General features: G+C 66.1%; 93 protein-coding genes, 2 tRNA genes, 1 other RNA gene and 3 pseudogenes. 48 read left to right on the plus strand and 51 right to left on the minus strand.

Features of this window, described 5'->3' with window-relative positions; genetic code table 11:
* Window positions 1-242: 242 nt before the first annotated feature.
* From M3B11_RS03405 to M3B11_RS03425, 5 genes are all read left to right on the plus strand, one after another.
* The gene (locus tag M3B11_RS03405; RefSeq protein WP_217006690.1) at window positions 243-884 is read left to right on the plus strand and encodes an ABC transporter permease; all 642 of its coding nucleotides are present in this window, start codon (window positions 243-245) and stop codon (window positions 882-884) included.
* Entirely contained in the window at window positions 877-2,340 is a 1,464-nt protein-coding gene (locus M3B11_RS03410; RefSeq protein WP_396121523.1) for an ABC transporter ATP-binding protein, read from the plus strand. Before M3B11_RS03405 ends, M3B11_RS03410 begins: the two co-directional genes overlap by 8 nt.
* Window positions 2,337-3,086, plus strand: coding sequence for an ABC transporter permease (locus M3B11_RS03415; RefSeq protein ID WP_217006688.1), 750 nt, complete (start codon window positions 2,337-2,339; stop codon window positions 3,084-3,086). The genes M3B11_RS03410 and M3B11_RS03415 overlap by 4 nt, the downstream gene beginning before the upstream one ends.
* Window positions 3,083-4,111 carry a glycine betaine ABC transporter substrate-binding protein gene (locus M3B11_RS03420; RefSeq protein WP_259875378.1) on the plus strand — a complete coding sequence of 343 codons (1,029 nt, stop codon included), beginning with the start codon at window positions 3,083-3,085 and terminating at the stop codon, window positions 4,109-4,111. The genes M3B11_RS03415 and M3B11_RS03420 overlap by 4 nt, the downstream gene beginning before the upstream one ends.
* 459 nt (window positions 4,112-4,570) lie before the next feature.
* The gene (locus tag M3B11_RS03425) at window positions 4,571-5,578 is read left to right on the plus strand and encodes a hypothetical protein (protein ID WP_259875379.1); all 1,008 of its coding nucleotides are present in this window, start codon (window positions 4,571-4,573) and stop codon (window positions 5,576-5,578) included.
* A gap of 11 nt (window positions 5,579-5,589) precedes the next feature.
* On the opposite strand, the pseudogene M3B11_RS03430 reads toward M3B11_RS03425, so the two are convergent.
* Window positions 5,590-5,727 (minus strand): annotated as a pseudogene (locus M3B11_RS03430) (6,7-dimethyl-8-ribityllumazine synthase); the annotation flags it as partial.
* A gap of 168 nt (window positions 5,728-5,895) precedes the next feature.
* Here M3B11_RS03430 and M3B11_RS03435 point away from each other — a divergent pair.
* Window positions 5,896-7,422, plus strand: a complete 1,527-nt coding sequence (locus tag M3B11_RS03435) for a PQQ-like beta-propeller repeat protein (RefSeq protein WP_259875380.1) — start codon at window positions 5,896-5,898, stop codon at window positions 7,420-7,422.
* 40 nt (window positions 7,423-7,462) lie between these two features.
* Here the strand turns inward: M3B11_RS03435 and pdxS are convergent, their stop codons facing one another.
* Window positions 7,463-8,428, minus strand: coding sequence for a pyridoxal 5'-phosphate synthase lyase subunit PdxS (gene pdxS, locus M3B11_RS03440; RefSeq protein ID WP_259875381.1), 966 nt, complete (start codon window positions 8,426-8,428; stop codon window positions 7,463-7,465).
* A gap of 187 nt (window positions 8,429-8,615) precedes the next feature.
* Here pdxS and M3B11_RS03445 point away from each other — a divergent pair, with 187 nt between their 5' ends.
* Window positions 8,616-10,049, plus strand: coding sequence for a PLP-dependent aminotransferase family protein (locus M3B11_RS03445; RefSeq protein WP_259875382.1), 1,434 nt, complete (start codon window positions 8,616-8,618; stop codon window positions 10,047-10,049).
* A gap of 6 nt (window positions 10,050-10,055) precedes the next feature.
* Here the strand turns inward: M3B11_RS03445 and M3B11_RS03450 are convergent, their stop codons facing one another.
* Window positions 10,056-11,030: an NAD(P)H-binding protein gene (locus M3B11_RS03450; RefSeq protein ID WP_259875383.1), complete on the minus strand. Its 975-nt coding sequence runs from the start codon at window positions 11,028-11,030 to the stop codon at window positions 10,056-10,058.
* Between the two features lie 25 nt (window positions 11,031-11,055).
* On the opposite strand from M3B11_RS03450, the gene M3B11_RS03455 reads away from it, so the two are divergent.
* The 6 genes from M3B11_RS03455 (at window position 11,056) to M3B11_RS03480 (ending at window position 16,870) form a co-directional block, all read left to right on the plus strand.
* Window positions 11,056-11,760: a type II CAAX prenyl endopeptidase Rce1 family protein gene (locus M3B11_RS03455; protein WP_259875384.1), complete on the plus strand. Its 705-nt coding sequence runs from the start codon at window positions 11,056-11,058 to the stop codon at window positions 11,758-11,760.
* A 127-nt stretch (window positions 11,761-11,887) separates the two neighbouring features.
* On the plus strand, window positions 11,888-12,217 hold the full coding sequence (locus M3B11_RS03460) for a biopolymer transporter Tol (protein ID WP_259875385.1): 330 nt from the start codon (window positions 11,888-11,890) through the stop codon (window positions 12,215-12,217).
* 176 nt (window positions 12,218-12,393) lie between these two features.
* Window positions 12,394-14,268: a molecular chaperone DnaK gene (gene dnaK, locus M3B11_RS03465; RefSeq protein ID WP_259875386.1), complete on the plus strand. Its 1,875-nt coding sequence runs from the start codon at window positions 12,394-12,396 to the stop codon at window positions 14,266-14,268.
* Window positions 14,268-15,062, plus strand: coding sequence for a nucleotide exchange factor GrpE (locus M3B11_RS03470; protein ID WP_259875387.1), 795 nt, complete (start codon window positions 14,268-14,270; stop codon window positions 15,060-15,062). Before dnaK ends, M3B11_RS03470 begins: the two co-directional genes overlap by 1 nt.
* A gap of 228 nt (window positions 15,063-15,290) precedes the next feature.
* Window positions 15,291-16,349, plus strand: a complete 1,059-nt coding sequence (locus tag M3B11_RS03475) for a DnaJ C-terminal domain-containing protein (protein ID WP_259875388.1) — start codon at window positions 15,291-15,293, stop codon at window positions 16,347-16,349.
* A 14-nt stretch (window positions 16,350-16,363) separates the two neighbouring features.
* Complete coding sequence (locus M3B11_RS03480; protein ID WP_259875389.1) at window positions 16,364-16,870, plus strand: heat shock protein transcriptional repressor HspR; 507 nt, start codon at window positions 16,364-16,366, stop codon at window positions 16,868-16,870.
* 219 nt (window positions 16,871-17,089) lie between these two features.
* Here the strand turns inward: M3B11_RS03480 and M3B11_RS03485 are convergent, their stop codons facing one another.
* Together M3B11_RS03485 and M3B11_RS03490 are read right to left on the minus strand one after the other, a co-directional pair.
* Complete coding sequence (locus M3B11_RS03485; protein WP_259875390.1) at window positions 17,090-17,833, minus strand: hypothetical protein; 744 nt, start codon at window positions 17,831-17,833, stop codon at window positions 17,090-17,092.
* A gap of 204 nt (window positions 17,834-18,037) precedes the next feature.
* Complete coding sequence (locus M3B11_RS03490) at window positions 18,038-19,012, minus strand: cytochrome b/b6 domain-containing protein (protein ID WP_165884015.1); 975 nt, start codon at window positions 19,010-19,012, stop codon at window positions 18,038-18,040.
* A gap of 212 nt (window positions 19,013-19,224) precedes the next feature.
* Here M3B11_RS03490 and M3B11_RS03495 point away from each other — a divergent pair.
* A pseudogene (locus M3B11_RS03495) lies at window positions 19,225-19,660 on the plus strand (IS5 family transposase); the annotation flags it as partial.
* On the opposite strand, the gene M3B11_RS03500 reads toward M3B11_RS03495, so the two are convergent.
* From M3B11_RS03500 to M3B11_RS03515, 4 genes and pseudogenes are all read right to left on the minus strand, one after another.
* Entirely contained in the window at window positions 19,642-20,271 is a 630-nt protein-coding gene (locus tag M3B11_RS03500; RefSeq protein WP_259875391.1) for a LysE family translocator, read from the minus strand. The pseudogene M3B11_RS03495 and the gene M3B11_RS03500 overlap by 19 nt on opposite strands.
* A 5-nt stretch (window positions 20,272-20,276) precedes the next feature.
* The gene (locus M3B11_RS03505) at window positions 20,277-20,849 is read right to left on the minus strand and encodes a CGNR zinc finger domain-containing protein (RefSeq protein WP_259875392.1); all 573 of its coding nucleotides are present in this window, start codon (window positions 20,847-20,849) and stop codon (window positions 20,277-20,279) included.
* A 414-nt stretch (window positions 20,850-21,263) separates the two neighbouring features.
* Window positions 21,264-21,832, minus strand: a pseudogene (locus tag M3B11_RS03510) (IS5 family transposase); the annotation flags it as partial.
* 447 nt (window positions 21,833-22,279) lie between these two features.
* Window positions 22,280-23,266 carry a LysR family transcriptional regulator gene (locus tag M3B11_RS03515; RefSeq protein WP_259875393.1) on the minus strand — a complete coding sequence of 329 codons (987 nt, stop codon included), beginning with the start codon at window positions 23,264-23,266 and terminating at the stop codon, window positions 22,280-22,282.
* Window positions 23,267-23,479: 213 nt separating this feature from the next.
* Here M3B11_RS03515 and M3B11_RS03520 point away from each other — a divergent pair, with 213 nt between their 5' ends.
* Genes M3B11_RS03520 through M3B11_RS03530 form a run of 3 tightly spaced genes read left to right on the plus strand, consistent with a single transcriptional unit; the run spans window position 23,480 to window position 26,231 of the window.
* Window positions 23,480-24,790: a sodium:solute symporter gene (locus tag M3B11_RS03520; protein WP_259875394.1), complete on the plus strand. Its 1,311-nt coding sequence runs from the start codon at window positions 23,480-23,482 to the stop codon at window positions 24,788-24,790.
* Window positions 24,787-24,972 carry a hypothetical protein gene (locus tag M3B11_RS03525; RefSeq protein WP_259854848.1) on the plus strand — a complete coding sequence of 62 codons (186 nt, stop codon included), beginning with the start codon at window positions 24,787-24,789 and terminating at the stop codon, window positions 24,970-24,972. Before M3B11_RS03520 ends, M3B11_RS03525 begins: the two co-directional genes overlap by 4 nt.
* Window positions 24,969-26,231, plus strand: coding sequence for an FAD-binding oxidoreductase (locus M3B11_RS03530; protein WP_259875395.1), 1,263 nt, complete (start codon window positions 24,969-24,971; stop codon window positions 26,229-26,231). The genes M3B11_RS03525 and M3B11_RS03530 overlap by 4 nt, the downstream gene beginning before the upstream one ends.
* A gap of 27 nt (window positions 26,232-26,258) precedes the next feature.
* Here M3B11_RS03530 and M3B11_RS03535 read toward each other — a convergent pair whose 3' ends face one another.
* Window positions 26,259-27,572 (minus strand): DUF445 domain-containing protein, encoded by a 1,314-nt coding sequence (locus M3B11_RS03535; RefSeq protein WP_259875396.1) that lies wholly within the window; start codon window positions 27,570-27,572, stop codon window positions 26,259-26,261.
* Between M3B11_RS03535 and M3B11_RS03540 the strand changes: the two genes are divergently transcribed.
* Window positions 27,564-27,875 carry a hypothetical protein gene (locus tag M3B11_RS03540; RefSeq protein WP_259875397.1) on the plus strand — a complete coding sequence of 104 codons (312 nt, stop codon included), beginning with the start codon at window positions 27,564-27,566 and terminating at the stop codon, window positions 27,873-27,875. The genes M3B11_RS03535 and M3B11_RS03540 overlap by 9 nt on opposite strands.
* A gap of 330 nt (window positions 27,876-28,205) precedes the next feature.
* Here M3B11_RS03540 and M3B11_RS03545 read toward each other — a convergent pair whose 3' ends face one another.
* The 9 genes from M3B11_RS03545 to M3B11_RS03585 all read right to left on the minus strand — a co-directional run bounded on the left by M3B11_RS03545 (window position 28,206) and on the right by M3B11_RS03585 (window position 38,402).
* The gene (locus tag M3B11_RS03545) at window positions 28,206-29,003 is read right to left on the minus strand and encodes a MerR family transcriptional regulator (RefSeq protein ID WP_259875398.1); all 798 of its coding nucleotides are present in this window, start codon (window positions 29,001-29,003) and stop codon (window positions 28,206-28,208) included.
* Between the two features lie 181 nt (window positions 29,004-29,184).
* On the minus strand, window positions 29,185-29,643 hold the full coding sequence (gene rplI / locus M3B11_RS03550; protein ID WP_175293548.1) for a 50S ribosomal protein L9: 459 nt from the start codon (window positions 29,641-29,643) through the stop codon (window positions 29,185-29,187).
* An 18-nt stretch (window positions 29,644-29,661) separates the two neighbouring features.
* Window positions 29,662-29,901, minus strand: a complete 240-nt coding sequence (rpsR, locus tag M3B11_RS03555; RefSeq protein WP_102162491.1) for a 30S ribosomal protein S18 — start codon at window positions 29,899-29,901, stop codon at window positions 29,662-29,664.
* A 60-nt stretch (window positions 29,902-29,961) separates the two neighbouring features.
* A complete protein-coding gene (locus M3B11_RS03560; protein WP_259875399.1) occupies window positions 29,962-30,534 on the minus strand; it encodes a single-stranded DNA-binding protein in 573 nt (190 codons plus the stop codon).
* Between the two features lie 51 nt (window positions 30,535-30,585).
* Entirely contained in the window at window positions 30,586-30,876 is a 291-nt protein-coding gene (rpsF, locus tag M3B11_RS03565; protein ID WP_165884028.1) for a 30S ribosomal protein S6, read from the minus strand.
* 143 nt (window positions 30,877-31,019) lie between these two features.
* A complete protein-coding gene (locus M3B11_RS03570; RefSeq protein WP_259875400.1) occupies window positions 31,020-32,336 on the minus strand; it encodes a hypothetical protein in 1,317 nt (438 codons plus the stop codon).
* Between the two features lie 19 nt (window positions 32,337-32,355).
* Window positions 32,356-34,626: a transglycosylase domain-containing protein gene (locus M3B11_RS03575; RefSeq protein WP_259875401.1), complete on the minus strand. Its 2,271-nt coding sequence runs from the start codon at window positions 34,624-34,626 to the stop codon at window positions 32,356-32,358.
* A gap of 303 nt (window positions 34,627-34,929) precedes the next feature.
* The gene (locus M3B11_RS03580; RefSeq protein ID WP_259875402.1) at window positions 34,930-36,642 is read right to left on the minus strand and encodes an AMP-binding protein; all 1,713 of its coding nucleotides are present in this window, start codon (window positions 36,640-36,642) and stop codon (window positions 34,930-34,932) included.
* 152 nt (window positions 36,643-36,794) lie between these two features.
* On the minus strand, window positions 36,795-38,402 hold the full coding sequence (locus M3B11_RS03585) for an HDIG domain-containing metalloprotein (RefSeq protein ID WP_396121524.1): 1,608 nt from the start codon (window positions 38,400-38,402) through the stop codon (window positions 36,795-36,797).
* A 69-nt stretch (window positions 38,403-38,471) separates the two neighbouring features.
* On the opposite strand from M3B11_RS03585, the gene M3B11_RS03590 reads away from it, so the two are divergent.
* From M3B11_RS03590 to M3B11_RS03620, 7 genes are all read left to right on the plus strand, one after another.
* On the plus strand, window positions 38,472-38,975 hold the full coding sequence (locus tag M3B11_RS03590) for an NUDIX hydrolase (RefSeq protein ID WP_259875403.1): 504 nt from the start codon (window positions 38,472-38,474) through the stop codon (window positions 38,973-38,975).
* Entirely contained in the window at window positions 38,972-41,527 is a 2,556-nt protein-coding gene (locus M3B11_RS03595; protein WP_259875404.1) for a DUF6049 family protein, read from the plus strand. The genes M3B11_RS03590 and M3B11_RS03595 overlap by 4 nt, the downstream gene beginning before the upstream one ends.
* A 57-nt stretch (window positions 41,528-41,584) precedes the next feature.
* Window positions 41,585-43,363, plus strand: a complete 1,779-nt coding sequence (murJ, locus tag M3B11_RS03600; RefSeq protein WP_259875405.1) for a murein biosynthesis integral membrane protein MurJ — start codon at window positions 41,585-41,587, stop codon at window positions 43,361-43,363.
* A gap of 66 nt (window positions 43,364-43,429) precedes the next feature.
* Window positions 43,430-45,769, plus strand: coding sequence for a virulence factor MviN (locus M3B11_RS03605; protein WP_259875406.1), 2,340 nt, complete (start codon window positions 43,430-43,432; stop codon window positions 45,767-45,769).
* Window positions 45,770-45,894: 125 nt separating this feature from the next.
* Window positions 45,895-46,821, plus strand: coding sequence for a thioredoxin-disulfide reductase (gene trxB, locus M3B11_RS03610; protein WP_259875407.1), 927 nt, complete (start codon window positions 45,895-45,897; stop codon window positions 46,819-46,821).
* A 90-nt stretch (window positions 46,822-46,911) separates the two neighbouring features.
* A complete protein-coding gene (gene trxA / locus M3B11_RS03615; RefSeq protein WP_259875408.1) occupies window positions 46,912-47,235 on the plus strand; it encodes a thioredoxin in 324 nt (107 codons plus the stop codon).
* A 115-nt stretch (window positions 47,236-47,350) separates the two neighbouring features.
* On the plus strand, window positions 47,351-48,499 hold the full coding sequence (locus M3B11_RS03620) for an N-acetylmuramoyl-L-alanine amidase (RefSeq protein ID WP_259875409.1): 1,149 nt from the start codon (window positions 47,351-47,353) through the stop codon (window positions 48,497-48,499).
* A gap of 260 nt (window positions 48,500-48,759) precedes the next feature.
* Here the strand turns inward: M3B11_RS03620 and M3B11_RS03625 are convergent, their stop codons facing one another.
* The 8 genes from M3B11_RS03625 to rpmH all read right to left on the minus strand — a co-directional run bounded on the left by M3B11_RS03625 (window position 48,760) and on the right by rpmH (window position 54,383).
* Window positions 48,760-49,953: a ParB/RepB/Spo0J family partition protein gene (locus tag M3B11_RS03625; protein WP_259875410.1), complete on the minus strand. Its 1,194-nt coding sequence runs from the start codon at window positions 49,951-49,953 to the stop codon at window positions 48,760-48,762.
* Window positions 49,946-50,845, minus strand: coding sequence for a ParA family protein (locus M3B11_RS03630; protein WP_259875411.1), 900 nt, complete (start codon window positions 50,843-50,845; stop codon window positions 49,946-49,948). Before M3B11_RS03630 ends, M3B11_RS03625 begins: the two co-directional genes overlap by 8 nt.
* A gap of 252 nt (window positions 50,846-51,097) precedes the next feature.
* Window positions 51,098-51,766: a 16S rRNA (guanine(527)-N(7))-methyltransferase RsmG gene (rsmG, locus tag M3B11_RS03635; protein ID WP_259875412.1), complete on the minus strand. Its 669-nt coding sequence runs from the start codon at window positions 51,764-51,766 to the stop codon at window positions 51,098-51,100.
* A 12-nt stretch (window positions 51,767-51,778) separates the two neighbouring features.
* The gene (locus M3B11_RS03640) at window positions 51,779-52,372 is read right to left on the minus strand and encodes a R3H domain-containing nucleic acid-binding protein (protein WP_259875413.1); all 594 of its coding nucleotides are present in this window, start codon (window positions 52,370-52,372) and stop codon (window positions 51,779-51,781) included.
* Between the two features lie 9 nt (window positions 52,373-52,381).
* Window positions 52,382-53,338, minus strand: coding sequence for a membrane protein insertase YidC (gene yidC, locus M3B11_RS03645; RefSeq protein WP_259875414.1), 957 nt, complete (start codon window positions 53,336-53,338; stop codon window positions 52,382-52,384).
* An 82-nt stretch (window positions 53,339-53,420) separates the two neighbouring features.
* Complete coding sequence (gene yidD / locus M3B11_RS03650; protein ID WP_259875415.1) at window positions 53,421-53,804, minus strand: membrane protein insertion efficiency factor YidD; 384 nt, start codon at window positions 53,802-53,804, stop codon at window positions 53,421-53,423.
* Window positions 53,801-54,190, minus strand: coding sequence for a ribonuclease P protein component (gene rnpA / locus M3B11_RS03655; RefSeq protein ID WP_311197712.1), 390 nt, complete (start codon window positions 54,188-54,190; stop codon window positions 53,801-53,803). Before rnpA ends, yidD begins: the two co-directional genes overlap by 4 nt.
* Window positions 54,191-54,245: 55 nt before the next feature.
* Complete coding sequence (rpmH, locus tag M3B11_RS03660; protein ID WP_102162510.1) at window positions 54,246-54,383, minus strand: 50S ribosomal protein L34; 138 nt, start codon at window positions 54,381-54,383, stop codon at window positions 54,246-54,248.
* A gap of 434 nt (window positions 54,384-54,817) precedes the next feature.
* Between rpmH and dnaA the strand changes: the two genes are divergently transcribed.
* The 11 genes from dnaA (at window position 54,818) to M3B11_RS03715 (ending at window position 67,910) form a co-directional block, all read left to right on the plus strand.
* Window positions 54,818-56,350 (plus strand): chromosomal replication initiator protein DnaA, encoded by a 1,533-nt coding sequence (dnaA, locus tag M3B11_RS03665; protein ID WP_259875417.1) that lies wholly within the window; start codon window positions 54,818-54,820, stop codon window positions 56,348-56,350.
* Between the two features lie 555 nt (window positions 56,351-56,905).
* Entirely contained in the window at window positions 56,906-58,051 is a 1,146-nt protein-coding gene (gene dnaN, locus M3B11_RS03670; RefSeq protein WP_259875418.1) for a DNA polymerase III subunit beta, read from the plus strand.
* Complete coding sequence (gene recF / locus M3B11_RS03675; protein ID WP_259875419.1) at window positions 58,051-59,199, plus strand: DNA replication/repair protein RecF; 1,149 nt, start codon at window positions 58,051-58,053, stop codon at window positions 59,197-59,199. Before dnaN ends, recF begins: the two co-directional genes overlap by 1 nt.
* The gene (locus M3B11_RS03680; protein WP_259875420.1) at window positions 59,186-59,704 is read left to right on the plus strand and encodes a DUF721 domain-containing protein; all 519 of its coding nucleotides are present in this window, start codon (window positions 59,186-59,188) and stop codon (window positions 59,702-59,704) included. Before recF ends, M3B11_RS03680 begins: the two co-directional genes overlap by 14 nt.
* Window positions 59,705-59,717: 13 nt before the next feature.
* Complete coding sequence (locus M3B11_RS03685; protein ID WP_259875421.1) at window positions 59,718-60,464, plus strand: M50 family metallopeptidase; 747 nt, start codon at window positions 59,718-59,720, stop codon at window positions 60,462-60,464.
* A 196-nt stretch (window positions 60,465-60,660) separates the two neighbouring features.
* Window positions 60,661-62,658: a DNA topoisomerase (ATP-hydrolyzing) subunit B gene (gene gyrB / locus M3B11_RS03690; RefSeq protein WP_259875422.1), complete on the plus strand. Its 1,998-nt coding sequence runs from the start codon at window positions 60,661-60,663 to the stop codon at window positions 62,656-62,658.
* A gap of 182 nt (window positions 62,659-62,840) precedes the next feature.
* On the plus strand, window positions 62,841-65,408 hold the full coding sequence (gene gyrA / locus M3B11_RS03695; protein WP_259875456.1) for a DNA gyrase subunit A: 2,568 nt from the start codon (window positions 62,841-62,843) through the stop codon (window positions 65,406-65,408).
* Window positions 65,405-66,208 carry a DUF3566 domain-containing protein gene (locus M3B11_RS03700; protein WP_259875423.1) on the plus strand — a complete coding sequence of 268 codons (804 nt, stop codon included), beginning with the start codon at window positions 65,405-65,407 and terminating at the stop codon, window positions 66,206-66,208. Before gyrA ends, M3B11_RS03700 begins: the two co-directional genes overlap by 4 nt.
* A 131-nt stretch (window positions 66,209-66,339) precedes the next feature.
* A tRNA-Ile gene (locus M3B11_RS03705) sits at window positions 66,340-66,413 on the plus strand.
* A gap of 168 nt (window positions 66,414-66,581) precedes the next feature.
* Window positions 66,582-66,654 (plus strand) — tRNA-Ala (locus tag M3B11_RS03710).
* 119 nt (window positions 66,655-66,773) lie between these two features.
* Window positions 66,774-67,910, plus strand: a complete 1,137-nt coding sequence (locus M3B11_RS03715) for a site-specific integrase (protein WP_259875424.1) — start codon at window positions 66,774-66,776, stop codon at window positions 67,908-67,910.
* On the opposite strand, the gene M3B11_RS03720 is transcribed toward M3B11_RS03715, so the two are convergent.
* A complete protein-coding gene (locus M3B11_RS03720) occupies window positions 67,903-68,433 on the minus strand; it encodes a hypothetical protein (RefSeq protein ID WP_259875425.1) in 531 nt (176 codons plus the stop codon). The two genes, M3B11_RS03715 and M3B11_RS03720, sit on opposite strands and share 8 nt — an antisense overlap.
* Window positions 68,433-69,410, minus strand: a complete 978-nt coding sequence (locus tag M3B11_RS03725; RefSeq protein ID WP_259875426.1) for a hypothetical protein — start codon at window positions 69,408-69,410, stop codon at window positions 68,433-68,435. The genes M3B11_RS03720 and M3B11_RS03725 overlap by 1 nt, the downstream gene beginning before the upstream one ends.
* A gap of 98 nt (window positions 69,411-69,508) precedes the next feature.
* Here M3B11_RS03725 and ssrA point away from each other — a divergent pair.
* Window positions 69,509-69,891: a transfer-messenger RNA gene (gene ssrA / locus M3B11_RS03730) on the plus strand.
* A gap of 178 nt (window positions 69,892-70,069) precedes the next feature.
* Here ssrA and M3B11_RS03735 read toward each other — a convergent pair.
* The 10 genes from M3B11_RS03735 to M3B11_RS03780 form a co-directional block, all read right to left on the minus strand.
* Window positions 70,070-70,984, minus strand: a complete 915-nt coding sequence (locus M3B11_RS03735; protein WP_259875427.1) for a hypothetical protein — start codon at window positions 70,982-70,984, stop codon at window positions 70,070-70,072.
* Window positions 70,981-71,511 (minus strand): hypothetical protein, encoded by a 531-nt coding sequence (locus M3B11_RS03740; protein ID WP_259875428.1) that lies wholly within the window; start codon window positions 71,509-71,511, stop codon window positions 70,981-70,983. The genes M3B11_RS03735 and M3B11_RS03740 overlap by 4 nt, the downstream gene beginning before the upstream one ends.
* A complete protein-coding gene (locus M3B11_RS03745) occupies window positions 71,508-72,074 on the minus strand; it encodes a metallophosphoesterase family protein (RefSeq protein ID WP_259875429.1) in 567 nt (188 codons plus the stop codon). Before M3B11_RS03745 ends, M3B11_RS03740 begins: the two co-directional genes overlap by 4 nt.
* Before the next feature lie 241 nt (window positions 72,075-72,315).
* Window positions 72,316-72,585: a hypothetical protein gene (locus tag M3B11_RS03750; RefSeq protein WP_259875430.1), complete on the minus strand. Its 270-nt coding sequence runs from the start codon at window positions 72,583-72,585 to the stop codon at window positions 72,316-72,318.
* Window positions 72,586-72,699: 114 nt separating this feature from the next.
* Entirely contained in the window at window positions 72,700-73,125 is a 426-nt protein-coding gene (locus tag M3B11_RS03755; protein ID WP_061512423.1) for a hypothetical protein, read from the minus strand.
* A gap of 52 nt (window positions 73,126-73,177) precedes the next feature.
* The gene (locus M3B11_RS03760; RefSeq protein WP_259875431.1) at window positions 73,178-73,600 is read right to left on the minus strand and encodes a hypothetical protein; all 423 of its coding nucleotides are present in this window, start codon (window positions 73,598-73,600) and stop codon (window positions 73,178-73,180) included.
* A gap of 49 nt (window positions 73,601-73,649) precedes the next feature.
* On the minus strand, window positions 73,650-74,468 hold the full coding sequence (locus M3B11_RS03765) for an ATP-grasp domain-containing protein (protein WP_259875432.1): 819 nt from the start codon (window positions 74,466-74,468) through the stop codon (window positions 73,650-73,652).
* Entirely contained in the window at window positions 74,461-74,652 is a 192-nt protein-coding gene (locus M3B11_RS03770; RefSeq protein WP_259875434.1) for a hypothetical protein, read from the minus strand. The genes M3B11_RS03765 and M3B11_RS03770 overlap by 8 nt, the downstream gene beginning before the upstream one ends.
* Before the next feature lie 371 nt (window positions 74,653-75,023).
* On the minus strand, window positions 75,024-75,251 hold the full coding sequence (locus tag M3B11_RS03775) for a hypothetical protein (protein ID WP_259875435.1): 228 nt from the start codon (window positions 75,249-75,251) through the stop codon (window positions 75,024-75,026).
* Between the two features lie 39 nt (window positions 75,252-75,290).
* The gene (locus M3B11_RS03780) at window positions 75,291-75,800 is read right to left on the minus strand and encodes a hypothetical protein (protein WP_259875436.1); all 510 of its coding nucleotides are present in this window, start codon (window positions 75,798-75,800) and stop codon (window positions 75,291-75,293) included.
* A gap of 235 nt (window positions 75,801-76,035) precedes the next feature.
* Here M3B11_RS03780 and M3B11_RS03785 point away from each other — a divergent pair, with 235 nt between their 5' ends.
* Window positions 76,036-76,188 (plus strand): hypothetical protein, encoded by a 153-nt coding sequence (locus M3B11_RS03785; protein ID WP_155799695.1) that lies wholly within the window; start codon window positions 76,036-76,038, stop codon window positions 76,186-76,188.
* A gap of 140 nt (window positions 76,189-76,328) precedes the next feature.
* Here the strand turns inward: M3B11_RS03785 and M3B11_RS03790 are convergent, their stop codons facing one another.
* From M3B11_RS03790 to M3B11_RS03805, 4 genes are all read right to left on the minus strand, one after another.
* Window positions 76,329-76,916 (minus strand): recombinase family protein, encoded by a 588-nt coding sequence (locus M3B11_RS03790; protein ID WP_259875437.1) that lies wholly within the window; start codon window positions 76,914-76,916, stop codon window positions 76,329-76,331.
* 180 nt (window positions 76,917-77,096) lie between these two features.
* On the minus strand, window positions 77,097-77,912 hold the full coding sequence (locus M3B11_RS03795; protein ID WP_259875438.1) for an AAA family ATPase: 816 nt from the start codon (window positions 77,910-77,912) through the stop codon (window positions 77,097-77,099).
* 1 nt (window position 77,913) lies between these two features.
* Window positions 77,914-79,302, minus strand: a complete 1,389-nt coding sequence (locus tag M3B11_RS03800; RefSeq protein WP_259875439.1) for a Mu transposase C-terminal domain-containing protein — start codon at window positions 79,300-79,302, stop codon at window positions 77,914-77,916.
* 7 nt (window positions 79,303-79,309) lie between these two features.
* Window positions 79,310-79,906, minus strand: coding sequence for a recombinase family protein (locus M3B11_RS03805; RefSeq protein ID WP_259875457.1), 597 nt, complete (start codon window positions 79,904-79,906; stop codon window positions 79,310-79,312).
* Between the two features lie 193 nt (window positions 79,907-80,099).
* On the opposite strand from M3B11_RS03805, the gene M3B11_RS03810 reads away from it, so the two are divergent.
* Both M3B11_RS03810 and M3B11_RS03815 read left to right on the plus strand, forming a co-directional pair.
* On the plus strand, window positions 80,100-80,459 hold the full coding sequence (locus M3B11_RS03810; protein ID WP_259875440.1) for a helix-turn-helix transcriptional regulator: 360 nt from the start codon (window positions 80,100-80,102) through the stop codon (window positions 80,457-80,459).
* Entirely contained in the window at window positions 80,456-81,058 is a 603-nt protein-coding gene (locus M3B11_RS03815) for a cadmium resistance transporter (protein WP_259875441.1), read from the plus strand. Before M3B11_RS03810 ends, M3B11_RS03815 begins: the two co-directional genes overlap by 4 nt.
* Before the next feature lie 383 nt (window positions 81,059-81,441).
* Here the strand turns inward: M3B11_RS03815 and M3B11_RS03820 are convergent, their stop codons facing one another.
* Window positions 81,442-82,704, minus strand: a complete 1,263-nt coding sequence (locus M3B11_RS03820; protein ID WP_050992891.1) for an alpha-D-ribose 1-methylphosphonate 5-triphosphate diphosphatase — start codon at window positions 82,702-82,704, stop codon at window positions 81,442-81,444.
* A 175-nt stretch (window positions 82,705-82,879) separates the two neighbouring features.
* Here M3B11_RS03820 and phnC point away from each other — a divergent pair, with 175 nt between their 5' ends.
* The 5 genes from phnC to M3B11_RS03845 all read left to right on the plus strand — a co-directional run bounded on the left by phnC (window position 82,880) and on the right by M3B11_RS03845 (window position 87,310).
* Complete coding sequence (gene phnC / locus M3B11_RS03825; protein WP_259875442.1) at window positions 82,880-83,677, plus strand: phosphonate ABC transporter ATP-binding protein; 798 nt, start codon at window positions 82,880-82,882, stop codon at window positions 83,675-83,677.
* A gap of 81 nt (window positions 83,678-83,758) precedes the next feature.
* Window positions 83,759-84,655: a phosphate/phosphite/phosphonate ABC transporter substrate-binding protein gene (phnD, locus tag M3B11_RS03830; protein WP_259875443.1), complete on the plus strand. Its 897-nt coding sequence runs from the start codon at window positions 83,759-83,761 to the stop codon at window positions 84,653-84,655.
* A 32-nt stretch (window positions 84,656-84,687) separates the two neighbouring features.
* Complete coding sequence (gene phnE / locus M3B11_RS03835) at window positions 84,688-85,500, plus strand: phosphonate ABC transporter, permease protein PhnE (protein ID WP_302052790.1); 813 nt, start codon at window positions 84,688-84,690, stop codon at window positions 85,498-85,500.
* A gap of 26 nt (window positions 85,501-85,526) precedes the next feature.
* Window positions 85,527-86,558 (plus strand): phosphonate dehydrogenase, encoded by a 1,032-nt coding sequence (locus M3B11_RS03840; protein WP_165884059.1) that lies wholly within the window; start codon window positions 85,527-85,529, stop codon window positions 86,556-86,558.
* Window positions 86,555-87,310 carry a GntR family transcriptional regulator gene (locus M3B11_RS03845; protein ID WP_241182220.1) on the plus strand — a complete coding sequence of 252 codons (756 nt, stop codon included), beginning with the start codon at window positions 86,555-86,557 and terminating at the stop codon, window positions 87,308-87,310. Before M3B11_RS03840 ends, M3B11_RS03845 begins: the two co-directional genes overlap by 4 nt.
* Here M3B11_RS03845 and gdhA read toward each other — a convergent pair.
* A complete protein-coding gene (gdhA, locus tag M3B11_RS03850) occupies window positions 87,252-88,409 on the minus strand; it encodes an NADP-specific glutamate dehydrogenase (RefSeq protein WP_259875444.1) in 1,158 nt (385 codons plus the stop codon). The two genes, M3B11_RS03845 and gdhA, sit on opposite strands and share 59 nt — an antisense overlap.
* Before the next feature lie 165 nt (window positions 88,410-88,574).
* Between gdhA and M3B11_RS03855 the strand changes: the two genes are divergently transcribed.
* Window positions 88,575-89,243 carry an XRE family transcriptional regulator gene (locus M3B11_RS03855; protein WP_259875445.1) on the plus strand — a complete coding sequence of 223 codons (669 nt, stop codon included), beginning with the start codon at window positions 88,575-88,577 and terminating at the stop codon, window positions 89,241-89,243.
* A gap of 38 nt (window positions 89,244-89,281) precedes the next feature.
* Here the strand turns inward: M3B11_RS03855 and M3B11_RS03860 are convergent, their stop codons facing one another.
* From M3B11_RS03860 to M3B11_RS03880, 5 genes are all read right to left on the minus strand, one after another.
* Complete coding sequence (locus M3B11_RS03860) at window positions 89,282-89,620, minus strand: P-II family nitrogen regulator (protein ID WP_259875446.1); 339 nt, start codon at window positions 89,618-89,620, stop codon at window positions 89,282-89,284.
* 1 nt (window position 89,621) lies between these two features.
* A complete protein-coding gene (locus M3B11_RS03865) occupies window positions 89,622-90,959 on the minus strand; it encodes an ammonium transporter (protein WP_259875447.1) in 1,338 nt (445 codons plus the stop codon).
* Window positions 90,960-91,076: 117 nt separating this feature from the next.
* Entirely contained in the window at window positions 91,077-91,394 is a 318-nt protein-coding gene (locus M3B11_RS03870; protein ID WP_259875448.1) for a multicopper oxidase domain-containing protein, read from the minus strand.
* On the minus strand, window positions 91,391-91,879 hold the full coding sequence (locus M3B11_RS03875) for a multicopper oxidase family protein (protein ID WP_259875449.1): 489 nt from the start codon (window positions 91,877-91,879) through the stop codon (window positions 91,391-91,393). The genes M3B11_RS03870 and M3B11_RS03875 overlap by 4 nt, the downstream gene beginning before the upstream one ends.
* A 146-nt stretch (window positions 91,880-92,025) precedes the next feature.
* On the minus strand, window positions 92,026-93,453 hold the full coding sequence (locus tag M3B11_RS03880) for an LLM class flavin-dependent oxidoreductase (RefSeq protein WP_259875450.1): 1,428 nt from the start codon (window positions 93,451-93,453) through the stop codon (window positions 92,026-92,028).
* A gap of 866 nt (window positions 93,454-94,319) precedes the next feature.
* On the opposite strand from M3B11_RS03880, the gene M3B11_RS03885 reads away from it, so the two are divergent.
* Window positions 94,320-94,766: an N-acetylmuramoyl-L-alanine amidase gene (locus M3B11_RS03885; protein WP_259875451.1), complete on the plus strand. Its 447-nt coding sequence runs from the start codon at window positions 94,320-94,322 to the stop codon at window positions 94,764-94,766.
* A 161-nt stretch (window positions 94,767-94,927) separates the two neighbouring features.
* Window positions 94,928-96,055: an aminotransferase class V-fold PLP-dependent enzyme gene (locus M3B11_RS03890; protein ID WP_259875452.1), complete on the plus strand. Its 1,128-nt coding sequence runs from the start codon at window positions 94,928-94,930 to the stop codon at window positions 96,053-96,055.
* Between the two features lie 70 nt (window positions 96,056-96,125).
* On the opposite strand, the gene M3B11_RS03895 is transcribed toward M3B11_RS03890, so the two are convergent.
* Complete coding sequence (locus M3B11_RS03895; protein WP_259875453.1) at window positions 96,126-96,359, minus strand: hypothetical protein; 234 nt, start codon at window positions 96,357-96,359, stop codon at window positions 96,126-96,128.
* Window positions 96,360-96,445: the final 86 nt, after the last annotated feature.

The following is a 96,445-nucleotide window of genomic DNA, read 5'->3' on the forward strand; positions in this document are numbered from 1 at the left end:
TCCGCCGGAATCGAGGGTGGTCTACCCATGTCTGAATCTCCTTCAGGACCTACATAACGGCCCTGCCACTAAGTCTGACGCGCGACACCCCCATCCTGGCAACGCCAACCCCCACCTCGGGAACGGCAACCACCCCAGCAGACGCCACAACCGGCAAGGCACCCTGAGGTTATCTGCCGGCACGTGTAGAATTGCAGGTCAAGGGCACGATCCGCTGACGGCAGCCGAGGGGAGTCACGCACGTGTGGGAGTACTTCACGCAGCGCTCTGACCAGATCCTCTTCGCCTCCTGGCAGCACTTCAGCCTTGTGGGTCAGAGCCTCCTGCTCGCCACCCTCATCGCCGTCGTCATCGCCGTGCTGTCCTACCGCTCCTCAGCGCTGACCGCAGCAGCCAACAGCATCTCGGCGATCGGCCTGACGATCCCGTCGTTCGCACTCGTCGGCCTGCTCATCGCCCCGGTCGGCTTCGGCGTCATCCCCGCCGTGATCGTCGTGACCTTCTACGCCGCCCTGCCGATCCTGCGCAACGCCATCGTCGGGCTCTCCGGCATCCCCGACGACGTCGTCGAATCCGCCCGCGGCATCGGCATGAGCCGCATGCGCACCCTGCTGACCGTCGAACTGCCGATGGCCTGGCCGGTCATCCTCGCCGGTGTCCGCGTCTCCGGGCAGATGGTGATGGGCATCGCGACCATCGCCGCCTACTCCCTGGGCCCCGGCCTCGGTGCCTTCATCTTCTCCGGCCTCGACCGCCTCGGCGGGGCGAACTCGCTCGAATCCGTCGTCATCGGCGTCGTCGGCGTCATCATCCTCGCCTTCATTCTCGACCTGCTGCTTGTGGCAGTCGGCCGTCTGACCATTCCGAGGGGTATCCGTGTCTGAGAACCACCGAACTGCATCCACCGCTTTCGAGGCGGCCGGCACCGAGCACGATTCGGGCACCCAGGGCGTGTCGATCACCCTGGAGGGGATCACCAAGCGTTACGACTCCGGCAAGCCACCGGCTGTCGACGGGCTGAATCTGGAGATCCCGGCCGGTTCGATCGTGATGTTCTGCGGGCCCTCGGGTTGCGGGAAGACGACGACGCTGAAGATGATCAACCGGCTCATCGAACCCTCTTCCGGCCGGGTGCTCATCGACGGGGAGGACGTCACCGACCTCGATGCCGACAGGCTGCGCCGCCGGCTGGGCTACGTCATCCAGGCAGGCGGGCTGTTCCCGCACATGACGGTGGCCAAGAACATCGGGCTGGTGCCCAAGATGCTCGGCTGGGATGCCAGGCGCATCCGCGCCCGCGTCGACGAGCTGCTCGAACTCGTCTCCCTCGACCCGGCCGCCTACCGCGACCGGTTCCCCCGCGAGCTCTCCGGCGGCCAGCAGCAGCGCGTCGGTGTCGCCAGGGCGCTGGCAGCAGACCCGCCGGTGCTGCTCATGGATGAGCCCTTCGGTGCGGTCGACCCGATCACCCGGCAGCGGCTGCAGGATGAGCTCATCGCCATCCACTCCGAGCTGAAGAAGACGATCGTGTGCGTCACCCACGACTTCGATGAGGCCGTCAAGCTCGGTGACTGGATCGCGATCTTCCGCGAAGGCGGCATCCTCGCCCAGTACGACTCACCCGAACGGATCCTCGCCCAGCCGGCGAACTCCTTCGTCGAGGACTTCATAGGCGCAGGCGCCGGGCTCAAGCAGCTGTCCCTGTCCCGCCTCGACGATGTCGAGCTGACCGATCCGGTCCGTGTGCGTGCCGGGACTCCCGTCGCCGAGGCGGTGGAGACGATGCGGGCGGCAGGAGATGACTATGTGGTCGTCGTCGACGACCAGGACCGGCCCGTCGACTGGCTCGTCGCCAGCCAGCTCGAACGCCTCACCACCCTGCCGACTCAGGTGAATGAGGACCTGCCGGTGGTGTACAACCGCGCCTCACTCAACGATGCGCTCGATTCGATGCTCGTGACGACGACGTCCTCGGCGATCGTCGTCGGCCGCCGCCGTCAGATGCTCGGCCTCGTCACCGTCGACACGATCATGGACGTCATCTCCGGGCTCAACGGCCGAGCCCACTGCGCCGCCGCCCAGGCCCCGCACGGGGAGAACACGCCCGAGGAGTTCGAGATCCCGGCAGACGACGGGCGCACCGGCCGCAACACCGACGAGGCAATCGCAGCCAAACAGCGCGAAGACCCGGCCGCAGACACCGGTGACGACCCGGCCGCAGACCCCAGCGACGCCGGTGGCGCCGGTGACGATGCGGCCGGCCGCGACACGGCACGCGGCACAACTGAACGCGCCGATCCTCCAGCCGGCGCGCATCGCGCAGACGGGGACAGGCCATGAGCACCCTGACCGCCGGAGAGCGCCGGGAGATCCGCGACCTGCTCGTGCAGGCCGGGCTCATCGTCGTGGCCTTCGGCGTGCTCATCTGGTGGCTGCTGACCACGGATCTCACCGACGTCGAATCCTCGACTCTGGCACCCGGCGCAGTCTGGTCGCTGACGCTGGAGCACCTGCTGCTCACCGTCGTCTCAGCCGTCATCGTGCTCGCCGTGGCGATCCCGCTCGGCATCCTGCTCACCCGCCCGGCCCTGCGCCGGGCCGCAGGACCGGTCATGGCTGTGGCGAACATCGGCCAGGCCGCCCCGGCTGTCGGCATCATCGTGCTGTTCGGATTCTGGCTCGGTTTCGGCCTGCAGGCCGCCATCGCAGCACTCGTCGTCTACGCACTGCTGCCGGTGCTGCGCAACACGATGGTCGGCCTCACCCAGGTCGACCGGCAGCTCATCGAAGCCGGCCGCGGTATGGGCATGAGCGCCGCCGCCGTGCTCTTCCGCGTCGAACTGCCGCTTGCGGTGCCCGTCATGCTCTCCGGCATCCGCACCGCACTCGTCCTGCTCGTCGGCACCGCCACCCTGGCGACCTTCGTCAACGGCGGCGGACTCGGCCTGCTCATCACGACCGGAGTGACCCTCGACCTCACCCGGGTGCTCATCGCCGGGGCCATCCTCGTCGCCCTGCTCGCCCTCGTCGTCGACTGGACCGGACGCGTCGTCGAACTGGCCGTACGGCCGAAGGGACTGGCATGACATCCCACCCGACCACCACCCCAGTCAGCCGCAGACGCACGAGGCTCGGCCGCCTCGGCGCCGGGATCGCACTGCTGAGCACCCTGGCGCTCGGTGCCTGCGGACTGCAGCCTTCGGCCGCCTACATCCCGCCGGTGAGCCCCGGATCGATCGAGGAGATCCCCGGTGCCGCCGACGGGAAGGTCTTCACGGTCACGAGCAAGAACTTCACCGAAGCGGTCATCCTCGGCAAGATCTCCGTCCTTGCCGCCGAGGCCGCCGGCTTCAGCGTCAAGGACCTCACGAACGTGCCCGGAAGCGTCTCAGCCCGCAAGCTCATGACGAGCGGGCAGGCGGACCTGACGTGGGAGTACACCGGCACCGCCTGGCTGACCTACCTGAATGAGGAAGAGGGCATCGCGGATCCGCACGAGCAGTGGCAGGCCGTCCACGACGCCGACCTGGACAACGGCCTGACCTGGGGTCCGGCAGCCGAGCTCAACAACTCCTACGGCATGGCGATCCGGCCCGACGCCCCCGGTGAGCTCGGCGGGGTGACGAAGATGTCGCAGCTGGCAGATCTTAAACCGGAGGACCGCACGATCTGCGTGGCCGCCGAATTCAACTCCCGGCCCGACGGGCTCACCCCGATGCTCGAGGCCTACGACATTCCGCGCGGGGAAGCCGGCGGCACGCCGGAGGACAACATCGGCATCTACGACGCAGGCCCGATCTACTCCGCAACGGCCGCCGGGCAGTGCAACTTCGGCAACGTCTACCTCACCGACGGCCGGATCAAGGCGATGGACCTCGTCGTCCTCGAAGACGACAGGCAGTTCTTCCCCGCCTACAACGCAGCCCCCGTGTTCTTCACCCAGACACTCGAGGAGTACCCGCAGCTCGAAGAGGTCTACGCGCCGATCGCCGAGAAGCTCACCACCGAGCAGATGCAGGAGCTCAACCGGCAGGTCGACGTCGACGGTGATGACCCCGTCGACGTGGCGCTGCGCTGGATGGTCGACGAAGGCTTCGTCACCGAAAGGTGACCCGGCGGCCAGGCGGTAGGCTTGTCACCGACACGTGACGGAAGGAAGCGGCGAAATTCGCCCCGATCATCGGTTCGGTCTATGCGGTTGCGCGGTTCTTCCAGGTGCGGGCACGCCACCGGCAGCAGCGCGGACTCGGCCGCGCGGAGGACACAGCGCTCAGCCGAGAGCTAGCGGCTCGTCTGCTGCGATCGGGCCGTCCTCGCAGATGCCGCGACAACGGCGGAAAGGCGCGCAACCGGCCGGATGCCCATCGTATCGGAGCTCGCATCTGCGGGATACGCGTGCCTTGAGAGCAGAAACTAGAGGTCTCGCCTGCTGGCACCAGTTCACAAGTGTGACCTGCATCGCTAAGCTCTGTGTATGGATGTCACTCATACTCTCGGTTCATTTGACTACGTTGACCCAACTGATCTCAAGAGGATGGCTGAGGCCGCAGGGCCCAAGGTGACCATCCTGATGCCGACATCGCGAGCGGATCATCAATCCCGCGAATCCTCCACCCGGCTCAAGTCGCTGCTCGATGAGGCGGGCCGCAAGCTCGCCGACGCAGGCGTCGAGGCGAAGGAAGCCAAGGAGATCCTCGCCCCGCTCAACGATCTCGTCAATGACGGGCCGTTCTGGCGCCATCAGGCTGACGGGCTGGCCCTCTACGCAGCCACGGGCATGACGCTGACCTACCGGCTCGGTGTGCCGCTGAGCGAGCACGTCAGCGTCGGCGAGTCGATGACGGTCCGCCCGATCGCCCCGGCGCTCGCTCAGTCCCATGCCTTCTACATTCTGGCGATGTCGCGGAACAAGGTGCGCCTGTTCGACGCGACGAAGGACTCGATCGTCGAACTCGACCTCGGTGAGACCGTGCCGCAGAGCATGGACGACGTCGTCGACCCCGATGAGCGGCAACGGCAGCTGCAGAGCCGTTCGGTCGGTGGGGACCGTGCCATGTTCCACGGCCACGGCGTCGGCGGTGAGGTCGAGAGGATCTTCGTCGAGAAGTTCGTCAAGGCTGTCGGCGAAGGAGTCGGAACGCTGCTTGGCAAAGCCCGCAGCCAGCCGCTGATCCTCGCAGCCGTGGCCGAGGCGATGCCGCTGTTCAAGCCCGTGTGCACCTACCCGGCGCTGCTTGACGAGATGGTCGCCGGCAACCCCGACGACCGCACGCCCGGCCAGCTGCACGCCGATGCATGGGAGGTCGTCATGCCGGCCTTCGCCGAACGCGATGACGCCGCCTACGCCCGCTTCGCCGATGCGCAGGGCACCGGCCGCGGCGTCACCCAGACCGATGTCATCCGCGAGGCAGCTGCCGAGGGGCGGGTCGATACGCTGTTCATCAACCCGTCGCTCTCTGCCTCAGAGGGCAGCGGCGATGTCGATTCCGCGATCCTGTCGACGCTGCAGAACTCCGGCACGATCGTCATCATCTCCGACGGCCGGGTCGAGAACGTTGCAGCGCTGATGCGGTACTGACATCCGGCTGCTCAGGCGGTCCTGATCTCTGTCAGAGCGGCGAGTGCGGCAAGGGCTGCGCTCGCCGCTTCATGTCCCTTGTCCTCCCGCGAGCCCGGCAGCCCGGCCCGGCTGTGGGCCTGCTCATCGTCATCACAGGTCAGCAGCCCGGCCGCGCTGGCCGCGGCGGGCGGTGGCGGACACACCGGTCACCGCACCCGAGGCGGCGGGTGCCCTCCGTGTTTCGCCACCACCGTTGTTCGGCCCGTCTGGCATAGCGAAGACAGGATGCTCACCAGGGGGATCATCACGGTGTCCCTGCTTGCGAAGGAACAGTCATGCACCCGTTCTCCCGCTCCGCGCTCGCCCTCATCGCCGCAGGCGCCGCTCTCACACTGGCCGCCGGATGCACGGCCGCAGATGACGCACCCGGCAGCTCACCTGCGACCAGCACGCCGGAACCGCCGCAGCTGAGCGAGTCGATCACCCTTGACTTCTATGCCAGCCTGCTGGCCGACAACGACACTGACAGGGCGCTGGTCGCCGACGCCATGGGCGGCAGGCTCGTCGCCGTCGGCGCCGATGGCGCTGAGCTGTGGAGCCACCAGGCGCAGGTCGATATGGACCAGCCTGACAGCGTGGCCGCCTACTCCCGCGGCCAGACCGTCATCGTCGACGACGGGACCGGCCGTCTGCGCGCACTCGATTGGGGCGACGGCAGCGAAGCCTGGACCTATACGCCTGCCGATGTCGATCTCGGCTGCACCGAACCGGGTGACTACTACTCGTCCTCCTCCACCGGGACGAGCGCACTGGGCGAGGACGGGATCATCCTGCTCGAATACGGGATGATCGACGCTGATCGCGGCAGCTGCACCGGCGAGGAGCAGAAGGCCATGGTCCTCGGTCTCGATCCGGCCTCCGGCCAGCCGGCGTGGCCGGCTGTGCAGGCGGCCGCCGATGCGCAGCCCATGGGCGGGGCGAACCTGCAGATCACCCCGGATCGCACGCACGCCTATCTGCCGTGGCGCGACGGCGACAGCAGCTTCCTCACCCGCCTCGACCTGGCCTCGGGCCAGCATGCCACCGTCGACCTCAGTGAGTACGGCGAGCAGGACCTCGGCTTCGGCATCTACCCGCAGAAGGCGCCCGGCACGCTTGTCTACGCCTTCGGCACAGCCGACCCTGACGACCCGTACTCTGGGTTCACCACCCGCACCGCACTGCTGAGGCTGCCGATGGACCTGGCGGAGAGCTCTGGGATGCTCACGCCGCTCGGCGCTGCTGACGATCCTGACCTCGCCGCGGGTATCGACTTCAGTGAGGAACCGGTCGACTACTGTGCCGCCCGTCCGGTCGCCACAGCCGAGGGTGCCTTTGTGTGCGCGAGCACTCAGCTGTTCGCTTCCCGGATCCTCGTGCTCGGCTCACTGCTCGACGGCGAGGCCTGGCACGCCGACATCTCAGAAGACGCCTTCGAATTCGGGCTGTTCAACGAGCAGTACGGCCGCCTCCACACACCCGTCGACGGCACCGACGCACCGCTGGTCATCATGCCCGGTCTCGACGCGGGCGTGCGGGCCGTCAGCGCCGCTGACGGATCGACACTGTGGGAGGCAGGCGAAGACCTCGACCCGGTCGATCCGGTCGAAGGCAGCTACGGATTCGGCGGCAACGGCGCATTCCCGCAGCTCGGCCTCATCCCGGTGCTGCTCAACGATGCGGTGCACTTCTTCACCCTGGACGGTGAGGAGCACGCCGAGGCCCACGCCGTCGGCCAGTATGCCGAGCCGAGTGCCACCGGCCGCTGGTTCGCAGCAGCCGCCGGTGAGTCCACCACGCTGTGGACCGTCACCGGCGGCTGAACGACGCCGCTGTGCGGCGCCGGTGAAGCTGCGCTGCGACTTACCAGCCGCGCTCGGCCAGGCGGTGTGGGGCCGGCAGATCGCTGACGTTGAGGCCGACCATCGCCTCACCGAGTCCGCGGGAGACCTCGGCGAGCACCTCGGGATTGTCGTAGTTCGCCGTGGCCTTGACGATGGCTTTGGCCCGTGCCTCCGGGTTGCCGGACTTGAAGATGCCTGAGCCGACGAACACGCCCTCAGCACCGAGCTGCATCATCATCGCCGCATCGGCAGGCGTGGACACGCCCCCGGCGACGAAGGTGACGACTGGCAGGCGGCCGTTACGGGCGACGGTGCGCACGAGGTCGAACGGCGCCTGCAGCTCCTTGGCCGCAACATAGAGCTCATCTTCGTTCAGCGCAGCCAGGCGGCGGATCTCACCGCTGATCGTGCGGATGTGGCGGGTCGCCTCGGAGACATCGCCGGTGCCGGCCTCACCCTTCGAACGGATCATGTCGGCACCTTCGTTGATGCGGCGCAGCGCCTCCCCGAGGTTGGTGGCACCGCACACGAACGGCACCTCGAAGGCGCGCTTGTCGATGTGGTTGACGTAGTCGGCAGGGGAGAGGACCTCGGATTCGTCGACGTAGTGCACGCCGAGGGACTGCAGGATCTGCGCTTCGACGAAGTGGCCGATGCGCGCCTTGGCCATGACCGGAATCGACACGGCATCGAGGATCCCGGCGATGAGGTCCGGGTCGCTCATCCGCGCGATGCCGCCCTGGGCGCGGATATCGGCGGGCACCCGCTCGAGCGCCATGACCGCCACCGCGCCGGCATCTTCGGCGATGCGGGCCTGATCAGGGGTGACGACGTCCATGATGACGCCGCCGGCCAGTGAGCGTGCGAGTTCGGAGCTCAGCTGGGCGTCGGCGGCGCGCTGGTGCTCGGCGTCGCCGGCAGTGCCCGCGGTGGGCGTGTCTTCAGCGTTGTTGGAGGTGGTGGTCTGGTTCAGTGTGGCAGTCATGCAGTCTCCTGGGTCGTGGCGGGCACCTGGCACCCGCGCGTGGCGAGCCGGACGTCCAAGCGCCCGGTGGGTATTCGTGAGCCTAGCGAGCATTGGACTGCAGAAATGGTCCAGATCCAGGGGTATTCTGTAGTCCAGTTGTGCGCGGTTCCGGATGGCCGCGAGGCCAGGTGAGGGAGGGGTGCTCATGGCGCATGACGCGGATCTCACGGTGAGGCTCGACCGCAGCTCGCGCATCGGTCTGCCGCTGCAGATCGTCGCCGGCATCCGGGCCGAGATCGCCGCCGGCCGTCTGCGCCCGGGCGACGGTCTGCCCTCCAGCCGGGTGCTCGCCGCACAGCTCGGTGTCGCCCGCGGCACCGTGCAGACGGCGTATGAGCACCTGATCGCCGAGGGCCAGCTCGTCACCGCCGCCCGTTCGGGCACACGCGTCAACCCGGCACTGCAGACGGCCTCGTCGCGTCGCCCCTCCGCTGCCCGCGCCCTGGATTCTCGCGCTCGGTCCCGTCAGGGCTCGGCCGCGCGCCGCCCGGGGGCACGTGCCGTGCCGGTCCGGACAGTGCCCTCCCACCACTCCGCTGGCATCGCGGCGGAGGTGCGCATCGATGCCCGGGGTGTGAGCGTGCGTCCCGACCCGCGCCATGAGCCCGACTTCCGGGCTGCCTGGCGTCGCGGACTCGACACCCGCGACGTCAGCGATGACGGCTGCGGCACCCAGACGGTGCGCCAGGCGATCGCCGGGCACCTGCGGCTGGTGCGCGGCATGCAGGTCGAACCCGCCGACATCGTGCTGACCGCCGGCGCCCGCGACGGGCTGCGCACCGTCCTCAACGTCCTCGCTCCCGCGGCGCTCGGAGTCGAGAGCCCGGGCTTTCCCGGTCTGCGCCGAGCGCTGGCGAACACCCCCACCGTCGATGTGCCCGTCGACACCGACGGCATCGACCCCGCTGCGATCCCGGCACCGCTGCGCGCCCTGCTGCTGACGCCCAACCACCTGCATCCGCACGGAGATTCGATGAGCGCAACCCGGCGCGTGCAGCTGCTGCGCTGGGCCGAATCGTGCGGCGGACATCTGATCGAAGACGACTACGACACCGAAGCCCGCTACGCCGGCAGCCTGCCGCCGACTCTCGCCGACCTCGACAGCAGCGGCCGGGTGCTGCACCTCGGATCCTTCGCCACCCTGCTCGGCACGCGCCTGGGAATCGGCTACATCATCGCCACCGGCCCGCTCAGCGCTGCGATCGCCGCCCACCGCCGGATGCTCGGTCCCGCCGCCTCACCGCTCATCCAGGCAGTGCTCGCCGACTACCTGGACTCCGGCGGGCTGCGCAGGCGGATGCTGCGGATGCGCAAGCGGCTGGCAGCCGCTGCCGAGGCGGTCGATGCCGCAGGCCTGCCGCTGACCCAGGTGCGCGGGCGGGCGATCCTCGAACGGCCGGCCGGGGGTGCGCGGCGTTTGCGGCGCGCACTCGCTGAGCGCGGCATCCTCGTCGACGACCTCGCCGGCAAATGGACCGGCGGGCAGCAGACCGGCATCGAGATCGCGCTGAGCTCGCTCACCGGTCCGGAGCTGACTGCTGTCCTGGCGGCTCTGCGCGCCGAGCTCAGCCAGCGCTGATGGAGCTCAGCAGCGGTCGCCGGGCATCACCGCAAGCGGATCCCGTTCGGCGGCCGGCAGGTTGAGATCCGGCTGTGCCAACGCCCGCGCGAGGGCGGCCCGCGGTGTCAGCGGCTGGTGGGCAGGCGCCCCTGCGAACAGCTCGCTGCGCCAGCTGTCGCCGGAGGAGACCATGTCCTCCTGAAGCGATTCGATGAGCGCCTCGACTGTCGATCCCGGCAGATCCGTCAGCATTGCCGCAGCCTTCGCCACGAGCGGCTCGGGCAGCGGGCCGCCGGGCACCTGCGGGCGGACGAGCCCGCTGAGCTCAGTGAGCAGATCGATGAGCTCGGGGTACGACATCACCGTCCCGCCGCCGATCGAGAACTGCCCGGTCGGCCGATCGACCCGCAGCGCCGCCTCGATCGCGGCAGCCACATCGGTGACGGCGATCGGCTCGACGAGGTGGCGCATCCACGACGGCACCACCGTGACCGGCAGGCGCGTCGCCAGCTGCCGGACGAGTGCCAGGCTCGTCGAACCCGCCCCGATGATCATCGCCGCACGCAGCGTGATGACGGTGGCGGTGGCCCGGGAGAGCTCCTGTTCGACCTCGAGTCGCGAGAGCAGATGCTCGGACAGGCGCTCCCTGTCGACAGCCGGGATGATCCCCGAAAGGTAGACGATCCGGTTGATGCCTGCGGCATCGGCTGCCCGGCGCACACGCTGAGCTGACTGCCGGTCAACTGTGCGGAAGTCAGACCCGTCCATCCCGTGGACGAGGTAGACGATGGCATCAGCATCGCTGTGAGCCACCACCGTTGATACGGATGCGTCATCGGTGACGTCGAGCCGGGCGGCGGTGACGCGGTCTGCCCACCAGAACGCCCTGAGCTTCTCGGGTGAGCGGGCAGCGGCGGTGACGGTGTGCCCGGCATCGAGCAGGACGGGGATCGTACGCGAGGCGACGTAGCCGGTGGCGCCGATGAGCAGAACTCGCATTGCAGTTATCTCCTAGACTGGTGCTATGACGTCGCAGCTGGTGCTCACCTCGCGTGCTGCTGTCTGGGCGCCTGCGACGGTCACCATTGTCCTCGGCGCGCTCATCCTGCGCAAAGCCTTCGGCCTCGGCACATCTGCCGGCACCGCGGCACTGCCGCTGTGGAGCCTTGCCCTCGCCGCTGTGTGGACACTCGGCGGGATCGCACTCATGCTGCTCGCGCGTGCGCATGCCGCACGCCACCGCCCTGCTGATCCGGCACCCGGGCCGCCGACGCGCCTCACCGCCGCCTCTGCCGGGTGGCGGGCGCTGGCTATCGGTGCGGTGCTGGCGGGCGCGTCGTTCTTCGGAGGCTGGATCCTCAGCCTCATCCCGGCGACCGCGCCGTGGATCACCGCCGCCCTTGTGACTGCCGGGACCTCGGCGGCCGGGCTGACGCTGGCGGCGGCTGTCGTCACGGGGCTGTCGGAAGAGGTGTTCTTCCGCCTCGGCCTGGCCGACCTGTTCCGCGGCCGCGCTCGATGGATCGCCCCGACCGTCATCTACACGCTCGTCACCTGCGCGACACTCAACCCCGGCCTCATCGCCGCCGCCCCCGTCGTCGGGCTCGCGGCAGCCTGGACCCGCGAATCGACCGGCCAGTGGTTCGCCCCGCTCATCGTCCATGGCCTGTGGTCGATCGCCATGGTCGGGCTCTTCCCGCTCGCAGCCCCCGTGCCGGGAGGCATCTGATGGCCGCCCGGATCGCCCCAGCACCGGCCGCGCCACGGCCTCCCGGCGCCGAGGTGGGCAGTACTGAGGTGGGCAGTGTCGAGGTGGGCAGTGCCGAGGTGGGCAGCGTGAGCGCGTGGAGCCGCACATGAGCACTCCGGAGCGGACCGCAGACGGCCGTTACATCATCGTCAAGGGCAGGCGTTGGCGAGCCCAGGATCCTGTGCTGCCCGAGGCGCTGACCGCCCCGCTGCTGAGTGCGCTCGGCACTGCCCGCTCGCGGCTCTCCCGCCGTCACCAGCTGAACGACGAGCAGACTGCAGTGCTGCGGCAGCGCGTCACCTGGGCCAAAGAGGGTCTCGGTGAGCGCGGCACCCCGTGGTGGGAGCTGACCGAGGATGAGCGGCTCGCCCGCGCACGCGACCGGCTGGAACGACTGGCGCGCCGGGATGGCGCAGTGCGCGAAGGGGGTCGCTGAAAGAAATCTGCCCGCCGGCGGAATAATCTCCCCTCCCGCAAAGTTGAGTCTGGTGTACGCAACTTTCATGATGCTGGGTTTGACAGTCGAATTCAGCGTGGCCAGACTTGAGCCAGATGCGCTCAATACCGGCGTCAGCCGGGCTGGGCCTGACTCAGAAGAGAAGGAGAAACATTATGGCTCGTGCAGTAGGAATCGACCTCGGCACCACCAACTCGGTCGTGGCCGTGCTTGAAGGCGGCGACCCCAAGGTCATCGCCAACGCAGAAGGCGGCCGCACCACCCCCTCGGTCGTGGCCGTGAGCAAGAACGGCGACTCCCTCGTCGGTGAGATCGCCAAGCGCCAGGCCGTGCTTAACGTCAAGAACACCGTCGCCTCGGTCAAGCGCCACATGGGCAGCGACTGGACCACCGAACTCGACGGCAAGACCCTCACCGCCCCCGAGATTTCGGCCCGCATCCTGCAGAAGCTCAAGCACGATGCTGAGGAGTACCTGCAGGAAGAGGTCACCGACGCCGTCATCACCGTCCCGGCCTACTTCAACGACTCGCAGCGCCAGGCCACCAAGGACGCCGGCAAGATCGCAGGTCTCAACGTCCTGCGCATCATCAACGAGCCCACTGCCGCCGCGCTGGCCTACGGCCTCGAGCGCGGCAAGGAGGACGAGCTCATCCTCGTCTTCGACCTCGGCGGCGGCACTTTCGACGTGTCCCTGCTCGAAGTCGGCAAGGATGATGATGACTTCTCGACCATCCAGGTCCGTGCGACCTCCGGTGACAACGAGCTCGGCGGCGACGACTGGGATCAGAAGATCGTCGACTGGCTCGTCAGCCAGGTCAAGAACGGCTACGGCGTCGACCTGACCAAGGACGCCGCCGCTGTCCAGCGCCTCAAGGAGGCCGCGGAGCAGGCGAAGAAGGAACTGTCCTCGGCGACCAGCACGAACATCTCTCTGCAGTACCTGTCGATGAGCGACAACGGGCCCGTCCACCTGGATGAGACCCTCACCCGCGCGAAGTTCGAGGACCTCACCAAGGACCTCCTCGAGCGCACGAAGGCCCCGTTCAAGGCCGTCATCGCCGATGCCGGCATCTCGGTCGACGAGATCGACCACGTCGTGCTTGTCGGCGGTTCGACCCGCATGCCCGCCGTGGCCGAGGTCGTCAAGGACCTCACCGGCGGCAAGGAGCCCAACAAGGGCGTCAACCCCGATGAGGTCGTCGCGATCGGCGCCGCCGTGCAGGCCGGTGTCCTCAAGGGTGAGCGCAAGGACGTGCTGCTCATCGACGTCACCCCGCTGTCCCTCGGACTGGAGACCAAGGGCGGTGTGATGACGAAGCTCATCGAGCGCAACACGCCGATCCCGACGAAGAAGTCCGAGACCTTCACCACCGCCGAGGACAACCAGCCCTCCGTGTCGATCCAGGTCTTCCAGGGCGAGCGCGAATTCACCCGGGACAACAAGCCGCTGGGCACCTTCGAGCTCACCGGCATCGCCCCGGCGCCGCGCGGCATGCCGCAGATCGAGGTGTCCTTCGACATCGACGCCAACGGCATCGTGCACGTGTCCGCCAAGGACAAGGGCACCGGCCAGGAGCAGTCGATGACGATCACCGGCGGCTCGGCGATCCCGCAGGAGGACATCGATCGGATGGTCCGCGAGGCCGAAGAGCACGCCGATGAGGACAAGAAGCGCCGTGAGGCCGCTGACACCCGCAATATGGCTGAGAACCTCGCCTACCAGACTGAGAAGCTCATCACCGACAACGATGACAAGCTGCCCGAGGACGTCAAGACCGAGGTGCAGGGCGACGTCGACGCGGTGAAGGAAGCGCTCAAGGGCGAGGACGACGACGCGGTCAAGACTGCCGTCGAGAAGCTCAGCCAGTCTCAGACGAAGATCGGCGAGGCGCTGTACCAGCAGGGCGGCGCTGAGGGCGGTGCCGAGGGTGCTGCCGGAGCCGAGGGAACCGCAGATGCCGGTTCCGATGCGACTGAGGACGACGTCGTCGACGCCGAAGTGGTCGACGAAGACGAGGAGAAGAAGTGATGTCCGCCGAGAATCCTGAACAGGGCTTCTCGTTCACCGACAAGCGTCGGGTGGACCCGGAGACCGGCCAGGTGCGCGAGCCCCAGGCCGGCTCCGGCCCTGCCGGCGCGAACGCGCAGGACCAGGCACAGGCGGCTGCCGCCGAGGGCCAGCTCGACAGCGACGGCCCGGAGGTCGCCACCGGCGGTGAACCGGCCGCCGAGACCGAACCGGCAGCCCAGGCAACCGAGCAGGCCGAGGCTGCCGCGCAGGCCGAGGCTGCAGCGCAGTCTGAGGGAGCCGAGCAGGCTCAGGGAACCGCGCAGGCCGAGGCGCCTGCCGCCTCGGGCGCGGAGGCAGAGGACGGCGCACTCGATCCTGAGAACGTCAGCCCGGCCAACGACACCGAGGCCGAGCTGCTCGATCACCTCAAGCGGATCAACGCCGAATACGCCGCCTACCGGATGCGCTCCCAGCGGGAGCAGGACCGCGCGAAGGAGGCCGGTGTCGCCAGCGTCGTCGAGGCGCTCTTCCCGGTGCTCGACGAGGTCCGCCTGGCGCGTGAGAACGGCGACGTCGAGGGCCCCTTCGACACGCATGTGACGAAGCTCTTCGACACGCTCGCCAAGCTCGGCGTCACGCAGTACGGCGAGGTCGGTGAGGAGTTCGACGCCAACATCCACGAAGCGCTCATGCAGCAGCCCAGCGACGAGGTCGAGACACCCACGGTGTTCCTCGTCATGCAGCCGGGCTACATGCTCGGCGAGCGGGTGCTGCGCGCCGCCCGCGTCGGCGTGCAGGCTCCGGCAGACTGATCTGCGCAGCCGGCACCCGGCGTGAGCCGAGCGCGGCGTGAGCTGTGGATTCCGTTCCCGAGGCGGCCATCGCCTCGGGCACGGACCGGATGGGCAGGCAGACCGCCTGCGTATGCGGTGCGTGAGGTACGACAGACCGGCAGCAGCGGCTGCCGCACAGCAGACAGGGACAGACATCCAGACACACACGACAGACGATGACGGCGCGAGCCGGAAAGGAGGTGCCAGGTGAATTCCGGACCTCAGAACGAATGGTTCGACACGGACTACTACAAGATCCTCGGCGTCTCCAAGGACGCCTCGCAGTCGGAGATCAAGAAGGCCTACCGGAAGCTGGCCCGGAAGTACCATCCGGACACCAACCCCGGTGACAAGGCCGCAGAAGAGAAGTTCAAGCAGATCGGGCAGGCCAACCAGGTGCTGTCGGACAAGGAGACCCGCGAGCAGTACGACCAGGTGCGGGCGATGGGCCGAGGCGGTGCCCGGTTCTCCGCCGGTGCCGGCGGACCCGGCGGTGCCGGCGGGTTCGAGGACATCTTCTCCGGCCTGTTCAACACCGGCGGCGGGGGTACGCGCACCCGCTACACGACCCGCAGTCCCGGTGGTGGACCGGCCGGCTCGGCAGGCGGGGACATCCCGCCGGAGTTCGCTGATCTGTTCGGCGGATTCGGCGGCTCCTACGGCGGCAGCCCCTATGACAGCCCGTACGGCGGCGGCTTCTCCACCGGCCCGGTCAAGGGCGGGGACATCAAGGCGAACACGACGCTGTCCTTCACTGAAGCCGCCAAGGGTGCAACCGTGAAGCTGTCGATGCCCGGCGGCAAGCCGCTGACCGTGCGCACGCCGGTCGGCGTCAAGGACGGGCAGAAGATCCGCCTGCGCGGCAAGGGCAAGGTCAGCCCCAACGGCGGCGAATCCGGTGACGTCATCCTCACCGTGCAGGTCGAACCCCACCCGGTGTTCACCCGCGACGGAGCGAACCTGCGGATGACCCTGCCTGTGACCTTCGACGAGGCCGCCCTCGGCGCCGAGGTCGAGGTCCCGACGCTCGGTGGGATGCCGGTGCGGGTGAAGATCCCGGCCGGAACGCCGTCGGGCCGCACCCTGCGGGTGCGCGGGAAGGGCATCGAGACGAAGAAGCTCACCGGTGACCTGCTGGTGACCGTCGAGATCGCCGTTCCGCAGAACCTGACACCCAAGGCCAAGGAAGCGGTCGAGGCTTTCCGTGAGGCCACCAGCGGTGAGGATCCGCGAGCCGGGCTGCTCGACCGGGCCCGGGAGAGATGAGCGGGTGAGCGTCGATGAACATCGGAGCGACAGCCGCCGTCTACGTCATCTCCGTTGCCGCTGAGCTGGCGGGCATGCACCCGCAGACGCTGCGGCAGTACGACCGGATGGGGCTGGTGGTGCCCAAGCGCACTGCCGGTGCCGGGCGGCGCTACTCACCGCGCGACATCGAGCGGCTGCGGCTGATTCAGAAGCTGAGCAAGGAAGACGGCATCAACCTCGCCGGCATCAAGGAGATCCTCGCCCTGCGCCGCGACCTCGACGAGGCTCGCGACGCCGCGACCCAGGCGCATGCAGTCGTCCACGAGCTGCGCCAGCAGATCGATGGGCTGCGGCAGCGCGTGCAGGCCGAATCACGGGTCTTCGCCGCCGGGCAGAGCGGCGACATCGTCTCCGTCATGCACGGCAGGCGCCCGCGGGTGCGGATCGCCGGGGCTCTGCCCTCGGCAGCCAGCGCCCGGCCGGGCGGGAGCGGGGCCGATCGCGCCTCCCGCGACATCCTCCTCTACCGCCGCCGGTGACGCGGCAGCCTGCGAGGCGATCTTTCGCACCTGACCATGCGAAGCGGCGCCCAGCTCAGCAGCTGGGCGCCGCTTGCGCTGTCCCGGTGGTGCGGCCCCGCTGCCCAGGTCGTGCGGCCCGGACTTGATCGCCTCAGATGAGCGTGTCGGGAAGCAGCGGTGCCAATGCGAACCAGCTGAGCAACACGGCAGCCGGCCCGTGTCGAACCGGTGCTTCGGTCATGCCCGCTGTGCTCGCTTCCGGCCGACGATCCACAGGATGACGCCGAGAATCGTCAAGCCCACGCCGAGCAGGCCGCCGAACACGGCGATGAGGATGCCGCCGACGGTGGAGAAGACCCCACCGGCCGACAGGGGAGGGGCGATGATGACATCGGGCTGGTTGCATGTGATCGAGTAGGTGCCCGCCTCCCGGACCGAGAACCCGTCGATCGACTCGTAGGTCCTGCCATCGAAGGAGTAGGACGACGTCTGATTCGTTCCCTTGCTCACCGGAGTGGGCCCTGTGATCGTGCAGCTGGTGAAGCCGGAGTCCTCCGGCGCGTAGACCTGCCACTCAGACTCCGCCTCGAAGAACTGGCTCGTAGTGCCGTTGACGCGAATCGCCTCATCGGAGAACGCTGACAGGGACGAGGCGCCGGCGATCGTCATGATGATGCCGCCGATGATGGTGAGTGCGACGATGCCAGCGCCGACGAATGTCAGGACCTTGCCGATCAGCGGCATCTTCGACTTCGGCTTCGGGGCACCAGCCCCGGTGGCATACGGATCTAGGCCGCCGTACGGCGCCTGGCCGGGATACTGCGGCGGCTGGCCCTGATCACCCTGCTGCCCCTGGTGGCCGGGATACTGCGGCGCCTGGCCCGGTTGAGGTGCCTGGCTGCCGTACTGCGGTGCCGACGGCGCTCCGTACCCGGCTCCGCCCGGGCCCTGCTGGCCAGCTGGACTGTCGCTCGGGTGCATGCTGCTGCTCGCGTGCGAGCCGCCGGGATGCTGCCCACCGGGCTGCGGCGGACCGGCTGAAGGCTGGGAACCTGGAGGCTGCTGGACACCCGGCGGCTCTTGACCTCCCGGAGGGGGGGCGCCCGCGGGGGGGGCGGGGGGGGGGGGGGCCGCCCGGGCCACCGCGGCGACGGCGACTGTGGAGGCTGGCTGTGCCAGCCGAGTTCAGCGCGTGGTGACCTTGCCCGACATCTGCGCGACCGGCTGCAAGAACAGCGGGCGGGCGGCGATCCAGCCGACGGCCACGACGATCATCGCGATAGCGAACATGATGAAGCCCCACCAGCTCGTGGCGTTGTCACCGGTCCACGAGAACATCATGTTGAGGTTGTGCCGCATGCCGGTGGTGAAGACGAGCAGCACATGGATGAAGATGAAGGCCACGAAGTAGAACATCACCGGCAGGTGGATGGCACGCGCAACCGGAGCCGGGTAGGCCTTGGAGATCGGCCAGGTGTTCTGCCAGATCGGCGACATCCGCACACCGGAGATCGCTGCCAGCGGGGCTGCGATGAAGATCGTGACGAAGTAGGCCATCACCTGCAGGGCGTTGTAGTTGACCCAGGCCATCTCCTGCGGCCAGTCGAACGACAGGTACTGCAGGCCAGCTGAGATCATGTTCGGGAAGATGTCCCAGCTCACCGGCACGACGCGCGCCCAGTGGCCGCTGGCGAACAGCAGGATGACGAAGATGAGGCCGTTGAGCAGCCACAGCACATCGAGGCTCAGGTGCAGCCACAGGTAGATGCTCATCTTCGTGGGTTCGGCTGCGCCCTTCTTCCGCTTCTTCACAGTCCGCGTCCAGTAGGCCTCCGGCTTCTGCTGTACGCGCACGAGCCAGCCGGAGCGGATGATGAGGACCATGAGGAAGATGTTGAAGAAGTGCTGCCACTGCGCCCACCACGGGAAGCCCTCCGGGGTGCCGGCAGGCAGCTCTGAGTGGCCGGGGTACGCGGCGAGGAACTCCTGGCCGCTGGCCGAGCCCAGGAACATGCGCGAGAGCACGCCGGCGATCGCCAGCACAACGAGTGCGATCGGGACGATCCAGACGAGCTTGAAGAACGGCGATTCGCGGAACGGGGTGCCGCCGCCCTTCTTCTTTTTCTTCTTGCGCTTCTTCTTGCTGTCCGCTGCTGCCATGAGGGTCTCCTCCGCCGAAGTTCCACAGCCTGATGGTCATTGACTCTGACACCTGACTTTAACGCCTGTCATCGCCCGGCGGAGCATCGGGTCCCGTTCCCGAGGTGGAATCGACGGCTGGCAGCGACGCGTCACGACCGATGACAGCGCCGGGAGCCGCTGCTAGGGCATGTCTCCTTTATGTGGGGCTCTTGGGCTGACACGCTGGGTCGGTGACTACACAGCAACGACATCAAGTCTTCACCGAAGAGCAGTGGGCGCGAATCGAACCGCTACTGCCCTCGAACACTGGTAAGAGAGCCCGACCGTTTGAGAACAACCGGCGGATCGTCGAAGGAATCGTCTACCGCTACCGTGCTGGCATCGCCTGGCGTGACCTGCCCCGTGAGCACTTCGGGCGCTGGCAGACAGTGTGGAAGCGCCGCCGCCGCTACGCCGCCGAAGGCACATGGGACCGAGTGCTGGCCCATGCGCTCTCTGACGCCGATGCTGCCGGTGACATCGATTGGAATGTCTCCATCGATGGCACCATCAACCGTGCTCACCAGCACGCGACGAACACGTTGCGTCCTGACCAGGACACAGGGGGCTACGTCGAATTACAAGAATCTGCCCGATCAGGAGCACTCTCATTGCAAAAACAGATCCACGACCACGAGTGCTGCCAGTGCTGAATAGACTCCGGCCGAAATGTAGTGGAGGAGTCTCCCACCCCTCGCGCTGTCCGCAAACCGTGATTGAAAAGAACCAGCGAACAGCCCGACCGTGCCGTAGAGAACGAATTCGATGAGAATATCGATCACGCTTAGCAGTGCTAACTGCAGAGTCGGGCTCGACGCTTCTCCGATGAACTGTGGTAACAGGGCGAGGAAGAAGAAAAGCAGTTTCGGGTTCGTGAGACTGACCAACAGACCCTGAAGGTACCAACGACCAGCAACCAAAGAGCGCTGATTGCCTGCCGCGGTTCGCGCAGAGCGGATTGCTCCGGTAGCCAGCCAGAGAAGATAGCCCGCACCGAATATTTTGATCACCGTGAGAGCGAGGGGACTCGAGGCGACTATGATGCCCAATCCCGCTATGACGATGAGCGCGTAGATTCCCATTCCCGAACAGATGCCCGCGATGGCAGAGAGCGCTGCTCGTCGACCGTTTCCGAGACCAACTGCGACCATGTAGGCCAGGTCTGGTCCTGGAGCGATGAGGATGAGTATGACGGCAAGAACGAATCCTGGCACTACCGAGAGATCAATCGTCGTCATCACGCTCACCGCCGGGCCATTCCCGTGGCATTCATCCTGCGATGACGGTGACGGTCGACGCGGGCTCGATTGCCGCAGCCAGGACTGCACCACACTTGGTTCGGCCGGGCACGATGAAAAAACTGACCGCACGATGGCGCTGAGCACACGGCGATGTTGGCGAGATCCTCTCGCGCGAGGAGATCGACCACAGCAGCAGCAAGAAGCCCGGCAAGCGCGTCGAACCCGCCCTCCGACGCACTCTGTAAACGAGAGGTTCCAGTTGCCGACCCAAGCAACCGGAGTGTGCCGCTGATTTCGATTGTCTCGTTGATGGTGGCAACGTCAGCCTGCGGCAACGTTCTGTCGTCGCAAGCGGCGCGCAAGAGCCGAAGGGCGCAATCGCGGAGGTTACGCAGGTCCCGGAGGCTTTCAGATGTCAGGTCAACGGTGGGCAAGTCAGCAGGTTCCGCTTCGTGCCAGTCGTGAAATTCTTCGATGGAGCCAATGAGCTCGATAGTGCGGTTATCGACTACCTTGATCGTGTTGGCGAAATCGACGGCGAGATGGTCGCCCAGCCATGCCCAGGTCGTCTTCATACCCAAAGACTGAAGGGTAATGCTATAGGTTGTCAAAAACCATTACATGAAGCTGTCGCGCCCTCGCCTTCACAGTGGGTACGGCTTGTTTCCGATGCGGTCAGACGCGCCGCTCAATGCCGAATGGATCTGGAAGGCTTGTTGTAACAGGCGTGGCCGGATGATCGGAAATTTGTATGCCTTCGCGCAAGCACTACTTTCACTTCTTTCGCATATAGAACAGCGCTCGAGCGGGCTGGAGCGCTCATGCTGGTGAGATGTTGGACAATTTCATCGACGAGATCGTTGTGATCAAGGAATGTGTGCTACGAGTTCGCCGTGCAGGTGAGGGCCCCGTAGTTTTGCTGCTCCGTGGGCATCCACGTACGGGATCGACCTGGCATCGAGTCGCGCCCGAACCAGGGCATGTCTCCTTTATCGCCAGAGCCATGTCAGAATCGCGCTGATCACGACGGCCGCTCGATAGGTGATCGCGAGCTTGTCGTATCTCGTCGCCAACCCTCGCCATTGCTTGACGTAGGCAAACGAACACTCCACCACGTTGCGGTTCCGATAGGCTCCGGCATCGAATGCCGGGGGCCGTCCACCTTTGCTACCGCGCTTCTTCCAAGTCGCGATCTGATCCTTCTTCTCCGGGATCCGCCCGAATGCCACGCAAACGCAGATAGTCGCGGTTGCCTCTGGACCCATAAGCACGATCAGCCAGAACCGCGTCTGGGCGTGTGCGAGCACGACCACCACTAGCCCGCGGAACTCGAATATCGGCCAGCACCTGCGGCAGAATCACTCCGTCATGGCGCTGCCCGCCAGTGATCACCACAGCCAGGGGGCGGCCGCGGCCGTCGACGGCGTGGTGGATCTTCGTCGTCAGCCCACCACGTGAGCGACCAATGCCATGCCCAGCTGGTTCACACTCCTGATCGGGCAGATTCTTGTAATTCGACGTAGCCCCCTGTGTCCTGGTCAGGGCGCGACGTGTTCGTCGAAAGTGGCTGCGTCTGCGATTCGGACGATGAGCGCAAGACGCTGCACGGTCTGCGACTCCACGCTGCTTGATTACCTCGTGCAGAACTGCAGTCACAGTTACCACGATGCCGGGGGCAAGCGCCGCGGCTGCCGCGTTATCACCGGTCACTGCTGCGTCGCCATGGCCGGGGATACGGCGATCTCGTGACCGGACCGGGATCCGCACCCGGCCCGGCCCTCACGCCGCTGGGGCCGCGGATTTTGCGCCCGGTGCTGGTCGGCGTGCGCACCGTGCCCGAGGCGGTGGCCGGCGAACGCTGGCTGCGTCTGGGTCTGACCGGCGTCGCGGTGGTGGCAGCGGTTGCGGCGGCCGCGGCGATCAGTATGAGTATCGCCGATCCGCTAGGGGCGAATTTCGCGGTGCCAATCATCTGGCTGTCGGCTTCGCTGGTGAGGAGGCGCGGTCAGTCGTCCCGGCGGGCCGCCGATTTCTCCAGTGCCGCCATGCCCGGCATCTGCGAGCCGTATTCCGCGCGGAAGGTCGCACTGACCTCGTGGGCGGTGCAGCCGAACATCTCGATGGCGGGATTGTCGTTGCCGCAGTCGGAGACCAACACCGTTGGAGCGGGCACGTCGAGGTCGACGCAGCGTTTGAAGCGAACCCCGGGCACCGATTCGAGTGCTGAGAGGTCGGTGACGAAACCACAGCCGTAACCGCCGCCGATGAGCGCAAGCTGGCCGCCGATGGAATCGCATTCGATGATGTCGCACGGGTCGAAGCCGCCTCGGTCGCGACATGCGGTGACCACCGCGTCGAAGTAACGCGTGCCGCGCTCACGGGAGAACATGACCAGGGTGCTTTGGGCCAGGTCGGAGAGCGCGATCTCCTCGGCTTCAGCGACAGGATGGGAGTCGGGCATTGCAACGATGAGCTGCTCATCGAGCAGACCTTGGATGCGGAACGGCGAACCTTCATCGTCGCGTGCGGTGCCGTGCCGCAGTCGGGTCAGCGCCAGGTCGACGCTCTTGGCCTCCAGGGCAGCGTAGAGCGTCGGTGAGTCCCCTTCGAAGACAGATACGTCAATGGTCGGGTAGGCGCTGCGGAACTGCTGCAGGATAAGCGGCAGCAGCCGGCTGCCCGAAACTGGGCCCACGCCGAGGGCGAGCGTTCCGACCTCCTCATCGCCGGCGCGCGCCACGCGCCGCACAAGCTGACGGCTGCGCCGCAGCAAAGAGGATGCTTCGCCACTGAGCTCGCGGCCGGCAGGCGTCAGCGACACCCCTCGCGCATGCCGTGTGATGAGCGGCGCCCCGAGCGCCCGTTCGAGCAGTCTCAGCTGAAGACTCAGCGCAGGCTGCGAGATGTGCAGACGGCGAGCAGCATTGGTGACATTCAGCTCCTCTGCGACCACAGCGAAGTACTCCAGCCGCTTGAGCGTCACATCAACCATAAGTTTCAGCTCTTCCTCAGATCAGAAAAGAGTATTGGACTTATGGTACCGGTCGTTCGACAGTAGCGAACGACTTTCCACTCCCGCCTCAAAGGAGATACGCGGATGCAGCTGTCGACCATCGACCTGATATTGGTCGGCGTCTACTTTCTGGTGATGCTGTTCATCGGATTCCAAACAGCGCGCCGAATCAGCACACCTGACGATTTCGCTGTGGCTGGACGCCGCCTCACCTGGCCCGTCGTGTTCGCGACGATGGCCGCGACCTTCTTGGGCGGCGGCGCCACGATGGGCCGAGCCGGCCAGTCCTATGAGATCGGCTACGCGTTCATGTTCGCCGCCATCGCCTTCCCGTTCCAGACAATGCTCGTCGGCTGGTTCATCGCGCCCCGGCTCAATGCCTACCGGAAGTCGGAGACCATCGGCGACATCTTCGAACTCCACTCAGGCCGGCTGGCCCGCCTCCTCGTCGGCATCCTCGGCCTGGGTGTCTCCATCGGCATCCTCGGTGCACAGGCGCTCGCACTGGGTACGATCTTCAAGGTCGTCTTCGGCATGGACCCCACGCTGGGCATCATCATCGGCATGGTGGTAGTGCTGCTCTACTCCACCGCCGGCGGAATGTGGGCAGACGTGCAGACAGATGTCATCCAATTCATCATGCTCGGCATATTCCTGCCGGTCGCGCTCCTCATCGGGGTCTTCACAGCCGGCGGGCCTTCTGACTTCGTCGCACGCATCCCAGACACGCATCTGGAGCTCTTCAGCGCCTTCGGGTTCTGGGAATTCCTCGCGATATTCGTCGCCTTCGCGCTCGGCGAGGCTCTCATCCCGCCCTACGTTCAGCGCGCATTCGGCGCCACCGACCCGAAGACAGCACGCAAAGGCTACGCATTCGCCGGCGCCTTCGGTCTCATCTTCTACTTCGTCAGCGCCAGCCTCGGTGTCCTCGCGTTCGTCATGTACCCGAACATCGCCGCCGACGACGCGATCCCGGCTGTGGTCACCGAGCTGCTTCCCGTCGGTGCTGCCGGCCTCGTGGCCGCCTCTCTCGTCGCCGTCATCATGTCCACCGCCGATTCTCTACTCAACTCCGCGGCAGTGGTCTTCTCCAAGGACATCGTCAAAGGCTTCCTGGTGCCCAATATCAAGCCCCGTCAGCTGCTCTGGACCGAGCGGGCGAGCAATTTCGGCATCGGCCTCGGCGCGCTGCTCTTCGCACTCAACGCCGAATCGAGCGTCGATGCTCTGCTGCTCACCTACGGCTTCTGGGCCCCGACGGTGGTGGTGCCGCTCGTGGCCGTCGTCGTGACCAAACAGCGCGCTCCCGTCGCTGTCGTCGCAGCGATGATCGCCGGTGCTGTATCCAGCGCGATCTGGACCTTCGGCCTCGGCACCCCAGCAGACATCAACGCAGTGATCATCGGGCTTCCGATCAACATCATCGTCCTCATCGCGACATACGCGCTTGTCGACGCCCCCAGGAACAGGAGAACAGGGACCGAAAAGGTGGTGGCAGCATGAGCCTCCTCGTTGCAGCTTTCTACGTTGTACCAGCATTCATCATCCTCTGGGTCGCCTTCGTCGGATGGTTCGGGCTGAAGTTCTGCTGGGACACCCTCATCGCGACTTCTCCGCAGGAGTTCGCAGAGGAGTCAACGGCGTCCGATGCGGCCGGCACGCACTCACATGGAGGCGATCGATGACCGGCAGAGTGCTGATCGTCGGAGCAGGCGCGATCGGCGTGACGACTGCCCTCTCGGTGCGCCGGATGGGATTCGACGTCACCGTCGTCGACAGTGAAGAAGTCGCAGGCGCCGGCTGCTCCCACGCCAATGCGGGTCTGCTCGCCCCCAGCCACGCCTTCCCCCTCACCGGAATGGCCAATGTGCGGCTCGGTCTGCAGAATATGCTCAACCCGACGGGTCCGTTCCGTCTGGCGCCCCGCCGGCAGAACGCCGGCTGGATCCCGCGGTTCCTCGCTGCCTCGACACCGGGGCGTGTGCGCAAAGCGACGCGAACGCTGCGGCTGCTATGCGCAGCAGGCGCTGCCGGTCATGCCGCGCTCGTCGACGAAGGCGTGCCCACCAGTTGGGTCAACAGCGGCATGCTCGATGTTTTCACCGACTCCGAGAACCTGGCGCTGGCTCAGCAGAGCCTCCGCGCACATCCGCTGCAGCCGGAATACGACGCCCTCACGCAGGAGCAGCTCTCGTCCCGGGTGCCGGGGCTGACGGGATTTTCCGGGGGCATCTTCACACCCGGTGATTCCTATTGCGATGGCGGTGCCTATGTCGCCGCCATCGCTGCACAGGCAGCCCGCGAAGGTGTGGAGTTCCAGTTCGGCACCCGGGTGAATCGGCTTGCCCTGAAGGCAGAGGCGGTGCGCGGAGTCGATACGGCTGCCGGCCGCGTCGCTGCCGACCATGTCATCGTCGCGGCAGGATCGGCCACCAAACATCTCGTTCGGCCCACCGGTCTCAATCTGCCCCTCACCTCGGCGAAGGGATACGTCATCGATCTGGCCACCGGCCCGGATGATCCGACGATGCCGATCGGTTTGAAGAGCCAGATGATGGTCGTCACGCCCTATTCAAGCAAGGTCCGCCTGGCCGGTGTGCTCGAACTCGTCGGCGAGGACAAGCACATCGACGAGAAGAGGACCAAGGCGATGATCGGCTCGGCGGTCGATGCGCTGCCGCAGCTGGCCGGTCGCGAGGTGCTTCAGGTCTGGTCGGGTATGCGCCCGTGCAGTGCCGACGGCCTGCCGATGATCGGGCGCACGCACGCTGACGGTCTGTCAGTAGCGACCGGACACGGTCAGCATGGGCTCATCCTCGCCCCGGTCACCGCGCAGATCATCGCCGCGCAGCTGGCCGGTCGGCCGGGCACCCCTGCGGACGTCAACCCCTGGCAGCTGAGCCCGGCCCGCTTCGCATCCGGCCGACGGCGCTCCGCATCCTGAACCTGCCCCAAGCACCAAGCCTGAGGCTCAGGGCAGCAGCAGGATGACCCCGTGCAGGAACAGCCCGACGAGCGCGCCGATGACGGTGCCGTTGATGCGGATGTACTGCAGGTCCTTGCCGACGTAGAGCTCGATGCGCTCGGAGGCCTCCTTGGCGTCCCAGCCGGCGATCGTATCGGAGATGACGCTGGCGATCTCCGGGCCGAAGGACTCAACCAGGTCGCCGACGGTGATCGCCAGCCGATCGTCGATCGCGCCGGAGAACTCGGCGTCGTCGACCATCCGGGTCGCGGTCTGGTCGAGCAGCGCCCGGAGCCGCTGGTGCACCTCGCCGGACGTGTCGAGCACCGCCCCGCGCAGCAGCCGCTTGAGTGAGGCCCACACATCGAGGACGGCCTGGACGACGCCCTCTTCGCGCAGCAGGTCGTCGATGACGTTCTCGGCACGCTTCGCGATCGAGGTGTCCTCGCGCAGGTTGGCGGCGAGTTCGAGCAGCCACCGGTCGAGTGCCTGCCGAGCCTTGTGGTAGCGGTTGTCGCGCACATCGGAGATCCATTCGAGGACTTCGCGGCGCAGCCTGCGCGCGACCCCTTCGTTGACGAAGGCCGGCACCCAGTCCGGAGCCTTCTGCGCGACCACGTCGTCGATGACCTGCGGATTGGCCGCCAGCCACGTGTACGCCTCCCCGACGACGAGGTCGACGAGCCGGTGGTGGGCCCCGTCCTGCACGATCTCCTGCACGAGCCGGCCGAGCACCGGGGACTTGTGCGTATCGACGAGCTTGGGCACCAGCACCTCGCGGGTCAGCGCCTCGATCGCATCATCATCGACGCGCCTGAGCACATACTCCAGGCCCTGCCCGGCACGGGTGACGACGATCTCCTGGTTGCCCGGCTCCTTCAGCCAGCCGCCGATGCGCGCGGTCACCTGGGCGTTGCGGATCTTCGCGGCGACGGTGACGGAGGTGAGGAAGTTCGCGGCGACGAAGTTCGACATGCTCTCGCCCAGCACGTCCTTCTTGCGCGGGATGATCGCCGTGTGCGGGATCGGCAGCCCGAGCGGGTGGCGGAAGAGCGCGGTGACCGCGAACCAGTCGGCGATCGCCCCGATCATCGCCGCCTCGGATCCGCGGGCGACGAACCCCCACACGCCGGTCAGGTCGGTGAAGACGTGGGTGAGAACGAAGATGCACGCCGCCAGCACGAGCAGCGCGGTCGCCAGCTGGCGCATCTTCCTCAGCGCACGCGCCCGCTCGAGGTCGCCGAAGGTGTCGTCGATGCGCGCCGGTGCGGTCGGTCCGGTGGATCCGGCCGCCGCCGAGGTGCTGGGCGAGTGAGTCATGTCCCTATTCTGACACCTCGGCCCGGACTCCCCACCCGGAAGACACGACTGCCCGCTCTCGCCCTTGCCGCCTCGATCGCGGTGCTCGGCACCGCCTGCTCAGCACCTTCGCACAGCGGCGGATCCTCAGCAGCTGCCGGTGCAGATCAGCAGGCGGCCTCGGAATCCGCCCGCGCGCTCAGTGAGAAGATCGCCGCGCACTGGCCGCTGGTGGCGACGGCCTGGCCCGGGACGGACTGCTCCGGCCACGTCGCAGTCCTCTTCCACCGCGACGACAAGAGCGAGATCGTCACAGGGGGCTGACACCTCGGGCACCCGGAAGCTCGCCAACTCCGAACGCACCGGCCTCACCTCTCCCCCGGGCGGGCGGGTGCAGCCCGGGTGAGTTCGGCGGCAAGCCGGCAGTTCTGCTGGCTTGCCGCCGATCAGCAGATGCTGGATGACCCTCGAGCTGAGGAGTTCTGGCTGCTCGCCACGCATGGGCTCGGGCGGTGCGCACTTCATCGTCGTCGACGGCAGGGAAGTCACCACCGGCTCCACCAACACCTATCCGATGGGGTATCGGCGGAGAGAACCACCGATGCCGATGGCCGGGCCGTCTATACGGTCACGGCCACCGGCTGAGGCAGGAACTCACTGCCATTCGGCAGTCTCCGGGTCCACACCTCGGGCGAAGGCGCCGGCAGCGATCACCTCGACGAGCCAGGCGGCTAAGCCGTCTGCGCGCTCATCGTAGTGCGCGGCGAAGCGCGGGTCGCTGAGGTAGAGGCGCGAGATGCACACCTGCTTCTCGATGGTCATGTCGAACCACTGGCCGATCGAGGCGCGGTGCCGCTCGGCCAGCATGTTCGCCTCCTGGCTGCCGGGCTCGACTCCGCGCGTGAACGCAACGGCGAGTTCGGCCTCGAACGCCTCAGTGTCGTCCTTTACCCGCTGCCAGTCGGCGGTGGTCATGGTCTGCTTGATCGCCTCGGACTGGGCCCATTCGTCGGTCTGGCCCCAGCGCTGCTCCGCTTCGGCCTCCCAGTCGGGGTTCCAGTTCGGGCCGAGGATCTCAGCCTGCTCGGCTGCTGTGAGCTTCTTTCCCATGGTGGTGGTCTCCATCATCCGTTCGACTGCAGAGACGACTCTCTGCAGCTGGTCGATACGTGTTCGGAGCGATGCGCGCTGCTCAGCCAGCTCGGTTGCCAGGTCGACGCCCGGATCGTCGAGGATCCGGCCGATCTCTGACAGCGGCAGGCCGAGTTCGCGGAAGATGAGCACGCGGCGCAGCCGCTGCATATCAGCTGCCGTGTAGATGCGGTAGCCGGCCCATGTGCGTTCGCTCGGGCTCGCCAGCCCGATGGCGTCCCAGTGGTGCAGGGTGCGGATGCTGACGTCGAGCAGCTTTGCGGCCGCGCCGACTGTCAGCTCCGTGGTGTGCTCGTCCATTCCCTCAGTATCGTCCACAACCACCACGTTCGGCCCTGACGCTGCGTGAGGGTCAAGCCCGGGCCGGCTCCCAGCCGATCCGGTCCACCGCCAACCGGTCCGCAAATGCACGCGGGCCCCGGAACCGTGTAGGTTCCGGGGCCTGTGCGAGCTGCGTCAGCTCAGTGACAGTTCAGCGGGCTCAGCGCTTGCCGATGACGTCGAACTTCGCGTTGGCAGTGATCTCGTCGTGGACGCGCACGGTGGCGGTGTAGCTGCCGGGCTCCTTGACGTGGCCGGGCAGAGCGATCTGCCGGCGGTCGAAGGAGGTGCCGTGCGCCTCGGTCAGCGCGTCGGCGACCAGCGCAGCGGTGACAGCGCCGAACAGGCGGTTGTTCTGTCCGGCCTTCATCTCGATCTTCGCCGAGGAGCCTTCGAGCTTCTCCTTGAGTGCGAGTGCTTCGTCGCGGTCGGCCAGCTGGCGTGCCTGGCGGGACTTGCGCAGCGCCTCGATCTGCTTCTCGGCACCTGCAGACCAGGTGGTGGCCCAGCCGCGCGGGATCAGCAGGTTCCGGGCGTAACCGGCCTTGACCTCGACGACGTCGCCGGCGGCACCGAGGCCGTCGACTTCCTGGTTGAGGATGACCTTCTTGGTAGCCATTGTTCTACTCCCCTCGTCTTATCGGGTCGAGCCCGAGTAGGGCAGGAGCGCCATCTCGCGGGCGTTCTTGACGGCCTTGGCGATGATGCGCTGTTCCTGCACGTTGACACCAGTCACGCGACGAGCGCGGATCTTGCCGCGGTCGGAGATGAACTTGCGCAGGGTTGCGGTGTCCTTGTAGTCGATCTGGGCTGCCTCGCCGAACTTCAGCGGGTTCGCCTTCTTCTTGATGGGCTTCCGGGGATCCGGCTTTGCCATGATGTGCTCCTGTCAGAAAATCTGTTGATCAGCGGCAGGCACGCGCCTGCCGGTGTGCGATCAGAATGGTGGTTCGTCCGAGGTCGGGCTGCCCCAGCCTCCGCCGGGGTTGGTCTGCGGGTTCGAGCTGGCCCACGGGTCGTTCGACTGACCCTGGCCGCCCTGCTGCCCGCCGAAGCCGCCGCCGGGGTTCTGTCCCCAACCGCCGCCCTGCTGACCGCCGCCGGAGAATCCTCCCTGGCCGCCTCCTGAGAAGCCGCCGCCGGAGAACTCCTTCTTCGTCACGTTGGCCGTGGCGTAGCGCAGGCTCGGGCCGATCTCGTCGACGTCGAGTTCGAAGACGGTCCGGCGTTCGCCTTCCTTCGTTTCGAAGCTGCGCGACTTCAGCCGGCCCTGCACGATCGTGCGGGTGCCGCGCTGCAGGGTCTCGGTGACGTTCTCAGCGAGGTCCCGCCACGCGTTGCAGCGCAGGAACAGAGTCTCGCCGTCTTTCCATTCGTTGGTCTTGCGGTCGAACATGCGCGGGGTCGACGCCACTGTGAAGTTCGCGACCGCGGCCCCGTTGGGCGTGTAGCGCAGTTCGGGGTCGGCGGTGAGGTTTCCCACCACAGTGATGATCGTGTCGCCTGCCATGATGCTCCTTACAGCGTGGGGGTCAGCGGGTCCGAGCTCGGATCTGCTGGATTACTTCGCGTCGGGACGCAGGATCTTCGAGCGCAGCACGGTCTCGTTGAGGCCGAGCTGGCGGTCGAGTTCCTTGGTCGTGTCGGGCTTGGCGTGGAAATCCACGACGACGTAGGTGCCTTCGGCCTTCTTGTTGATCTCGTAGGCGAAGCGGCGACGGCCCCACACATCGACATTGTCGACGGTGCCGCCGTCAGCGGGAACCACCTTCAGCAGCTTTTCGACAGTGGTGTCAACGGAACGGTCTTCGAGTTCCGGATCCAGAATGAGCATCAGCTCGTAATGACGCACGTGTCACCCACCTCCTCTGGTCTCAGCGGCCATGGTCGGTCCATGGCAGGAGGGTATATGCGTTTCGTCTGGCCGGGTGCGGAATCGGTCCGCAGTGGACACAGACTGATTCAGTCTAGTGCCTTGACGCCCGCCTCGCCAGTTCAGGCGCTTGCCTCCGGGCCCGAGGCGGTGGCTTCCCTGCCCGAGGCGTCAGCCTCCGGGCCCGAGGCGGTGCTCGTCTCAGATTCGGGGGCCGGCTGGGGGCTGCGGTCGAGTTCGAGAGCGGCGGCGGTGATGACGGCGACGACGGCTGCCAGCCTGAGGCAGGTGAAGATCAGCAGCCAGGCTGGGGAGAGTCCCTTACTGGCTTCGAAGGCGGTGATGTCGGAGAGGTTGACGGCGATCACGAGTGCCGCCTCGGCCAGCGCCCAGGCGATGAACACCCACAGCCGGCGGATGGCCAGTGCGGCGAAGGGCAGCAGCCACAGCGCGTGGGTGATCGGCGCTGAGGGCAGTGTGACGACGGCGAGGCCGAGCACCATCGTGAGTGCGACGTATAGGTTCGGCCGGGGCCGGCGGGTGATGAAGGCGAGTGCTGCGATGACGGCGATCGCGCAGGCGGCGAGGCTGACACCTGCCAGCAGCTGCGGATCAGCGCCTTCTCCGTAGGCGAGCAGGGAGACGAGTGAGCCGCGGTCGATCGGCTCCTGCCACCACATGGACAGGCGGTAGAAGATGAGCCCGTCGATGGCGAGGACGAGGCCGACGGTGATGAGGGCCGCCCCGCCGATCGACAGCAGGTCGGAGCGCTGCCCGGCGCGCCACAGCAGGACGATGACGGTCAGCAGCGCGAGGATGCCGAGCGGGTTGATGAGTGCGGCGACGGCGAAGAGCACTCCGGCCCCGAGGTTCGACTGGGGGCCGGCCACGGTCGGGTTGAGCAGGACGAGCGCCCACACGAGGCAGGCCACACCGACGGGGTCGAGCGATTGGCCCATGGAGAAGATGATCGCCGGGGAGATGCAGGCGACCGGCAACCAGGCGAGTCGGCGCATGAGCACGGCAGCACCGAGCGCCATCGCGGCCACAGCGATGGTGTTGATGACGAGCAGGAAGGCCATCATGTCCCCGGCTCCCAGGCCGGCGCTGAGCATGAAGCCGAGTTCGACGAACCAGCCGGTCACCGGGTCGAGTGCGGCAGGTGCGCCGGACGCCCGGCCGGGTCCGGCGGGGAATTCGGTGCCGGTCAGCGCATTGGCAACCGGCGAGGCGCACATCCGTGCAGAGGCGCCGGGCAGTTCGTAGCCGGGCATGCACGCCCCGTGCAGCAGGATGCCGATGCCAGCAGTGCCGAAGGCGGCCAGCATGCACATGAGCGCGGCCGTCGTCCGGAACGGCGAGGGGCCCGACGCCGCGTGGGCGCCGGGCCTGCCGCCGAGCAGCGGCTCAGCAGCTCTGAGGGGAGTCACACCTGGCATGCGCCTAGGCTATCGCGCCTCACAGTACGCTGACGGTTCCCTGGCGGATGAAGCCGGGCAAGATGAAGCCTGCCCCTCCGAGACCCTGGCCCTCCTTATCGTCTCCGCCATTGCCGTTCTCCTTGTCCTTCGGCGGCTCTGGCTTCTTCGTCGGAGGCTTCGGCGGCTCGATCGTCGGAGGATCGTTCTTCGGCGGATCCGATGGCTTCGGATCCTCCTTCGGCTTCTCCTCGTCCTTCGTCTCCTCGTCCTTGGGCTTCTCATCCTTGGGCTTCTCGTCCTTGGGCTTGTTGCCGTTCGACTTGTCCTCCTGCGTGGCCTTCGGCTTCGGCGACGGCTTGGGCTTCGGACGCTGATTCGGCACACCGGACTTCGGCTTCGGCTTCTCCACCTGCGGCAGCTTGCCGCGCTTGGGGAACTGCTTGACCGGTTCGTCCTTGAGCGCGTCCTTCATGTACTTCGTCCACGTCTGGGTCGGGAACGAACCACCGGTGATCGAACCGCGGCCGCCGTAGGGGCCGATCTCGACCGGGTTGCCCTCTCCGTCATCGCGGAAGATCGACACTGTGGTCGTGAGGTTCGGGGTGTAGCCGGCGAACCAGGCGGAGTAGTTGTCCTGGGACGTGCCGGTCTTGCCGGCTGCCGGGCGACCCAGCGTCGAGGCGTACGAGCCCGACCCGCCGGTCACCACGCGCGAGAGCGCATAGGTGGTCTCGGCCATGACGTTCTTGTCGAAGTTCCGCTTGCCCTCAGTGTCGGGCTCGTAGAGCGTCTCACCCTCCGGCGTGACCGCGGTCTTAACGGTGTGCGGGGTGTGGGTGATGCCGTTGGAGGCGAACGTGTTGTAGGCCGTGGCCATATCCTTGACCGTCGGGCTGGCGGTGCCGAGCACGTTCGCGGCGTTCTTCTCCAGGCCCTTGGTGTTCTTCGGCAGGCCGGCCCGCGCGGCGACGTCGACCGTCTTCTCCGGGCCGACCTCGATGTTGAGCTGCGCATATGCGGTGTTGACGGAGCTCTGGGTCGCCTTGAGCAGGCTGACCGGACCGTAGCTGGCGCCGCCGTAGTTCTTCGGACTCCAGCGGGTGCCCTCATAGTTCATCGGGGTGCCCGAGGTGCCGCTCAGGTAGTCGGTCAGGCGGTAGCCGTTCTCCAGGCCGGCCACCAGCGTGAACGGCTTGAACGTCGAACCGGCCTGTGTGATGTCCTCGGTGGCTGCGCTGTGCTGCCGCTCGAGGAAGTCCTTGCCGCCGTACATCGCCACGATGCCGCCGGTCTCCGGGTCCATCGACACGAGTCCGACGTGCATGCCCTCCTTGAGCTTCGGCAGGTCCTCGACGGCCTCGATCGCAGCGTCCATCTTCTTCTTCGAGAAGGTGGTGGTGATCTCGAGTCCGCCGCGGTCGATGACCTCGTCCTCGATGCCGTTGCGCTTGAGCTCCTTGCGCACCTCATCGAGGAGATAGCCGTTGGGGCCGGCGAACTGGTTGTCGGTCTGCGCGGCCCGGACCTCGGGCATCTCGGTGCTGGCAGCTTCGTCCTCGGTGATGTAGCCGAGTTCGGCCATGTTGCCCAGCACGTACTTGAAGCGGTCCTCGTACTTGCCGGGGTCCTCAGCCGGGTCCGCCAGGCCCGGACGCTGGATCATCGCAGCCAGCAGCGCGCTTTCGGCCACGTCGAGCTCGCTGGCCGGCTTGTCGAAGTACTTCTTCGACGCGACCTCGATGCCATACGACTGGCGGCCGAGGTAGATGGTGTTGAGGTAGTTGGCGAGGATCTCGTCCTTCGACAGCTCCTGGTCGATCTTGAGCGCGATGAACATCTCCCTGACCTTGCGGTCGAGGGTGCGCTCATTGGTGAGGTAGAAGTTCTTAACGTACTGCTGGGTGATCGTCGAACCGCCGCCGGAGTAGTTGTCGGTGGCCACGCCGATGACCGCTCGCGACAGGCCCTTGATGGAGATGCCGCGGTTCTCGTAGAAGCTGTTGTCCTCAGCGGCGATGGCCGCCTGCTGCATGGGGGTTGAGATCTTGTCGATCGTGACGTTCTTGCGGTCCTCGGTCTTGAAGGAGCCGAGCACTGTCTCGCCGTCGTCGTAGTAGACCGTCGAGGTCTGCCCGGCGGCTTCCTTGTTCGGTTCGGGGACGTCGGTGACGGCATAGCCGATGCTGAAGAGGCCGATGATGACGACGCAGGCGGTGAGGATGCCGACGCCGATGAGCTGCAGCGAAGGCAGCCAGCGAGTCCAGCCGGTCACGCCCTGGCGCGGATAGTTCAGCAGGCCCTTGTTCACGTTCCCGCCCGCGCTTCGGCGTGCCTTCGGTGCGGATTTGGCCACAGATCCCCCAAGAGTGAGTGTGCGGTGTGTCGATTCAGCCAAACATACAAAGATTGGAAGTCGATGAAGATCACCTGGCGCCGGTCACAGCGCAGGCAACCCGCATCCACGTGCTTGACCGAACCGCACTGGATGTGACCTGCAATTTTAGCGCACAACCCGGCGCACCGGCCACACCATGGGTCGTCTGGTCGGTGCGCTGGGACGTGAGCAATCACACGTGAGCTGGGCAGGGATGCTCAGCTGACAGCGGGTTCCTCAGCCCTTGAGGTCGGGGAAGTCGGTGTCAGCCCACTCTTGGTGCTCGACCGTTGTTCCGCCCTCGAACGGGTGGAGTTCGCGTTCGCGGGCGCGCAGCTCGACGCGGCGGATCTTGCCCGAGATCGTCTTCGGCAGCTCGGTGAATTCGATGCGCCGGATCCGCTTGTAGGGGGCGAGGTTCTCGCGGCAGAAGCGCAGGATGTCCTTGGCGGTATCGGCATCGGGTCGCCAACCGGCGGTGAGCACGACGTAGGCCTTCGGCACGGCCAGGCGCAGCGGGTCCGGTGAGGGAACGACGGCGGCTTCGGCGACGGCTTCATGTTCGATGAGCACGCTTTCGAGCTCGAAGGGCGAGAGCCGGTAGTCGCTGGCCTTGAATACGTCATCGGCGCGGCCCACATAGGTGATGTAGCCCTTGGCGTCGCGGCTGGCGACGTCACCGGTGTGGTAGACACCGTCGGCGAACGCCTCGGCGGTCTTGGCCTCATCACCCCAGTAGCCCTGGGTCAGGCCGGCCGGACGCGGGTCGAGCTGCAGGCAGATCTCCCCTTCATCGCCGATCTCCCCGGTCGCCGGGTCGCGCAGGATGACGTCGTAGCCGGGCAGCGGCTTGCCCATCGAGCCGTAGACGATCGGCTCCCCGGGCGGGTTGCCGATCTGCAGGGTCGTCTCGGTCTGGCCGAAGCCGTCGCGGATGCCGACGTTCCAGTGCTTCTTGACCCGGTCGATGACCTCGGGATTGAGCGGCTCACCAGCGCCGAGCGCCTTGACCGGCGGGTTCGTCAGCTGGGACAGGTCGGCCTGGATGAGCATCCGCCACACCGTCGGCGGAGCGCAGAAGCTCGTCACGCCGACCCGGCCCATTGTCTCCATCATCGCCGTCGCATCGAAGCGGGTGTAGTTGTACAGGAACACACAGGCTTCGGCGATCCACGGGGTGAAGATGTTCGACCAGGCGTGCTTGGCCCAGCCGGGTGAGGCGACGTTGAGATGGATGTCGCCGGGCTCGAGGCCCATCCAGTACATCGTCGACAGGTGGCCGACCGGGTAGGAGACGTGGGTGTGGGCGACCATCTTCGCCTTCGAAGTCGTGCCCGAGGTGAAGTACAGCAGCAGCAGGTCATCGGCCGGGGTCGGGCCGTCGGGTTCGAAGGTCTCGGGGAAGTCCTGGGCCGAGGTGTAGGCCAAGTCGTTCTCGCGGGCCGGCTCGGCGCCGACGACGATCCGGGTGAGGTCGACGTCGACCTCGTCGAACTTCGCGGCATCGGCGGCACCGGCGATGACGAAGGAGGCTTCTCCGCGTTCGGCGCGGTCGGTCAGGTCGATGGGGCCCAGCTGGGTGGTCGTCGGCAGCAGCACGGCGCCGAGCTTGATCCCGGCGAGCATCGACTCCCACAGCTCGACCTGGTTGCCGAGCATCACCATGACGTGGCTGCCGCGGGTGACGCCGGCAGCGCGCAGCATGTTGGCGACCTGGTTGGACCGGCGGGAGAGCTGAGAGAAGCTGTAGACGTTCTCGGTGCCGTCCTGCTCGCAGATCCACAGGGCGGGCTTGTCGTTGTTCTCAGCGATGGCATCGAACCAGTCGAGGCCGAAGTTGAAGTGCTCGAAGCGCGGCCACTGGAATTCGTCCTTCGCCTGCGCGTAGTCCAGGCGCAGCTCCAGCAGCCGGTCGCGCGCCGCCCGGTACTGTTCGGTCACGGTCGTCATGGTGCCTCCTCACGGCCTATCCCATTCATTGGTCTCAAGGTAACAGGCGCCTGTGACACCTGGGTGAACCGGGTCACAGCGCAGCCGCGTGTGACAGCTCACTGCCCCGCTCCGCCGGGGCCGGATCACTGCCCCGCTCCGCCGGGGCTGGATCACTGCGGCTGCTGGGAGCCGCCGTCCTGCTCGGCCCACCACCGGCGCAGCACCTCCTCGGCGCGCTGCGCACCGAGCGGACCGTGCTCCATCCGCTGGGCCAGCAGGAACTGATAGGCCTGCCCGACCGCCGGACCGGGGCTGATGCCGAGGATGTCCATGATCTGCCGGCCGTCGAGGTCCGGGCGCACGGCATCGAGCTTCTCGCGCTCAGCCAGCTTCTCGATCCGGTGCTCGAGGTCGTCGTAGGCGTGGGCGAGGCGCTCGGCCTTGCGCCGGTTGCGGGTGGTGACATCGGAGCGGGTGAGGATGTGCAGGCGGGTGAGCAGCCCGCCGGCATCGGTGACGTAGCGGCGGACTGCGGAGTCGGTCCAGCCGGCGTCGCCGTAGCCGTAGAAGCGCAGGTGCAGTTCGACGAGCCGGCTGACCGCCTTCGTCGTGGCCTTGTCGAAGCGCAGCGCCTTCATCCGCTTGCGCGTCATCTTCGCCCCGACGACATCGTGGTGATAGAAGGTCACCGCCCCGTCGGGGGTGAACCGGCGGGTCGAGGGCTTGCCGATGTCGTGCATGAGGGCAGCGAACCGGACGATGAAATCGGGCACGGCGATGCGCTGGGGGTCCTCGGCGACCGCGGTCACCGGCCCGGCAGGCGCGTCCTGTGCCCCGGCGCCCTCCGCCTCGGGCACGGTGTCCGGCGTCGTGGACTCTGCCTGCTCGGCGGCCTTCTCTGCGGCAGCCTTCTCGGCGGCGGCCGCGGCCTGGCGGGCGGCGTAGACAGCCTCGAGGTCGACGGCCTGGTCGAGGACGGTAAGGCTGTGCTGGTAGACGTCCTTGTGCCGGTGATGCTCGTCGCGTTCGAGCTGCATGTCGGTGACCTCGGGCAGGATCCGCGCGGCGATCCCGGTCTCGACGAGCAGTTCGATGCCGGCCCGCGGCCGGATCCCGCAGATGAGCTTGACGAGTTCGTCGCGGACGCGCTCAGCGGAGATGATGTCGATGCGCTCAGCCATCTGGGTCATCGCCTCACGCACCTCAGGGTCGACGCCGAAGCCGAGCTGGGAGACGAAGCGGGCGGCGCGCATCATGCGCAGCGGGTCATCGGAGAAGCTGTCGACGGCCTTGCCCGGTGTGCGCACGAGCCCGTTCGTCAGGTCGGCGAGCCCGCCGAAGGGGTCGACGAAGACGCGCTCGGGCAGCCGGACGGCCATCGCCCCGATCGTGAAGTCCCGGCGGACGAGGTCGTCGTCGAGGTTGTCGCCGAAGGCCACCGCCGGCTTGCGAGAATCCGGGTCATAGGCCTCGGCGCGGTAGGTGGTGATCTCGATCTGCAGCTCGTCCTTGAGCAGGCCGATGGTGCCGAACGCCCGGCCGATCTCCCACACCGCATCAGCCCACGGATTCACGATCGCCAGGATCGCATCCGGGTCGGCATCGGTTGTGAAGTCGAGATCGGGCATCGGCCGGCCGAGCAGCCCGTCGCGCACCGAACCGCCGACGAGGGCGAGCTCCCGGCCGGCAGCGGAGAACATCTCACCCAGGGGGCCGAGGATGTGCTCGTGCGCATCAAGGGCGGTGAGCAGGCGTGCATGGGCGTCGGCCAGGGACACGTGATCTCCATTCGAGGGGGTCGGTTCAGCATAAGGTTATCGTCAGGTTGCGGATATACAGTAGAAGCTATGCCTCGACCATTGCCGAAGCCGGGGGTCATGCCGGCGCGTTCGAACACCGTGGAGGAGGTCTCCGCGGGCGGCGTCATGGTCGATTTCGATTCGCCCACCTTCGAGGTGGCGATCATTGCACGCATCAACCGGGCCGGCAGGCTCGAATGGTGTCTGCCGAAGGGTCACCTGGAACTCGGCGAGACACCCGCCCAGGCGGCCCGCCGCGAGGTCGCTGAGGAGACCGGCGTGCACGGTGATGTCGTCACCGCCCTCGGCAGCGTCGACTACTGGTTCTCCGTCGGCGGCTACCGCATCCACAAGCTCGTCCACCATTTCCTGCTGCGCGCCACCGGCGGCTACCTCACCGTCGCGAACGACCCGGATCAGGAGGCCGTCGATGCCGCCTGGATCCCGCTCGATGCGCTGCCGGAGCACCTGTCGTTCGCCAATGAGCGGCGCATCGTCGCCGCTGCCCGCTCCGTGCTGCCGTACTATCGCTCCGTCATCCAGTCGACGTGATCTCCGCCCGCCGCCTGCCCCACCTGCGCCGCTGTGCGGCGCTGTCTGCTATCTGCACCCTCATCGCGGTGCTGCTGGGCACCGGAGTGCTGCCCACCGCCTCGGCGACGGCCGCCCCCACCCAGCCGGCCTTCCCCTCCCCCGTCCCGGCAGCACCCGGGGACGGTACGGACGAGGAAACCGCTGAACTGCCCGGTGACAGCGACACCGCCGCAGCCGGAGTGGAGCTGGCTTTCGACGAGATCAGCCCGGTCGTCACAGCCGAGGGCACGCTGACGATCAAGGGCCGGATCATCAACTCCAGTGCCGTGGAGATCCCCGAGCCGCGCCTGGACTTCCGCATCAGCCGCCGGGTGCTCGACTCCCGCGATGCGATCAACGGGTGGAAGGACCAGCCGGTGCGCTACCGGCAGCTCGGCGACACCGCCTCGGCGGCCGCCCAGCAGGACACCGCCGGTGGCGCCGAGGACACCGACGACGCCCCGGGGATGGACATCGAGACACTGCCGGAGTCAGTCGCGCCCAAGAGCGAGGCGGCGTTCGCTCTCACCGCCGATGCCGAGACGCTCGGGCTGCCGCGCAGCCAGCCGCTGACCTCGTGGGGATCCTACGGGCTGGCCGTCGAGCTCAGCAGCGGCGCGGCAGCAGCCAGCGCGCAGCCGTCGCTGTCACTGACCCGCACCGCCTTCACGACCTGGTATCCCGATCCGCAGCTGCTGCCGAGCAAGGTGACGTTCCTCGTCCCGGTCACGCTGCCGGGCTTCGATCCCAATGGGCAGGTCGCAGCCGACACGCTCGAGCAGGCCGCCGGTCCCGAGGGGGAGCTCACCTCGGCATTGGCCGCCGTCACTGCCGCTGACGAGGTGGCAGTCGCCGTCGACCCGCGGCTCATCGGCAGCATCGAGGACGTGCTCGGCGTCGACCGCCGAGCGGCCGGTCCAGACGACGGAGCCGGCGATCCCGCTGACGAAGGCACCGAAGAGGGCACTGAGGAGAGTACTGAAAAGGGCGCTGATCCGGCCGAACCGGGCGCAGCACCGGCAGACGAGACGCCCGCTGATGCCACCGAGACCCCCGCGGGCGACGACGGTGAGGAGACCACTGGCCCCGGTGAGGACACCGGCGGTGAGCAGACTGCGCCTGCGCCGAGCCCGCAGGCCGACCACTACCCGCAGCTGAATGAGTGGTACACCTCCTTCATCGCCGCCGCCGAACAGCGCACCGTCATCGCCCTGCCCTACGCTGATGCCGATCTCACCGCGCTGGCCGCCGCCGATGAGCCGGCGCTCGCCCGCGCTGCCGAAGCCGCCGCCGATGACCTGCGCGCCGCACTGCCCGAGGCCCGCACCGACATCGCCTGGCCGGCATCCGGCAGCCTCACCCCGGACTTCGCCGAACGCGCCGCACAGGCCGGGACGAAGACGATGCTCGTCTCCGACATCCAGCAGCCGAGTGTGCGCAGCTACACCTCATCAGCGCCCTCCACCCTGCCAGTCGGCGAGGACCAGCATGGGCTCAACTCCCTGGCCGTCGACACCGGCCTGTCGGAGGCCGCCGAGCTCGCCGGCCACGACGACACGCGTGTGCTCGGGCTCAGCGAACTCATCGCCGAAAGCTCGGCGATCACCACCGAGCGGCCGTACGACCCGCGCAGCCTGCTCATCACCCTCCCCCGCCGGGCCGCTGACCCGCACTGGGCCGAGGCGATCAGGCAGACCGCGGCAGCACCGTGGATCGACCTGCAGAGCCTGGAGGACCTGAGCGAATCCGAACCCGTCCAGCGCGCCCCGCTGACCGAACCCACCCGCGAAGCCGGGGATCGGGCCGCCGGTCTGAACCGCCTCGGCGAGGTGCAAGCCACTGGCACTGAGGCGTCGACCGCCTTCGAGAACCCTGAGGCGGTGGCCACCCGGCTGAGCCGGGCCGCCCTGACGTGCACGTCGACGGCCTGGGGAGAGACGGCCAATGACGGCGGCTTCTCCTCCTGCGTTGACGCGGCCGCCGATGAGGTCGGCTCGCTCATCGACGGGGTCAGGCCCGAGGAGGGCTCGGCCGTGCTGCTGGTGACCGGTGAGAAGACGACGATCCCGGTGCGCATCGACAATACGACCGCCGAGTCCGCCCATGTCATGGTCCGGGTGGTGCCTGCGACCCCGCAGCTGCGCACGCAGGTGTCCGAACCGGTCATCGTCAGCCCCGGTGAGCAGGCCCGCGTCGAGGTCCCCGTCGAAGGATTGGCCAATGCCGATGTGCAGACCCGCATCGAACTCGTCGCCGCCACCCCGCCCGGCGACAGCGATTCCACAGCCACGACGGAAACCGGTCCGGGCCCGGCGGCGGCTGCCGGGCACTTCGTGCTGCCGGAGACGACCTCGCTGACGGTGCGCGTGCGCACCGACTGGGAGAACATCGGGGCGGCGGTGATCGGGGCCGGTCTCGTCATCGTGCTGCTCATCGGCCTGTATTCGTCTGTCTCCCGCGGACGGCGTAAGATTCCCAAGAGCCAGCTGGACGCCGCCGTCGCGCGAGCGCACGAGAACGACCCGGGCTGATTCGATCCCCGCGCGCGACCGACGCGCCCACGCCCCTGAGACCGGCAAGGAGCCGCATTGTCCTCCACCGACCCCTCCGAGACCGCACCGGACCGCGCCGCTGACGCGCACGCGTCCGACGGTGCCAGCAGCACCGCAGCCGGCGCTGTGACTCCGGAGACGGCCGGGCACCCGGAAGCCGAAGCCACCGCCGAGGCGCCGGGCGGGGGTGCGAAGCTGAGCTCGCTGGCGAAGTCCTCAGCGCTCATGACCGCCGGCACTCTCGTGTCGCGGGTGCTCGGATTCGTCAAAGCCGGCATGCTCGCCTTGGCGATCGGCGTCACCTACGGCGGGGTCGCTGACGCCTTCGACGTGGCGAACAAGGTGCCGAACAACCTGTACATGCTGCTCGCCGGCGGCATCCTCAATGCGGTCCTCGTCCCCCAGATCGTGCGCGCCACCCGGCGGCCCGACGGCGGGAGGGACTTCACCAACCGGCTGCTGACTCTGGCGATCCTCATCCTGTTCGGCGTCACCGTGCTCGCCACGGCCGCCGCTCCCCTGCTCGTGCGCGTGTACTCCTCGTCGACCTGGAGCAGCGAGCAGACCGCCCTGGCGGTCGCGTTCGCGTTCTGGTGCCTGCCGCAGATCTTCTTCTACGGCCTGTACACGATGCTCGGGCAGGTGCTCAACGCTCATTCCTCGTTCGGGCCCTACATGTGGGCGCCGGTCATCAACAACTTCGTCTCCATCGCCGGGCTGGGCATCTTCATCGCGCTCTTCGGCACCGGCGAGTATGGTGAGCACGCCATCGCCACGTGGGACGTCACCAAGATCGCCGTGCTCGCCGGCTCTGCCACACTCGGGGTCGTCTGCCAGGCGCTCGTACTCATCTGGCCGCTGCGCCGCATCGGCTTCCGGTTCACCCCGACCTTCGGCTTCCGCGGTGTGGGCCTGGGCACCGCCGGCAAGGTCGCCTCCTGGACCTTCGGTGCGGTGCTCATCGGCCAGCTCGGGTTCATCGTCATCTCCCAGGTCGCCTCGCTGGCCTCGGCGAGCGCCGACGGCGGCCCGAGCCCGTCGAATGCCGCCTACACGTACAGCTACCTCATCTTCATGCTCCCCCATTCGCTCATCGCTGTGTCGCTGGCGACAGCGCTGTTCACCTCGATGAGCACCTCGGCTGCCGATCGCGACACCGAGGCGGTGCGCGCCTCCTTAGGCCTCGGCGTCCGGCTCGTCGGCTTCGTCAACGTCTTCGCCACTGTCGCCTTCATGACACTCGGCGCGCAGACGGCGATGGTGCTCGCCCGAGGCTCGGTCGAGCAGGCCGTCTCGCTCAGCGTCGTGATCGCAGCGATGATCCTCGGACTCGTGCCGTTCTCGGCCAACTATCTGCTGCAGCGGGTGTTCTATGCCTATGAGGACGCCCGCACCCCGTTCTGGGTGCAGGTCCCGCAGGTCGCCCTCACCTCCGCTGGGGTCATCGCCTCCGGGCTGCTGCTGCCCAAGCACTACATCGTCGCCGGCATCGGCCTGTCGATGAGCTTGGGATACGGTCTCGCCTGCCTCATCAGCGCCTGGCTGCTGCGCCGCCGCCTGCACCACCTCGGGAGCAGGCGGATCCTGCTGGCCCACCTGAAGTTCATCATCGCCGGCGCACTCGCCGGCATCGTCGGCGTGTTCATCGTCCGCGCGCTCGGCACCGATGCCTGGGATACCCGGACCACCGCATTCATCACCATCGCGTGGGTCGGGCCGGTCATGCTTGCGGTCTATCTGGTCGTGTGCTGGATGCTGCGTGTGAGCGAGCTGCGCAGCCTTGCCGAGACTGTCCGGCGGAAGTTGAAGCGCTAGACTGAGCAGCGAAGGACTATTCGCCCTGCACAGCTCATCCGTGCGGCGCATTCACAAGGGGGTCTGGTGATCGGCATCGAACGCGGAACAGTTGTCGCCGAGCGCTACGTGGTCTCCGACATCGTCCGCCCCTGGTTCGCCGACCACCCCGACAGCGGCACGGTCTGCATCGCTCTCGACGCCATCCTCGACATGGCCGTCACCCTCTATGTCGCGCCATCGGAGACCTCCGGTGACCTGCTCGATGCCGCCCGCCGCTCGGCGTTGCTGACCGATCCGCGGATCCCCACAGTCCTCGACGTCGGACGCGCCGACGGCATCGACTTCGTCGTCTTCGAACGCTCCGTCGCCACTCCCCTGCCGGCCATTCTGCGCACTGGGCCGCTGGCTCCCGAGGCGGCACGCGCCTTCGTCGGCGAGCTCGCCACCGCGCTGGCCCACGCCAGCGCCCGTGGGCTCTACCACCTCTGCCTCGGTCCCGAATGCGTGGGGCTGAAGGACAATCTCGACGCCACCGTCACCGGTGTTGCCATCGACGCCGCTGTCGCTCACGCCGCCTACGGCCTCGATCTCGAGGCGATGCCGACAACAGCGAAGAAGCGCGAGGACGCACTCGCGCTCATGAACATCTTCTATGCCGCCCTCACCGGTCACTGGCCCGGCGATGAGCCGCGCGCCGGGCTGCCGGTGGCCCAGCGGCGCAACAACCGCTTTGTGCGCGTCTCCGAGCTCGTCGACGGAGTGCCCAGCGGTCTAGAGGAGTTCGTCTCCGGCGTCGTCATGAAGATCGAGCCCGGGCCCCGCTCGGCCAGCGAGGTCGTCCGGTTCCTCGACGAATGGGACGTCCACCAGCTGCGCCAGCTCTCGCCGGGCAGACCGCGCCCGGGCGGCGATGAGCTGCGCCGCACCGAGGACGAGGAGTTCTCCGGCACCGAGGCGGCCACCGGCGCCTCTTCAGCCCGGCCGACGACCAAGACCGACCCGGCCTCCGTTTCGCAGACGGCAGCTCTCACCCCGCCGCGGCCGGTCACGCCGCCTGCAGCGGCAGGTGCCCCAGCGCCCGAGAAGCGGGCGACCCCCGCCCAGTTGCGCGCTGCCCTCGCCCGCATCGGCCTCACCCGGCCCGGCGCCTCGGGCCTGGCTGCCGGCCGGCTCGCCGACAGCGAGACACCCTATGACGACCGGATGCAGATGCGGCAGGCGGCCGTCTTCCCGATCTCCTCCGAGGAGCTCGCCTCCGCCGAAACCGACGAGTGGCAGCCCGAGGACACATTCGCCTCCTATGAGCAGTACGCCGATGCCGAGGCCGATGCGAACGAAACCCAGCGCATCGCTGATCCTTCGCGCATGTTCGCCAGCGACGATGAGCTCAGCGCCGACGATACTCAGGTCATCAGCACCGACCAGGAAGCCGTTGACGACGCTGAGGCCGATGAGGACGAAGACGACGGTTCATGGTTCCTCGGCGGCATGTTCACCACCCGCGAGGAAGAGCTCGAACGGCAGCGCGCCGAATACGAGCGCGAGCGCCGCCTGCAGCAGGAGGCTGAGGAGCGGGCGCGCGCTCAGGAGCAGTCCCGCCGGAAGTCCGCAGCAGCACCGACCGCAGGGCTGGGTGCCGATCTCGCCGCAGACACCGCACAATCCAGTACGACCGAACGCGAAGCCAGCCGCCGGCCCGCCACTCCTGCGCCGGCTGCAGACAGCCCGCGCACGCCGCAGAACGGCGCCGGCACAAAGCCGGCTGCAGGCGGCGGTGGGGCGCGTCCCCTGCCGCCCGCTGGGGACGATGCACCTGCTGACAAGCCGTCTCGGCCCCTGGTCCCGATTCTCATCGGTGTCCTGGCGCTGCTGGTCGTCGCCGCGCTCGTCGTTGGGGTCATCGTCGGCACGCAGGGCGATGATGAGCCCACCGCAGAGGAGCCGACTGCTGAAACCGAGCCGACTGAAGAGCAGCCTCCGACGGAGGAGCCACAGGGCCCGACACCGGTGGTCGCCGATGTATCCGCCCTCGATCCTGAAGGCGATGACACAGAGAACGATGACGCGGCATCGAACGTCCTGGATGACGATGATTCGGCGTGGCGAACCGACCGGTACAACTCTTCGAAGTTCGGCAACCTCAAATCGGGTGTCGGTCTGGCCCTCGAACTCGAAGAGTCAGCCGGCGTCTCCCAGGTCGAGCTGACCTCCGATCGAGAGGGAAGCGACTTCGAGGTCCGGATCGGCGATTCCGACGACCCGGAGGATGCCACGGTCGTCGGCAAGGGAACGACGGAGGACGGAAAGACCACCGTCGACCTCGATGACGGCGCCGAGGGATCTGTCGTCATCATCTGGTTCACCGAGCTCGGCTCAGCCGATGGCGGATATCGCGCCTACGTCACCCACGTCGGACTGACCTGAGCCCGCGCCTCCTCCGGCTGGGTGCCCGCACGGACTGCCCAGTGAGTGCACGGGGACATAGGGTGGAATAAACCCGCCGTACCCCAGTGTTCGCTCTAGCGGAGACATGCCTACAAGGAGGCTTTATGACAGCTCAGCGACTCGTCATCGTCGGATCGGGTCCAGCAGGCTACACCGCTGCGGTGTATGCAGCTCGAGCCAGCCTGGAACCGATCGTCATCGCCGGTTCCGTCACCGCTGGCGGCGAGTTGATGAATACGACGGATGTTGAGAACTTCCCCGGATTTCCTGCCGGGATCCAGGGCCCTGAGCTCATGGAGAACATGCGCCAGCAGGCAGAGCGCTTCGGCGCAACCGTCATCTACGACGATGTGCAGGAACTCGTCCTGCAGCCGGGTGCGCACATGATCACCACCGCGCTCGGTGAGAGCTACACCGCCGAGGCCGTCATCCTCGCCACCGGCTCAGCCTACCGAAAGCTCGGGCTGCCCAACGAGGACAAGCTCTCCGGCCACGGTGTCAGCTGGTGCGCCACCTGTGACGGCTTCTTCTTCAAGGACAAGCACATCGCCGTCGTCGGCGGCGGAGACTCGGCTATGGAGGAGGCGACCTTCCTGACGAAGTTCGCTTCCAAGGTCTCGGTCATCCACCGCCGCCAGGAGTTGCGCGCTTCACAGGCTATGCAGGACCGTGCGAAAGCCGATCCGAAGATCGAGTTCGTCCTCGATTCGGAAGTTTCACAGATCCACGGCGATGACGCTCTGACCGGCGTCACGGTGCGCAACATCGTCACCGGTGAGGAGTCTCTGCTCGATGTCACCGGTTTGTTCGTCGCTATCGGATCGGATCCGCGAACCGAGCTCTTCGCCGATCAGCTCGAACTGCGCCCCGATGGCTACCTCAAGGTCGATGGACGCGCTTCGCTGACGAATGTCGAAGGAGTCTTCGCTGCCGGTGACCTCATCGACCCGGTCTACCGTCAGGCGATCACCGCAGCCGGCTCCGGCTGCGCGGCTGCCATCGATGCCGAGCACTACCTGTCCAACCGCTGACGTCGTCACCCGACGACCTCGACAGTCCAATCAGATCAGTCGTTCAACCCCGGCCGACCGACCAGCCGGCCAATCAAGTTAGGAGCAGCAATGACTGCAGCAGATGTCACCGACGCAAATTTTGAAGCCGAGGTCCTCCAGGCAGATAAGCCCGTTCTCGTCGACTTCTGGGCCCCGTGGTGCGGGCCGTGCCGCATGGTCTCCCCCATCGTCGACGAAATCGGTGAGGAGAACGCCGAAAAGCTCAAGGTCGTCAAGGTCAACACCGACGAGAACATGCAGACGGCCTCGACCTACGGCATCACCTCGATCCCGGCCCTGTACGTCTTCAAGGACGGCCAGGTTGCAAAAACGATCATCGGTGCCCAGCCGAAGCCGATGCTGATCCAACAGCTCGAGGAATTCCTCGGCTGATTCACCTATCAGCTAACACACTGGCGCCTGTTGTAGTATCGACAGGCGCCAGTGGCCGTTAGGCACATCACCACAAACTCCGACAATCCCGACGCACCGAGCCCAGCGAGACGATATGACCTCACAATCTGCCTACCCCACCCTCACACGGGGCGACTCCAGCAACGTCCTGCTGGCGACCAAGGCACAGCTGGACCGCCTGGGAATCAAGGTCGGCGATGTGTCATCTCCTGAATTCGATCATCAGCTCGAATTGGCTATTCTCGCGTTCCAGCAGAGCCGCGGGATCACCACCGACGGTGTCCTGGGCCCTGAGACATTCGAGCAGATCGAACTGGCCCGCTACCGTCTCGGCGATCGAGTACTACGCTTCGACCCAGTCCGACCACTGGTCGGAGACGACGTTGGGACACTGCAGAAGCGCTTGTCCAAGCTGGGCGTCTACACAGACCGGATCGACAGCGTGTTCGCTGCGGAGACCGATGAGGCTGTGCGAGAGATCCAGAGCGGACTCGGTCTGCGAACTGATGGTGTGGTGGGCCCGAATACCATTTCCGGGCTTGACTCGATCAGCCGAAATCACAGCACCGGCAACCTCTATGCGCTGCGGGAACACGCTCGCGTCACTTCCTCGGGACCGTCCCTTGTCGGACGCGTTATCGTCATCGAAGCTGCCACGTCTGCTCGCGACTTCAAGGCGACGCCCTACACCGCTGAACAGCGGCGATTGGAGGAAGAATACTCGGTTGACATCGCTCGTCGCCTCGACGGTCGTCTCAGTGCCCTTGGTGCCGCAACTGTTCTCGTCAGCTCCCCCGATGCACATCAGACACTTGCAGACGAACTCGAAGCCTCGGCTGTCGTCACGATCACGCAGGACTCGTCTCTTTCGGATTCCGCTAATGGAGTAGCAACCTTCTACTTCGGCCGCGCCGATGACGACGAGGTCTACTCCCCCGTCGGCAAGCGGTTGGCCGAGCTCGTGCAGAAAGAGGTCAACGCCCGAACCGACTTCCTCAACTGCCGCACGCACGCCCGTACGTGGCAGAGTCTTGCCGCCGTGCGCAGCCCGAAAGTGCACGTCGTTGCGGGTTACGTGAGCCATGATCGTGACCGCGAGATGCTCGCTGATGACCTCATCCGCGATCGGATTGCCGACGGTATTGCCGCGGCCCTCCAACGACTCTATCTGGCGCGTGAGTCCGATCCCGAGACCGGTGCACTGAATATTCAGTCGATCACCAATCCATCCCGTTTCACGTGAAACATCAGCCGACGGGCGCGTAACCGTCTTTGCGGGCCTCCCTCCAATTCGCTGCGCGTCCCCACCCATCGATAAAGCCGCGCACAGTCAATCCGAGTCTTATCAGTGAGTCACAGTCTGCTCAGCTGTCAGCCTGGATCAGGTCGTGCAGGCAACGATCCCTTGACCCGCCCGATTGCGGCACGTCAACACGTGTTTCACGTGAAACCGAAAGGCACCGGCACACGCCGGGGCCTTTGACGGTAGCAAACATACGGAAGTTACGACTCGTCTTCGATTCCAAGCGCAGTAAGGATCCGCTTGAGATCATCCTGGTTCGCAAACTCCACGCTGATCTTGCCCTTGCGCTTTCCCATGACGATACTCACGCGAGTATCAAGCTTATCCCCCACACGGTCCGCGATTTGCGCCAGCTCAGGGGTAAGCTGTTGTGTTTCACGTGAAACACGAGGCTTCTCCCCTCGGTTCAGCAGTACGACAGCTTCCTCTGTTGCCCGGACCGACAGACCTTCAGCCACAATGCGCTGAGCGAGAACTTCCATGTTCGCAGGATCCTCAACACCGAGGATCGCGCGGGCATGGCCCTGTGAAATCACACCAGCAGCCACACGGCGCTGCACAAGCGGCGGGAGCCTGAGCAACCGGAGTGTATTCGAGATCTGAGGGCGGGAACGCCCGATCCGTTCGGAGAGTTCTTCCTGCGTACACTGAAAGTCGTTCAACAGCTGCTCATAGGCTGCAGCCTCTTCAAGTGGATTCAGATCCGATCGGTGGAGATTCTCAAGCAAGGCGTCACGCAGCAGGTCGGTGTCTTCAACCGCTCTGATGATCGCCGGGATCGTGCTGACACCGGCCAGCTCAGACGCCCGGAATCGCCGCTCGCCCATGATGAGCTCATACGCGGGCTTCTTCTCGTCGACAAGACGCACGACCACGGGCTGAAGAACACCGACTTCACGGATCGAGTGCACCAACTCGTCGAGCGCATCCTCATCGAAAACCTGACGCGGCTGCCGCGGGTTCGGACTGATCTGCTCCAGAGGGATCAGACCAAATGCCGTGCCAGGAACCTCCTGTAGGTCTGTTTCACGTGAAACATCGTGATGAACGGAAGTTGTTGACTCCGGTACAGACTTCTGCGATGCACTACGGGCCCTGCTCCGTGGAGCCGTATTCGATCCGGATTCCTCAGCCTTCTTCTCGCCAACAGCGCCGGATTTCTTCGCAGCAGGGGAGGAGGACGTCTTTTTCGTGGGCTTCGTGTTCGTGCGCTTCGCAGCACGCGCCTTCCGCATACCCTCCGCCGGATCCTTTGAACGGGGTGTTTCACGTGAAACGTCGGAATCTGCTTCAGCCTGCTGACCGAAGAAGACGTCTACCGGGCGGTCCTCTGTTACGACGTCGGGAATGAGAGCTCCAAGTCCCCGGCCCAATCCACGTTTGCGCTCAGCCATGATCTGCTGCTCCTCGATGTGCGATTTCCTCAGCTGCTTCGCGATACGAAAGCGCGCCGGATGATGATGGTTCGTATGTGATGACAGTTTGACCGTAACTCGGAGCCTCGGAGATGCGGACCGATCGGGGGATCGTCACCTCGAGGACTTGGTTGGGAAAGTGAGCCCGTACATCGTCAGCAACCTGCCGGCTGAGGTTCGTGCGGCCGTCGAACATCGTCAGGAGAATGGTCGAAACCTCCAGAGCTGGGTTCAGGTGCTTCTGAATCAGCTGGATATTCTTCAGCAGCTGGCTCAAGCCTTCGAGTGCGTAGTATTCGCACTGAATTGGAATAAGCACTTCGTTTGCTGCTACAAAAGCGTTGACGGTCAGCAAGCCCAGTGACGGGGGACAGTCGATGATCACGTAGTCGACCCGTTCGCCTGCATCCTCGCGTTCCTTTAAATAGGCGCGCAGAGCACGAGCAAGACGCTGCTCACGTGCGACCAGCGAGACGAGCTCGATCTCAGCTCCTGCGAGGTCGATTGTGGCGGGGACACAGGTGAGGGTCTCGATATCAGGGCACTGGGCTACGGCTTCGGACACCGGGAGGTCCTCAATCAGGACATCATAGATGCTGTTGACCTCTGTAGAGTGCTCGATGCCCAACGCGGTGCTCGCATTGCCCTGGGGGTCGATATCGATCACCAGAACCTTCAGGCCCTGGGCAGCGAGTGCGGCGGCGATATTCACCGCAGTGGTGGTCTTGCCCACCCCGCCTTTCTGATTGGCGACGGTGAAGATCCGTGTCGAATCGGGTGCTGGAAATGTCGTCGCCGCGAGGCGCTCGGCACGGCGATGGTCCCGCGCAATCTGAGCACCCAACGGAGTCGACTCATCCATGATGGGCATACTGAACTCCGTTCATCAACAAGAGCCGACTGGCTCGCAAACCGTCTCTTAGTCTACCCAACAGAGGGGACATCAGCCGACGCGAACCACTCAAGTCCCCGTGTGAGAGAGGAGTATCGCCGGTGATTTGTCACGAGTGCGCGCGCGTCACTCTCCCGCCGATGTTTCACGTGAAACGCAGCGGAGCCCCCCGTTGCAAGCTGTCTGCAGGCCTCGACGGAGTTAATCGAATACTAATAGAACTGCAGACTGTCAGCGGCGCCGCAGCTCAAGTACCGTGGTTGGGACCTCGAGGGACTCAGCGCCAAGGGTATGCACCTTCGGCGGTGAGAGGCGATAGCGCTTGATGTGCTTGGCTGCCTTCTTGATCTCGGTCTCGTAGGACTGACCCTTGATCGCAAGCAGTCGGCCGTCCGGGCCTAGCACCGGTGTACACCATTCGATGAGAACCGGCAGCGACTTCACGGCTCGTGCCGTCGCGACGGTGAAGATCTCCTCGTCGACGAGCTCCTCGACGCGAGCACGCACGATCCTGACGCTCTCAAGCTGCAGGTCAGCAGCAACCATCTGCAGCCACTCGACACGCCGCTCCATCGCCTCAACGAGCACAACGCGGGTCTTCGGTCGGGCAATAGCCAGAGCAATGCCCGGCAGCCCGGCGCCAGAGCCGATATCACCCACGACGTCGGTGTCGTCGAGGAGCTCGGCCATCACCGCACAGTTGAGGATATGCCGGCTCCACAGCCGAGGCAGCTCTCTGGGCCCGAGCAGGCCCCACTCGACTCCGGTGGTCGCCAGGTGGTCGGCGAAGCGACGTGCGAGATCGATGCGCGCACCGAAGATCTCGGCCGCCGCCTCGGGTTCGGACTCGATGCCCGCACGTTCCCTCGGGTTGCCAGTGGGGGAGTGGGTGCTGTCCATCAGCGCGGCTGCTCAGGCTGACTGGATGACGACACGGCGGCGATCGCCTTCGCCGGCGGACTCGGAGTACAGCCCGGCCTTGGCGACTTCGTCGTGCACGACCTTGCGCTCGAAGGAATTCATCGGCTGGCATTCGAAGGAGTCACCGGACTCCTTGACCTTCTCAATGCCCTTCCGCGCGATCTCCCGAACGTCTTCCTTGCGTTGGTCGCGGTAGCCGTCGATGTCGAGCATCAGCCATGAACGCTGACCGGTCGCCGTCTGCACAGCGAGTCGGGTGAGTTCCTGCAGTGCTGAGAGCGTACGGCCCTGCGTGCCGACCAGCGTCGACAGGTTGCTGTCAGCGTCTTCGCAGACGATGGCGACCTCTGCGCGGCTGTCGGCGACATCGATGTCGATGTCACCATCGATATCGGCGATATCGAGCAGCTCCTCAAGGTAGTCGGCTGCGATCTCGCCTTCTTCTTCAAGCAGCTCCGCACGGGTCGGCTTGGTCTCTTCGACCTGTCCGTCGGCACTGTCGACGGCGTTGTCGGTAGCAACGGGCTGATCGGCATCCGTGGTGCTGCGTTGGTCGGCGGTGTTGACCATCGAGTCTTCAGACATGCGTCGGCTCTACCTCTTCCTCTTCTTCTTCTGGCGTGCCTTGCCGACCGGCTGCTTGCGCTGGCCTCCAGCAGGCTGGGGGTTCTCGGGTTCCTCGCTGATCGGCTTCGAGCCCGGTAACGGGGATTTGCCCTTACGGGCGCGGCGCTCCATGAGCTCCTTTTCGGCGCGCGAGCCGGGAGCCGGCATGTTGCGGATGACGATGAACTGCTGAACCATCGTCCAGGTGTTCGACACGAGCCAGTAGATGAGCACGCCGAGCGGGAAGTACACACCGCCGACGGCGAAGACCACGGGCATGATGTAGAGCAGCATCTTCTGCTGTTGCATGAACGGGTTGTTCATGGCAGCTTCCGACATGTTCTTGCTCATCATCTGCTTCTGCGTGATGAACTGGGTCGCGCCCATGATGATGATGAGGATCGCGGTGAGGATCTTGACTGAGATGTCACCGGTGAGGAACGTCTCGGACAGCTGCACACCGAAGATGGTCGCGCGCTCGGCCTCCTGAGCCAGTGACTGAGTCAGTCCGCCGATCGGGTCGGTTTCGCCTCGGGCGACCATCGGCATGTTGAAGATGACGCGGTACAGCGAGAAGAAGATCGGCAGTTGTGCCAGCAACGGCAGGCAGGAAGCCCACGGGTTGGTGCCGTGCTTCTTGAACAAGGCCATCTGCTCTTCAGCCATGGCCTGGCGGGAGAACTGGTCCTTCTTGCCCTTGTACTTCGCCTGCAGGCGCTGCACATCCGGCTGCAGCAGCTGCATCTTGCGCTGGGACTTGATCTGATAGACGAAGAGAGGAATGAGGACCGCGCGAACGACCATCGTCATGCACGCAATCGACAGCACCCAGGTCCACCCACTGTCCGAGGGCATGCCGAGCATCTCGAAGATCTGGTGGAAGATTGTCAGAATCCAGGCTATGACCCACTTCAGTGGCCATAGAACACTGTCAATCCAGTTCATTCATTCTCTCCTCGACCGCGGCCGATGCACGGTCTGCTGGTTCTGTATCTCGTATATTGTGCCACTATTGTGGCGCCGACCCTCAATCGCCTGATCGGCTGCGGTGCCGCTGCCGTCCGGCGGCTGCTCCCTTGTTCAGCAGCTCCGACTGCTGCTCCAGAACAGAGCCGGCGACGTAGTCGATTCCGCCGGGGGAGAAGGGGTTGCAGCGCAGCACGCGCCAGACCGTCATGACCGTTCCCCGTACGGCTCCCTCGACCTCGAAGGCGTCGAGTGCGTACTTCGAGCAGCTGGGGTAGTAGCGGCACACCTGTCCGTACAGCGGCGAGATCATCAGCCGGTACAGCCGCATGAACCATACGAACGGCATCCGCGGGGCGATGCGCAGGAAGTACAGGATCCGCGCCCCGGTTCCCTCAGGTGCTGGCGGCAGAGAGGAGCGGGTGTGCTCAGCTGAGTGCTTCATCGCGACTGCGCCTCGTCTGTCCGTTTCGTCAGTCCGAGTCTGTCCATCCCCTTGGTCAAGGCGCGCTCAAGCGCGGCGAAGTCCGCTTCGGCCGCAGCCGGCAGGGCTCGGAGGACGAGCAGTGTTCCCTCATCGAGGTGGTGGAGACGCGGGCGCATCAGCTCCCGGAGCCGGCGCTTGACTCGATTGCGAACCACAGCGTTGCCCACTGCCTTGGAAACGACGAAACCCACGCGTGGAGCGTGGGCGTCGTCGGAATTCCGCAGGCAGTAGACGACCAGCTGGCGGGATCCGGCTTTGGTGCCCGCACGGAAGACCGACCGAAACTCATCGGGCAGTCGCATACGGTTCACCGCAGGGAGCACCGGATCCTCAGATCTCCGCACCCGAATCTGCGCGTGCGCAGGAGTGTGGGTGCGAACGGGTCGTCGACTGCGGCACTCAGGCCGAGAGGGCCTTGCGTCCCTTGCGGCGGCGGGCAGCCAGAACGGCGCGGCCGGCGCGGGTGCGCATGCGCAGGCGGAAGCCGTGCTTCTTCGAGCGCTTGCGGTTGTTGGGCTGGAAAGTGTGCTTGCTCACGAGTGTCTCCGTCTATCTGTTGTTGCTTTCAGCCGCCGCAGGAATGCGGGCGGTTCGCACGCAGCTGGTCTCACCTCTTGCGAGCGCAGCCGGTGGTGACGCTCCTGCGCCGAGTGGCCAAACGGGGAAGTTCGCTCATCACAACTCAAGTGGGCCCGCAACACAGGACACCCAAGTTTACGAGTGCCAGACGGGCAGGGTCAAACTCGGCTGCACCGGGTGACGAATGGGACATTCCGGCGTCGCACTGCGGTCAACCTGAATCCACATCGTGCCATGAACAAGCACGTCCACAACTCACAACGATGTATTTTCCACACGTTTCTCCACCGATGTGGATGCTTTCCGCACCTCTGTCGTTTTTTTCCACCGTCTGTGGAAAACTATGTGGAAGTGATGTCCCCTTGTTATCCACAGCTGAGGAGGGAGTGTCCATGCCCGAGAACACGGACACCGAACACCTGTTGACCACCTGGCACACGGTGCTGGCGAATCTGCTGAACAACCCGACGATCACCGCCCAGCAGAAGGGCTTCCTGCAGCTGGCGGTGCCCAAGGCCATGGTCGGGGACAACCTTGTGGTCCTCTCAGTCCGCGACGACCTCACCCGTTCGACGCTCGAGCGCAACCTGCGCGAGCCGCTCGCGGCCGAGTTCTCCTCCGTCCTCGGTCACGAGGTCAGCTTCGCCATTGCGATCGAACCTGACCTCGATCCGCCGCTGGCCACCCGCGAGAGCCCCGTCGACAGCCCGGTCGAGCCTCCCGCTGCCACGCCCGCGGCGCCGACTGCCACAGCTGCTCCGGCTGACAGCGCATCCACCGCCTCGGCCGCGGGGACCCCAGCGCCGACGACGGCCGAGATCGAGGATGCCGCGATCGAGGAAGTCCTCACGCCGGCACCGGAGGATCATGCCGGCGGCGTCAGCCAGCTGAATGAGAGGTATACCTTCGACACCTTCGTCATCGGCTCCTCGAACCGCTTCGCTCACGCTGCCGCCTTCGCCGTGGCCGAATCCCCGGCCAAGGCCTACAACCCGCTGTTCATCTACGGCGATTCGGGACTGGGCAAGACCCACCTGCTGCACGCGATCGGGCACTATGCCGCGCAGCTGTATCCCAACATCCGGGTCAAGTACGTCTCCAGCGAGGAGTTCGTCAATGACTTCATCAACACCATCGGCTCCTCGACCTCCGGTTCGCTGCGGCCGAAGTTCCAGCGCCGCTATCGCGAAGTCGACATCCTCATGATCGATGACATCCAGTTCCTGCAGGGCAAGGACGCCACCGTCGAGGAGTTCTTCCATACCTTCAATGCCCTGCACAATGAGCACAAACAGGTCGTCATCACCTCCGACCAGCCGCCGAAGATGCTCAAGGGCTTCGAGGAGCGGCTGCGCTCGCGCTTCGAGTGGGGGCTGCTGACCGATGTGCAGCCGCCGGATCTCGAGACCCGGTTCGCGATTCTGCGCAACAAGTCGATCGCCGAGGGGCTGCAGGTCCCTGACAACGTCCTGGAGTACATCGCCTCACGCGTGTCCTCGAACATCCGCGAGCTCGAAGGAGCGCTCGTGCGGCTGACAGCTTTTGCCAATCTCAACGACCAGGAGATCGACATGTCCCTGGCCGAGACGGTGCTCAAGGACTACATCACCCATGAGGACACCCCGGAGATCACCGCGACCGACATCATGGGACAGACCGCAGCATACTTCGGGCTCACGCTCGAGGATCTGTGCGGTTCAAGCAGGTCGCGGACGCTGACGACTGCCCGGCAGATCGCCATGTATCTGTGCCGTGAGCTCACCGATCTGTCGCTGCCGAAGATCGGCCAGGAGTTCGGCGGCCGTGACCACACGACGGTCATGCATGCGAACAAGAAGATCCGCACGCAGATGGCCGAACGGCGCAATCTCTATACGCAGGTCACCGAGCTGACAAACCGGATCAAACAGCAGCACCGGCTGTGAAACGACACCGAATTTCATCTTCACAGTTGTGGAAAACTCTGTGTGCAAAGGGGTTCACAACGGGGTTCGAGCGGTGTATGGTGCCGGTCTGTCGGTGGACGCGTGTGGAAGCATATCGGTGTGATCTACCGGGTGTGGAGCGACGTACAGGGTTCGTCAACAGCTCATCCACCGGAGTGAATCGGGCACTCAGGGCGTGGATGCTCGATGACACCGATGTGATTACACAGGATCCACAGACGCTACTGACACGACTGCCTATTCATCCATCAAGTTTCCCGAGCGCACCGCTCATTGCTCGGCGGACTGTGCACAAGCGAACGACCCAGCAGCCAGGTGACCCGATAGAGACGTGACATCCTCGTTGCCGCGTGACATGGTGCTTGTGATCGGAGCACTGACAAAGCTCCAGGTCAACCACGATTTCGGCGTCCATGCAATTGCCCACGCCGATAGCCCGGTGTAAAGTTTCAGTGCGCTGTCGTGTCCGCCTCCAGGGCACGGCAGAAGCCCATTCACCACACCGGCCAGCACCCTCGATACCGCAGGAGAATCGTGAACACCGACGCAGCGCAGCCCGTGAAGTTCAAAGTCGATCGCGACGTCCTGGCCGAGGCTGTCACCTGGGCGACCAAGAGCCTCCCACAGCGTCCTGCGGTTCCCGTTCTCACCGGTATCCTCATCACCGCCGATGCCAGCGGCTCGGTGCAGCTGGCCGTCTTCGACTACGAGGTCTCCTCACGTGCTGAGATCGCCGCTGAGGTCGAATCCGCCGGCACGGTTCTCGTCTCCGGCCGGCTGCTGGCCGAGATCGCCAAGGCGCTGCCCAACCAGCCGGTGATCCTCGAACAGCAGGACAACAAGGTGTCGCTGACCTGCGGTTCGTCCCGCTTCGCGCTCATGACGATGCCCGTCGAGGAGTACCCGGCCCTGCCGGAGATTCCCGCGACGTCGGGCATGGTCGCCTCCAGCGACTTCCAGCACGCTGTCTCCCAGGCCACCATCGCCACCTCCAAGGACGACACGCTGCCGATCCTCACCTCGGTCCGGGTCGAGATCGAAGGCGAGACGATCACCCTGCTGGCCACCGACCGCTACCGCCTGGCCGTGCGCGAATTCACCTGGAACCCGCGCCGCCCGGACTTCTCAGCCACTGCCCTCGTCAGGGGCCGGACCCTCTCCGACGCCGCGAAGGCGATGGGCGGGGACGTCGAGATCGCGCTGGCGGAATCCGGGGGCAAGGAGATGCTCGCCTTCTCCGCCAACGGCAGGGTCACGACCTCGCTGCTCGTCGAGGGCGACTACCCGAAGGTCCGCTCGCTGTTCCCCAAGGACGTCGCCATCACCGCCGTGTGTGCAACCGCCACGCTGCGTGAGGCCGTGCGCCGCGTCAGCCTTGTCGCCGAGCGCAACACGCCGATCAAGTTCGAGTTCGCCGACGGTGCGCTCACCCTGCGCGCCGGCGCCGGCGACGACGCCCAGGCCAGCGAATCGCTGCCGGTCGACATCAGCGGTGAGGACATCTCCACCGGCTTCAACCCGCACTTCATCGCCGAGGGCCTGGCCGCCATCGACAAGCCCTACGTTCGGTTCTCCATGACCGAGCCGAAGAAGCCGGTCGTGATCTCCGGCCAGGACGAAGCCGACAGCGAACTCGACACCTCCTACCGCTACCTGCTCATGCCGGTCATGCGGTTCTGATGTGGGTTTCGAGACTTCTTCTCCGCGACTTCCGCTCCTATCCGCAGCTCAGCCTTGATCTGCAGCCGGGTGTGACGACCTTCGTTGCGCCCAACGGCTGGGGGAAGACGAATCTCGTCGAATCGATCGGCTACCTCGCCGCACTGCGTTCCCACCGCGTGGCCGGCGACCAGCCGCTCGTGCGCACCGGGGCCGAACAGGCGACGATCTCCGCACTCGCCCACCGCGGCGCCCGCCAGGTCACCCTCGAGGTGACGATCAGATCCAAGGGTGCAAACCTTGCCCGCATCAACCGCTCGCCGGTGCGCGCCCGCGATGTCCTCGGCCTCGTCCACGCTGTCGTCTTCGCCCCTGAGAACCTCGCCCTTGTCAAGGGCGATCCGGCCGAGCGCCGGCAGTACCTCGATGACCTGCTCATCGCCCGCCAGCCGCGCTTCGCCGGAGTCATTGCCGATCACCAGCGGGCCCTGCGCCAGCGCAACGCGCTGCTCAAGAGCCTGCGCTCGAACCGGGATCCTGGCCTGGAGGCCACGCTCGACATCTGGGATGAGGCATTCGCCGAGGCCAACGCTCAGCTCGTGCTCGGCCGCCGGCAGCTGCTCGCAGAGCTGCGTGCGCCGGTCACTGCCGCCTTCGCCCACATCGCCTCCGGTGCCGCGGATGCCCGCCAGCAGGTCGACCTCGACTACGTGTCCCGTCTCGACTACCGCGGCATCCACGATGCCCGCACCGCCGCCGAGGCCGTCGTCGCCGGGCTCACGCAGCGGCGCCGGGTCGAGATCGAGCGCGGGCTCACCCTCGTCGGGGCTCAGCGCGATGACGTCGAACTGCGCATCGGGGGAGTGCCGGCCAAAGGGTACGCCTCACACGGGGAGTCCTGGTCACTGGCCCTGGCCCTGCAGCTGGCCGGCTGGGAGCTGCTCAGCGGTGAAGACGGGGCACCGGACGAACAGCCGGTGCTCGTGCTCGATGACGTCTTCGCCGAACTCGACGCCGATCGCCGCAGCCGGCTCGCCGAGCGGATCGACGGGGCCGAACAGGTGCTCATCACCGCCGCGGTCGCCGGTGACATTCCGGACAATCTCAGCGGGCGCATCGTCGACCTGCCCGAACACGTCGCCGGGGCGTCAGCCGATGAGCAGTCCTGAGCACCTCGTGCCCGTCGCCAGCCTGGAGGCCCTCGACCGGATCAGGCGGATGGCTGACTCCGCGTTCCGGCCGCCGTCGCACGGACCGCGCCGCAGCCTGGCCGGATTACGGCGAGCGGAGATCGCCTACACCTCCGCCCGGCCGGACCCGCGCGATCCGCAGCCACTGGATTCGAGCCTCACAGCGCTGGTGAAGACCCAGGGCTGGACGAACAACCTCGACGTCGGGGCAGTGCTCGGCCGCTGGCCGGAGCTCGTCGGCAAGAACGTCGCCGCCCACTGCACTCCGGAGAAGTTCGATCCGCCGGTGCTCGTCATCCGCGCCTCCTCGACGACGTGGGCGACCCAGCTGACGATCCTGCGCAGCCAGCTGCTCGATCGGTTCGAGCGCGAACTCGGCCGCCGCATCATCGACGACATCGAGATCATCGGACCGGTGCAGCGGTCGTGGAAACACGGCAGACGCTCAGTCAGAGGTCGGGGTCCTCGAGACACCTACGGATAGACTCCACAGCGCTATGCCTGTCACCATCCTCCTTGCCCAGATGCGCACCGGCGAGCTGCTCGAGCGGCTGACAGCCCACACCCCGCCTGCGCACGGCACCATCGTCTTCCTGCTCATCGGCGCGATCATCGCCGCCATGCTCGTCGTGCCCCGCGCCATGTGGCGGCTCACCGGCCTCATCGTCACCATCGTCCACGAACTCGGGCACGGCTTCGCCGGACTCATGCTCGGCCGCAGATCACTGGCGATCCGCATCGCACCCGACCAATCTGGGCTCGCGCTCTCCCGCGGCACCGGCACCTCCGCGCCGTGGATGACCTTCTGGGGCTACCCGGCACCGGCACTCATCGGCTCGCTGCTCATCTTCGCCGCCCTGTTCGGCTATCCGGCCCCAGCCCTGGCGGCCGCGGCCGTGCTGCTCGTCGTCTCGCTCGTCTTCATGCGCGGGTTCCTCGCTGTGGCCGTCACCGCACTGACCGCCGCGCTCGCCGGGTTCCTGGTGTTCTGGGCACCGCCGGTCATCGCCTCCTATGCCGCACTCGGCGCCGGGCTCTTCCTGCTGCTCGGGGCGTGGAAGGCATTCGGCAACCTGCTCGCAGCCCACGCCCGCGGCGATCGCGGCCAGTCCGATGCCGCAATCCTCGCCCGCGCCACTCGCGTGCCGGCCGGTGTGTGGATCGTGCTCATGTTCCTCACGATGGCCGGATTCACCGCCTTGAGCGCCTGGGGTGTGTGGCACTATCTCCAGGTGCTGACCTGACTCCAGGTGCTGGCCTGAACCGGAAGCGCGAGTCCGCAGACCGCGTTGAGAGCCGTTGAGAGCCCTTGAGACGAGTCGGAGTACGTTTGCTGGGCTGAAAACATGGAAAAAGGCCGATTGCGGGCCGCGCAGGGCATGATCTTGCCGCGCGAGCAGGTAGAATGGGCAGGGTTGTTCAACTGTGACAAGGAGACACATGGCTACTGAGGAGAACCGGGAATACGATGCCGGTGATATCACCGTTCTCGAGGGACTCGAAGCGGTTCGCAAACGGCCCGGCATGTACATCGGCTCCACCTCCGAGCGCGGCCTGCATCACCTTGTCTACGAGATCGTCGACAACTCCGTCGACGAGGCGCTCGCCGGATACTGCGACCACATCGAGGTCGTCATCCGCGCTGACGGCTCCGTTCAGGTCACCGACAACGGCCGCGGCATCCCGGTGGCCATGCACCCGACCGAGGGCATACCCACGCTGCAGGTCGTGCTGACGATCCTGCATGCCGGCGGCAAGTTCGGCGGCGGCGGGTACGCTGTCTCCGGCGGTCTGCACGGGGTGGGCTCCTCTGTCGTCAATGCCCTGTCCGAACGTCTCGACGCCGAGGTCCACCGCGACGGCCATGTGTGGCGGCAGGATTACCGCCGCGGCGTGCCCACCGGTGAGGTCACCAAGGGCGAGGAGACCGACAGGACCGGCACCATCATCACCTTCTGGCCGGATGCGGAGATCTTCGACACCACCGAATTCACCTTCGAGGTGCTGCGCTCGCGGTTCCAGCAGATGGCCTTCCTCAACAAGGGCCTGAAGATCTCGCTGACCGATGAGCGGTCTGAGGAGATCGACGATGACGACGTCCAGCTCGAAGCCGAGGACACTGCCGAGGTCAAACCGCGCAGCGTCACCTACCTGTACGCCAACGGGCTGCTCGACTACGTCGAGCACCTGACGGCGACGAAGAAGACCGAAACAGTTCACGACGACGTCATCGCCTTCGAAGCCGAGGACACCGAGCAGCAGATCGCGCTCGAGGTCGCCATGCAGTGGACGAGCTCCTACGCCGAATCCGTCCACACCTACGCCAACACCATCAACACGCATGAGGGCGGCACCCATGAGGAGGGCTTCCGCACCGCGCTGACCAGCCTCATCAACGCCTACGCTCGCGAGCAGAAGCTGCTGCGGGAGAAGGACGCGAACCTCACCGGCGACGATGTGCGCGAGGGACTCACCGCCGTCGTGTCCGTCAAGCTGGGCGAACCGCAGTTCGAAGGCCAGACGAAGACGAAGCTGGGCAACTCCGAAGCCAAGACCTTCGTCCAGCGCATCGTCCGCGATGAGCTCGGCCACTGGCTCGAATCGAACCCGGCACAGGCCAAGGAGGTCGTGCGCAAGGCGATCCAGGCCTCGCAGGCCCGGATGGCCGCTCGCAAGGCCCGTGAGGCCACCCGCCGCAAAGGCCTGCTCGAATCCTCCGGCATGCCCGGCAAACTGCGCGACTGCCAGTCGAAGGATCCGACGGTCTCGGAGATCTTCATCGTCGAGGGCGACTCCGCCGGCGGGTCGGCGCTGCAGGGTCGCGACGCGATCCACCAGGCGATCCTGCCGATCCGCGGCAAGATCCTCAACGTCGAGAAGGCCCGCCTCGACCGCGCCCTGGGCAACCAGGAGGTGCAGTCGCTCATCACCGCCTTCGGCACCGGGATCGGCGAGGAGTTCGACCTCGACAAGCTGCGCTATCACAAGATCGTGCTGATGGCCGACGCCGATGTCGACGGCCAGCACATCGCCACGCTGCTGCTGACGCTCATCTTCCGCTACATGCGCCCCTTGGTGGAGCACGGCTACGTGTACCTTGCGACCCCGCCGCTGTACCGGATCAAGTGGTCGAACGCCGAACACGAATACGCCTACTCCGACCGGGAGCGCGATGCCCTGCTCACCGACGGCCGCGCCTCGGGCAAGCGGCTGCCGAAGGATCAGGCGATCCAGCGCTACAAGGGTCTGGGCGAGATGAACTACAGCGAACTGTGGGACACGACGATGAACCCGGACTACCGGCTGCTCAAGCAGGTCACCCTCGATGACGCGATGAAGGCCGATGAGATCTTCGCCGTGCTCATGGGTGAGGATGTCGAATCCCGCCGCCAGTTCATCCAGGAGAACGCCAAGGACGTCCGGTTCCTCGACATCTGATCCACCGGCCCGGCCTGCCGCCGGCATCCCAGACTCCCACCGCCTCGGGAGCGGGGCAGCAGGCCGGATGCCATTGAAGAGTTTCTGCACACGACTGATGAATACAAGAGGTAAACAGCCCCGTGGCCGATGACACTGACAACACCCAGCCAGGCGACCAGCAGCCCGAGGACGGCCCCGTGATCTCCTCGGAGACCGGCACCCCCGTCGCCGCCCGCGTCGAGAAGGTCGACCTCAATCTGGAGATGCAGCGCTCCTACCTCGACTACGCGATGAGCGTCATCGTCGGGCGTGCGCTGCCGGATGTGCGCGACGGCCTCAAGCCCGTCCACCGCCGCGTGCTCTACGCGATGTACGACGGCGGCTACCGGCCGGACCGCTCCTTCAACAAGTGCTCGCGCGTCGTCGGCGACGTCATGGGCCACTACCACCCGCACGGCGACACGGCGATCTACGATGCGCTCGTACGCCTCGTGCAGCCGTGGGCGATGCGCTACCCGCTCATCGCCGGTCAGGGCAACTTCGGCTCCGCCGGCGACGATGGTGCCGCAGCCCCGCGATACACCGAGTGCCGGATGGCGCCGCTGGCCATGGAGATGGTCCGCGACATCGAAGAGGACACCGTCGACTTCCAGGACAACTACGACGGGCGCAACACCGAGCCGGTCTACCTGCCCGCCCGGTTCCCCAACCTGCTCGTCAACGGCTCGGCCGGCATCGCCGTGGGCATGGCGACGAACATCCCGCCGCACAATCTGCGGGAGGTCGCCAAAGCCGCCCAATGGCTGCTGGCCAACCCCGAGGCGGAGAAGGACGAAGCCCTGGAGGCGATCCTCGGCATCGTGCAGGGCCCCGACTTCCCCAACGGCGCCACGATCCTCGGCCGCAAGGGCATCGAGGACGCCTACCGCACCGGGCGCGGGTCGATCACTCAGCGCGCCGTCGTCGAGGTCGAGGAGATCCAGGGACGGACCTGCCTCGTCGTCACGGAGCTGCCCTACCTCGTCAATCCCGACTCGCTGGCCACCAAGATCGCCTCCTACGTCAAGGACGGCAAGGTCGCCGGCATCGCCGACCTGCGCGATGAGTCCTCAGGCCGTGTCGGCCAGCGGTTGGTCATCGTGCTCAAGCGTGACGCCGTGGCCAAGGTCGTGCTCAACAACCTGTACAAGCACACCTCGCTGCAGGAGAACTTCTCAGCGAACATGCTCGCCCTGGTCGACAATGTGCCTCGCACCCTGTCGATCGACGCGTTCCTGCGGCTGTGGGTCAAGCACCAGATCGACGTCATCGTCCGGCGCACGAAGTTCCGCCTGAAGAAGGCTGAGGAGCGCGCCCACATCCTCCGTGGCTACCTCAAGGCCCTCAACGCCCTCGACGAGGTCATCGCGCTCATCCGCCGCTCACCGTCCTCCGACGAGGCGCGCAGCGGATTGATGGAGCTGCTCGATGTCGACGAGATCCAGGCGAACGCGATCCTCGATCTGCAGCTGCGTCGTCTGGCCGCCCTCGAACGCCTCAAGATCGAAGAAGAGGCCAAGAAGATCGAGGAGCTCATCAAGGAATACCACCACATCCTCGACACCCCGGCCCGGCAGCGCGAGATCGTCTCCGAGGAGCTGCAGGACATCGTCGACCGCTACGGCGATGACCGCCGCACCCGAATCCTCGCCGGCTTCGACGGCGATGTCTCGATGGAGGACCTCATCCCCGAGGAGGAGGTCGTCGTCACGATCACCCGCGGCGGGTACGCCAAGCGCACCCAGTCGGCGCTCTACCGCGCCCAGCATCGCGGCGGCAAGGGCATCACCGGTGCGCGGCTGCGCGGTGATGACGTCGTCGACCACTTCTTCGTCACCTCGACGCACAACTGGCTGCTGTTCTTCACCAACACCGGCCGGGTCTACCGTGCGAAGGCCTATGAGCTGCCCGAGGGATCCCGTGACGCCAAGGGCCAGCACGTGGCGAACCTGCTGGCGCTGCAACCGGATGAGACGATCGCCCAGGTGCTGTCGATCCGCGACTACGACGAAGCCGAATACCTCGCACTGGCAACGAAGTCCGGCCTGGTGAAGAAGACCCGGCTGGTCGAGTACGACTCCAACCGCACCGGCGGGGTCATCGCGATCAACCTGCGCGAGATCACCCCCGGTGTGCCCGATGAGCTCGTCTCCGCTCGCCTCGTCTCACCTGAGGACGATCTGCTGCTCGTCTCGCGGAAGGGCATGTCGATCCGGTTCAAGGCCAGCGATGAGTCGATCCGGCCGATCGGCCGTGCCACCTCGGGTGTCACCGGCATGAAGTTCAAGGACGACGACCAATTGCTGACGATGGATGTCATGACTCCGGACAGCTACGTCTTCGTCGTCACCGAAGCCGGATTCGCCAAGCGCACCCCGATCGAGGAGTACCGGCTGCAGGGCCGCGGCGGCTTCGGCATCAAGGTCGCCAAGATCACCGAACAGCGCGGCGATCTGGTCGGCGGGCTCATCGTCTCCGATGGTGAGGAAGTGCTCGTCGTCATGGAGCGCGGTAAGGTGGTCCGGTCCTCGATCGACGAGGTGCCCGCCAAGGGACGCAATACTATGGGAGTAGTATTTGCGAAACCGGGAAAGAACGATCGCATCATCGCCGTCACCCGGGGCCCGGAGAAGGTCGTCGAGGACGAAGCCGAAACCCCGGTCGATGCTGAGGCCGAGGCGGCAGCCGAAGCCGCAGAGATGGCGCGCGAGGATGAAGGACAAGCATGACTGACAGCGAACAGAAACCCGCCAAGGTGATCCGGGCCTCATCCGGCTCGACCCGCCTGTCTGCCAGCGGCAACGGCAACTCCGAGACCTCCGCCTCGGGCACGGCGAAGACGACGACGAGCACCGCCGTCTCCAGCGGCAAGCACCCCGGCAGCGGGGCGGGCAAACCGCGCAGCGTCAAGGCGGGCACCACCCGGCTCAAGGCCGGCCCCGGCACCGAGGCGGGCAGCAATCCCAGCGGGACAGCCGCCTCGGCAGTGGGTTCAGGACCGAACCAGACAACCGGATCGGGCCCCCGCAGTGCGGAAGCATCGGGCTCCGGGCCCTCGGGCACCGCGCGCATCGCCGGCGTCCGGGAGGAGCAGGCCGCCACGGCTGACGGCTCCGTGCGCGCCTCGGCAGGACCGGTGCGGATGAGCGGCAAGACGAAGAAGAAGGGCCCGCGCACGGTGCGGCTCACTGTTGCCACCGTGGACCCGTGGTCGGTCGCGAAGATGTCGTTGCTGCTGTCGCTGGCGATCGGCATCGCCACCGTCATCGCAGCTCTCGTCCTGTGGCTCGTGCTGCAGGCCACCGGCACGCTCAGCGGCATCCAGTCGACGTTGACCGAGCTGGCCGGCACCGAGGGTGCCGACAAGGTCATCGGCATGTTCACGCTCTGGCGCGTGCTGTCGTTCGCCATCATCCTCGCCCTGGTGAACATGGTGCTGATGACCGCACTGTCGACGCTGTTCGCGATCCTGTACAACATCGGATCGACGCTCGTCGGCGGCTTCCACCTCAAGCTCACCGACGACTGATCGGCAGTCATTCTCCGTACGGGCCGGTGCGGCGCAGGCAGCGCCGTGCCGGCCTCTGCAATGCAGGTGAGAAGCCGATTTTGCACTGGCCGGGGGCAGTGTGTATATTGGTTCCTCGGGTCATCCCACACGGGCCTATAGCTCAGGCGGTTAGAGCGCTTCGCTGATAACGAAGAGGTCAGAGGTTCAAGTCCTCTTAGGCCCACGCAATCATTCGAAACGGACATCGGGAGATGACGTGAAGAAGTGGTTGACGCTGACCGGCGTCCTCTCTGCTCTTGCAGGAGTGCTGGCGGTGTTCCGGGGCAACCGCCGCCGGCAACACGAACAGTGGTCGTCCTACACTGACCAGGTGTAGAATAGACCCACCCTCGGGGGTATGGCGCAATTGGTAGCGCATCTGCTTTGCAAGCAGAGGGTTAGGGGTTCGAGTCCCCTTACCTCCACCGAATAACAGGTCTCTGACCAGGGAAAACGTTTCCACGGGGCCACCGATAGGTCCACAGATGTTCCCAGCAGGTCCACAGAACCGACTTTTGGACCCCTTGCCGGCATAGTTTCAGGCATGGCGACAATTGATCTGAGACCGATGAAGGGCGGCCGCATCCGCTACCGCGTCAGGTGGTACGAATCCGGCAGGCGGCAGACTGCGACCTTCGAAAGCGAATCCGATGCCCGAGGATTCAAACACCTCATCGAGGCATCTGGCGGCGACCGCCAGAAGGCCACCTTGCAGTTCGCCCAGACCAAACGAGAAGGCGCGACCCTGACCGAAGTCGCCGCCCGCTGGATTTCGACCTCACGCGGGACCGAGGATACGAAGTCGAAGTACCGATCCCTCCTGGCCCGGCACATCGACCCGGTGATCGGCTACCAGCCCATCGCCGAGCTCAGACCCGCCGACCTCGATGAAGCCGTCCAGACCTGGGCTCAGTCCGGGCTGGCAGCCAAGACCGTCCACAACATCATGGGCGTCGTCTCCCCAGCTCTGTCGATGGCCGTGCGCGACAAGCTGATCGATATGAGCCCCGCAGCAGGCATCCGGCTGCCGTCGGTGCCGAAAGGCGATGAGCGGTTCCTAACCGTCAGCGAGGTCAAGCACTTCGTGTCCTGTTTCCACCAGCACTACCGCGACATGGTGACCTTCATGGCCTGGACAGGTCTGCGCTATGGCGAGATGGAAGCCCTGCGCGCCTCCGACATCCAGCAGGTCGCAGGTGACCTCCACGTCAGCGTCAACAAAGCCCGCGTCGGTGCGGGGGCCAAGCGCCGTGTCGGCCCGCCGAAGTCGAAGGCCGGACGCCGCATGGTCTCCCTGCCGGCACCGGCAGCGACCGCCGCACGCAATGCAATGGGTCGATGCGCCAGCTCATCGGACATTCTGTTTCCCACCGTCGAAGGCAACTACGTCATCAACTCCCGCTTTAGGGAGCGCTACTGGGATCCGGCGCGCGAAAAAGCCGGCCTGCCCGGCATCACACCCCACGACCTGCGGCACACCCACGCCTCCTGGTGCATCCAGCAGGGCCTGGACCTACTGCTCGTCCAGCGCCGGCTGGGACATGAGTCCATCAAGACCACCGTCGACCGCTACGGCCATCTGCGTCCTGACTACGGTGCAGTGGCCGTCAGCGCGCTCAACACGCTCTCACGCAGCGCGCCGACATCGTTGTTCGACCAGACAGAGCCGCTCATCAGCTGACGAGACAGACCGGGTTGAGGTGCCCGAGGCACGCGCGGGTCTCGGTCTGCGTCCCGATGCTGATGACCGGCACCCCAGAACGGCGCGATAGGCGCAGCGCCCGGTGAAAGACCGCCGGATCCAGCACTGGACCGTCAGCGGTGAACAGGTCCGGCAGGCTCACTATCCCTGCCACCGGACCCCAGCGGCGGCTGGGTACAGAGGCGGCAACCTGTTCGATGGCAGCCTCATCGATCCCACGGAGGGCCAGCTGCTCACGCAGACCGGCGGCAGTCACCTGCTGCCTGCCGGGTGCGACGATGACAGCCAGCAGCGGGGTCCGGCTCATCATCAGCAGGTCATCGGCTTCAAAGCGCAGGAACCGCAGCACCCCGGCCAGCACTTCGACGCCGACCTCGGCTGCTGGAAGCTCGGCGGCCAGCTGGCGCTGCACCCGCAGCGGCAGGCCCTGTCCGGCATCTGCGAACGGGTCGGCACCGACCAGCGGAGGATGGTCGGGCTTTGGGGGAACGACGGCACTCATCAGCTGCTGCCAGCACCCCAGACGTAGCCGCGGCCCGGCTCATAGCGCAGCCGGCTGCCGGTAGCGGCACTGCGGTCGAGTCGCCGGGCGGCCACCTGTGAGCACAGTCCGTCGGTGCCGTCCTTGAAGCCTGGCCCAGTGCCATCACCGGTGAAGGCCAGGGCAACATCGGCAGCAGTGGTCCGGCCTGTCATCTGATAATCGGTCTGCTCACCGAGATAGGCGATGTCGCCGGAATGATCGTCAAGGAAGGAATCGAGCCGCGCGTCGATGCGCTGCCGCGATTCCGGGTCGATGTCGTCGATACTCGTCAGCTCGGGGCCGTCTGGATGCGGTTCGGCCGTGTCGACGAGTGCTTCGTGGACCTGATCGCGGATGGCCTCGCGCCGCTGCGGTGAGATGGTCAGCGGTTGCGGCGGCAACGGCTTGCGGTCGTAGTCGGCCAGCGCCTGGCCGAGATCGTGATCGACGCTGGAGCGCCACGACGTGAACGACCGGGCGTTGTAGTCGCGGACTGTCGACTCATCCCAGACCTTCGAGCCGATCTCTGCCTCGGTGACATGCGCGTCGGCGAAGGTCACTGGGCGGAAGCCGATGCGGTGCGGGCCGCGCCCGTCGTCGGTGCTGATCTCGGCATCGTAGGCTGAGCGGTAGTGATCGGCGATGACCTGGCTGCGCTCTTCGAGGTACTGCTCCTTGTCCTCATCGCTGGCATCAGCGAATTCATCGCTTAAGTGCATGGTCGTCAGGTTGTCGTTCAGATACGGGGTGCACACGAGCTGACCGTCATCGGTGCGGCAGACCTCGATGCCGTCATAGACCTGATCTTCGCCTGCGAGCCAGGCGAAGCCACCGTCGTCGAGCTCGACCTCGGCCGGGGTGGCTGCCAGTGTCTGGCCCTCGGCTTCGCTCTTGCGCCCTTCGGCGAACTGGCCGCCTGAGGGCACTCCTGCAGGGATGCGGTTGATTGCGTTCATGCCCGGTATGTGTGCGGGCGATCCATTCAGGGGATCTGCCGCACACATACAAGTCACAATCGAATAGTGACCAGCACTCTCGACCACTGATCTCTCACGGGGGCGTCACGGTTTCGACGGGTGCGATGCTGTCTTTCGACAGCGGGCCGAGGTGCGCTCTGGTCGCCTCGCTAATCCACCACCGAGCACCCTTCAGATGCCACACTGCATCGCTCCGCTTTCGGCCTCGCGGCCTGAGCTGGGCACCCTGCACCGGTAGCGCCGGCAAGGCCAGCAGGGTGTCCATCAGTCCACTTGCCGGCAGGGTCGCAGCTGACCTCCTGCCTCAGCTGTGACCAGGGCACCACCTGGTGCTGACGGCAGGACGGCCGGGAAGCACTGCTCGTCGGAAGCAGACCCGGCAGCTTCTATCCCGACTGCGCCCGGAGAACCGTCAGACAGTCGCATTCGGACGCGGGTTCGACTCCCGCCGCCTCCACGACCAACTGCCGGGGCTGGAAACCCATGGCGGAGACTGCAGCGAGGAAGTGATCGTCTCGGGAATCTCAACAGGGGCCGCACATCGAGTGTGGCCCCTGTTGGCGTTTCTCACCCCTGGGTCAGCATCCTGGCCACGCGGACCGGGCGCGGTGCCGTCCCGCAGATAAGTCGTGACGGTCTCACAGCAGTGTGGAAGCCAGGCTTCGCAGTTCGGCCGCTGAGAGGTCGTGGCTATAGACCGGCCCCTCATTCGTGCGGACGAGCTCGGCGGGTGTGAACTCACGCATCCGCGCCAGGCAGGCCTTCCACTCGCTTTCGCCGGACAGCTGCTTCAGGCCCGCTCCGAAACGGTCGTAGGCTGCGAACATCGCACTGATGTCCAGCTCGTCGTCATCGGCCTCGGCTCGCCAAAGCCTCACGGCATCGCCGAGCACCATCCGCTGCAGCCGCTGCTGCTTCGAGGCGGTCACACAGTCATCGAACGCATCCTGGGCCGAGCACTGGAAAAGCGACCGCGTCGTCCTGTAACCGGTGCGCAGGCTGTAGTTCAGGCCCCTCTCGCTGAAAGTGTCGGTGCCGAGCATCCGGCTCCACACCTGCCCTCGCGTGGCCCATTCGTCGTCGCTGACCTCATCGGGACGATCGGCCTGGTTCTGGTAGTGGAAGTCTTCCCAGCCCAGCTCCTCGGCGAGGCTGCTCACACCGGCCCGCAATTCCGGGTGGTCGACAAAGAACTTGATGTAGATCCGCTCTCCGTCCGTGAGCACTGTGGCCTCGACTCGATGCTCATCATGGCCGATCTCGGAGGGGTTGCGTTCGGCTTCACGGTCAGCCAGGATCCGCTCGGCTGCCAGCATCGGCCGCGTCGGATTGTAGAGACTGTGGTCCTGCTTCGCGGCGAGCACGCTCGTGGGCATCAGGCTCACGTCGCGGTGGATCGAGAAGTCGTCGATCAGGCGCAGCGCCTCATCGACGAGCTGCTGGGCCTCCAGGTGCAGGCGAATCGGGCGCAAGTACGCATTGAGCGTCTGCGGCAGCGCAAATGGGTCGGTGCCAGCCGGCAGTCGGTAGGCGTCGTAGATCTTCGTGCTCACAGATTGCCCCCTGAGTTCTTCGCAGAGGCGACGATCAAGGCGATGCCGTCGTCATGTGCCCACTCGTCGACGATGTGCAGGCTGTGGCTGTGCAGGATGTCTCGCATGGATGCCTTCTCCTCATCCGTCAGCGACCACATCCGGCAGGCGCTGTCCGTCATGAACGGTGCGTTCGCCATGATGTTGATGCGGTGACACTCTGCGGAGTAGCGGACGCCTGCAGGCAGCCTGCGGCCGGCCGCCTTGTTCTCGTCAGTGGGGTGTCCGTGGGTGTTGCCGTAGGGCGTATCGTTGTGCACCCAGGCGGCGATACGCGCCAGACCGTCGATCTGCTTAGCAGTCGGGTACTCCGGCCGCTGAGCTGTGACCAGGCTGGTGTAGCGTGAGCTCTTCTCATCGAGCAGGTCAGCCCACTGCCGCTGCGATTCCCTCATCGCCTGCTGTGCTGAGACGAACTCTTTGCGCAGCTCGACGATCTCGGGTGTGTCGTAGGCGGTGGCACTCACATTGTAGTTGCGGTTCATCATGTCCTCTCCTTCAGCCATGCGGCGATTGCGGGCTCGGCGAACGGGGCGAATGCCTCAGCGACGTCCACGCCGACGTTGAACTGTGCTTCCTGGATTGCCCATTCGTCGTGGACATGGCCGCACAGCAGCGGATAGCCCTCGTCGCGCAGGCGTACATGCGGGTAGCGATCGTTGGTGCCGGCATGGTCGCCGGTGTAGGGGAAGTGGCTGAGCAGCACCTTCTGGTCGGCGATCTTCATCGTCGCCATCGTCTGCACCGACTCGAAGGCTGCGAAGTACTCTCGCTGACGAGTATGGGCGCGCCGGTGCATCGGGTGGCAGGCGTCGTGGTTGCCGGCGATGAGGTGCTTGGTTCCAGGCAGCTTCGCTATCTGCTCGATGGCCCGGCGATGGTTGCTCATCGCCAGGTCACCAAGCACCCACACTTGATCGCGGGCACCGACTGTCGATGCCCAGGCGTCGAGGATGGCTGCATCGTGCTCATCAGCTGAGTCGAACCCGCGGGTCCGGGCGACGAAATCGTGGCCGAGATGAAGGTCGGACGTGAAGAATCTGGTGCTCATAGCTACTCGGTGTCTTCCCGTTCGGTGCACGGGATCGCCTGCGGTCGGGAGGGCCAGCTGAGGATCCTGAGACCCGATTCGATGCCAAGCCGGCAGACTAAGTCGGTTCGGCTGATCAGCTCAGTGTTATCGCCAAGCACCGTGGCAGCGGGTGCGTCCTCCAGCGCGGAGGTGGCTCGGATGAGGTCGCGTCTGAGTTGGTCATCGGCCAGGGCGGTGATTGGCCGGCGTGTCATTGCACTCAAACCCCATGGGTGGCGGCAACATCACGCGCGCTGACGACAGCGCGCATGTAGTCGCCCGGCTCGGACTCAGCGAAGTACTCGACGCCGGTGATGTCGTCACCGAGGTCCTCGTCGAAGTCGGTGTACTCCTCGGCGCGGAGGGCGATCCAGCCGGCCGGGGTGAATGCAACGCCGATGCGGCGAGTATCGAGCGACCCGGTTGAGATGGTGGCCAGGACGGTGAATGAGTCGGTGTCGAAATCAGCGGTGGCGATAGCGGTGGTCATGGCGGCTCCCTGTGGTCGGTTTCTGCGCTTCACCAGTGGTGTGTGAGGACATCTAGGCCGTGCGGATCGCAGGCAGTGCTGCCGCAGAGACACGATGTGCTCTGTTGAGGTTCCTTACTGCCTGCGGCGGAGTGCGTCATCACGCTTGGATCGGGCGCGCCTGCCGCGGAGTGCAGCGGCAACGCGGATGGCGAAGCCGATGATCGGCAAGAAGGACATGCGGTCGATGAGCTGGATCGAAGCCGGTAGACGAACTGGCCGCAGACGGTCGGAGTTGGCCCGTTCCGCAGGATCGCTGCGATCCCACCCGTGCCATACAGCGGCGATCTGCCATCCAGCATCGCCTGGGTGGCAGGTGAGCTGATGCCAGCGTGACCGAGTGTGAGCAAAGCAGTAGTCATCTCTCGCCCAGGAGAGGTCGCACTTGCCGCACATCCAGACCTTGCTGCCGGCGGCAGCGGAGACGATGGTGATGCCGGTGAAGGCCAGCACATAGATCGAGAACATGTAGATCAGGATGAGAAGTCCATTGCCTGACATGGGGGTCTCCTCCGTTGTGTCATGGGGGTGTGGGATCGCCGCAGCGCAGCCTCTACTCTGTGGTTTCCTCAATCCTGATCAGCGTCCAGACCATAGAGCCGGTCGCCCCGTTCACATCGCGCAAGATGCGCGCAGCGCGCGCTTGGCCGGTTGATTTATCGGGCGCGGTTACAGTGACCTCATGCGAGCCCCTGCCACGCCCAGGTTCGTGAGCCTCGAAGGTCAAGCGATAGCGTGGGGTGTCCTCACTCATCGTCTTCCTCCCTGGCTGCACGGTCAGCTCAGCGGTGCTGATGAGCTCTTCGACAAAGTCGACAAGCGCTGTCTCGTAATTGAGCTGACCACCGCCAAGAGACCAGGCGAATGCGTCCAGGGCGGTTTCTCCGTCGATGAGACCGATTTCGTGCCTGTCGATGAGGGCTTCTGCGGCGGCTTCGGCCAGCCGGTGGCATGTAGGGCGATCGATGTCTGACACCGTATCTCCTTGCAGTCGTGTGTGCTTGCAGATGACGTGTGCGGCCGTATCAATCAGCGGATCGCCTGCCGAAGAGTGGGTGCGCGATGAGGAAGTCGGCCGGGTCACTCCAGTCGAAGACCGGGTCGTCGTTCTGGCCGACTCGGATGGCTTCGGCAAGCACCGGCGGTGGTGTCCATGAGAACCATCCGGAGGAGGCAACCGGGTTGGTCTCGAGGACGATCCAGCCGGCGGGAGTGAGCGCGGTGTCGATGACGTAAGCCCGTGGCATGGCATATCCACTGTGCTGCCAGGCTGCGATAGCGGCCTCGGCCGCACAGACGGCCGGGCGGGGTGTCGGATGCGCGCGGGCAGCCTCACGACCGAACCGCCCGGCACCGTCGGCGTAGACGTCGGAGCACCGTACCTGAGCGTCGAGCACAACGTGCCGGACCTCGACGCCTATCTCAAGGGACTCGGAGACAGCCAGCATGAGCTCATCGCGACCGCCTGCGCTGAACGTTCGTGCAGCCAGTGCCAGCTCATCACGGTTGCCAGCCCGCACCGCCGGCAGCTGCGGCAGCTTGAGATCGTTGGGCTTGACCCAGACCGGCAGCTTCAGAACTGAGGCGACGTGGCTGAGCTGATCGGCAGTGCCATTGATGATGCGCCGGCCGCGCAGTGCAGCGGGCAGCGCCGCCACCGGCACCATCCCGCCAGGGGTGGAGAAGCGAATGGGGAAGCCGGAGGCTTGCAGTCGAGCCAGATGCGCACCCGAGCACCAGAAGGCACAGGGTGCTTCCGGTACGTCGGTTCCGTAGTCGTGGATTCCGCCGAGGTCGGCGGCCATCCAGCGCGGGCCGACCACCCGCAGCGGGAGATCAGGCATGGGCGTCGGTCTCAGCTCGGTGCTCGTCGACGAGTGCCTCCACTGCTGCGAAGATCCGGTTCATGGCCGGGTAATAGCCTGGCGCGGTGTCGGCATACACTGTGCCGGTCAACCGGCGGCACAGTTCGACATCGGCGCGCAGGCGTGAAAGATCGAGCTTGTCAGTGGGCAGTCGCGCGCTCATGGTGTCTCCTCGTGTCAGGCGATGGTCTCACTGGAGGGGTGTGAGGCACTGTGCCCGGATGGATCGCCTGGCAGCACTGATGCTTCTCTGCGGCTGCGCGCAGGGTAGCGCTGCGTGAGAACGGTTCCCAGCTCTCTCCGGGCAAGGTCGGCGGCGCGCTCAGCGAGGACTTGGGCCTCCATGTGGGCGACCGTGGCGGGGTCGGGGGCCGCCGATGCTGAATGAGGTGTGCGGGTCGTGGGCAAAGCCGCTGATATTGCTCGGCAGCTTGCTTCGCCGGTCGGTCAACGACGTGCTCTCGGCTTCGGCACGCTGCCCTTCGGCGAACTGGCCGCCGGCCGGCACGCCAGCAGGAACTCGGCTGAGGGGGTTCACTCCAGCTCTCCATCCCGTCGAGCCTCGGACTCGGCGTAGGCAACCGCCCTCTGGGCATCCGGGTCGTCGCCGATGTAGACGATCGTGCGAGGGCCAGGCTTCTCGGTCAGCACCTCGACCCGGGTCCGGTCGTAGCCGGGGTTGTCATCGTCGACGCTGCGGCAGGGCCGCCAGGAGCGCCCGCCGGCAGTGGTGACCTGCTCATGCAGCGGCGCACCCGGCACGGTGGGGTAGGCGGCAGGCGTGATCCCATCACGCCGCGCTTACTTGAGGTCGACATCCAGGGCAGTGACCGACGTTTCGTCGGAGACATCTTCGTTGTAGAAGTAGCGGTCGTCGGCGAAACTCCACCGGGTGCCAGATTCGATGTTTTCGAAGCAGGTGAGCAGCTCCGGATCGACCTCGGGGTGCTGGTCGCTGCGAGCCGACCAGCTGTGCAGAGCATCGAGTGTCGGCGAATCGACCTCGCGATTCTGGTCATCCCGGATGGAGTGGATGCGCACGCCGTCGTCATCGTCGTCATCACGGGATAGGGTGAGGAAGGCGGCTTCAGGGTGGACGCGCTCCAGAGCTCGGGCAGCATCGACGTTGAGCTTTTCGTGACACCGCTTGCGCAGTTCGTGCTGCTGGGCGAACAGAGGCTGGTCATGCCACATCGGAGTTTGAGGTCTGGAAGGCTGGACAAGGGTCGTGGTTGCGGCTTCGGCCTTGTGGCCTTCGGAGAACTGTCCACCGGCAGGCACTCCGGCGGGGACGCGGTTGATGGTGTTCATGCCCCGTATGTGTGCGGGGCGACAGGGGTGAGTCGGTTTGCGCGCGTGGAGTTCCGGCACGGAAACACATCTAGCACGGGCGGTAAGAAGTGCGCGCTGCCGACAAGCTGGTGGCCGCCGCGATCACCATGCTGAAGAGCCAGGAGACGGCACCTGCCTGACCTAATGACGATGCCATCTGCCCCCACCGAGAGCACTCTCGATGGGGGCAGTTTCTGCCGGTAAGCTTAGCCGTATGAGCGACGACACTGCTGAAAACGCCACAGAACGCGAGGAACGAGCCGAGCGTCTGCGCCGTATCCAGGAGCGCATCCACGAGCAGACGGGAGGCCCTCAGACCTCTGAGCAGGTCGCTGAAGCGTGCCGGCGAGTCATTAAGGGCAAATGACGGCTTTCGCCATCAGTCCTCGTCGTAGTCGATGCCCTCGTCTCCGTCGTCGCTGAGGATGAGCGGCGTCCAGCCGCCGGACCGTCTGGACGCCAGCAATAATACGCGACTGTGGCCGGTAGCGCTGCCGGGACGCCTGGCTAGGTGTCTGAGTCCACCTTGTTCCGCAGCCGTCTGAGGACGCGGTAGACCGTCGCGCGCGAGACGCCGAAATCTTCGGCGGCAGTGGTCGGGCTCGATTGGCCGGATTCGATGAGTGCGACGATGCTGCGCTGCTGAGAGGTGGTCAGTGCTTGCGGTCTGCCACCGGTGCGCCCGCGGGACCGGGCGGCTTCTAATCCGCGGCGGGTGCGTTCGCGGATGAGATCGCGTTCGACTTCGGCAACTGCCGCCATGACGGCGACGAGAATCTTCCCGCCGGGCTGGCTGGGGTCGGTGGTCAGGCCATCGAGAGTGCGCACCGTGACACCTCGGTCGGCGAGGTCGGCTAACAGCTCGTGGATGCCGACAATGGAGCGGCCGAGACGATCGAGCTTCGTGGCGACAAGTTCGTCACCGGGGCGCAGATGGGAGAGAAGGTCATCCATTCCTGGCCGAACGCGGGAAGCGCCGGTGATGATGTCGCTGAAGATGCGCTGGCAGCCGGCAGCTTCGAGCTGGGCGCTTTGGGAGTCAAGATTCTGGGCGCGTGAGGACACCCGCGCGTAGCCGAATACTGTGCCTGTCACCGATTGCACCTCCCGCACCGTCGTTGCTGCCACTGTACGAGACTCCGGTTCGTCGCAGAACTCATAGCCAGCGGCATCTGGGATGTGAGACGGGGTTTTGCGACAGATGAGGTCGGTGGCAGCACGTCGCTGTGACTTTGTGCGCTAAACGGCGGGGTTCTTCATAGACTCAGTGGCGGGTTAGGTGACTCCGATGACCAGAGTGCTCTGGGCGGCTTCGATGACGTCGTTGGTGATGGTGTCGAGTTCGTTGATCCTGAGTACGCGCTGAATTTGGGGGAAGAGGCGTTCAAGCAGCCGGAAGTTGCCGCGGGTGACACGAGCGATGGCGGCGATGGCTTGGGCATCGGTGAAGTCCTCGGGGTCGAGGGACTTGCCGAGGGAGCGCCAATGTCTTTGCAGAACGAACAGCAGCTCGTCCTGGCCCAGGGGACGGTATTGGTGGGCGAAGCCGACCCGGCTGTAGAACTGGGGGTAGTGGCTGAACTGCTTCTCTAGCCCAGGCATGCCGATCAGGATCAGGGCGATGTCGTCGCGATCGTAGCGATCGCGCAGCAGTTCCAGTGCGGCGGGTCGGAGTCGTTCGGCTTCATCGACGATGATCAACTCCACGTAGTTCTTGCCGTGCCGCCAGCCCCGCGTGTGCGCGTCGTGACCGGGTGGCTCGAGGTGCTGCTCGATGCAGATGTTTGTGCGAGTGATGGCCTGGTTGAGCTCGTCCTTCAGGTTCCGCGGAGTAGTCAGCACGCTGGGGGTATAGAACACGGTGCGGCTCCTGGCCAGGGCAGCGTAGATCTTGGCGTCGCTGTCGGCGCGCGGCCCCCAGTAAGTCAGTAGCGCGTGTGCTTTTTCGTAGTGTGCATAGCGGCGGGCAGAGAGCGTCTTGCCGACCCCTGCCGGTCCGAAACACAGGCCGATAGTCTGCCCGCGGCGTACGGCGTCGGCGAACTCGGTGAAGCGGCGGTGCTCCTTGGTCACGATGAAGCGCTGGCTCACATCAGTCCTCCTTGTAGACCTTCAGCGCTGGCTTTGGCGAAGGCTCCCGAGTCGCCGGCAGCTTCTCAGCGGTGTGCGTTGGTACGGTGGCGATGCGTTCATTGATGCTGGCCCGTAGCGCCCGGCGGCGGGCGTTACGCGCAGCTTGGATCTCTTTCAGGCTGACCTTCGCGTCGTGATGCTCCTGGTTGACGGCTTTACAGACGAACTCGTCGTGGTCGAAGACGCGGATCTCGGTGATGTCGCGCGGGTCATAGCGGATCACGACCGACCGCCCCACGTAGCCGGCCAGCGTCGGGGAGACGTAGCGCAGTCCCTGGAAGCGGATGCCATCGCGGTGTACGACGCGAGTTTTAACCACCGTCAGCAGCAGCCCGTCGAGAGCTCTCAGGCTGTCCGGCAGGCGTGGCAGCCAGCCCTCGGCGATCCACGCGCCGCGCGGGGAGATACCCAGCTCGCTGTGTGTGCGGTCGTTGTAGGTGGACACGAAGCCCTCGACGGCGGAGTCGAGTTCTGCCAACGACAGTTGCGGCATCGGCCTTGGCTGTCCCGGGGCCAAGTATCCCGGCAGCCCAGAGAGTAGCTCGGTGTTGACGGTGCCGAAGAAGCGCTCGATCTTGCCGCGACCTTGAGGGCGGGCAACCGTGGAGTGGATCAGTCGGATATGGAGGTCGAGGGCAGTATGGGCGAGCTGACCGCTGATGAAATCAGTGCCATGATCGACGTAGAGCAGGTCCGGCAGACCGCACATCGGCCAGGCCGGATCGGTCTTGTGCCAGATCGCCTGCCGTAACGCCAGCGCGGTGTTCATCGCCGAGGGTGCACCCAGGAAGACGGTATAACCGCAGATCGCCCGGGAGTAGTCATCGAGGATGGTCGTGAGCCACGGTCGCGCAGGCTTGCCGTCGGTGCCGACCACCAGAATGTCGAGCATGGTGTGATCGGCCTGCCACATCGCGTTGGGGCAGGCCGCCTGCCGACGTAGCACCAGCTCGTGCTTGTTGCGGTAGGACGTCGCACCTTCCAGGGCGAGGGTGACCATGCCGGGATCCAGAGCGCGCACGATGCCCCATACCACCGCGTAGGACGGGACCGGCCATCCCCGGCTCTCGCAGATTGCGGTGACCTTGCGATGGATCGTGGCAATCGTGGGCCGAGGCTTGGTCAGCGCGAGGCCCTCAATTACGCGGATGACCTCGCCGGAGAGGCGATGAGTGCCTGCGTCCGTGCGTGGCTTCCTCTCCAGTCCGGCGTAGCCGTCGGCGCGGTAGCGGGCGTGCCAGCGCTCCAAAGTGCGCAGCCCGACGCTGGTCTCGCGGGCGAGGCGCGCCAGCGGTACGTCGTCCTCGACGTGGAGCCGAAGAATCCGCCACCGCTGCTGAGCGTCCATCACATACCTACTGCACGGCATTCTCGCGGCTGCGCCTGGCGCGTTCGAGCGCGCGGTAGACCGTGGAGCGGCCCACGCTGAACAGCTCGGCTAGCTCGCCGATGGTGTGCTCGTTGGCGGCGTGCAGCTGGACGAGGTGAGCCTCCTGGCGGGGATTGAGCTTTGGAGACTTCCCGCGCAGCCGGCCCTTGCTTCTGGCAACCTTCATGCCCTCCCGAGTTCGGGCGCGGATAAGGTCGGCTTCGAACTCGGCGACCATCGCCAGCACATTGAACAACAGTTTGCCCATCGGGTCGGTCGGATCGTACACCGACCCGGCGATGCTCAGCTTCACTTCCCGTGCCGCGAGGTCATCAGCGATCTGATGGGCATCACGCACAGACCGTGCCAGCCGATCCAGCTTGGTGACCACAAAGGTGTCACCGTCACGACACGCTGCCAGCGCCTGCCGCAACCCGTCCCGGTCGGCATTGCGGCCGGTGAGCCCGTGGTCGACATAGATGCGCTTGGACTCGACACCAAGGGCGGCGAGACCGTCCCGCTGTGCGGTGAGGTCCTGTTCGTCGGTGGAGACACGGGCATAGCCAACCTTCAACGGGGACATGTCCACCAGTGTGTCACATAAGGCCCCGCCACCGGACAGTTCATCGGACGGGTCTTACGGAACGTCTCCTTCGGCGGGTGACCGCACTTCCAGGTCGGAGCTCGGTGTGTCCGGTGGGGGTTCCCCTTACGGGCATGCGATCTGGGCTGACGCCTGTGACCGAGTGTTCAGTGCCTGCTGTATAGTTCAGTCCATGCTGACTATTGCTTCGCGTCTCGACGTGATGAACCGCCTGGGTCGTGCACTGGCCGACCCCACTCGATCCCGGATCATCTTGACCCTGCTCGACCATCCCGCTTACCCGGCGGAACTGGCCCGAGATCTGGACCTGACACGCCCGAACGTGTCCAACCACCTGGCATGCCTGCGCGATTGCGGGATCGTCGTCTCCGAGCCCGAGGGTCGTCGGACACGATATGTGATCGCCGATTCGCACCTGGCGCAGGCGCTGACGGCACTGGTCGATGCCACCCTGGCAGTGGACGAAGACGCCCCGTGCATCGATCCCGCCTGCTCGCTTCCCGGATGCGACGCAGCTGGGGAGGGCGCATGATCCTCACCTCGGTCTTGCAGGCGATGGGCCTGTTCGTAGCGACCAACATCGACGACATCATCGTGCTCTCCCTCTTCTTCGCTCGAGGGGCAGGCCAGCGCGGCACTACCGCCCGTATTCTGGCCGGGCAGTACCTCGGGTTCGCCGGCATCCTCGGTGCCGCGGTCCTGGTGACCATCGGTGCCGGAGCATTCCTGCCCTCGGCAGCCATCCCGTACTTCGGTCTCATCCCTCTGGGCCTCGGCCTCTGGGCCGCATGGCAGGCCTGGCGCGGAGACGATGACGACGATGACGACGAGGCCAAGGTTGCCGGCAAGAAGGTCGGCGTGTGGACAGTCGCAGGCGTCACCCTTGCCAACGGCGGCGACAACATCGGCGTCTACACCCCTGTCTTCCTCAGCGTGGAACCTCTCGCAGTGGTCGCCTACTGCATCGTCTTCCTCGCGCTCGTCGCGGTCCTGGTAGTCCTGGCGAAGTTCGTCGCCACCCGCCCCCCGATCGCCGAAGTGCTCGAACGCTGGGAGCACATCCTCTTCCCCATCGTTCTCATCGGCCTCGGCATCGTGATCCTCGTCAGCGGCGGAGCCTTCGGACTCTGACGTAGCGGCAGCGATCCAAACGGCCCCGACCGGGCGCACCCATCTCGGTTCAGACCGCGACACCTGCCCGCAGCCAGTCCTGCGTGATCGCGGCAACAAGACCGCCACGGAGCGCTGCAAAAACCCCGCCACCAAGCGAACGAAGCCACAACGTCGCGGCCGTCGCAGAAGACCGTGTTGCAGATACGGTGGTTTCTGATGAACGGCAACATCGTGCAGTTCGTCTGAATGAGTGCGGCGTTACGCGCAGGTTGGTCGGTAGGCCGACGCAGAACAGCCCCCTATGAGACAGCAACATGGAACGACTCGTCTCGCGTTTTGCACCCTCCCCCACTCTTTCCCTGCGGGTGAGCTTGCTCCACCTCAGAGATCAGCTGATCCTCTCATCTTGGTCGCCCACCAATAAGAACTCCTCTTGTGAGGGAGAGAGTGGAGGGCCACCTCTTGGTGAGGTCGGCGAGGATCAGGTCGGCTCGATGTCCTTCGGTCAGAGAGCCACGGTCGTCAAGACCCACACAGGCGGCTGCACCGGAAGTCACGAGCCGCACCGCCTGGGGAAGCGTTGCAATTCCATCACGCACTAGTCGCAGTGCGCCCGGAAGCATCGATGTGGGGATGTAGTCGCTAGCCAACGCGTCGATCAGGCCCGCAGATGCGAGTTCGGATGCCGGTACGTTGCCGGTGTGAGATCTTCCCCGGACGATGTTCGGTGCCCCCGCGACGATGAGCATCCCGTGATCCCGGGCCGCACGGGCAGCCGCGACTGTTGTCGGGAACTCCGCCACACTACAGCCACGGTCGGCAGCCGCCGACACCTCCTCCGGTGTCGCGAGGTCGTGGGCGAAAAGTCGAATGGAACCTGCCCGGACCAAGCCCTCCAACCACGACAGAGTACGGTCACGCACAGCAAGGCGCTCGTCACGACTGCTGCGCCACCATTCCACATGATCAGCAGCGTCGTCGTCACTCATTCGATCGCTGTCAACCAGCCACTTCTGCATTTTCGCTGGGTCGGCGAACTGTCCCTGCCCCGGCGTGTGGTCTTCGTGCGACACGACGGGCACTCGTCCACCCGGAAGACACGAATCACCATCGTTCGGCCCCTGTGGATGCAGTGCACACATCTCGTCCTGAGGTGCCGATTCCGATGACTCCAACTCCTTCGTGAGCAGCGCAAGTCCGTATTCGCAGCGCACATCGAGCCGGTGCAGAACCTGATGATCGACTTGAGTGTCGTCAGTGCGACGGAGTGCTCCCGAGAGTTCGGACGCTGCGGGAGAATCGATCGGTCTTCCCACGATCGACCGTTCCTGGAAGGCCAGGCCGTGGAACGCGGTAGTGATGCCTGCCGCACGAAGCCGGGCACCCGCAGACGCAACCGCGAAGGAGGGATCGAGAACGACACCGGGCCGTGGACGGATATCTCGCGACAGCACATCGCTGTGGACGTCGACGAGCCCGGGCAGCACGTGTGCGCCGCGAGCATCCAGGTCACAGGCAGTGCCACGTGGATGCGGCCCGACGTGAGCGATTCGACCGCTGCGGACGACCACCCGGGCGTCGTCGATCACCCCGTTGGGCAGCACTGCTGTGGCGTGGCCGATCACGAGATCGGAGACTGGGCGGTCCGAGGTGAAGGATGTCATGGCCAGACAGCCTTCCATCCGGTCTTGACCCTCATGTGGACGCCTCATGAACGGCTGCCCACAAGAATGCCCTGTTCGTCCTTGATTCACACACCGTTGTCCAGCACCCCCCTTGGAGTTCACAAATCCTCTATACCTTTGCGGAGGCAACCAGGAGTCATATAGAGGACTTGACATGATCGAACTCGTCGACGTCAGTAAGACCTATAAGGGCGGCGTGCAGGCTTTGGGACCCACGGACCTCTCGATCGAGGCCGGGAGAGTGACCGTGCTCCTCGGCCCGTCGGGAGCTGGCAAGTCCACGCTGCTGCGGTGCATGAATTTGCTCGTGAAGCCGAGCACGGGAGGCGTGCGAGCGGACGGCGTGCCGTCGCTCGAAACGCGCGGCGACCTTCGACGGCATCGCCGGCGCACCGGGATGGTGTTCCAGCACCACCAGCTCATCCCGCGTTACACAGCGCTGCGGAATGTGCTGCTCGGCCGGGTCGGATATTACAGCTTCTGGCGCAGCCTCCTGCCGTTCGGCCGCGCCGACGAGCGCATCGCCCTGGAGGCGCTCGACCGTGTCGGACTGCTGGACAAGGCCCTCACCCGAGTCGACAACCTCAGCGGCGGCATGCAGCAGCGTGTGGGGATCGCCCGCGCACTCGCCCAGCAACCGGATCTGATCCTTGCCGATGAACCCGTGGCCAGCCTCGATCCCGCTACCGCACGTCGCGTCATGGAGCTGCTGCGCCGCGTCTGCCAGGAGAGCGGCATCACTCTCGTCGCCAGCCTTCATCAGGTCGACCTCGCGCTCGAGCACGCCGACCGCATCGTCGGCCTCGCCCATGGCCGGATCGTTTACGACGGTCCCGCAGACGAAGTCGACGACGATGACCTCCGCGTGATCTACGAAGACGCACGCGACGAGCCGCAGGCTCAGGATGCCTCCCGTCCCGTCGACGACCGACTCGTGATCGAGCCTCCCTGACCCCAGTCTCCGCACCCACCCGTCACCTGAAAATCGACCCACCCGATCGCCCTCGATCAACTGAAACAGGAGTGAATCACCGTGCTTGGACGCCCCCGCCTCACCGCAGCCGCAACAGCAGCCCTGACGGCTTCTGCCCTTCTCCTCTCCGGCTGCACTGCCGCCTCCGAGGCAAGCGCCGCCCCCGAAACCCTTCGGGTTGCGCTGCTTCCCGATGAGAATGCCTCGGAGATCATCAAGAACAATGAACCACTCAAGAGTCACCTCGAGGAGCAGCTGGGGCTGGAGGTCGAGCTCGTGGTGACGACCGACTACTCCTCGATGATCGAGGCGATGGCCCGCGGCCGCCTCGAACTCGGCTACTTCGGCCCGCTGTCATACGTCCTCGCGCAGGAGAAGGCCGACATTGAACCCTTCGCCGCACTGCAGGAAGTCGAGGGCGAGGACCCCACCTACCAGTCGGTCTTCATCGCCAACAGCGAGTCCGGAATCGAATCCCTCGACGATGTCGCCGGCAAGACTGTCGCGTGGGGCGACCAGGCGAGCACGTCGAGCCATCTGATCCCCAAGGCCATGCTCGCCGAAGGCGCGGACCTGCGAGTTGACCACGGCGATTATGAAGAGCAGCACGTCGACTCTCACGATGCGGTGGCCCTGACGGTCCAGAACGGCAATGCGGATGCGGGGGGCATGAGCCTGCCCATCTATGAGCGCATGGCCGAAGAGGGACTCATCGACCCCACGACGGTCGTCAAGGTCCAGGAGTCCGAGCCTTACGCCAACTATCCGTGGACCATGCAGTCAGACCTCCCCGAAGACCTGAAGGAGAAGCTGCGGAGAACGTTCCTGGACCTCGAGGACCCGGCGGTGCTCGAACCGTTCGACGCCGCCGGGTTCGAAGAGGTCACCGACGCGGACTATGACGCGGTGCGCGAGCTCGCACCTCTGCTCGACATCGACCTTGAGGACTACCAGTGAGCACCAGCACGGAAAGCGCGAGCACCGTCGGCCTGGTGGACGAGCGGCGAGAGCAGGACTACCTGCGGATCTCCGACAAGGCACGGTCCGGCTGGAGGCGCTCGGTCGCTGTCACCGGACTCGTCCTCGTCACCGTGCTGGTGAGCTCGTGGGTCGTCGGGATGCTCGACGGCGCCCGCATGATCACCGGACTGACGGACATCGCCGACCTGCTGAGCGAGATGTGGGTCCCGGACTTCACCAACCTCAACAGCTGGTGGGGCCCGCTGTGGGACTCGATGACGATGAGCATCGCCGCCACCGCACTGGCGGTGCTGCTCTCCGTTCCGCTGGCATTGTGCGGTGCGCGCAACACCGCGCCGCATCCGGCTGTCTACTGGGTCGCCCGGCTCATCCTCAACGTGCTGCGCTCCGTGCCGGAGCTGATCCTGGCCATCGTCTTCGTGGCGGCCGTCGGCTTCGGCGCTCTGCCCGGAGCGCTGGCGCTGGGGATCCACTCCGCGGGGATGGTGGGCAAGTTCTTCGCCGAGGCGATCGAGCATGCCGATCACGCGCCTGTCGAGGCCGCCCGCGCGACTGGTGCCGGCCCGGCGCAGGTGATCCTGCACGGCATCCTGCCGCAGGTTCTGCCGCAAATGGCTGACACGACCGTTTACCGCTGGGAGCTCAACTTCCGGGCCTCGGTGGTCGTGGGCGTCGTCGGAGCCGGCGGTATCGGTTTCGAACTGATCGCTGCCCTCCGCACCCTCCAGTACGACGAGGTCGCCGCAATCCTGCTCGTCATCCTAGCCACAGTCACCCTGGTCGACGCCCTCGGCGGAGCGTTGCGGAAGAGGTTCCAATGACAGACAAACATCCGATGGATGCGCATATGACGGAGACCCGCCACCGCCCGGTGGTGGTCCTCACCCACCGGGTGCATCCCCTGATCCTTCAGATGCTCACTGACACCTGCGAGGTGATCGCGAACCAGAGCGACAGCAGCCTGCCCGCCTCGGAGCTGCGACGAAGGGCAGCGGACGCGGACGCCCTCATGGCGTTCATGCCGGATCGAATCACCGCGGAGTTCCTCGACGCCTGTCCGCGCCTGCAGGTGGTCGCCGGCGCTCTCAAGGGCCACGACAACATCGATGCCGACGCGTGCACCGAGCGCGGGATCTGGCTGACGCGGGTAGAGGACCTCCTCACCGAACCCACGGCTGAGCTCGCCGTCGGTCTGCTCATCGGACTCGCGCGCAACATCGCGGTAGGAGACCGCGCGGTGCGGGCCCGCCTCGCAGGATGGCGACCGACGCTCTATGGAAGCACGCTCGTGGGCTCGACAATCGGCCTCGTGGGCGCGGGAAGGCTCGGCCGGGCAGTGGCGCGACTGCTCAGCGGGTTCGAGGCGAATCTGCTCTACTGCGATCCCTCGCCGGTGTCCGGTGAGGAAGATCTGCAGATGGAGCGTGTGGAGCTGTCGGAGCTGCTGGCGCGCACCGATGCAGTAGTGGTCTGCGCACCGCTAGATGTGAACACCCTGCACCTGCTCGACCGGCCCCGACTGGAATCCATGCGTCCGGGGTCACTGCTCGTCAACGTCGGTCGCGGCTCCGTAGTGGACGAGGTCGCCGTGGCTGAGCTGCTACGTCGCGGACACCTCGGCGGATTCGCCTCGGACGTGTTCGAGTTCGAGGACCTCTCGCGCCCGGACCGACCTCGGGACGTGCCAGAGGAGCTCCGGGCGATGCAGGACCGCACTCTCTTTACTCCGCACCTCGGGTCCGCTGTGGCCTCCGCGAGGCTCGCGATTGAGGAACATGCTGCCAAGGCTATCCTGCAGGCGCTTGCCGGCGAGGTGCCCGACGGCGCTGTCAACCGTCCCCAGCGCACCGCATCTCCCGTTCCGACGCCTGCGATATGATCAGTTCCATCAACCACGTGACGTCGAAGCAGCCCTCACCTCGGGTCCCGGTGTATTTGGCCGCGGCAGACGCTCTCGCCGAGCAGATCGCAGATCACCCGGTCGGTACCCGGCTTCCGTCGGAAGACGCGCTCGCCGGTCAGCTCGGTGTCAGCCGACTGACCGCGCGGGCGGCGTTGGCGGAATTGGAGAGGCGCTACCTGGTGCGGCGACGGCAGGGCAGCGGCACGTACGTCTCCCGTCGGGTCGACTACACGATCAGCCGCTGCCATCCGCCGTCATGGAGCCAGAGCGTCCGCAATGCGGGACTCACACCTGACGTCCGGACCACAGAATGGCGACTCGAGACTCCGTCGCCCGAGGTGCGCCGGCGAATGAGGATGGGACCGAGGCGGCAGGTGCTGGCGCTCTCGCGTGACCGGTACATCGACAACGAGCTGGTCGGCTTCGCCGAGTCCTTCTTCGACACGCAGCTGGTGCCGGACCTGCCCCAGGTTCTCGACCCGTTCGCCTCGCTGTACGAGACCCTGGATGATCACTACGGGCTCCGACCGGTTCGCGGATGGTTCGGCGTGGCCATCGATCCCGCACCGCCCGAGGTCGCCGAGCACCTCGGGCTGAGCGGCCGACCGCCGGTCATCTCGATCCGCTCACGGACAGATGCCGCAGCACGAGACCACCAGCCGGTGGAGCTCACGGTCTCGTGGCTGAGGGCCGACGTATTCCGCATCGAGATCGACTTCGACACATGAGTCCGCCAGCGTAGGCCTTTCCGCAGGCGAACCCTGACCCACCGTCAGCGCGCCCTGCAGGCCAGCCCTCGGCGACGACCTTGACGCCGTTCGAGGCGAGGGTCTTCGCGTCCTTCTCGTCCAGCTCGTTCTGCGTGGCGCTGGGCAGCGCGATGTCGACGGGGACATCCCACACGCTGCCGTCCTTCACGAAGCGGGCACCGCCGCCGCGGCGCTCCGCGTACTCGTGGATGCGGCCGCGCTCGACCTCCTTGATCTGGCGCAGCAGATCGAGGTCGATACCCTGCTCGTCGACCACGTAGCCGCTGGAGTCCGAGGCCGTGATCGGGATGCCGCCCAACTGCTGCGTCTTCTCGATCGCGTAGATCGCGACGTTCCCGGAGCCGGACACGCCCACTCGACGACCGTCGAAGGACGCCTCGCGCGCCCGCAGCATCTCGTTCGCGAAGATGGCCGCGCCGTAGCCGGTCGCCTCCGTGCGGACCAGAGAGCCGCCCCAGTCGAGGCCCTTGCCCGTGAGGACGCCGGCCTCATACCTGTTGGTGAGGCGCTTGTACTGGCCGAACAGGTAGCCGATCTCGCGCGAGCCCACACCGATGTCGCCGGCGGGGACATCGGTGTACTCGCCGATGTGGCGGTGCAGCTCCGTCATGAACGACTGGCAGAAGCGCATGATCTCGCCGTCCGAGCGACCGTGCGGGTCGAAGTCCGACCCGCCCTTGCCGCCGCCGATCGGCAGGCCGGTCAGCGAGTTCTTGAAGATCTGCTCGAAGCCCAGGAACCTGACGATGCCCAGGTTGACCGACGGGTGGAAGCGCAGGCCGCCCTTGTAGGGGCCCAGTGCGGAGTTGTACTCGACGCGGAACCCGCGGTTGATGCGGACCGTCCCCTCGTCGTCGACCCACGGCACGCGGAAGATCAGCTGGCGCTCCGGCTCGCACAGGCGCATCAGGATTCCGTGCGCCTCGTATTCGGGATGACGACCGCGCAGCGTCTCGAGCGACTCGAAGACCTCACGGACGGCCTGGTGGAACTCGGGCTCGCCCTGATTGCGCTGCAGCACGGTGTCGTAAATGGCCTGGAGGCCTGCGGGGTGCACCGATCGTGCGGGTGGAGCCGTCTAGAATCAGTGGACGCCCGTCGTGACCGGTCCCGCGATCTCACTACGAGATCCGTTCCGAGGGAGGAATCGGATCCGGGGTGGGTTGGACCGAGTGCGAACCGTGGGCCCGTGCGGCCCGGAGTCTTCTGAAGGTGTGGAACTGTGGTTGAGAACAACGAGCCGCCCGGGCACGAGCTGAGCCCGCAGGTCGAGGGCGGGCGGCCGATGTCGCCGCCGCCCAAGTCCCTCGAGCAGTCGATCGCGGAGACGACCCGGCAGATGCGGCATGCCCGCGGCTTCACGCTGTCGGAGCTGGCGAGCCGAGTGGGTGTGAGTCGGCAGATGCTGTCGAAGATCGAGAATGCGCAGACGTCGGCCAGTCTGGCGACCGTCGATGCCCTGGCGAAGGCGCTGGACATCCCGGTCACCAGCCTGTTCCGCGCTGCGGACTATGAGACGCAGGTCGTCTTCTCGAAGGCCGGCCAGGCGCCGGAGACCGTGCGGCGCGCCAGCAACCTGGGGCACCGCTATCAGCTGCTGGGCCAGGTCATCCGACACCACGGCCTCTTCGAGTCCCTGCTCGTCACCCTCACGGAGGAGAGCCAGCCGTTCCCCCTGTTCCAGCACATGGGGTCGGAGTTCGTCTACGTCGTCGAGGGCGAGATGGACTATCGGCATCAGGAGACGACGTTCCGCATGGAGACGGGGGACGGGATCCTCTTCGACGCGGAGGGCATCCATGGCCCCGCCCGCATCGTGCAGGCTCCCGTGCGCTTCCTGTCCGTCAACGTCTCCGAGGAGCGCCCCTCGGACCCGCACGGCGTCGACTGACCCACACGTCCGGATGTCGTCCCCTGAGCCGATGTCCGCTACAGCGCGGCGTCGCCGCGGTCGCCGGTGCGGATCCGGATGACCTCCTCGACCGGAGTCGACCAGATCTTGCCGTCGCCCACCTCGCCCGTCCGCGCGGACTGGGCGATGACGTCGATGACGGGGCCGGCCTCCGCGTCCGTCACGAGGATCTCCAGCCGCATCTTGCCGATGAAGTCGATCGTGACCTCGGATCCGCGGTAGACCTCCGTGTGACCGGCCTGCCGGCCGTAGCCCGTGCAGTCGCTCACGGTCATGCCGTTGATGCCGTGCTGCGCCAGCGCTATCTGGACGCCCTCCAGTGTTCCGGGCTGCAGGATTGCAGTGATGAGCCGCATGTCAGTTCACCTCCTGTGCGGGTGCCGGTGCCGGGATCACGACGCTGCGGGTGACGCCGCGTGCGGTGAGCGGAGTCTGCGAGTAGTCGTATCCGGACTCCGCGTGGGCGGCCACGTCGATGCCGGACGACTCTTCTCGCGCGCTCACCCGCAGTCCGCCCATGAGCGCCTTGAGGATCAGGGCGATGATCGTCGTCATGACGAGGCTGTAGATCAGCACCGCCAGCGAGCTCACCGCCTCGATGGCCAGCAGTTCGAACCCGCCGCCGTACAGCAGGCCCCGCGCCTCGGCGGGCGCGGCCGGGTCCGCGAGGAAGCCGATCGCCAGGGTGCCGATGAGACCCGCGACCAGGTGGACACCCACGACGTCGAGGGAGTCGTCGTAGCCCAGCTTGTTCTTCAGTCCGATCGCCAGGGCCGAGCCCACGCCGGACAGGGCACCGATCGCCAGGGCGCCCATGGGGCTGACCGCGGCGGCCGCGGGCGTGATGCCCACGAGTCCGGCGACGATGCCCGAGGCCGCACCCAGGGAGGTGGGGCGTCCGTCGCGGATCCTTTCGACGATCAGCCACGCGAGCATACCGGCGGCCGGCGCCGCGAGGGTCGTGACCCAGGCGTGGGCTGCGACGGGGTCTGCGGCCAGTGCCGAGCCGGAGTTGAACCCGAACCAGCCGAACCAGAGGAGGCCGGCGCCCAGCATGACGAGGGGGAGGTTGTGGGGACGCATGGGCGTCGAGCCCAGGCCGATCCGCGGTCCCAGGATGACGGCGAGGACGAGGGCGGCCGCACCCGCGTTGATGTGGATCGCGGTGCCGCCGGCGAAGTCGACCGCACCCAGGGCGTTCACGATGAATCCGCCGTTCTCGGAGACGACGCCGTCACCGGCGAAGACCCAGTGGGCCGCCGGGAAGTACACGAGGACGGCCCACGCGGCTGCGAAGGCGACCCATGCGGAGAACTTCATGCGGTCCGCGACCGCACCACTGACCAGCGCGACCGCGATGATCGCGAACGCCGCTTGGAAGCCCACGAAGGCGAGGGCCGGCACGGTGCCCACGACGGCGTCCGGTCCCATGAGGGCGGAGAGGCCCGCGAAGTCCAGAGGGTTGCCCACCAGGCCGCCGAACGATTCGCCGAACACCATGGAGAACCCGAACAGCACCCAGAGGACGCCCACGATCCCCATCGTCACGACGGACATCATCACCATGTTCAGCACGCTCTTGGCACGCACCATCCCGCCGTAGAAGAACGACAGGCCCAGCGTCATCAACAGCACGAGCGCTGCACTGGCGAGCACCCACGCGGTGTCGCCTGCTGAGATCTCTGCAGCATTCATCGCACCCTCCTTACAAGGTTTCTTCCAGCCAGTCTGCTACTGGCATGGGCAGAGCGTAACTGAGAGTTTACCGACTGCGCAACTGATGGGTGCGCATGTAATCTGTTAGTGTCGTCTTCAGTGAGAGGCGTGACCGCCCGGATCCGGCGGAGCGGTGATCGTCTCCGATCCCGTCCCGTCCTCCGTCACGAGGAATTGGCCCATCATCCCGGAGTCCTCGTGCTGCAGCAGATGGCAGTGCACCATGTACGGCACGCTCGCGCTCGCGCAGTCCTCGAACCGCATGAGGAGTCGCACGGGTCTCCCCGGGTGGAGAGGAACCGTGTCCTTCCAGCCCCGCAGCCACACCGGCGGGTCCCCACCGTCGACGTCGAGGATGCGGAACTGCACATCGTGGACGTGGACGTTGTGCGGGAAGACGTCCGGGGTCGTCACCTCCCACAGCTCCGCATCACCCAGCCGCCGGCCGCGAACCGGACCACGACCTCGGCGCGCTCGCCCGGTGACTCCAGCAGACCACCATCGGTCCCCACCAGCAGGAACGGCCGGTCATCGGCGAAGCGCAGGTCCAGGAACCGGGCGGCGCTGCCGTTGAGCAGGCGCAGGCGGACCTCCGTGGTCGTCACCGCGAACTCCGCCCCCGCGAGGCCGTCGGCCAGCAGCGTGCGCCCCACCGTGCCCAGCGCGTTGTCGCCCTCCGTGCGGATGATGCGACCGTCGCGGTCGCGGAGCTTGTGCTGGAGGACGAGCGGCACGTCGTCGACACCGTACTCGTGCGGCAGCCCGGTCGCGGCACTGTCCTCGTCGTCGACCAGCACGAGGCCAGCGAACCCCTTGAGCACCTGCTCCTCCATCTCGCCGTGCGGGTGCGGGTGGTACCAGAGGGTCGCGGAGAGGTGGGTGCGTGCGAGAGGGGGCATGCCTCGACGGTAGGGAGGCGGCGGGTCGCGGCGCGTCCCTCCGCAGGCGACGACCGTGTGCGCCCGGAGGCGATGTGCGCGGTGGTCGCTCGCGCTCGCCGGGCCGGAGCGAGCCAGTCGAGCCGGGCGAGCACGAGCGGTCGGGATCAGATCACCGCGGGAATCGGCCTCCCCGTGTCGGTGTGATCGTCGATCGTCGAGAGTGGTCCGCCCACCCGGTACTGGGCGCCGCGGTGGTGGTCCGGCAGCCGATCGCCTGCGCCGAAGAGCTTGTGGCGCAGCGTGCCGGGTGTGTACTCCTCCTGGTAGACGCCCCGGCGCTGCAACTCCGGTACGACGAGGTCGGCCACGTCCTCGAAGGTCCCCGGCGTCGTCGCATAGGCCAGGTTGAAGCCGTCGACGTCCGTGTACTCGACGATGTCCGTGAGGGTGTCCGTGATCTCCGCCGGCGAGCCGATGAAGTTCTGGCCCTGTCCGCCCACGCCGCCCAGTTTGACGATGTCGCGCACGGTCCACGTCCGCCCGTCCGCGTTCTCGCCCTGGAACGCCTCGAGCGCGGATTGGATCGCGTTCGACTGCACGTTCCCCAGCGGCTCGTCGAGGTCGTAGGTCGACAGGTCGACGCCCAGCCACCCGGAGAAGAACACCTGCGTGCCCTCGACGCTCGCGTACGAGAGGAGGTCCTCGTACTTCGCGCGAGCGCCGGCGGCCGTCTCGTCCGTGATGATGGAGCTCAGCAGGTAGATCTTCGCGTCGTACGGGTCGCGGCCCGCCTCGACCAGCGCCTTCCGGATCCGCGCGACCGTGCTCTTCGCCGCATCGCGCGTGGGACCGCCGATGAAGATGGCCTCCGCGTTCTGAGCGGCGAACGCGACTCCGCGCGGAGAGGCACCCGCCTGGAACACGACCGGGGTGCGCTGCGGCGAGGGCTCGGACAGGTGGATGCCGGGGACGTCGAAGTGCGTCCCGTGGTGTCCGATGTGGTGTACCTTCTCCGGGATCGCGAACACGCCTGTGGCGGTGTCGCGGACGACCGCGTCGTCCTCCCATGATCCCTCGAGCAGCTTGTAGATCACCTCGAGGTACTCATCCGCGTGGTCGTAGCGGGCGTCGTGCGCCAGCTGGTCCGCCTGTCCGAAGTTGCGGGCGGCGGACGGCAGGTAGCCGGTCACGATGTTCCAGCCCACGCGCCCCTTCGTGAGGTGGTCGAGGGTGGAGAGTCGGCGCGCGAACGGCACGGGATGCTCGAACGCGGTGCCGGCCGTGATCCCGAAGCCCACGTGCTCCGTGACGGCCGCCCCGATTGCCGCGAGCTGGACGGGGTCGTTGACCGGCACCTGGGCGCCCTGGCGGATCGCGGCGAGGTCATTGCCGCCGAACACGTCGTAGGTCCCCAGCACGTCCGCGATGAAGATCGCGTCGAAAAGTCCGCGCTCGGCGATCCGGGCCAGGTCCTGCCAGTACTCGAGATCCTTGTACTGCCATGCTCGGTCGCCCGGATACCGCCACAGGCCGGGTGACTGGTGGGCGACGCAGTTCATATCGAACGCGTTGAACCGGATCTGCTTCGTCATGCGCGCACCGCCTCGCGCGCGGCGTCTTGCTCCTGGCCGGCGGACTCGGTCGCCGCCCCGCCCGTCGTCTCGCCCTTTGCCCCACTGGCAGAGACGCCCACGTCACGAGGACGTGCATTGGAATCCCGAAGTACGACGGGCCGTGACTGAGCTCCGAGGAAGGGGTCTGTCACAGGTTGTAGTCTCCGATGCATACGTCCTCGACCGGACCCCGATCAGGGTGTTTAATGCTCTACTGGAGGGTACATGAGGTGTTCCCTTTGAAACATCATTACTCGTTCCAGCTGCTTCGACGTCGAGTTACGGTTGCTCGGGACTTTGTACGGGTACTTATCGGGATCGATAGTGGGCGCGGTCGCTGCGAACGACTCTTTCGCTTGCCTTCTTCGAGTTCCAGATGGGCACGCAACTTTCGCTGGAAGTCTCTTGTGCAAAACGAATCGGACAGCCGGAGACGGGTCGATTTCCGGCCAGCGTCGGATCGAATGGATAATGCGACTGAATTCCTTCCCTCTATTGACAGCCATGCGAGCTGACTGGATGGTCAGTCGCCCAGGTTAAACCGTCAGAAACGCCGTAGATACAACGATCGTCGTAGCACCAACGCGGGATTGTAGGGCAATCTCGACGTCTCTAACGTCGTGTGCATGGACACGAATACGATATCCCGCCGCTCATTGTTCGCATCCGGCGCAGCAGTTCTCGGATCCGCAGTACTGCTCAGTGCCGCGCCCGGCCACGCTGCCGAAAACTGGCCCATGACCGAAGCCGCCGGCTTCCGCACCTCCGACGCCGATGGTGGTGAGGCCTCGAATCCGGCTAACCGCCTCGGCTGCGCGCTCGGCCGCGGATTGGAGGGCTGAGTTATGGCAGAACCCATCTGGATCGGCAGCCCGAACTTCAACCAGGGTCGTGGAGGCTCCGGCATCGACCGGATCGTCATCCACTACATCGTCGGCACCCTCGCCGCCGCGGATGCCACCTTCAAGGACCCCGCCTCCCAGGTCAGCGCCCACTACGGCATCGGCGAAGGAGCCCTGCATCAGTACGTGAGCGAAGGCGACACCGCCTGGCATGCCGGCAGCTTCGGCATGAACCAGCGCAGCATCGGCATCGAGCACTCCGCAGACCAGAACCGTGCCCCCGACGAGTTCACCTACAACACCTCGATCGCACTGTGTGCGCGCATCTGCCGCGATTACGGACTTGACCCGCACGTCGCGCTCATCCCACACAGCTCCGTTGTCGCCACCTCATGTCCGGGTACCGTCGACTTCGAGCGCATCAAGACCGCGGTCGCCGCCGCAGTCTGAGCCTCACCCGCAGGAGCGGGCCCTGATCACCCTCGAATACCTGCCACCACAATCGCATCCCCGCCCCGGCGCCGCCCAGCCTCACTGCGCTGGGCGGCGCCCTGTCCTTACACTGTGTGACCCGGATCTCACGAATGCGCGTGCGGGGCTAAGATCATGGTATGAAACTTCCACACAGCGATATTGATCCCGGCGGCCTACTGGAGTACTCCGTCGTCTTCACAGACCGCTCCCTCAACCACATGTCCGCCCGCTTCGTCTCCGTCATGGAGGAGACGCTGTCGATCCTGCGCAGCACCTACAACGCCAAGACCGCGGTGCTCGTCCCCGGCGGCGGCTCCTACGGAATGGAATCGGTCGCCCGCCAGTTCGCCGGCGGCAAGCGCTGCCTCATCGTGCGCAACGGCCAGTTCTCCTACCGCTGGTCGCAGATCCTCGACACCGGCCAGATCCCGGCCGAACACGAGGTGCTCAAGGCCCGCCCGGCCGGCGGCGATGTCGACGCAGGATTCGCTCCTCCCCCCATCGACGAGGTCGTCGAGACCATCCGCCGCCAGCGCACCGAGCTCGTTCTCGCCCCGCACGTCGAGACCGCCTCGGGCGTGCTGCTCAGCGATGACTACATGCGCCAGATCGCAGACGCCGTACACGAGGTGGGCGGCCTGTTCGTCCTCGACTGCGTCGCCTCCGGCCCGCTGTGGGTCGATATGGACGACATCGGCGTCGACATTCTGCTCTCGGCCCCGCAGAAGGGCTGGAGTGGTACTCCGTGCGCCGGCTACATCATGCTCAGTGAGCGCGCCCGCACCGCGATCGAGGGCACCACGAGCTCCAGCTTCGCGCTCGACCTGAAGAAGTGGATGACGATCTGCGAGGGCTACGCCGCCGGCAAACACGGCTACCACGCCACGATGCCGACCGACTCGATCACCCATAACCTCACCCTCATGCAGGAGGCCGTCGAATTCGGGCTGCCGCAGCTGCGTGAGCGCCAGGTCGAACTCGGCGACAGAGTCCGTCAGCTCTTCAGCTCCCGCGGCTACTCCTCAGTCGCTGCAGAGGGCTGGCAGTCTCCGACAGTCGTCGTCGTGCAGGCCAAGCGACCCGCCGCCGAGGAGGTGGCCGCGTTTGCTCAGGCAGGCGTGCAGGTGGCCGGCGGGGTCCCGCTCATGGTCGACGAGCCGGAGGACTTCCAGACTTTCCGCATCGGCTTGTTCGGCCTTGACAAGTGGGCTGATGTCGACGCGGCGGCAGCGCAGCTGGAGACTGCGCTCGACCAGGTCGGCTGACACAGCTCTCTTCAGCGGGCGGCGATGATTCGCTGCTCACCCCGCGCGTCACCGACTCGGTGACCTCAGATCAGGACAGCTCCTCCGCCTCGATCGCGCGACCGCCGACCACTACGCGCGTGCCGCTTTCGAGGTCGACGTCCCCGCCCTTGCTGCGGGTGGGTGCGCGGCCGGTGATGACGAGTGCCTCATTGGGTGCGGCGACGCGATAGGCGCGGCGGAACATGATGAAACCGATGATGCCGGTGATGAAGACGACGGCGAGGATCGCACCGATTCCGGTCACCAGCGTGGGATCGAACATGGGGGTTCGCTTGTAAGAGGCAGCGGGGGCTGCTGGCAGTGCCGAATGGGTCACTGGCAGACTGTCCGAAGAATGTCAGGCTCGGC

It is taken from the genome of Brevibacterium sp. p3-SID960 (assembly GCF_025144725.1).
Taxonomy (GTDB): domain Bacteria; phylum Actinomycetota; class Actinomycetes; order Actinomycetales; family Brevibacteriaceae; genus Brevibacterium.

What these genes read in the sequence shown, in the direction of transcription:
- M3B11_RS03415 (WP_217006688.1), top strand. Translation starts at nt 2,337, where the DNA reads ATGAGCACCCTGACCGCCGGAGAGCGCCGGGAGATCCGCGACCTGCTC.
- M3B11_RS03420 (WP_259875378.1), top strand. Translation starts at nt 3,083, where the DNA reads ATGACATCCCACCCGACCACCACCCCAGTCAGCCGCAGACGCACGAGG.
- M3B11_RS03425 (WP_259875379.1), top strand. Translation starts at nt 4,571, where the DNA reads ATGCCGACATCGCGAGCGGATCATCAATCCCGCGAATCCTCCACCCGG.
- M3B11_RS03435 (WP_259875380.1), top strand. Translation starts at nt 5,896, where the DNA reads ATGCACCCGTTCTCCCGCTCCGCGCTCGCCCTCATCGCCGCAGGCGCC.
- pdxS (WP_259875381.1), bottom strand. Translation starts at nt 8,428, where the DNA reads ATGACTGCCACACTGAACCAGACCACCACCTCCAACAACGCTGAAGAC.
- M3B11_RS03445 (WP_259875382.1), top strand. Translation starts at nt 8,616, where the DNA reads ATGGCGCATGACGCGGATCTCACGGTGAGGCTCGACCGCAGCTCGCGC.
- M3B11_RS03450 (WP_259875383.1), bottom strand. Translation starts at nt 11,030, where the DNA reads ATGCGAGTTCTGCTCATCGGCGCCACCGGCTACGTCGCCTCGCGTACG.
- M3B11_RS03455 (WP_259875384.1), top strand. Translation starts at nt 11,056, where the DNA reads ATGACGTCGCAGCTGGTGCTCACCTCGCGTGCTGCTGTCTGGGCGCCT.
- M3B11_RS03460 (WP_259875385.1), top strand. Translation starts at nt 11,888, where the DNA reads ATGAGCACTCCGGAGCGGACCGCAGACGGCCGTTACATCATCGTCAAG.
- dnaK (WP_259875386.1), top strand. Translation starts at nt 12,394, where the DNA reads ATGGCTCGTGCAGTAGGAATCGACCTCGGCACCACCAACTCGGTCGTG.
- M3B11_RS03470 (WP_259875387.1), top strand. Translation starts at nt 14,268, where the DNA reads ATGTCCGCCGAGAATCCTGAACAGGGCTTCTCGTTCACCGACAAGCGT.
- M3B11_RS03480 (WP_259875389.1), top strand. Translation starts at nt 16,364, where the DNA reads ATGAACATCGGAGCGACAGCCGCCGTCTACGTCATCTCCGTTGCCGCT.
- M3B11_RS03485 (WP_259875390.1), bottom strand. Translation starts at nt 17,833, where the DNA reads ATGCACCCGAGCGACAGTCCAGCTGGCCAGCAGGGCCCGGGCGGAGCC.
- M3B11_RS03490 (WP_165884015.1), bottom strand. Translation starts at nt 19,012, where the DNA reads ATGGCAGCAGCGGACAGCAAGAAGAAGCGCAAGAAGAAAAAGAAGAAG.
- M3B11_RS03500 (WP_259875391.1), bottom strand. Translation starts at nt 20,271, where the DNA reads ATGACGACGATTGATCTCTCGGTAGTGCCAGGATTCGTTCTTGCCGTC.
- M3B11_RS03505 (WP_259875392.1), bottom strand. Translation starts at nt 20,849, where the DNA reads ATGAAGACGACCTGGGCATGGCTGGGCGACCATCTCGCCGTCGATTTC.
- M3B11_RS03515 (WP_259875393.1), bottom strand. Translation starts at nt 23,266, where the DNA reads ATGGTTGATGTGACGCTCAAGCGGCTGGAGTACTTCGCTGTGGTCGCA.
- M3B11_RS03525 (WP_259854848.1), top strand. Translation starts at nt 24,787, where the DNA reads ATGAGCCTCCTCGTTGCAGCTTTCTACGTTGTACCAGCATTCATCATC.
- M3B11_RS03530 (WP_259875395.1), top strand. Translation starts at nt 24,969, where the DNA reads ATGACCGGCAGAGTGCTGATCGTCGGAGCAGGCGCGATCGGCGTGACG.
- M3B11_RS03535 (WP_259875396.1), bottom strand. Translation starts at nt 27,572, where the DNA reads ATGACTCACTCGCCCAGCACCTCGGCGGCGGCCGGATCCACCGGACCG.
- M3B11_RS03545 (WP_259875398.1), bottom strand. Translation starts at nt 29,003, where the DNA reads ATGGACGAGCACACCACGGAGCTGACAGTCGGCGCGGCCGCAAAGCTG.
- rplI (WP_175293548.1), bottom strand. Translation starts at nt 29,643, where the DNA reads ATGGCTACCAAGAAGGTCATCCTCAACCAGGAAGTCGACGGCCTCGGT.
- rpsR (WP_102162491.1), bottom strand. Translation starts at nt 29,901, where the DNA reads ATGGCAAAGCCGGATCCCCGGAAGCCCATCAAGAAGAAGGCGAACCCG.
- M3B11_RS03560 (WP_259875399.1), bottom strand. Translation starts at nt 30,534, where the DNA reads ATGGCAGGCGACACGATCATCACTGTGGTGGGAAACCTCACCGCCGAC.
- M3B11_RS03570 (WP_259875400.1), bottom strand. Translation starts at nt 32,336, where the DNA reads ATGCCAGGTGTGACTCCCCTCAGAGCTGCTGAGCCGCTGCTCGGCGGC.
- M3B11_RS03580 (WP_259875402.1), bottom strand. Translation starts at nt 36,642, where the DNA reads ATGACGACCGTGACCGAACAGTACCGGGCGGCGCGCGACCGGCTGCTG.
- M3B11_RS03590 (WP_259875403.1), top strand. Translation starts at nt 38,472, where the DNA reads ATGCCTCGACCATTGCCGAAGCCGGGGGTCATGCCGGCGCGTTCGAAC.
- trxB (WP_259875407.1), top strand. Translation starts at nt 45,895, where the DNA reads ATGACAGCTCAGCGACTCGTCATCGTCGGATCGGGTCCAGCAGGCTAC.
- trxA (WP_259875408.1), top strand. Translation starts at nt 46,912, where the DNA reads ATGACTGCAGCAGATGTCACCGACGCAAATTTTGAAGCCGAGGTCCTC.
- M3B11_RS03620 (WP_259875409.1), top strand. Translation starts at nt 47,351, where the DNA reads ATGACCTCACAATCTGCCTACCCCACCCTCACACGGGGCGACTCCAGC.
- M3B11_RS03625 (WP_259875410.1), bottom strand. Translation starts at nt 49,953, where the DNA reads ATGGCTGAGCGCAAACGTGGATTGGGCCGGGGACTTGGAGCTCTCATT.
- M3B11_RS03630 (WP_259875411.1), bottom strand. Translation starts at nt 50,845, where the DNA reads ATGCCCATCATGGATGAGTCGACTCCGTTGGGTGCTCAGATTGCGCGG.
- rsmG (WP_259875412.1), bottom strand. Translation starts at nt 51,766, where the DNA reads ATGGACAGCACCCACTCCCCCACTGGCAACCCGAGGGAACGTGCGGGC.
- M3B11_RS03640 (WP_259875413.1), bottom strand. Translation starts at nt 52,372, where the DNA reads ATGTCTGAAGACTCGATGGTCAACACCGCCGACCAACGCAGCACCACG.
- yidC (WP_259875414.1), bottom strand. Translation starts at nt 53,338, where the DNA reads ATGAACTGGATTGACAGTGTTCTATGGCCACTGAAGTGGGTCATAGCC.
- yidD (WP_259875415.1), bottom strand. Translation starts at nt 53,804, where the DNA reads ATGAAGCACTCAGCTGAGCACACCCGCTCCTCTCTGCCGCCAGCACCT.
- dnaA (WP_259875417.1), top strand. Translation starts at nt 54,818, where the DNA reads ATGCCCGAGAACACGGACACCGAACACCTGTTGACCACCTGGCACACG.
- recF (WP_259875419.1), top strand. Translation starts at nt 58,051, where the DNA reads ATGTGGGTTTCGAGACTTCTTCTCCGCGACTTCCGCTCCTATCCGCAG.
- M3B11_RS03680 (WP_259875420.1), top strand. Translation starts at nt 59,186, where the DNA reads ATGAGCAGTCCTGAGCACCTCGTGCCCGTCGCCAGCCTGGAGGCCCTC.
- M3B11_RS03685 (WP_259875421.1), top strand. Translation starts at nt 59,718, where the DNA reads ATGCCTGTCACCATCCTCCTTGCCCAGATGCGCACCGGCGAGCTGCTC.
- gyrB (WP_259875422.1), top strand. Translation starts at nt 60,661, where the DNA reads ATGGCTACTGAGGAGAACCGGGAATACGATGCCGGTGATATCACCGTT.
- M3B11_RS03700 (WP_259875423.1), top strand. Translation starts at nt 65,405, where the DNA reads ATGACTGACAGCGAACAGAAACCCGCCAAGGTGATCCGGGCCTCATCC.
- M3B11_RS03715 (WP_259875424.1), top strand. Translation starts at nt 66,774, where the DNA reads ATGGCGACAATTGATCTGAGACCGATGAAGGGCGGCCGCATCCGCTAC.
- M3B11_RS03720 (WP_259875425.1), bottom strand. Translation starts at nt 68,433, where the DNA reads ATGAGTGCCGTCGTTCCCCCAAAGCCCGACCATCCTCCGCTGGTCGGT.
- M3B11_RS03725 (WP_259875426.1), bottom strand. Translation starts at nt 69,410, where the DNA reads ATGAACGCAATCAACCGCATCCCTGCAGGAGTGCCCTCAGGCGGCCAG.
- M3B11_RS03740 (WP_259875428.1), bottom strand. Translation starts at nt 71,511, where the DNA reads ATGATGAACCGCAACTACAATGTGAGTGCCACCGCCTACGACACACCC.
- M3B11_RS03745 (WP_259875429.1), bottom strand. Translation starts at nt 72,074, where the DNA reads ATGAGCACCAGATTCTTCACGTCCGACCTTCATCTCGGCCACGATTTC.
- M3B11_RS03750 (WP_259875430.1), bottom strand. Translation starts at nt 72,585, where the DNA reads ATGACCACCGCTATCGCCACCGCTGATTTCGACACCGACTCATTCACC.
- M3B11_RS03755 (WP_061512423.1), bottom strand. Translation starts at nt 73,125, where the DNA reads ATGTCAGGCAATGGACTTCTCATCCTGATCTACATGTTCTCGATCTAT.
- M3B11_RS03765 (WP_259875432.1), bottom strand. Translation starts at nt 74,468, where the DNA reads ATGCCTGATCTCCCGCTGCGGGTGGTCGGCCCGCGCTGGATGGCCGCC.
- M3B11_RS03770 (WP_259875434.1), bottom strand. Translation starts at nt 74,652, where the DNA reads ATGAGCGCGCGACTGCCCACTGACAAGCTCGATCTTTCACGCCTGCGC.
- M3B11_RS03780 (WP_259875436.1), bottom strand. Translation starts at nt 75,800, where the DNA reads ATGAACACCATCAACCGCGTCCCCGCCGGAGTGCCTGCCGGTGGACAG.
- M3B11_RS03785 (WP_155799695.1), top strand. Translation starts at nt 76,036, where the DNA reads ATGAGCGACGACACTGCTGAAAACGCCACAGAACGCGAGGAACGAGCC.
- M3B11_RS03800 (WP_259875439.1), bottom strand. Translation starts at nt 79,302, where the DNA reads ATGGACGCTCAGCAGCGGTGGCGGATTCTTCGGCTCCACGTCGAGGAC.
- M3B11_RS03805 (WP_259875457.1), bottom strand. Translation starts at nt 79,906, where the DNA reads ATGTCCCCGTTGAAGGTTGGCTATGCCCGTGTCTCCACCGACGAACAG.
- M3B11_RS03810 (WP_259875440.1), top strand. Translation starts at nt 80,100, where the DNA reads ATGCTGACTATTGCTTCGCGTCTCGACGTGATGAACCGCCTGGGTCGT.
- M3B11_RS03815 (WP_259875441.1), top strand. Translation starts at nt 80,456, where the DNA reads ATGATCCTCACCTCGGTCTTGCAGGCGATGGGCCTGTTCGTAGCGACC.
- M3B11_RS03820 (WP_050992891.1), bottom strand. Translation starts at nt 82,704, where the DNA reads ATGACATCCTTCACCTCGGACCGCCCAGTCTCCGATCTCGTGATCGGC.
- phnC (WP_259875442.1), top strand. Translation starts at nt 82,880, where the DNA reads ATGATCGAACTCGTCGACGTCAGTAAGACCTATAAGGGCGGCGTGCAG.
- M3B11_RS03840 (WP_165884059.1), top strand. Translation starts at nt 85,527, where the DNA reads ATGACGGAGACCCGCCACCGCCCGGTGGTGGTCCTCACCCACCGGGTG.
- M3B11_RS03845 (WP_241182220.1), top strand. Translation starts at nt 86,555, where the DNA reads ATGATCAGTTCCATCAACCACGTGACGTCGAAGCAGCCCTCACCTCGG.
- M3B11_RS03860 (WP_259875446.1), bottom strand. Translation starts at nt 89,620, where the DNA reads ATGCGGCTCATCACTGCAATCCTGCAGCCCGGAACACTGGAGGGCGTC.
- M3B11_RS03865 (WP_259875447.1), bottom strand. Translation starts at nt 90,959, where the DNA reads ATGAATGCTGCAGAGATCTCAGCAGGCGACACCGCGTGGGTGCTCGCC.
- M3B11_RS03875 (WP_259875449.1), bottom strand. Translation starts at nt 91,879, where the DNA reads ATGCCCCCTCTCGCACGCACCCACCTCTCCGCGACCCTCTGGTACCAC.
- M3B11_RS03880 (WP_259875450.1), bottom strand. Translation starts at nt 93,453, where the DNA reads ATGACGAAGCAGATCCGGTTCAACGCGTTCGATATGAACTGCGTCGCC.
- M3B11_RS03885 (WP_259875451.1), top strand. Translation starts at nt 94,320, where the DNA reads ATGGCAGAACCCATCTGGATCGGCAGCCCGAACTTCAACCAGGGTCGT.
- M3B11_RS03890 (WP_259875452.1), top strand. Translation starts at nt 94,928, where the DNA reads ATGAAACTTCCACACAGCGATATTGATCCCGGCGGCCTACTGGAGTAC.
- M3B11_RS03895 (WP_259875453.1), bottom strand. Translation starts at nt 96,359, where the DNA reads ATGTTCGATCCCACGCTGGTGACCGGAATCGGTGCGATCCTCGCCGTC.